Here is a 115343-nt window from a genome sequence, read left to right on the forward strand (position 1 = left end):
AATAAAACTTTTTCAAGAATTTTTCAAGGTTGTTTCACTGTTCAGTTATCAAGGTTCTTTGTTGTTGTCTCTTGCGAAGCAACTCTGATATATTATCATATGTTTTTTCGTTTGTCAACAACTTTTTTCAAGTTTTTTAAATCTTTTTTTGATTCTTTCGAATCAGCTTTGCGGTTTTGTTTGTGCTCTGCTGTTTCCCTCAGCAGCGAGACTTATAATATCATCAGTTCTCTGGTTTGTCAACAACTTTTTTTACATTTTTTTATTTTTTTCGCACTTTTTTCGCGCAGGCCCTGCAACGCCCTATTTTATGGTGTTGCGATACTCATTTGCTGAAATACCTGTGACCTTTTTAAAGACTCTGGAAAAGTGCGCCATATCGAGAAACCCTACCTTCTCCGCCACATCGCCTACGCGAAGCGCCGGATCTGCAAGGAGCTTTTTGGCCTCCTCGATCCGGATCGTATTGAGCAGCTCCGAAAAGCTTTTGCCTGTGTGACGGTTCAGCAGCTTGCTCAGATGCCACTGGCTCACATAGGTGTTATCCGCCACATCTGTCAGCGTTACTTTGTGGCTGTAATTTTCTTTCATATACTCTAATGCCCGATTTACTGTAAAGCTTCCTGCCGCGGATTCTTTCTGCGGCAAAGCATGCCCTTCCTCTTCGGCCAGCTTTCCTCCTGTGATCCCCTTACGCTGCAGGTTGGAAACCATGACCCGCACTGCCTCCTGAAGCTCTTCCATATTGGAGGGCTTCAGGATATAGCGCGTCACCCCGAGACGTATCGCCTCCTGAGCAAGGTCGAAATCGCGATAGCCGGTCAGAAGAGACAGCTCCATATCCTCAAACTCTGATTTTAACGCGGCAGCCATTGCCAGCCCATTCATCTTTGGCATATAAATATCTGAGATCACGATGTGCGGCCGCATGCTTCGTATGACAGAAAGTCCTTCCAGTCCGTCATACGCCGCACCTGCCACCTCGCATCCGTAATCCGCCCACGGAATCATTCTGGTAAGTCCGGTCACAATGATCGGTTCGTCATCAATAATTACCACCCTGTACATTTTCGTCCCCTTACATCTCTCTTTTCGCGCCAGTCAGCCTTTGATCGCTCCCGCCGTCATTCCTTTTATTATATACTTTTGCAGGAAAACATACAAGATGATAACCGGTACTACTACGATCGTCACCGCCGAAGCCATCAGTCCGTAATTGGTCCCCTCCATTGCTGTCAGCTCCTTTAGCAGTCTTGTGATCGCCCACTGCGTCGGATAGCGCAGGAAAAATGTCTGCGTAAACAGATCGTTGTAGCTCCACAGGAAGGAGAAGATCGCCACAGTTGCGAAGGAGGGCTTCGCAACTGTGGCACTACTATTTTAAAGAAGATCTTCGGTACGCTGCAGCCCTCGATGTAAGCCGCCTCCTCAAGATCCACAGGAAGACTGCGGATATATCCCGAGAGCACGATGATGGCAAATGACAGATTCCCCGCAATCTGCGGCAGCGCACACGATATCAGAGACAGCCAGCGGTTGCTCGTATTGACGATCCCCCATGCAGCCTCCATGCGAAAGACCGGTACAATCGTAGCAAAGACCGGAAACATCATACTGCCTACGACAACCGACATCAGAAAATTCTTTCCCTTAAAGTTGTATCGGACAAGTGCAAACGAGGCAAGTCCTGCCAGAAGCATGACCACGACTGTCACCATCCCGGAGACAAGCAGACTGTTCACATAGGCGCCAAGGATCGGCACACGGTCAAATGCGCGTTTGTAGTTTGCCCAGGTAAACAGCTCGCCGACCGGAAGGGAAAAGGAATTCGCGATAATTTCATTCTTTACTTTAAAGGAATTTAACATGACCCAGATCAGCGGATAAATCGTGGAGAGCGCCCATATGATCAAAATGGCGTACACCGGGATCATCCACACATTGCTCTTCTTTTTCTTTCCCATCTTCTCACCCCTAATAATCCTTCTCTTTAAATATGCGGTTCACGATCTTCGCGGTCAGGATACCCAGAACAACGATCACCACCGCGATCGCACAGCCGTAATCGGTATTGCGCGTCTCATTCGCATGATAATACATGTACGTTCCGGTCAGCCATGTCTGATTCAGCGGCATCCCCTTCGGGAACATCGTCCACGGAAGATCAAATACCTTAAGCGCCCCCGTCACTGCCAGCACAGCACAGGTACACAGTACATTGTGCAGAAGCGGAAGTGTGATGTAACGGATCCTCTGCCAGCGGCTTGCGCCATCGATTGCGGATACCTCATACAGATCCGGGGAAATATTATTAAGCCCTGTAACGATGATGACAAAATAAAACCCGACATACTGCCACATAACAGGGAGCAGCATCGTAAACATCGCAAGTCCCCCTGATTTCCAGTCGATCAGCTTTTCCCGTCCGAACATTTCCAGGATCTGATTGATCATTCCCTTGTCATGCAGGAAGATCAGATTAAACAAAAGACCGAGTGCAGTCGCCGAAATCACGATCGGGAAGAAATAGACAACCCGGAAAAACTTTGCTCCGAATCTGATCTGGTCTACCAGAATCGCCAGCAGCAGCGCGATCCCCACCTGAAATACGATGGTCGCCGCCATCATGATCAGCGTATTTTTCAGCGCGATCGCCATATTTTTATCCTGAAACAATTTTATGTAATTTGCGTACCACGGCGTCTGAAGTCCCTTTGACTGTGCCGCCAGCCCGGAAATCTCCTGAAAGCTGTTCAGGATATTGACGATAAACGGATAATGCAGAAACACCACCATAAACGCGAATGCCGGTATCAGAAACACCGGAAGCAGCGTCTTTTTTCTGTATATATTTGCTCCCATAGGATAACCTCCCTGTTAAAATAAGACGCAAAAAGAGCTGCTGCGGACGTATGCCCTCCGGATAGACGTCCGAAGGGCACACCGGATCCTTCGCAACAGCCCTTTCCTTCTTTACTGTGCCTGATAAACTGCAAGGCCTTCTGCCACTGCATCCTCTGCCGCTACTTCTCCCGTAACGATCTGCGGCATTCCATCGAATGTAGATACTCTGCATTCTCCATTAAATACATCCTGTACTGCGCCTGTCAGAGAGGTAACGCCTGACATCATATCCATCGCCTTGAGCTGAAGAGAATTAAATGCTGCCTCATCTGCTGCCGGCGCTGCCTTCAGAGCAGATGCCGTATGCTGTGCAAACTTTGCCACCATCTCATCACTCGTCATATATTCTACAAAGCTGACTGCTGCCTCGCGTTTTGCCTCATCCTCCCATGCCGCTGTACTGATATAGTAGCCCATGGACAGACCGCCGATCAGATCGGTTGCTTTTCTCTCACCCTTTCCCGGTACATACGTCACAGTAAACTTATCCAGCTTCTCTGCGTCTAACGTAGAGGCATCCTCCGGATCAGACTGACATGCGCCCGCGATACCGCCGACCTTCCAGGAACCGTCCACCAGAAATGCTGCCTTTCCATCCATAAATGCTGCAAATGTCTCATCATCTGTTGCGGAAAGTGTATTTTCCGGGAAATATCCTGCTTCATACAGCGCCTTTATATCGTTCATACCATTGACCCATGCCGCGCCCTGTGCGTCAGATACGTCTTCCGGCACCGTCATATGATCTGTGATATTGCCATTGTTAAAGATCGAATACTCCCACCAGTAATGCGGGATGTTTCCAAGAGCCGCTGCGATCGGCGCATAGCCTGCGTCTTTGATCTTCTGACAGTCCTCAAGGAATGCGTCCCAGGTATAATCTGCTCCCGGCACCTCGACTCCCGCTGCATCGAGCACCTCTGTATTCACGAACATTGCCTCCCAGTATCCGTTTACCGGAACTGCGTATTTCGCTCCGTCCACCAAAGATGCAGCGATCAGATCATCGTTCATGTTTGATGCATACTCAGGATACTCTTTGCGGATCGTATCGATCGGCACAACCTTCCCGGCCTCGATAAAGGAGTTTGCGTCTGCTCCGTTAAAGAAAAAGAGGACATCCGGGTCTGCTCCCGTCTGAAAATCCATCTCTACCCGCGCCTTAAACGTCTCGTCAGATGTCGCCGAAGCATCGTTTACCTTATTACCGCTCTCTTCTTCCCACGCTGCTACTGCATCCTTAAAATTCTGTGCATTGCCATCCTCTCCGGCAAATGTCGTAGTGACGTTCAGCTCCACGCCCTCTGCATTTGCGGTGATCCCTGTGCCCATCATCGTGCAGGCAAGTGCTCCTGCCATTACTAAAGCTGCTCTTCTTCTCATACTGCTACCTCCCAATGTTTATAAGTTTTACTGCTTCCTTATTGCTATGTACTTAGTATGCGCCTTTTTTCCGTATTTTTGAATAACTCAATGTGCCTTTTCTTGTCTTGTTTTGTTCATCTCACCAATATTGTCATTCATCTTCCGAAGCGGCATTGTCAGAAGTGCTACAACCGTCCCTTCTGTACTCTCCCGGATCGTCAATCCGCACGGAGCTCCGTACATGATCCGAAGCCTCTGATTGACATTTGCTATCCCCAGATTTCCCGCAGGCTCTTTTTCCATACTGTCATCCCTGCCATATTCCCGGGAGAGCAGCCGGTCAATCCGCCGCTTGTCATCCTCCGAAAGCCCTCCGTTATTCACAGCCTCCAGATACAGGTATTCCCCGTCATGATACCCGGAAATCTCCACAATCCCTGTGCCATTGGGCACGACGCCATGCTCTACCGCATTTTCCACGATCGGCTGCAGGATCAGGCGCGGCACAATGTAATCCATCAGCTCTTCGCCCAGATCACAGGTTACAGTCAGGCGTTTGCCAAGCCTCTCCTTTGTAATATACAGATACGAATTCACGTACTGCATTTCCTCTGCCAGACGTACCTCCGGCCGTTTTCTGCGGTCAAGGGCCGCATCCATCATCGTAGAAAGCGCCTCTATCATATGAGATACTCTCAGATTGCCGCTCAGACGCGCCTCCCAGTTGATGATCTCCAGCGTATTATTCATAAAATGTGGATTGATATGCGACTGGAGCGCCATGATGCGCGCCTCGCGCAGGGCGATCTCCTCCTGATAAATGCGGTCAAACTGCTGCCTGAGGTGGCTTGACATCTCGTTAAACGCTTTGTTCAGATAAGCAAACTCCAGATTGCACGGTTCTGTCGTAATCTGGAAGCCAAGCTCGCCCGCCTCAATATGCGCCGCTCCGGCGCTCAGCTCCTCGACCGGACGGGCTACCTGCCGCTGGAAAACAAATACCACAAACAAAAGCAGCGGCAGAAGCAGCACCACCATGCCTCCCGTCACATACTGATAGCCATAAAACGGGAAGGGTGAGATTTCCTTTCGCAGCAGCATCACAGCAGACATCCCATAGCCGTCTCCCTTCTGCACATCTGCCACATACAGCCTGTCCCCGACCCAGCGATAGCCGTCCTTAAGCTGCTTTGCTCCATCCTTCTCATCCGGGGCAATGATGCCCTCGTCCCCCGCCAGCAGGATGCTTTCTCCATTTAATACCAGCTCCACTTTCTGTGCAGACGGGAAAGAAGAAAGGCCCGCAAAGCAATATGCCTGGTTCAGGCAAAAGACAAGCGTGCCCCGCTCGGTATATGTATGGTCAATGAGATTCCGCACCAGATACAGCCGCCCATCGCGGTAAAGAAAGCCGGACTTTGTTCCCAGCCCGCTCGCATACGCTCTGGCTGCCTCATAATCCTCACGTTCAAATTTTTTTACAAGCTGATAGGTCGCGCCTGCACGCTCATTATATATATTGTAAATGCTCTCATCCTCTCCCTGCGCAAACCAGAGAAAGGCGGCACAGATCGCATCATTTTTCTGATATTTGGACACCAGATACTGGTTGTACTCCTTCTCCGCCGCCACTTTCGTTATCTCCCCGCTGCGGTAACGGTCATTCGCCGCCAGCAGATCACCGTCATACGATGCCTCTCTCGAATCGGCGATCGCCGTATTCAGATGGGAAATACAGATACCGTTATTTACTTCCAGCTGCCTGCGGAAATTTTCTGCCGTCATATCGCTGTGATTGCTCGCAATGTAAAAACCGAGCACCCCGATCAAAAAGGAAAAGGGAATCAGCCAGCAGACCAGTAAAATTCCCATCATCGTCCATTTCATCGAGTGCTGTCTCATTCCCTTTTTCGTTTTCATGCCTTTGTCTCCTTTAACCTGTTGTTTTACTCATCAATTCCCAGAAAATGAAAGAAATCTCTGCAGTACTGCTGCGCTGTTTCCTCATCCTCCATCTCTCCAAATACACGCAAAAGCGGCTCTGTCCCTGAAAAGCGGGCGATCACCCAGCCGCCATCCTTAAAGTACACCTTGCAGCCGTCCAGATATGATACGCGCTCGATCGGCCGTGCAAATGCCGGCAGAAGTTTATCTTCATACAGGAGCTTTTTGAGCTCTTCCCTGCGCTCTGACGGAAAGCTTCTGGAGAGCTCCGCCACATGGCAGCGTCCGTACTGCTGTTCAATCTCCTTCATCAGCTCAGAGAGCTTCTTTCCTGTCACTGCGATCATCTCTACCAGAAGGGAAGCCGCATAGATCCCGTCCTTGCCATTAATGTGGCCGCGCACTGTCATACCTCCGGAGGATTCTCCTCCGATGATCGCCCCCGTCTGCGTCATCTTTGCGGAGATATATTTGAACCCCACCGGGACCTCATAGCATTTCTCACCAAAAGATTCTGCAATGCGGTCAAGCAGATGCGTAGTCGCAACGTTGCGCACTGCGGGTCCGTGCCATCCCTTATACTTCAGCAGATAGTAATACAAAAGCACAAGAATATCATTTGCATGCAGATATTTTCCTGTATCATCGACCACGCCCAGGCGGTCTGCATCTCCATCGGTCGCGATACCCAGATCGCAGTCCATCTCTGTCACGTATTTACACAGCTCAGTCAGGGACTCCCGGCTGGGAGCCGGCATCCTGCGCCCGAACAGCGTATCATGCGTCTCATGGATCAGATCGATCTCACAGCGCGCGGTGGAAAGTATCGTCTTTATCGCCGTCTGGCTCACCCCATACATCGGATCAAGCACCACATGGAGCCCGCGGTCGCGGATCGCTTTCATGTCGATCTTGTCAATAATATTGTCCAGATACTCATTCAGCGGATTAAATTCCTCCACCAGTCCGGATGCCTTTGCCTTTTCATACTCGATCCAGCGGATCTCCTCCTGCTTTACGCTCCTTGCGTACGCTTCAATCTCCTGTGTCTGTTCTGCGCTCGCATCACGGCCGCCGTACGTAAATACCTTAAAGCCATTATAGATCGCCGGATTATGACTCGCTGTCACCATCATCCCATAGGGAAGCTTATGCTTTTCCACATAAAACATGACAAGCGGCGTCGGTGACGAACGATTCACAAACAGACACCGGATCCCCTCTGCGACAAAGACCTCGCACGCCCACTTTACCGCCTCCTTAGACAGGAATCTCCGGTCATAACCGATCACGATCCCCTGATCCTCTACACCTTCCCGCTTCATTTTCATAGACATTGCCTTTGCCAGAAGCTGGATATTCTGCCTCGTAAATCCATCTCCGATCACTGCGCGCCAGCCGCCCGTTCCAAACTCTATCATCTGCGCCTTCCTTTCTGTGCCGTCCCGGCACCTGATGCCCTTCCCATTGTTCTGTTATCCCATGATCACACGGACCTCATGCCTGGTCCCCGCTGCAAACGGCAGGATCCGGTCTGTCTTTTCGCCGTCCACGTACAGCTCCCGGACTCCCTTTGACACCCCGTGCGGATTCTCCACATGGATCTGGTATCTTGCGCCGCGCCACGTCCTGTCAACATCAAATTCCGTCCAGTCCTTCGGAATGCAGGGATCTACAAGGAGCTCCTCCAGCTGCGGACGGATGCCCAGCATATAGCGCGTAGCGGAAAAATATGCCCATCCGCCGCTTCCTGTCATAAACGGATGTCTCGCTCTGCCGTAGGCGCTGTGCTCCCTGCCCATGATAAACTGGCAATACGAATACGGTTCCGCCTGACGGATCTCAATCCTGTCATTTTGCCGGCTCGGACACAGCGCCCGGTAAAACTCCATCGCCCGGTCTCCGCGTCCGAGACAGCATTCTGCCGCCCATGCCCACGGATTTGGATGACTGAAGATCGCCCCATTCTCCTTTACTCCGGGGTAAACGCGCGTCACAAAGCCCACCTCTTCATCCGGCTTCGTGTAGGAGGGCCCGTTCAGCATGATGCCGTATGGTGTGTAAAGATATTTGTACACACTGTCCATCGCACGCTCCCCCTGCTCCTGCGTGGCTGCCCCGGAAAGGACTGCCCATGCATTGGATTCCAGATGGATCTTCCCCTCCTGATCCTGCTTTGTCCCTATCCGGCGTCCGCTCTTTGTAATGCCGCGGATGAACCAGTCCTCATCCAGCAGCTCCGTCTGGCAGACCTTGATAATATTCTCACGCATTTCTGAATATTTTTCAATGTCTTTCTGATTTTTCTGCAATTTTGCAGCGTCCAGAAAATGTCCGAGCGCCCATACATGCAAAAAGGAGACGAGCGCGCTTTCTCCTCCGCCGAGGTTCAGACAGTCGTTCCAGTCTGCACGCAGCCCCAGACAGATACCGTGCGCGCCGATCTGCCGTGCCGAAAAGTCCAGGATCCTTTTCATATGCTCATATACCGTACCGCCCTTTGGCGCGCCATCCGGCTTCAGGCTGTCATCTGCATAGCCAAGCACCTCATCGAGGAACTGTGTTTCTCCCGTTTCCCGTATGTACTCCATGACCGCCGGGATCAGCCACAGCGCATCATCGGAGCACGTATCCTTCAGTCCGTGGATCCGGTCTTGCGCCGAAGGAGTCGGGACCACAGTAGGAGAGGCAAATGGCTTTTGCTCTTCCTGCGGTTCAAACCACGCAGGATCAAAAAGATGCAGCCCATATCCCTGTGATACGAGTCCCTGCAGCAGCTGTACAATACGCATCCGGCATTTTTCCGGATTTGAATGCGGGATCGTCATGGCGTCCTGAGCCGTGTCACGGTATCCCAGGCCTGTTCTGCCTCCCACCTCGATAAACGAGGCAAAGCGCGAAAACATAATATTAATCTCCGACTGATACAGATTCCACGTATTCAGCATCAGGTTCATATCCGGATCGGGCGTATGCACCTGAAGCCGTGAAAATTTTTCCTCCCAGAAGGCGGCAAGCGCATCCGCCGCCCGGTCCACCTGTGCCGGATCACTGTATTTTTTACGGATCGGAAGAGCAGCCGCGCGATTCCCTTCTCCCAGCATAAAGAGCAGACGCACCTCTTCCCCCGGCGCAAGACGCAGCCTTTTGTGCAGAGCCCCGCAGTGATTACCGCCCTTTTCAAAAGAGCCGCCAAGTATGCCCCGCTCTACTCCGATCGGATCACGCTCTGTCCGGTATCCGCCAATAAAGGTATCGCGCAGACAGTCAAAGCTGTCCGGCTCAAAGCTCGCAGTAAAATACTGATAGCCAAACTCCTCATAAAACAGATCGTATTCGATGACGCCATCTTCATAAGAAGAACCGGACGCATACAGACTCATCTGAAAATTCTGATTGTCCATGTCAATATGATGGAAAGAAAATTCACAGTAAGAAAATACGCTCAGATCACGCACCTCTTCACTGTCATTTCTGATCGTGACATCCCACAGCTCAACTGCATCCCCAAGCGGGATCAAAATCCTCTCGGACGCGCTGATCCCCCTGTAGCCGCACTCGTATACCGAGTAGGACATCCCGTGCCTGCACCTGTAGCGCGCTTTCTCAAGCGGCTTTCCGACCGGCTGCCACGAAATGCTCCAGTAATCTCCGTCTGCATCATCTCTTATGTAAACGTAATGTCCCGGTCCATCCATCGGCACACCGTTTGGCCGGAAGCGGGTGATGCGGTGATACTGCGGAGACTTATAAAACACATAGCCTCCGGCAGTATGGTTCATTACTGCGCACATATCCTCCACTCCGATATAATTAGTCCATGATACCGGAATGTCTACCCGATCAATACAGTATTCCCGGTTTTTTTTATCAAAAAATCCATATTTCATGAAAAACCCTCCCTTTTCTTGTACACTGACGCTATAATTTTCTTATTTAAGTATAAAAAAACAGACAGTTTCATACAACTGTCTGTTTTGTCAATATTTGCTTTTTACTGTTCATGCATCCGGGCCATCCGCATCAGATGGATTTCCCGTTTACTCTGTCCGCGACAGAAGGATGCGGTCATTATCCAAAGCCTTCCCGGCCCCTGCGCTGAACTTTTCAAGCAGGCCGTCCACAGTAAGACCCTGGCGCTCCTGTCCGGAAATATCAAGAACAATCCTCCCCGCATCCATCATCAGCGTACGGTTGCCAAGTTCCAGCGCGGACTGCATATTGTGCGTGATCATCAGGCAGGCAAGCTGCTCCTCCTCCACGATCCGCTTCGTCAGCGCAAGCACCTTCCTGGCCGTCGCCGGATCGAGCGCCGCCGTATGCTCATCGAGCAGCAGGATCTTGGGCGGTACGAGCGTAGCCATCAAAAGCGTGAGCGCCTGTCGCTGGCCTCCGGAAAGAAGCCCTACCGGCTGCTTCATCCGGTCCTCCAGCCCCATGTCAAGCAGTGCGAGCCGCTCCCGGAAGAGCTGTCTTTCTTTATTCGTGATCCTGGAAAATACAGAATTTTTCCTTTTTGCAGCGCGCAGGTATGCCAGAGCAAGGTTTTCCTCTATCGTCATATGTGGCGCAGTCCCTCTCATAGGATCCTGAAAGAGCCGGCCGATCTGTACCGCTCTGCGGTACTCCGGCACATACGTAATATCACTGCCGTCCAGAAAGATACTGCCCTCATCGACATAAAAGCTGCCGCAGATACAGTTAAAGAGAGTAGACTTTCCGGCTCCGTTGCTTCCAATAATAGTAGCAAAATCACCGTTCTCTACCGTCAGGCTCACTGCGTCGAGCGCGACCTTCTCATTTACCGTTCCTTCATTAAATACTTTTCTGATATTCTTCAGCATCAGCATACGCCGCGCCCTCCTTTCCTGGCCGCAGCCGCTGCTCTGCGCTTTTTCTGAAACGATATCTGACGTTTCAGATACGGAGACGCAATCGCGACAGCTACGATCACTGCCGAAACAAGCTTCAGACATTCTGCCGGGATATGCAGCCGCAGTGCGATCGCGATTGCAAAACGGTACAGGCAGCTTCCCAGGATCACCCCCGCGATCCTGCGTCCCATACTCTGCTTTCCGACCAGTGTCTCGCCAATGATCAGGCTGGCAAGCGCGATCGTAACCATACCGGTACCAAGATTAATATCACACGTTTTCTGATACTGGCCGATCAGGCAGCCGGACAGAGCTGTCAGAGAACCGGAGATACACAGGCCTACTGTGATCGTAAAGCCCGGATTGATGCTGGATGCGCGCACCATGTCGGCATTATCCCCTGTCGCCCGGATAGAAAGACCAATGCGGGTACGGAGAAACCATGCGATGATCAGACACACGAGCACAACAATGATCACTGAAACGATCAGCTTATACCACGTACTTCCAAAAATATCCTTGCAAAGGCTGTACACCGTATCGCTTTTAAAGATCGACAGATTTGAGGAAAAGCCCATCACCGCAAGGTTGACGGTATAAAGCCCTGTATTTACAATAATCCCCGCAAGGATCGGCTCTACGCCCAGCTTTGTCTGAAGCGCAGACATGATGTAGCCGGAACAGACGCCTGCAGCCATCGCGGCAAACAGCGCCAGCACCGGATGTCCCATGATCGCCACCTGCGCCCCTACCGCGCAGCCAAGCGTAAAGCATCCGTCTGTAGACAGATCTGCAATATTGAGTATCGAATAGCTGATAAACAGCGCCAGCGCCACCAGTGCATAGATAAAGCCAAGCTCCAAGGCACTGGTCACAACTGGAAGTGATAAAATTGATCCCATGGTTCCGTTCCCCTTTAACTTATTCGAATTCCTCTGCTGTAACAGTCTCTACAACTGCCGTGCACAGCCCTTCAAAGCTGCTGTAATCGATCCCAAGCGCCTCTGCCGTCTCCGTATTGACTGTAGCGATCCCGTTATCAAAGGTCTGGATCGGCGTCTTTGCCGGATCAGCGCCCTGGAGCACCTCCACGATCATATCTGCCGTAGCTGTTCCGAGATTTGCATAGTCGACTCCATACCCACAGAACGCACCGTTTAATGCAAAGGAGTCTGCCCCTGTATAATGCGGGATACCTGCATCAATAAACTTTTCATAGATCCCCAGCTCTGCTGTCATGACCGTATTGTCTGTCGGTGTAAATACTGCGTCCACACCGGCTGCCACAAGAGCATCCGCTGCCTGTGCGACCTCTGTATTATTCGTTCCTGTCTTTTCTACATATTTAATGCCCTTTTCATCAAGGTATGCCTTCGCATCTTCGATCGGCTGTTTGGAGGAATCTTCCGACTGGCTGTAAAGAAGCCCTACTGACTTTACCTCAGGATCTGCTGCAAGCATCAGATCCAGGATCGCATTCGTATTGAGCGCGTCGCTTGTACCGGTGATATTTGCTCCCGGCTCCTCCATACTCTCTGCCAGGCCTGCGCCTACCGGATCCGATACAGCAGAAAATACGACCGGAATATCTGCGTCCTCTGTCGCAGCCTGAACGATCTGGGCTGCCGGCGTCGCGATCGGTACGATCACGTCCACCTCGTCTGAAATGAGCTGCGCTGCGATCTGCCCAAGCGTTGTCGCATCTGCCTGTCCATTAAACACGTACCCGTCATAAATAAACTGATCCTCTCCCTCTGCAGACTTTGCGTCGAGCTGCGCTTCGATCGCCGCCTCGATCTGATTCAGAGAAGCGTCATCCACAAACTGGATGATCCCTACTTTATATTCTTTTGCCATTGCTGTGCCCGCAAACATAGCGGCTGCCATCATCGATACTGCTGTAGCTGTTAATACCTTTCTCATCATAATCTTGTTCTCCTTTTCCTTTTTGCGGGACGCACCCGGTGATCCGTTGTTGCAAAGGAGGAACCGGAATTCGTGGATATACGACTGTTCTCTTCGCCGTGCTGCAAGCAGCCTGGCTGACCTTCGATTTTGCCGCTTTTTCGCCGTGCTGCAAGCTCGATTCCGCTTCGCTTCTTCTCGCTCGCGGGCATTCGCCCTATAAAATCATCACCTGACAGCCCCGGCTGCAAGCAGCCTGGCTGTCAGTTTCTGATTTTGCACGGCTCATTGCTTTCGCGAAAAAAAAGTCTCAGATATATAATATTGTATTATATATCTGAGACGGTAATAAGTTCTTATTATCGCGGTACCACTCACTTTGACGTAATGTCCACTTTCGCATGTACTATCATACACTCCTGATTGATAACGGGTTCGGTTCCCGGCGAGTCCTACTGAAGTATGTTCAGACTGCCCTCAAAAGTCCATTCAGCAAACTGTGCCGTACTGCAATCCCACCACCTGCAGCTCTCTGTGACCTCACGATGTGTGCCTACTATTCTTTCTCATCGGTTTCTTCCTTTGTTGTGGTAAAGTGTAACACTGAAAAACACGTTTGTCAATCCTTTTCTTTTATTTCTGGACCTATTTCTGGAGATACTTATACAAACATCGCTGCTGTGCGGACTACGATCTGTAAAAACAGATTGGAATCATACAGGCTGCTCAGTGCCTGGCTGCTCTGTACCATATCCATCAGCTGCATGCCCCACTGTGTCGCAGACATCATGGACAGGATCAGGAAAAACAGCCACAGAAAGAACAATGCCTGTATGCAGCCGAGCAGCAGCCCGAGCAGCCGGTTCACGCCGCCGATCAGGGGGATATGAGCCAGGATGTCGAGTGCGGTGATCGCTACATGCAAAAGTATCTGGACCAGGATCACGGCCGACACAAATGCGATCACGTTGAGGATCATCGTAGCGATAAAATGGATCAGATAATCCTGAAAGCTTGAGACACCAAGACTGCTGTAGCCTTCATCGTTATTATAATTGAGCAGCAGCTCCCGAAGCGCCTCCGGGATCGGAAGATGCTCAATAAGCTCGGTCTGCTCGATCTTTGTCATTTCTCCTGTCGGCGCGCCATCTCCGCCGCCGAAATACTGCTGCACATACTGCTCTATATACTTCTCTTTGTATTCCTCGAGCTGCTCGTCGCTAAGCGCATCCACAATCGAGCTGTCATACCCATACTGCTCCATCAACGCCTTGATCTCTTCTCTTCCCATGTCGCGGTAGGAATCTGCCGCCCCGGCGTCCTTATTCTCCTGCGATCCGCCTTCAAAGCTTCCTGCAGTGAGCACACCGCTCAGATTTTCTGTCACAACCTCGCGGCACTGCTTTACGATGTACTCATATACCGGCGTATCTGTCTTCAGAAATTCTGTCATATATGGAAGAAACACAGAGACTAAAACAATAGAAACGACAAGCGACAGCATCGACGCCAGCTTGCGTACAAATCCTCTGCGCCATCCGGCAAGAGCAAAGCCTGCGATCAGAATCAGTACCGCAATCTCAAGTATATTCATAATCTCCTCCTGTCATCAAAATCAACTGATCCGTATCCGGTCAAAGCTGTCATCTGTGATCACCAGATATTTCCGGAATTCAGAAAAATAGAAAATATCCTCAATATCTTTTTCATAACCACAGGAAAAACGGTGTACGCCGGATGTAGTAAATATCTCGCAGTTTCTTGCGCTGTACATCAGGATCTGTCCATTTTGCATCTTTATCTGCTCAAACTCCGCATTGATATTTTTTGACGCTTTCTTGCGCCCCCGGTAGTTATACATTTCCATCCGGTACGCAAAACCCTCTTCCTCACTTCCAAAGAGAAAGCCGATCGCCTCGTCATCATGGAAAGTGCCGAGGATCTCTGTATCAAAGGTCACCTCTTCCGTCTGCTTTGGCTTATCTGCACCCTTAAATACCTTAAAGCCATTGTCTGCTACTGCCACTGCTCTTTCATTATCTGTAAAATAAACCTCCGGTATCACAGTCTGTGTATAGCTCTGCGTTCCTGCCACATGATCATTGTCAGCCTGTCCGGCGGAGCCGAAATGATAAAATACCACGCTGCTGCTCATATTCCCCTCTGTAATGCTCAGATAAGACACCATGAGCTTCTGACCGTCCGGTGACAGATCAATATCCAGCGGATATCCGGATTCTGTCATAGTCGCTTTTACATCTGCGATCGAAGTCCCGTCTGCCTGATACAGGCTGATCCAGGTGACATTCTCCTCCTGCAAAACTACTGCTACGACTCCCTGTCTGGACACACGCACCTTGATGATCGGGAGCAGCGTCTCAAAGCTTCCCACCAGACCGTCCTTATTTACAACGTAGACCTGATTCCCCTGCTGTTCTGCAACCGCCATCGTATCCCCGCACATATCAGCGATCGGTGCCTGCATATTGTAGGTGATGCTCCATTTCAGTTCATTCTCCCTGGTCACGCACGAAATGCCGTCGGAGTTATACCGGTACAGATTCTTTCCGGCTGCCTGATACTGCGATCCAGAAGCAGTCTCTATTTTGTGCGACTGTGCGATAATATAATCATCAAACATGTGAAAATGGTTGTACAGCACAAAGCCGCCCACGATCGCTGCCGCCAGAACGGCCAGCGCTGCTCTCCTGCGAAAAACCCACCTGCGGTTATGCGCCAGCCGTTCTTCCAGATCATCTTCCGGCAATTCCTCCTGGAATATACTGCCGGAAGACAGCGACTCTTCCTCGATCTGTATTTCATCCTCCAGATCCGCGTCATCTTCCAGCTTTAAAAACTGAAGCTTTTCCTCAAGCTTCTCCGCTACCGCTTTCCATCTGCCTTTTTTCATCTTTTATCCCTGTCTTTAACGTTTGCCTAGTCCTTTTTGTTCCCTGTTTTCTGCTTTTGCATACTCTGATATTAGAGATTTCTTTCCTGTGTATCATACCAGAAAGCAGCCTCAAACGCAACTGCTACAATGGAAACCCGCATGACAGCCAGTCGCTTTGGAGCCATTACGGCAGCACGATCTTCTGCCCCGGCATGATTGTATTCGCGTCAGAAATACCGTTTGCCTCGCAGATTTCAGCTACCCGCAGAATGCTGCCGTAATACTGCTGGCTGATGCCGGCCAGCGTATCTCCCGGACGGATCACATACGAAGCCTGCATACTGCGCGCAGATGCCTCCTGCGCCGCCTCCATTCCTGTCACATTACTGCTGTCGGCAGGCTGTGTACCCTGTCCCATACGGTCTGTTCCTTCCTGTACTGCACTCTGCCCGGCCTCTCCTGTCTCCTCCGGCACTGCACCCTGTCCTGCGCTGTCTGTTCCCTCTGATACTGCATTCTGCCCTGCACTGTCTGTTCCCTCTGATACTGTATTCTGCTCTGCGCCGCCTGCTTCCTCCAATACTGTATTCTGCTCTGCGCCGCCTGCTTCCTCTACTGCTGCATTCTGTCCTGCACCGCCTGCTTCCTCCAATACTGCACTCTGCCCTGCGCCGCCTGCTTCCTCTACTGCTGCATTCTGTCCTGCGCCGCCTGCTTCCTCTACTGCTGCATTCTGTCCTGCGCTGCCTGTTTCCTCTATTGCTGCATTCTGCCCTGCATCTCCTGTCGCCTCATCCCTGCCCCAAAAAGCATCGGAACCTTCCAGTCCGGCGTTCTCCTGTACAGCTGCTGTTCCTGTCGGCAGAGCCTCCTGCTCCTCGCCTTCCTCCTGTATGGCATTTCCTGATGATTCTGTTTCCACGTTCCTCCCAGCATCCCCGGCCTGCTGCTCTGCCAGCATCCGCTCTCTGTTATATATGAGATCCCACTGCTCCTGTGATATAGTCCCGTCTGTGCCTGTCATATTTCCGACGCTTCGTATTTCCTCCATACGGTTCACTACGATCGCGCCTATCACCAGCACAGTCACTACAAAAAACGAGCTTGCCAGTTTTAATACGCTGCCCTTTTTCTGTTCTCCCTTCTCCCGGATTTTTTCCCGGAAGCTTTTCATCGCTGTCTCCGGCCGGCTCTCCTTCTCAACAGTCGCATCCCTGAAAATATCAGACAGGTACTCCTGCATTTTCCGGTTTTGCTCATAAAATACAAAATAGCCGCCGACTCTCCGGTACTCTCCACACAGTTTCCGGTACAGTGTCTCCTCCTGCTCCTGCAGATGATAGATGATCTGCTGTGTCTCAGGAAGGATCTGCGCAAGCTTCTCAAGCTCTTCGGGACGGTATCTTCCTATGACGCAGCAGCCCTGTACATCCCATCCGGGAAAATACTCGATTCTTGCTCTGTGGATCTGCTCCTTCAGGGAGACAACCGCCTCTTTATCTGTTTTTTCTTCCTGTTTTCGTTCTCCGTCTGTCTTTTTATCTGTCTCTTTCTGATCTTCTTTAATCGTTCCTGTATCTGAAACGTTTTCCCCGCTCTCTTCTTTTTGCTGCACTTCTTTTTGCTGCACTCTTTTTATCTGCTCTTTTGTATCAGAGCTGTTTTCTGTCTGCTCCCGGGGTACCTCGACAATCCCCCTTATAAAAACAAAAAGTCCTTCCTGTGTCTCATGGCGTTCCCCGAGAAGAATGCCGACACTTCCCTGCTCCTCCTGCTGTTCCTTTTTCCGGATATACGTCATCACGTAATCCTCCATATAAATCCGCTCTTCTCCCCGTATGTCTCCTATCTGACGTATGTTCTTCGGCAATACCATGTCTTTGCCCATACTGCACTCACTCCTTTTCCCATATTCCCATAACCTTACCATATACTTTATGCAGAATTTGGTGATTTCTGGACAAAAACAAAATTTTTTTCAGACGTGGAAAAAACAGAACCGGTATATTTCTGACCGGAACTGGATACAATGAAAAAAACAATCCAGCCGGAGGTCCTGCCATGATAACAGCTTATCCTGCCCCATGCTTTCCCACATCTGTCCATACATCCCGTATTGGTGCTTCGGACAACCCTGATGTACTGAGTCCCCTCCGTCTGCGCGCACTCCTGCGCGATGTATCCCGCGCAGCCTCCCCTGTAAGATACCGCCACATGCCCCCGGTCATCCTGTGCATCGGTACAGACCGGATCATCGGAGACTGCCTTGGTCCGCTTGCAGGCAGCATGATAAAAAAGGCTGCCGGAGAGCATCTTCCGGTATACGGGACACTGGAGCATACCGTCCACGCATTAAACCTGTCAGCGATCAGTCAGGAGATTAAAAAAAAGCACCACGGTCAGATCATGATCGCCGTTGATGCCTCTCTTGGTTCTTATGAACATATTGGTTCTGTTTTTGTGCGTCCCGGCTGTCTCAGGCCGGGCGCAGGAGTCCGCAAAAAACTCCCCGGAGTCGGTGATATCGCTATCACAGGAATCGCAAACGGAGAAAGCAGCAGTCCATATCTCGATCTGCAGACCGCGCGTCTGTCAACCATCTCACGCATGGCAGAGATGATCTGCGACTGTATCCTGGACGCGTGCTTCTGATCCCGAACCAGCCGCAGCTTTTACAGATCCACGCGTCCCTCTAGTGCGCGCAGCAGTGTCACCTCGTCAATGTATTCCAGATCGCCGCCTACCGGCACACCGCTCGCGATCCGGCTGACTCTGATCCCGGTCGGCTTGATCAGCTTGCTGATATACATTGCGGTCGTCTCGCCTTCCAGACTGGAATTTGTCGCAATGATCACTTCTTCCACATCCCCCTGCAGACGCTGCATCAGCTCTTTTAGCCTGATATCCCCCGGACCAATGCCGAGCATGGGAGAGATCGCCCCATGAAGTACGTGATAGACGCCTTCGTATTTCCCTGTCTTTTCATAGGCCGCCAGATCCCGGGTGCTCTCCACCACCATGATCGTCTTTTTATCGCGGTTGGGGTTGCTGCAGATCGGGCATTTTTCCTGATCTGTCAGCGTATAGCACTCGTTGCAGTAACGGATATTTTCCCGCGCATCTGTGATCGCGCCTGTCAGCTGCGCTACCTGCTCCTTTGGCATATGCACAATATGAAATGCCAGGCGCTGTGCGGATTTTCCGCCAATGCCCGGCAATGCAGAAAGCTGTTCGATCAGCTTTGACATCTGACTTCCGTAATAATCCATCAGAATCCAAAGCCTCCCAGCCCTCCGGTCAGCTTCGACATCGCAGACGCCGCAGCCTCCTCTACCTGACGCAGCGCCTCATTGGTCGCTGCCACGATCAGATCCTCCAGCATCTCAATATCATCCGGATCTACTACTTCCTCAGCCAGCTTTACCTTTTTGACCTCTTTTTTCCCGGAGATCGTCACCTCTACTGCCCCGCCGCCTGCTGCTGCTGTAAATTCCTTTTCTTCAAGAGCCTTCTGGTTCTCCTCCATCTGCTTTTGCATTTTCTGCGCCTGCTTCATCAGGTTATTCATGTTGCCCGGCATACCTCCCGGAAATCCTCCACGCTTTGCCATAATTTTTCCTCCATCTTTTCCTTGCTGTACAAATGGATTGTATCAGCTTTCGTCTTCAATTTCTATATCTGTATGAATAAATTCTTGAATTCTTTCGTCTATTTCGATCGCAGACAGGCTGCCCCGCTGGATCCCCTCATCCGCCGCAAGCACAAACCGGACCTCTACCTGCTTTCCCGTACGGTCCGCAATGATCTGCTCCAGCTCTGCCTTTCGCTCTTTATTATCAATATAGCGCTCTGCGAGAAAATCCGCAAATACGACATACAGCCTGAGGTCGTTTGGATCCTGTACGTTAAACTTCGGCTCTGCCGCAGAAAGCACCACGCGGAACATCCCGGTGGTATCCCCCACAATGCTTTTCCACATCGAACGCACCTTCTGCAGATCCTCCGGAGCCGCCTTGGGATACTGCATCTGTACCTCGCCGGCTCCCTGCTCCGAAGCGCCATATCCGGCGCGTCCGTCCGTCTCCTTCACTATCTGCGCCCCAAAACCGGCCGCAAATGCTTCATCCGACATCGCGCTGTAATCTCCCGGCGCTGCAGCCGCAGCTGCCGCATGACTACCCGGAGCATAGCTGCCATTTCTGTCCGCTGAAGCTGCGATCATCACCTTTCCGGAGAACAGCTCTTCCATGCGGCGCTCCAGCTTGCGGATCCGCTCTATATAAGACAGCTCGTCCCGCTGCGCCTCCGGCTTGCACAGCTTGATAAGAGCAAGCTCCAGCAGCACCCGCTTGTTTGTCGCATAGCGGATATTATTCGCCAGCTCGGAAAATATCCGTATAAATCGCATCAGCGTATCGCTGCGGATCATCCCGGCCTCCTCGCGAAGCTGCGCCAGGTTCTCTGTCGAGACGTCCAGCACGTCCTCCATATCGTCTGACGCCTTCAGCAGCATCAGATTGCGCATATACCAGGTAAAATCATTGACAAACTGCGTCAGATCCCGCCCCTGCATGATCAGCTTTTCGAGCGTACTGATCGCCGCCACGAGATCTTCTCTTAATATCTTGCGCAGCAGATCGCTGAAGACCTCTGTATCGACCGCTCCCAGTACCTCCAGCACGCGGTCATACGTCAGCGTCTCGCCCAGATAAAATGCAATACACTGATCGAGCAGACTGAGTGCATCACGCAAAGAGCCGTCTCCCTTTTTCGCAATGTAGCGCAGCGCCCGCTTCTCTACCTCTACATGCTCCTGATCCATCAGATCCTGCAGCCGCATCTGGATCGTCTCCTGCGCGATCCTGCGGAAATCATAGCGCTGACATCTGGAAAGGATCGTCACCGGGATCTTGTGCGCCTCTGTCGTCGCCAGGATAAATATCACATAGGAGGGCGGTTCCTCCAGTGTCTTCAGCAGCGCATTGAATGCACCGATCGAAAGCATATGCACCTCGTCTATGATGTATACCTTATATTTTCCGTCCGCCGGAGAGTATGCGACCTCCTCGCGGATCTCACGGATGTTGTCCACACCGTTGTTTGACGCTGCGTCGATCTCGATGACATTCATGGACGCGCCGGATGCGATCGCGCGGCAGGATGCACATTCATTGCACGGATTTCCGTCAATGGGGTGCTCACAATTGACCGCCTTTGCAAAGATCTTGGCGATCGTCGTCTTACCTGTACCGCGTGTCCCGCAGAACAGGTACGCATGTCCGATGCGGTCTGCCCTGATCTGATTGCACAGTGTCTTTACGATATGATCCTGCCCTTTTACGTCTGCAAAGGTGTCCGGTCTGAATTTCCGGTACAATGCTGTATAACCCATAGTCTGTCTCCTGTCTGTCTTTTGCCGCAGTCCTCTTGACCTGGTGCGGCATCTCCCTGTGTGGTATACTGCCCTCCGGCAAAATACGGGAGCTGTCGCAAAATGTCTGAGAGATCTTGCAGCAGCCCCGCTAAATAATCCTGTTCTGATTTACCGACCCCGTCCCCGCATACACTGCGGTGCCGGATCAGTCTCCGAAGCTGATGCCCATCAGCTTTGCTTCCTGAATGATCTGATCCTTCGGATCTACCATCTTAAGTCTGCCGGATACTTCGCCAAGCGGTACCTTTTTCATCTTGCCGTTGACAATGCCGACCATATAGCCGTATTCCTCTTTCATAATGAGGTCTGCCGCCGTCACACCGATACGCGTAGAAAGTACGCGGTCGTACGGGCATGGACTGCCGCCTCTTTGCGTATGTCCCGGAACGGTAATGCGCACCTCCGGTCCGTTTGCTTCCCTGATCTGCTCCGCCAGCTCATACGCCACAGACGGATATTTTTTCTCACTGAGCTTTTTCTTATATTCCTTTTTGCTCAGCTTCGCATCCTGCTTCGAGATCGCACCCTCTGCCACTGCCAGTATCGTAAAGCCCTTACCTGCCTGCGTACGCCTGTCGATCGCAGCAATGACCTTTTTGATATCATACGGGATCTCAGGGATCAGAATAATATCCGCGCCTCCGGCAATACCTGCATACAGTGTCAGCCAGCCGACCTTATGCCCCATGACCTCGACGATAAAGACACGGTTGTGGGATGCTGCCGTCGTATGGATACAGTCGATCGCCTCTGTCGCGATGTTCACAGCGCTGTAGAAGCCGAATGTCATATCAGTCCCCCAGATATCATTGTCGATCGTCTTGGGGAGATGGATGATATTAAGCCCTTCTTCCCGGAGCAGGTTCGCAGTCTTTTGCGTACCGTTCCCGCCAAGGATCACAAGACAGTCCAGACGCAGCTTGTAATAGTTCTGCTTCATCGCCGCCACCTTATCAAGCCCCTTCTCGTCCGGCTCGCGCATCAGCTTAAACGGCTGTCTCGAGGATCCGAGGATCGTGCCGCCTTTCGTCAGGATCCCTGAAAAATCTCTGGACGTAAGCAGACGGTAATCACCGTAAATAAGCCCTTTATAGCCATTCATAAATCCATAGACCTCCAGCTCGTCCACATTGCTGGAAAGCCCCTTCACAACGCCGCGCATCGTCGCATTGAGCGCCTGGCAGTCGCCTCCGCTCGTTAACAGACCAACCCGTTTCATTTTATCACGTCCTTTACACATATTTACCGTTTTCAGTATTCCTATTATACCTTATTTTCTGCTCTACCACAACCAGAATATACTGTTTTGCCCGTTTTACAGCCCTCCTGCAGCTGCTGCGCGCTGCGAAAAAACGCCGTCCTGCTCCTCCCGGATATTCCTTACGCTTCTCCCTGTGCAGGCAGGAATCCCTCGAAAATAAAGGAATCGTAGTACTGCTTTACTTCCCTGAGCTGCCTGTCAGAGCGCACCGTCCAGGCCGCCGACGGGCATCCGAAGATACGGCGGCAGATGTTTTTGGAGACTGCCTGCCGGTCCCTGATATCATAGGCGATAAAGTCCGGTCGCCCCAAAAAATTGAACAGCAGATGGCGCACCATCAGATATGCCAGATGATAGTTGCCCTCCTGCCGCTGAAAATTCATCGCGAGCTGTCCCCGGCAGATCTCCGGTCTGTGCCTGCGGTACCACCACAGCGCCCTCGGGTGAAACGATTCGATCGCATAATCGCCGCGGTATCTTTGCATCACGGCGTCTGTCCGCTCACAGATCCTGCTGTCCATGCCCTTATATTTGAGCTCCACGAGCAGCGGCACGCGCCCGTTTACCATCTCAAGTACTTCTGACAGCTTCGGTATATGCTCTGACGTCCCGTCCACAGACAGAGCACGCAGCTCTTTATACGTAAAATCGCTGACCTCTCCCTCCACACTGCAAATGCGTTTCAGGTCAAAATCGTGGAAAACGACAACCTCCCCGTCTCTGGTAAGCTGCACATCAAGTTCAATCCCAAATCCCCGTTCAACTGCCCTTCGAAAAGCCGCCATTGTATTTTCCGGAATGCCCGCTTTCCGGTCATGCAGACCTCTGTGCGCATAAAACTTTCCTTTTACGGCATTTCTGACTCTTCTATGTCCCGGCATGATCGCCAGCAAATACACAAACGACGCGCCGAGCGCGATCCCTGCTTCATTTTTTAGCTTCAAGCTTCCATCCCTTTCTTTCTGATATCCAGTATTGTACCAACTGCCTCTGGCAGCGTCAAGGGGAGAAGCGCCCTTAGTTTCCGCAGTTCTGTCCACAAAACTCCGAATCCGCCCGCCGATTATACACAACTTTAAAAAATACCAAAAATATAAAGAAGCCCATTCCTTTTTCCATCAAAATTTATCCCCGCAAAAAGTCCGTATCCAGCAAGGCATATTTTTTGTCAATTCCCATAGGCACTACCTCACTGTTTTTTTAAGCTTCTTATTATTTCTCTCAATCTGCTCTTATCACCGGATAATCGCTCATCACGAACAGCATCCAGCTGCTCAACATCATACATCAATTCTGTTAAGCTTCCAAATCTGATAAAATCCTTATGTATTTCCTGCCAGCGTGCAGCCTTTCCCGTAAGTTCTATTTGTTTGCTAATCTCTTTTTCAGTAACCTGTAAAAGATTTTTTGCCGCCTTTGCATCAATCTTATCTTCCTCCAAAAGACGAAGCACTGCCGCTTTATACGGAATTGCAAAAATATCCATTATCTTAAGAACCGTTTGCACTGAAATATCTTTATATGATAAATGGTACACATCCGTCTGTTCATCAAGTCGTTCCTTAGGAGCTAATAAAATAGCTGCAAAAACATTTGCCTCCATGTCCTCAATCTCTTTTGCTTCTTCATCTATAATACCAGATGCCAGAATTGACCCTGATTGTAGCAATTCAGAATCATATTCTTCAAAATAACAATAAATATGATACAGTTCATGTGCTGCTGCAAATATCTGCTTTGACAATGGCAGCGCAGAATTAATCATGACAAACATATGCCCTTTCCGAATGAAAGTACATGCACACAAATCCATATCCTTAATAGGATATCTTAGCATATCAAATGGCATATCATGGCGTGCTACATAGTTCTCCAACACATTGAATATATCATCCTGAATAATATTATTTTTATTATAGAGTGAATTGAAGCTTGTTGCACATTCACTTATTTTTGTATACCTCTTTCTGTCTTTAACGAAAAGGCTATTATCCAAAACCCGGCACATAATTCTAAGCCTCCCACGGTTTCATCATTTCTTCTACATTCTCACGGGTACGTGCATAAAAACAAATAAGATTTGCAATCTCATCGGCAATCCCAAGTCCATCTTTAGCTTCCTGAGTCTCTACCTTACCCATAAATGCTTTTATGGCATTCGTTTCTTTCAGTACCTCAGGACGCCTGACCAGATCCTCCATGGAAGTGCCAAGAAACTCTGAAATCTTCTGCAGTTCAATTGCATTGATCATCCTGCCACCGGTAAGCATCTTGCTTATAACCTGCTTAGACACGCCAAGGTAGTCAGCAAGATCAATCTGCTTTTTTCCGTTCTGTTTCATAATATTCATTATATTGCCACTAATAATCTTACTTGTATTTACCATCCTTGTTACCTCCAATATAATCAGAGCATTTATCTTCCTTATGCACCTTCATTATATTCTTACTATCGCAAAAAAGTCAATATTTCATTGACATATCTTATTTATTTCCCTCTATTTTGTCCTTATTTAAGAAACTTATTTTACCTTATAATATGATGCAATAAAGTCAGGGGAAAAGAAAAGCGCCAACCCGCGATATTCTCCACATCGCCAGGCCAGCGCTTTTCAAAACGTCTTATTCTACTTTTATCATCCGGTACCCGACTCCGATATGCGTCTGGATGTACTGAGGAGAATCGGAGCCTTTTTCGATCTTCTTTCTGAGTGTCGCCATGAATACGCGCAGCGACGCCACATCATTCTCCCAGCTGCTCCCCCATATATTCTGTGTGATAAATGTATGAGTCAGCACTTTCCCCACATTTCTTGAGAGCAGGCATAAAAGCTTATATTCAATCGGCGTCAGATGCAGCTCCTCATCATGCAGGTATGCGCAGCCTGCCGCATAGTCGATGCGCAAAGCGCCGTTGACAAATACAGAAGCTTCCACTGGCGCATCGTTTTTCATCATCAGCAGGCGTCTTTGTGTCACACGCAGCCTTGCCAGAAGCTCTTCTACTGAAAATGGCTTTGTCAGATAATCGTCTGCCCCGGCGTCCAGCGCGTCTATCTTATCTGTGTCCTCGCTGCGCGCGCTGATCACGATGATCGGCATATTGGACCAGGACCGGATCCGCCGGATCACCTCCACGCCATCCATATCCGGCAGCCCCAGATCCAGCAGTACAATATCGGGATTATGGGACGATGCGTCAAGGATCGCCGTCTCACCGTTGCCTGCCGCCAGGAAACGGTAATCGTGCGCTTTCAGTGTGGTCGTGATCAGGTTTTTCACAGAAGCATCATCCTCTACTACTAAGATCAGTAATTTATTCATGTAATTGAACCTCCTCTACCGGTAATAAAAATGTAAACACAGCGCCATGCGGCAAATGATCGGAAACCCGGATCGTCCCTCCATGCGCATTGACAATCGATTTGCACAGAGAAAGCCCCAGTCCAAGGCTCCTCCTGCTGTCAACCACGCGGGTAGCTCCGCTGTAAAACATGTCAAACACCTGGGGTTTATTCTCGTCGGGGATCCCCGGTCCGTCATCTGCGATAGAGATCACCGCCCACTGCCCTTCCTTCCCTGTGGAAATATGGATGTGCGAGCCCTTCGGCGTATATTTGATCGCATTGTCCACCAGATTGATGATAACCTGCACAATGAGCTTTGCATCCATCCGGGCAAGCAGCAGATCATCCTGATTCTCCACGGTGATCACGTGCTCTGACTTCAGCCGGTTCACATGCCGCAGCGCTTCCTGTATCACCTCGTCGACAAGCTCTGCCGAAATATTCAGATTCAGCCTTCCCTCTTCAAGTCTTGTCACTGACAGGAGGTTTTCCACCAGGTTGATCAGCCACATGGAATCATCATAAATATCCTGATACACTCCCATTTTTGTGACCGCATCCATGGAATCCCCATTTGACATCAGGTTGCTTGCATTTCCGGAAATGGACGTAAGCGGTGTGCGCAGATCGTGGGAGATCGCCCGGAGAAGGTTTGCACGAAGCTGCTCATTCTTCGCAAGGATCGCCGCCTCCTCCTTCTCTTTTGCATTTTTTTCGTTTTCAAGGGCAAGCGCGCACTCACCCAGAATGGAAAGCAGGATACTGTTCTCAAACGCATCCGGCGGCTGCTCGCCCACGGCGATGCCGACAACACCGTACACCGAGTCATTCACCCGCATGGCCAGATACAGGCACTTTGCGTCAGAAAAGGTCTGCGTCGTCGCTCCGGCATGCTTATTGTTTTTCAGCACCCACAGCGCGATCTCCCGTTCTCCGGTATAGTTTTCCACACAGCTTTCCTCACTTACCGGGAAAAATACCGGCTCTCTGAGCGCTTCTTCATCCGATGGATAGATGATGATATCGCGGTTTAAGAGCTTTACAAGCTGATGCGCTGTGCCGGATATGATCTCCTCTTTATTTTTCGCCTGCTGCAGCAGCTGGTTCGTATCAAAGAGCACCTTCGTACGGAATGCTGCCCGGGCAGACTGCTTTGCACTGTTTTTCATCCTTGTGGCAAGTGTCCCGGTAAGAAACGCTGCCATGAACATAATAAGAAAGGTCACCGGATATCCCTGGTCATACGCCCGCAGCGTATATTTGGGGACGGTAAACAGGAAATTAAATATCAGAACGCTGACAATGGAGGCGATAAGGCTGTAAATCCGGTGTACGGTCACAACCGAAATGATCAGCACTGCCAGCACATATACGGTGATGATATTCGCCTCCTCAAAGCCAAAGCCTTCAAACAGATATCCGATACCGCTGGCCGCTGTCAATATCCCGATACACTTTAAAATATCTGCCGCTGAAAATACGAGACTGCTCTTTCTTTTCGCCCGGTAGGCTGCGATCTCATCCATCTGATCCGGTATGATATGCACATCTATATTCGGCGCATTCGCTATGAGCTGCTCGGTCAGAGGCGGTCTGCCAAAGAGATGCCTTCTGGTCACGGCGCTCCTGCCGATCACGATCTTTGAAACCCCGGAAAGCCTTGCAAATTCTCCGATCTGAAACGGTACGTCCTCTCCATAGACCGTCTCTACCGTCGCTCCAAGCTGTCTGGCCAGATGCATATTGGCGCGCAGCCTTTTTTTGTCATTGTCATCCATGCACGCAAATTCCGATGTCTCAACAAATAAAGCAGTAAACGCTCCCCGAAACGCATGCGCCATGCGCGCCGCCGTCCGAATGATCTTTTTATTGGACGGGGAGGGCGAGAGGCATACGAGAACATGCTCATCGGTATGATAGTCGCTGTTGTTTTTTATCCTTGCTGTCTCTGTCAGACGGTTCACACGGTCTGCGCAGCGGCGCAGAGCGATCTCCCGCAGGGCGGTCAGATTTTCTATCGTGAAAAAATTCTCCACAGCCCGTTCTGCCTGCTCCCTGACATAAATCTTCCCTGCGTTCATCCGGTCGATCAGCTCCTGCGGTTCGATATCCACAAGCTCTACCTGATCAGCACCATCAAATACGCTGTCCGGTATCCGCTCCTGCACCATAACCCCTGTGACAGAAGCTACCATATCATTGAGACTCTCTATATGCTGCACATTCACTGTCGTATAAACATCAATGCCTGCTTTTAGCAGCTCGAGGACGTCCTGATACCGTTTGCTGTGGCGGCACCCTGCGGCATTCGTATGCGCCAGCTCATCAATCAGGATAAGCTGCGGACTTCTCCGGATCGCCCCATCGAGGTCAAGCTCCTGCAGCTTAATCCCGTTATAGTCGATGGAAAGCCTTGGGAGCGCCTCGATCCCTTTTTGCAAGGCCTCCGTCTGTGGACGGTTATGGGCGTCAATATATCCTGCGACCACGTCTATCCCGCGGCGCTTTGCCGCGAGAGCCGCTTTCAGCATTGCGTACGTCTTTCCTGCACCCGCGGCATAGCCGAAAAATATTTTCAAATGCCCTTTATACTTTCTTATCTCTTCCATGCGACCCTCCTTTTACTATTTTTTCCATCTCGCCTGCAAGCAGGCCGACTGCCTTTCGCTCCTGCGTGCGCATTTTCCATATACATCATATACATTCGCAGTGCCGCTCGAAAATACTCCGTATTTTCTCGCTCGCGGGCGTTCGCCCTATAAAATCCTCGTATAACAGTCTCGCCTGCAAGCAGGCCGACTGCCTTTCACTCCTGCGCGCGCATCTTCTATTTTCATTCGCAGTGCCGCTCGAAAATACTCCGTATTTTCTCGCTCGCGGGCGTTCGCCCTATAAAATCCTCGTATAACAGTCTCGCCTGCAAGCAGGCCGACTGCCATACGAGGATTTTGCACTGCTCATTGCCTTCGCGCACAGTATAGCATTTTTGTTGTGGGATGTCACTTGTGCGGGTGCTTCTCTTCTTCTTTTTCATCCGGATCAGGCTGTGCTTCCTGTTCCTCTGGCATTCTCAGATTCCTGCCCAGGAAGGTGTCCACACGCTTCATCACAAAATAGCCGCCGAGGAAGAACGCTGCCATTGTGCACAATAAAATCAGGTCTTTCATTTCCATCACTCCCATGTGTTAAATATGGAAACATTTCTGTATATCCTTGATACTTCCCAGCACAAGCATGGTGCTGTCGTCGGGCAGGCAGGTTGTGGAGCGGATATTCAGATCCATGATCCCATTATGCTTAAAGCCCATGATATTGATGTTGTGCTTGTTGCGGATATCAAGCTGGCCGACTGTTTTTCCGATCCAGCCCTTTGGTATTGATATTTCAAAGATCGCGTGATCTGCGTCCAGCTCAATATAGTCCAGGATATGATCTGCGCTGTAGCGGATCGCTGTCCATGCGGCAAGCTGCTTTTCCGGGTATACGACCTCATCTGCCCCGTTTTTGAGAAGGAACTTTGCATGTACGTCTCTCGCCGCCCTCGCTACGACGAACCGTGCGCCCAGATCTTTGAGCAGGGAGGTTGTTTCGAGGGAGCTCTGGAAGTTATCTCCGATCGCGACAATGCACACGTCAAAGTTGCGCACACCCAGAGATTCCATAAATTCCTCGTCCGTACTGTCCCCGATCTGCGCATTGGTGACATGAGGGAGCACCGCATTGACCCGCTTCTCTTCCCGGTCTACTGCCATTACCTGATGATGCAGCTCATCCAGCCTGATCGCAATATGTCTTCCGAACCTGCCCAGTCCTATCAGTAAAATTGATTTCATCATGTCCATCCTCTCCTTTTATCCAACCGTTATTTTCTCCTGCGGGAGTCTTGCATTTGTCCCGCGATGCTCTGAAAACGCTGCAAAAATCAGTGTTAGACCTCCGACTCTTCCAAAAAACATCAGGCCGATCAGGATCGCCCTCGAAATACCGGACAACGTCGGCGTGATCCCCAGAGACAGCCCCACTGTGCCGATCGCTGAGCTCGTCTCAAAAAGCGCCGATACCAGCGGGATTTTTTCTACTGAGCTGATCACCATGCCGCCTCCTAAAAACAGAGTCACATACATCAGCAGGATCGTAGCGGCATTTTTTACTGCATCGTCAGAGATCCGCCTGCCATAAAAATGCGGCGATTGTTTTTTCTTAAACACTGCCAGTGCAGACGAAAACAGTACTGCGATCGTCGTCGTCTTCATACCTCCGGCAGTCGAGCCGGGAGATCCTCCGATCAGCATCAGGACGATCATCAGCATCAGGCCTGTCTCACTGATCATAGTCAGATCGGCTGTGTTAAAGCCTGCTGTCCTGGGCGTTACAGACTGAAACAGGGAACTCCATACCCTCTGCGCAAACGGGAGGGAGGAAAACTCACAAAAAAAGAAGTATACCGCCGGCACCAGGATCAGGCCTGCCGTCACGCTCAGGATCACCTTGCTCTGCATTCTGTATTTTTTGAAATTCCACTTATTTTTCTGTATGTCTGCCCAGGTCAGAAATCCGAGACCGCCTGTCACGATCAGTGCCATGATCGTCAGATTGACGATCGGCTGCGACGCATAAGAGGTCAGCGAAGAAAACGGCTCCCGGATACCGATCAGGTCAAAGCCCGCGTTGCAAAAGGCAGATACCGAATGGAACAGTCCATACCACAGCCCCTTTTGCATCCCAAAATCTCCGACAAACACAAAGGCCAGGAAAACAGCTCCCACAAGCTCGATCGCCATACTGGTCTTTAATATAAACTTTGTCATTCTGACGATACCGCCCACCTGGTGCGCCGATATCGCCTCCTGCATCACGCTTCTTTGCATCAGTCCGATCTTTCTGCCGGAAGCAGTCGCGATCGCCACCGCTATTGTCACGACTCCCATACCACCGATCTGGATCAGCAGCATGATCACCGCCTGTCCGAACATGGACCAGTATGTCGCAGTATCATGGACGACCAGACCGGTCACGCACACTGCGGATGTAGCTGTAAACAGCGCATCTGCAAATGTCGCCCCCTGCCCGTCCTGCGTTGCCACCGGAAGCGTCAAAAGCAGACTGCCCAATAAAATTACTGTGAAAAAACCTAATATGATCACCTGAAAAGAAGTGATATGTCTGTGGATCCTTTTGCCTGTAGTGCCCATTTTTGCCTGTATACCCCTTTGCCTCATCTTTAGCTCTTCTTTATATCCGCTTCATCATATCTTAACCCGCATTAAGTGTGTATAAGTAACCCTGCGTCTGCATTAAGATTGTATAAAGACGCCAAAAAGACAGGTCAAAGGCACCGTATACCGGCAGCTCCAGCCGCAAAGCGCTTACAGCCATCCGAACATATATGCCATAGGAAATGAAAGTACAAATGTCGTTGCCGTAACCGCCAGTAAGATCAGAAGCGGCATTCCTACAAACATGGCAAAGAATGCAGCGTACGGATGATGAAAGGCAAACCTTTCAGCCCGGCGGTCAAATCTATGTTCTAATCTGTGAAGTCCGGCAATTGATTTTCTGATAACAGCCATCGTTCTCCCTCCTTACTGATGCTTTTATTCTAGCATCGCAAATATTAAGATAGGGCAAACAATGGCTGCGGGGAATTAATGTTCTGTGAAGAGACGCTATTCCAGAAATGCATCCTGAAGCTTTACTCCTGTCTCGTTTAACATGGCAACCAGAAGGCCGTACTCAAACTCTGCGATCGGCCGTCGCTCCTCCAGAAAGATCCCCATTACGCCGCGCACACGCTCTTCATCACGGATCGGCAGATACATCGCCATCGCGTCCGGGAGGGTGTGCGTACAGGCGCCCGCACGGTGATGGTTCGCAGCCACCCACTGCGCCACACCGCGCTCCTGCGCATTGACACACACTGCAAGCTGCGACGGCTCCATACCGCTTCGCGGAAAAAGAAGCGCTTCCTCCACTGTGCCGTCATCGCGGACCGGATAGATCAGGATCGACAGCCCCAGAAGCTTTCCAGCCTGTACCGCGATCTGGCGCCATACGTCTGCTTTTGACCTGCAGCGGCGCAGCTTCTGGCTGTTCTCCAGAAGAATTTCTGTCCGGTACGCGTTCTTTGCGCTCTCCCTGTTCTGGTGTTTCAGCTTTGCAGTCATAGTCCCGGTAAAAAGTCCTACGGCAAAAAGCATCAGAAATGTAGTAAGATACGTTTTGTCGTATGCTTTAAGACTATAAAACGGCTCTGTAAAGAAAAAATTAAACAGCAGAACACTGGCAAGCGCAGAATACAGCGCGCAGACCTTCCGGTTTGCCACGTAGGCAGACACCAGCACGCCAAGCAGATACACCATGATCGTATTTGCCTCTGAAAATGCGACCTCCCCAAGCAAAAGCGCCGCTGCTGTAGAAAGCGCCATGATGGCTGTGACAGCCAGACATCCCATTCCAATGCTTTTCCAGTCCTCCTGCCGCCTCCTCCCGCGTTTTGGATAATAGCGCCGGCTTTTTCGGATATCCGGGATAATATAGATATCAATATTCGGCGCCATATAGGTCAGCTTTTCTAAAAGCTCTGAGCGATACATCGGACGCATCGTGAAATGGTTCGTCCTGCCCAGTACGATTTTAGAGACATTTCCTGTGATCGCATACTGTGCGATCTGCGCAGCTACATCGGATCCATAGACGGTTACGATCTTTGCCCCGAGCAGCTTTGCCATTTCCAGATGACTGCGCAGCGCTGCCTTTGTTTTTTCATCCGCCTCCTGTAAAGCCGGCGTCTCCACACAAAGCCCGGTCAGCCTGGCGTGGAACGCGCCAGCCAGACGGGCGGCAGTGCGTATGACCTTTGCACTTGACGGCGCAGCTGTGATGCAGACCAGCACATGTTCCCCGGTATGGTAGTCGGGATGTCCCAGAAGACTGCGCTCCTCCTCTGCAATGCGGTTCACCCGGTCAGCCGTGCGCCGCAGAGCGATCTCGCGCAGAGCGACAAGCTTCTCCCTCCGGAAAAAGTTCCGGAGCGCGCGCTGCGCCTGATCTTCCCTGTAAATCTTTCCCTCTTTCATCCGGTCGATCAGATCTTCCGGCTCAATATCAATGACCTCCACCTGCTCTGCATGATCAAATACTGTATCCGGCACACGCTCCCGCACATCAATGCCTGTAATATTCCCCACAAGGTCATTGAGGCTTTCCAGATGCTGGATATTCATTGTCGTATAGACGTTGACCCCCTGGCGAAGCAGCTCCCTGACATCCTGATACCGCTTCTCATTCCTGCATCCTCTGGCATTTGTATGCGCCAGCTCGTCCACCAGTATAAGCTGCGGCTTTCGCGCCAGCGCTGCGTCAAGATCGAACTCCCTTAGCTTCACTCCCCTGTAATCCACCATAAGGGGCCGGATCATCTCCAGCCCCTTTGTCAAAGCCTGTGTATCAGGACGGTCGTGCGGCTCAATATAGCCTGCCACAACATCAATCCCGTGCCGTTTCGCCTCATGCGCCGCCTCCAGCATCGCATACGTTTTTCCTGATCCGGCAGCATATCCGAGAAAGATCTTAAGCCTTCCGCGGCTTTTTTTCTGCTGCTCCTGTTCTTCATATTGCAGCCGTTTTAATATCTGCTCCGAATCCGGTCTTTCTCCCTCCATACACGCGCTCCTTTTCTATCTATAAAAGTTCCATTGCTTCTGCGACCGCAAGGTTGCATTTGAGCACATTGACGCGCTCTTCTCCAAATACGCCGAACAGCCTGTGCTCTGTGTTCTCCTCCACGATCGTTTCTACCTGTTCTTCACTCAGACCGGAATGCTCTGCCACTGCCGCGATCTGCACCCGGGCAGCCTGCGGGCTGATATGCGGGTCCAGCCCGGAGCCGGACGCCGTCAGAAGATCTGCCGGAACGTCCTCTGCCTTTATGCCGGGATGGGAAGCCAGAAACGCATCAAGATCCTCCTGGATCCTTGCCTCCAGATCCGGGTTTGAGTTACCATAGTTGAAGGATCCTGAGGAAACTCCACCGTACGCCCCACTCTCCTTTTGCTCCTGTGTGTATGTATTATAATTTACAGAAGATACTCTGCCTCTGAAAAAGCAGTCTCTGGAAAAGTCCTGTCCGATCAGACTGGAGCCGACGGCCTCTTTGACGTCTGTGGTCGGCTCGCCGTTTTTATCGATCAGACTGCCATTTGCCTTGTCCTTCATCGCTGCCTGGCTGACGCCTGTGAGCGCCAGCGGATAAAGGAACGAGCATACCAGCATCATAACAATACAAAAAGCAAACGCTGTTCTTAACATTTTACCGAAGTTTTTCATCCTGAATTACCTCCTACATCCCTGCCAGTGCCAGAAGCGGCGCTACTGCCAGATCGATCAGCTTGATGCCGACAAACGGGACGATCACCCCTCCCAGTCCATAGATCCCCATATTTCTCAGAAGAAGCTTTTCCGCTTTCATCGGCTTATAGGCTACACCCTTCATCGCGATCGGGATCAGTCCCGGTATGATGATCGCATTAAAGATCAGTGCAGACAGGATCGCACTTGCCGGTGTTGCCAGATGCATGATATTGAGGATCTGCATCTGCGGCAGCACCATCGTAAACATTGCCGGAATGATCGCAAAGTACTTTGCAATATCATTTGCCACACTAAATGTGGTCAGAGAACCTCTTGTGATCAGAAGCTGCTTTCCGATCTCTACGACCTCAAGGATCTTTGTCGGATCCGAATCCAGATCCACCATATTTGCCGCCTCCTTGGCTGCCTGTGTGCCGGAATTCATCGCCAGCCCCACATCTGCCTGCGCAAGAGCCGGCGCGTCATTCGTGCCATCCCCCGTCATAGCCACAAGCTTTCCTTCTGCCTGCTCCTTTTTGATCGCCTCGATCTTATCCTCCGGTTTACATTCTGCGATAAAGCCGTCCACACCTGCCTCTCGTGCGATCGTCGCCGCAGTCAGCGGGTTATCGCCCGTACACATGATCGTCTTGATGCCGATCTCGCGAAGCCTTGCAAAACGTTCTACAAGTCCCGGCTTTACTGTATCCTTCAGGTAAATGACGCCGAGGATCCTGTTATCCACACACACAGTAAGCGGCGTACCGCCCAGGTTGGAGACATTTGTCACGATCTCCTCCAGATCAGGAGGGATCGCTCCTCCCTTTTCCCTTACAAATGTCCTGATCGCCTCTGACGCTCCCTTTCTGACAACCGTGCCGTCCTTCAAGTCTGCACCGCTCATTTTCGTCTGTGCGGTAAATTCCACAAAGGTCATCTGCTGCGCCACCCTGTCATCGAGCGCACAGCCCATCTGACGCCCCAGCTCTACTGTCGATTTTCCCTCCGGCGTCTGATCCATCAGAGAACTCATGACACTGTAATCGACAAGCTCCTCTTTCTCTACGCCGGACACCGGATAAAACTCCGCTGCCAGACGGTTGCCGTACGTGATCGTCCCCGTCTTGTCGAGGATCATCGTATCGACGTCACCGCACGCCTCTACCGCTTTTCCTGACATGGCGATGACATTAAATCTCGTCACACGATCCATACCCGCGATGCCGATCGCAGAAAGCAGGCCGCCGATCGTTGTCGGGATCAGACATACCATCAAAGCGATCGCCCACGAGATCGGGATCTCGACTCCAAGATACGCCGCAAACGGATACAGCGTCACGACAACGATCAGAAAGATCAGGGTCAGTACGATCAAAAGCGTATTCAGAGCGATCTCATTCGGCGTCTTCTGTCTGGAAGCGCCTTCTACCAGAGAGATCATTTTATCGAGGAATGAATGTCCCGGCTCCGCCACAATACGGATCTTCAGCCAGTCAGAAACAACCGTCGTACCGCCAGTCACGGAGGAGAAATCTCCGCCGGACTCTCTTGTCACAGGTGCAGACTCGCCTGTGATCGCAGATTCATCCACAGAAGCGATCCCTTCGATCACCTCTCCGTCGTTCGGGATCACCTCTCCGGCTTTTACGAGAACAATATCGTTCTTCTTTAATTCAGAAGCGCTGATTGTTTTCTCGCTGCCATCCGGAAGAATCAGTCTTGCTTTTGTATCCTGCTTTGTTTTCTTCAGAGAAGCCGCCTGCGCCTTGCCGCGCCCCTCTGCCACAGATTCCGCAAAATTCGCAAACAGCACGGTGATAAACAGGATCACTGACACGATCCCGTTGTAAAGCTGATACTGTGCTCCGCCTCCGAACAGAGTCGGGAAAAAGGTCAGAACCAGTGTGATCAGAAATCCGATCTCGACTACGAACATGACCGGATTTTTCACCATATACCGCGGATCCAGCTTCTGGAACGAACCGATGATCGATGATCTCAATATATCCTTTGTCACAAATTTTGTGCTTTTCTTCTTAGCCATTCTAATTCTCCTTTCTATTCCCTACATCCACAGGGACAGATGCTCTGCAACCGGTCCGAGCGCCAGTGCCGGGAAAAAGGTCAGGGCTGCAAAAATGTATACAATAAACACGAGCACGATCATAAAAGTCACATTATCGGTTCGCAGGGTGCCGATCGACTCATTTACCCGCTTCTTCTGAAGCATCGAGCCTGCGATGGCAAGCTGGGCAACAATCGCGATGTAGCGTCCGAAGAACATCGCAAGTCCGGTCGTCATATTCCAGAACAGGCTGTTATCTGCCAGTCCTTCAAATCCGGAACCATTGTTTGCCGCAGATGAAGCATATTCATAAAGAACCTGCGACAGACCGTGGAAGCCCGGATTTGTGATACCTGCAAGTCCCTCCTGCACCGACACAGCCAGAGCAGAAAATCCAAGGATCAAAAGCGGATGGATCAGGATGACGATCGCTACCAGCTTCATTTCTTTTCCCTCAATCTTCTTATTTAAGTACTCCGGCGTACGTCCGACCATCAGCCCGCAGATAAACACAGCCAGGATCACGTACATGACCATGTTCATCAGGCCGACGCCCTTTCCTCCGAATACGCAGTTGAGCATCATATGCAGCATGGGGATCATCCCGCCAAGCGGCGTCAGTGTATCGTGCATATTGTTGACCGTACCTGTCGTAAACGAGGTGGTCACTGTCGTGAACAATGCCGACTGAGCGATGCCGAAGCGGACCTCTTTTCCTTCCATGCTGCCCATATCCTGATTGATCCCCATTGCACTGATCACAGGATTGCCCGCTTTTTCAGCACAGAAGCAGACTGTAAGACCGATCAGGAAAATGATCGCCATTGCGCCAAAGACAACGGCGCCCTGTCTGCCGATGAGCGGCTTTTTCGTCTCTGCAAGAGCAGCCTTCGCTTTGCGGCGTTCATGGAGCATCAGCCCAAAGGTTACGATGCAGGCTCCCGGCAGGAGCATCATGGAGATCATCTCTGTGATATTGGAGATCACTGTCGGATTCTCAAACGGGGTCGCTGAATTTGCTCCAAAGAAGCCTCCTCCATTTGTTCCCAGATGCTTGATCGATTCCAGCGCGGCAACCGGTCCCATTGCAATGTCCTGATACTTGCCCTCTATCGTCTCTACCGTCACATTTGCCGCAAATGTCTGCGGTGTTCCCTGACTGACCAGGAGCAGTCCTACCAGAAAAGCGCCTGGTATCAGGATGCGCGTTGTCGTACGCACCATATCTTTGTAAAAGTTGCCGAGCTTCCTGCCTGACAGTCCGCGGCAAAACGCCATGCACGCCGCATATCCGCTGGCGGCTGAGGTAAACATCATAAATATAATGACGCACATCTGGCTGACGTAGGACAGCCCGCTCTCTCCTGAATAATGCTGCAGGTTCGTATTTGTCATGAAGCTGATGATCGTGTTAAAGCTCAGGCTTTCCTCCATTGCCCCGATCCCGTTCGGATTCAGAAACAAAAGTCCCTGCAGCCTGAGGATCATATAACCGACAAACACCATGACCCCATTTGCCATCAATAAGGACAGAGCATATTTTTTCCAGCTCATGTCCTCTCCTTTTATTCCACAAACCCTGTATATCAATTTATCGATCGGATCAAACACCGCATCCGCGAATGTCCTCTGATCCGTGGCGATATGATACATGTACCTTCCCACAGGAATAACCAGTATCACAAACAACGCCAGCGTAAGAACAATCTGTACCATACTTTTTTCCTCCTGCCATTCCCTTCCTGATTTATGATTTTTCCCGGTCTCTCACCTTTACCGGAATCTCTCCTTCCACCCGGCTTTTGTGCATCACAGCTTTTCCGGGTTCACCAGCGCATACACCAGATAAGCGCCAAGCGCTGCTATGATCACTCCTAATACAGCCATATCCATACCTCCTATCGTTCCTTCGGTTCAATCTGGTGTTCGCAAAAATCTGCAAACAGCTTTACCAGACCAAAGCTTCCAAGTAAAATTGCCAGCATGATCAGATCCATCATAGTCTCTACTCCTCCTTTGCACAGGCGATTCTAGCATCCGTATGATTAAAATGGGATTAACAGATCTTGGCCGGTATTAAATTTGCGTTAATGCGCAGAAAAATCAGAGGACAGTCACAGATCAGGCGATGGACCCTTTTTGCGCAGATATCGCGGTTTTACGGGACAAACTGATTGTTAAATTTTTATTTTATTATTGCTTTTATTGCTCATTTATGTATAATCCCATCTTTGACAGTTAGAAAAAGAAAAAATCGCTGTATCCCTCATGTTTACTGGGGTATAGCGATTTTTTCCGTTGTTACGGACTTTAGTATTTTATTCTTTCCTTTTACTTTTTTTCTGGATATTTCTCATCTTACTTTTTGTTATGAACTGATAATCTGTTCGGAAACCGCAGACATCATGAAGAGCATCCGTAATTCTTTCCCGTTTGTATAAAGGAATAAATCCCTGTTCCTGTATTCCGGCGAAATTCATTTCTTTTAGAGCATCTAATAATTCTTCACATGTATATTTAGCATTCAGTTTTTTCTCAAGGAAACGGTATATGGTCAATGCAAGAAAACAGATTAGAAAATGTGCTTTGATCCGGTTTTCATCCTGTAAATAGACAGGTCTTGCAGAAAAATCTGTTTTCATAATCCGGAAACATTCTTCTATCTGCCATCTTCCTTCACTTACCTTTAAAATATCATTGACTTCGTCATCCAAAAGATCTGTGCATACTGCGTAAAAGCCATCATACTGGGATTCTTCGGAAATCTTGGCTTCATCCAGATAATGCTTTACATCAGCAGCTTCTCCTTCTTCTGTTACAGCGATCGTTCCGATGTAACGTGCTGGATCATTTGGATTTTTGCGGTTCTTTTTTGTGCTTCCTGAATCCAGCATCTTTTGTGCCCGCTCGATCTGTTTGTCTCGAATAGATTTTTGGTAAAGGGCATATTTAGGAGAATAGGTAATGATCAGGCGCTGATGCAGCTTCTTTGTGGTGTAGGGCTCGTCTTTATAATAAAGTCCTTTGTCATCTTCGGGTAGTTTTGTGATATCAACAGGGGTTCCGTCTGATACTTTTTTAAATCCCTGTAAATTTAATGCCCATTCCTTTTCTTCTTTCTTCAGCTTTTTGATGGACTGGGTTACGATATAAGCCCGTTCTCCCATGTGATTGTACTCTCGGATTGATTCAGAGCCGAGCCCGGCATCGCTACAATAAATAAATTTCTGACAACCAAAATCTCCAAGGACTTTCTTTTCTAACGGTTTGAGAGAGGTCTGCTCGTTTGCATTTCCCGGAAAAAGAGAAAAAGCCAGGGGGATCCCATCTCCATCCATAAACAATCCCATTTGGATGATTGGGTTTGGCCTGTGTTCTTTACTTTTGCCGTACTTTTTATTTTCATCTTCTTGTTCAATTTCAAAGTAATAATTCGAGCAGTCATAATAAAGGATCTTATCATTTCTTTTTCCAAGGAAGTGGGAGTTTTTATAAACCTCAGACTGAATAAGATCACATTCCGTACCAAGTACATCCAATGCCCGGTAAACATCATGAAGCTCGTAGGATGGTTTTTCTAAGAATTCAGATGCAACTTTGTAAGAAGAACGTTTGCTGCAAGGTTCTAAGATTCTTGCATAAATCAGATCCGAAAGGATCGCATTGATATCATACTTGAATTTATATTTATGTTTCAATTTCCGACAGATTTTATTCATTTGTAGTTGATAATAAATGGATTGGAGAAACAGATAGCCACCACGGAAGAAGGCCTGCTTGCCATAATCTAAGTGTCTATCCGCATGGAATGGTATCAATACTGTCTGTGCTTCTTTTTCCTTTTTATATTTTTCAGTTTCTATTTTCACTTCATTTTTCGCCCATGCAATGACATCATCTCTTGTAGGTCCATGTTCAGGCAAAAGTTGTTCTAAGGTTCCCAGCTTGCGGACAATAGCTGAAGTAGTGCTGCCATTTGCTTTTGTATAAGATTTGCAGATATAAAAGGACTCTGCATTTTTTGATTTTGTTATATGAAGATTCATCTGTCATCCCTCCTCCCTTATTATATCATACAATAACATAAAATAACAGATATAAAATCAAAAAAATTGACATAAAAAAAGCAGGTTTTATGCGACCTGTGAGTACTTTTTCCGATATTCAACTGTCAAACTCCCGGACCCTTTTTGCGCAGATATCGCGGTTTTACGGGACAAACTGATTGTTAAATTTTTATTTTATTATTGCTTTTATTGCTCATTTATGTATAATATGGTAAGAGAGAGTAGATGCGTTAAGCACCGCCTCTTCCAGGCAGTTAAATGCCTGCAGTTCGCAGGTTATTACCAGATTACTACTAAGAAAGAAAAGAGGTTAATGTAAGATGGCAAAAGTTGATTTGACTAAGTATGGCATCACAGGAACTACAGAGATCGTGTACAATCCTTCTTATGAAGTATTATTCGAGGAGGAGACAAAGCCGGAGCTGACAGGTTATGAAAAAGGTCAGGTGAGTGAGCTCGGCGCTGTCAACGTAATGACAGGTATCTATACAGGACGTTCTCCGAAAGATAAGTTCATCGTTATGGACGAGAACTCCAAGGACACTGTATGGTGGACATCTGACGAATATAAGAACGACAACAAGCCGGCATCTCAGGAAGCATGGGATACATGTAAGGAGATCGCTCTTAAAGAGCTGTCCAACAAGAGACTGTTCGTTGTAGATGCTTTCTGCGGTGCAAACGCAGATACACGTATGGCTATCCGTTTTATCGTAGAGGTAGCTTGGCAGGCACACTTCGTTAAGAACATGTTCATCGCTCCGACAGCTGAAGAGCTTGAGAACTTTGAGCCGGACTTCGTTGTATACAACGCTTCCAAAGCTAAGGTTGAGAACTACAAGGAGCTGGGTCTGAATTCTGAGACAGCAGCTATCTTTAATATCACAAGCCGTGAGCAGGTTATCCTGAACACATGGTACGGCGGCGAGATGAAGAAGGGTATGTTCTCCATGATGAACTACTACCTGCCGCTCAAGGGCATCGCTTCCATGCACTGCTCTGCAAACACAGACATGAACGGCGAGAATACAGCTATCTTCTTCGGTCTGTCCGGTACAGGTAAGACTACTCTTTCCACAGATCCGAAGCGTCTCCTGATCGGTGACGACGAGCACGGCTGGGATGACAACGGCGTATTCAACTTCGAGGGCGGATGCTACGCTAAGGTTATCAACCTCGACAAAGAGTCTGAGCCGGACATCTACAATGCAATCAAGCGCAACGCTCTTCTTGAGAACGTTACTCTGGATGAGAACGGAAAGATCGACTTCGACGACAAGAGCGTTACAGAGAATACTCGTGTATCTTACCCGATCAACCACATCGAGAAGATCGTTCGTCCGGTATCCGCAGCTCCGGCAGCTAAGAACGTAATCTTCCTGTCAGCAGACGCATTCGGTGTACTTCCGCCGGTATCCGTACTGACACCGGATCAGACAGAGTACTACTTCCTGTCAGGTTTCACAGCTAAGCTGGCTGGTACAGAGCGCGGCATCACAGAGCCGACACCGACATTCTCCGCTTGCTTCGGACAGGCATTCCTCGAGCTGCATCCGACAAAATATGCAGAGGAGCTCGTTAAGAGAATGCAGGCAAACGGCGCTAAGGCATACCTTGTAAACACAGGATGGAACGGAACAGGCAAACGTATCTCCATCAAGGATACACGTGGAATCATCGACGCAATCCTCAATGGCGATATCCTGAACGCTGAGACAAAGAAGATCCCGTACTTCAACTTCGAGGTACCGACAGCTCTTCCGGGCGTAGATACAAACATCCTTGATCCGCGCAACACATACGCAGATGCTTCCGAGTGGGATGTAAAGGCAAAAGACCTTGCACAGAGATTCATCAAGAACTTTGCTAAGTACGAGAGCAACGAAGCTGGTAAGGCACTCGTTGCAGCAGGTCCGCAGTTATAATTTAAAGGTTATAATTTAAAACCAGACAGTATAAGAGGCCCCCGCCAGATGGCAGGGGCTTTTCTTATATTTTATGTTGCTTATTTCCATTTTATGTGATATGATCCATTTAAGTTTCCATTCATTTACCATAAAATCTCAATCCCCTGTTATTCACGGTCTTTCACATTCTAAGATTCTTTTCAGAATACCCGCATAACCATTCATCCATACACTCTCTTTCCACTATTCAAATCCGGCAAAATATGATAGGATAAAGGAGAAATCTATGAACGACACCACAACGCAAAAAACTGCGGGAGCCATAAAATCCGCAGCGACACACAGACCAAATATCACACCCTTGAAGGATTTAAATCTTACGAACCGCTTTTTATTCGACGAAGTGATGGAAGATGCAGAAACACAGCAGGAAGTGCTGAGTATTATCCTGGGAAAAGAAATTTCTCTGCTTTCTCACAATGAAACAGAAAAAGAATTTCGTCTCTCTCCGCTCGCCCGCTCCGTTCGCATGGACGTTTTTTCTGTCGATGAAGAGGAGACTGTCTACAATACAGAAATGCAGGAGCGACGCAAAAATGATCTGCCCAAACGCAGCCGCTATTATCAGTCGCTTCTCGATGCCTCTCTCCTTGAAACAGGTATTCCAAACTACAATCTGCTGAATCAGACATATCTGATTATGATCATGACGTTTGACTTATTTGGCAAAGGGAAATACCGTTACACCTTTCAGGCGCAGTGTGAGGAAATTCCGGGACTTTATCTGGAAGACGGAGCTGTTCGGATTTTTCTCAACACACACGGAACAAACGACGCGGAAGTCTCCCCTGAACTCATCGAATTTCTTCATTATTTGGAGCATACGACAGATGATGTCGCCAATGTCTCCAAAAGCAATCGAATCCGGAAAATTCATAACCGCGTTCGCAGGGTACGAACCAACGAGGAGATAGGAGTAAAATATATGCAGGCTTGGGAAGAAAAATATTATGACAGACAGGACGCATTAGAAGAAGGACGCGAGGAAGGACGGGAGGAAGGAAAACGTGACATGGCTCTGCGTTTCTTTGAGATGGGTTTACCTCTTGAAAAAATCGCTCTGGCGGCAGACGTTGATATAGCCGTTATTAAAGAATGGGTAGAGAAGGTTCCACATTAAAGTAAACCTCCAAACTGGTAAGTCTATCTTACATCAGTTTGAAGGTTTACACAGGCTTGAGTATAGACTCCCACTTCTTATGATTAATCAATCCTTCGGATACACTGACAAAGAACTGCTGCAGCAACCATACATAAACCACCGAGACCAAATAAAACCATAAAATTTTTACCAGAAACTGGTATTAAAATATAACTTGGCATCAATACAGCTCCAAGAAGCTGAATAGTCCCAATCATTCCTCCTGCTGTACCAGCATAGACTGGTCCGATTTCTGGAATTTGAACTGGAAGAGCTAATAAAGTCGGAATCAATCCTCCTAAAAATATTCCTGTAAGCAACATACCAGCAGCAAGAAAAACTGTCTGAGGAATCATCCAGGCAAAAGCCACGCCTATAGCAGCAACTACCGAAAAAATAAGCAATACCCGCTTTTGACTTCTTAACTTTGCAATACAGATTGGAGCAATCAAACAGCCGAGAAAATTTCCAACTGTATAACATGCTGCAATATACCCACTTATTGTTATACTTATACTGCGAGTCCCCAATGCGGTAGGTAAAAAAGATCCTATGATCATATTTGCAGCCATAATAAAAAACAATGCAAATGCTATTAGCCATACATCCACATTTTTTACCGTTATTTTCAAGCAGTCTTTTATTTCTATTCCCGAAGATTTTGATGTACCGTTTTCCTGTTTTGTATCTTTTTGAAATAAAAACCACAAGATTAAACCAATAAATGCAATAATTGAAGAAGCTATAAATGCGTTACGCAGGGAAGAAAAGTAAGCACTTGTAAAGTTTGCAATTGTCATTGCAGCTGTAGAAGCTGCCATAAGTATTCCCATTTTTCCTGGTACTTCTTTGTGATTGTACAGATTACCTACAATTTTCCCACTTCCAGCATTAATAAAACACGCAGAAAAACCTGTCAGCATTGTACCCACAAATAAGAGCATATAGCTATCACTGAAGGCGCGAATTACACAGCCTATTGCTGTAACAGTCAATCCCACTCCTATAACTGACTTTGTACCAAATCGATCAAGAAGTAAACCGCTCAACAGACTAAGAAAAATAGCTGGAATCATCGGCGCGCTGAACAGTAAAGATAGTTGCGACAGCTGCAATCCATATTCTTCCACAATACGTGATCCCAACGGAGATACTTGATATTGTGCATAATTAGGGATCATATAGCAGAAACACAACACAATAAAAGCAAGGCCCACAGTTGCTTTACTTTTTCTTATTTTAATATTCATATTCTCATACTCCGTAAGGAACTGTACTCAAATCATAATCTCTGTTATCCATTACCCCATGAATATACGGAAATTTTGCAATTTTAGCGCGAAGATTCTTGATACGTTTTCCATAGTCGCCCCACTGAACCAACACCTCGTCTCCTTCTTTCGCCTTATCAACATCAATAATAGTATGAGAAATCATAGCATGAAAATACGAACTATATGTTGGAACCGAAGAAATTCCAATCACATTGCCATCTTTGTCTGTAACATAATCCTGATGTCCTCCGCATGGCTGCGGCTCTGCACATGGAAACTGGATTATTTTATATGGTTTGTCTGTAAACTGAGAGCGAATTACATCCGCAATATCATCCGGGTTAAACTCCAACGTAACTAGCTTACGTTTCGGATCAGCCATCTCTTTTTCAAGAGCTTCTCTTCCTACAAAATCATGATCAAACTTTGCCATCCACCCCCAATCACATTCAACAGGCGTACGAAAACGGGCACGCAGATCTGTCGGATCAACACTACCGCTGCAAACAAGCGGAAATGGAGATTGTTCACAAAATTCCGGCGATTGATACAGCGAAAGTTCAAAATTAACCGTCATTTGAGCAAAGCCACCAAAAGTATGGTTCACTGTATAATTCTGCCACCCCATTCGTTTCATTCCCATAGGCTTTCCAATCTGATAGATGTGATCATATACTTCCGGGCCAAAGCCGTCATACCCGTGAATTTCATAAGCTAACGTACCGCTCATACCAATTCTGCAAATCTCCAGTTGAGTATCAATTCCGGGAATACGAACAGGTCTAAATTCCAAAAATTTTACATCATGTAAATCTGTCTGTGTTGCTTTTTCCAAAATCGTCAGAGACAACGGTCCCGAAAACTGGAAAATAAAGGCTCTCTTTGTCGTATATTCCACATTGTATTTTCCAGATTGCAAAGCCATTAAATACGGCACTGAGCATCCTGCAGTGGTACGGAACGTATCTTCTGCATCTTTAAAAAACAGAGCATGGTTTGCGACCAGGCCATCCGGTGTAAGAGCAACAAGATGTTTACATCTTCCTGCTTTCCATTTATATACATTATTAATACTGCAGTCGCTTAAAAGCTTTGCTGCATCAGGTCCTTTGAATGTTTCTTCCAGTCCAGAAAGGCCTGCATGAATGTAAGAGCTCTTGAAGTAGCTTTCGCCCACTTCATACCATGGATCACATTCCCAGGTAGCTCTTTTTGCCATCATTGTCCCAATCTTTGTGCTTCCCGGATAAATAGGTTCGAATTCCATATTTGCAGAATTAATGAAATCAGTTAATGGATTTTTAATAGCTTCACTCATAAGTAATACCCTCTCTTTCATATTTATTATAGAATAATGCTATTATCTGATATATGAATTATATAATAACATTCAATGCAAATGGAAATGCCGTTTCATCATACCTTATGCATTTTCAGCATTACATAAGTATTTTGAAACGGCATTATTTTTTATTATGGATAACATATTTTTATTGCTGTATTCAGATATTTGATTGCCGGATTTGACTGCCCTTTCAGCCAGACTGCACTAATATCTGTATGGTACATATCCGGAAGAAGAAAACAGGATTTTGTATTGTTTCCATATATACTACTGTTTGCCATTGGCGAAATATAAACAGCTCCTGTTTCTTTCATAATCCATGGGACCTCATCGTAATTATAAATCGGAATTTTCTCAGAAAGCTGCACCTGCGCGGTCTGAAGCATATCTTCCAGCACATCACCTACATGATTGATAACAAACGGCTTATATGGACATAATAATTTTTCTCCACTTAAATCAGCAACACAAATATTCTCCATAGTAGAAAATCTGTGAGATCTATCATAAATCAGCGAAAATGGAATCTTCAAAAAAGGAACATACTTTATATTTTTTAATGCAGTTCCTGATACGCCATACAGAATTGCTGCATCTATTTTCCCTGATAACAACTCCTCCTCTAGTTGTACCGGCTGATAGGCATGTAGTACTAATGTAATATTAGGATATTTTTTCTTAAACACATCTCGGATTTTGGACACATAAAATTCTGCATCATAATACAAATATCCCAGATGAAGTTCCCCCTTTTCCATATTTTCCTGTCGTGCAAGTCTTTCTAGCAAATTCTCATAATGCATGAGAATCGTATTAAACTCTTCAAGTACAATTTCACCTGCTGCAGTTAACTCAAAACTATTTTTATCACGATTAATAAGCTTTGTGCTTAATTCTGCTTCAAGAGATGTTATATGTCTGCTCAAAGCAGATTGAGCAAGAAATAACTCCTCTGCAGTTTTTGAATAATTCTTATTTGCAGTCAAACGCACATATTCTCTCATAATGTTGATTTTCATATTATTTTTCCTGTTCCTCTTTATACAGAATAACCTGTTGTAGATGATATATCTTTACTATAGTTAAAAACCACATAAAGCCACATATACAAAACTCCTCTATTGAGTAGAAAAGCTAACAGAAAATGAATTGTCCTAAATCCCCCCCTACAGCAGTGAATGGATCACCCTCCGCACATTTCCAAATGCGATCTTTTCTATCTCGCCTGTCGTAAATCCCTCCTGCTCCAGGCGCTCGAACAGCAGATGCATCTTCTGCGGCTCTCCGATCTCAAGCTGCCCGTGTATCCCGTCAAAATCGGTTCCGATCGCAGCACATTCGATTCCGCCCTTATTTACCATGTGCTTTATGTGCGCCGCCATATGCCTGACCGTACTGTCTTCCCGTGTCTCATCTCTGTGTAAAAATGCCGGAAAAAAGTTCAGCCCTGCTACGCCGCCGCGCTCGCCAAGTGTACGAAGCATGTCATCCGTCAGATTACGCGGATGCGGGGAAAGCGCACGGCAATTGGAGTGGGAGGCTACGAACGGTCCGTGCAGCACCTGCGCGACATCCAGAAAGCCTCCGTCAGAAAGATGGCTCACATCTACGATCATGCCAAGCTCCTCCATCCGGCTCACCGCCTCTTTTCCAAAGGCTGTAAGCCCTTGCTCCATTACCGTCCGATCGGTCGAGTTCGGACTGCCAAAACAGTTTGCAAAATTCCACGTAAGCGAGATCAGCCGTATGCCCATCTTATAAAAATCCTCCAGCCGATCCATACTGCCCTGTACAGCGCGTCCATCCTCCAGCGTGAGGAATGCTGAAATTCTTTTCCCGGCAAGATTATCCTCCAGTTCTTCCGCGCTTCTCGTCACTGCAATCAGCTCTGGATGCTCTCTGACTGTGTCTTCCATGATCTTGCACAAAGCTTCTATATAAAGATCGTCATCTGGGATAGCGCTGTCCCTGGACTTCCTGCTGCTTCGTTCATCCCGCTCCGGCTTTGCATCTCTTAGTGACTCTCCTGTCTGCGGCATCATATAAATGGCAAAAAACTGTGCTGCTGCCCCTGCCTTTTTCAGCCTTTTCACGTCCACCATTGCCTCAGGAAAATCAAAAATATCTTTTCTCCCTCTCAAAAATGCTTCCGACAGTGTATCACAGTGCATATCAATATAATTCATCTTCTTCCCTGCCTTCTTTTCTTTCTCTTTTTACATACATTTTCACTTTTACATATTCAAAAAACGCCCGCCCGGTAAATCAAGTATACCGTTCTTCCTTAATTTAAGAGTATATCAGCTTCCCCTCACAGCCGCAACCAAAAGCATTTTTTTGTATGGTTTTGCATGCTTTTTTGATCTTAGTTTTCATTCTTTATAAAAATTAAAGACTTTGCACACTTTTTCTTCCGATTTTAAACACAAAATCAACATACTTTTCTTTTATCCTAAATGCATCACCAAGGACATGGCAACGCAGCAAGGAAATTATCAGACGCAGCGGCCAGCTCCTTCCGGTGTACAACTTTCAGAAAGGACTTGATAAACATGAAACGCAAATACGCAGCAATCGCACTTGGACTGACTCTGGCACTTTCATCTACTGCCGCTTTTGCTGAGGAGTCGACAGAACCTGCTTCCGTGGAAGCCACAGCTGATGAGGCCTCCACAGAAGACCTGACAGATACTTCTGCTGAGAACACCGACACATTTGTGGGGCAGATTACAGAAATTACAGAGGATACGATTAAGATAGCAAACAGTCAGCTGATTATGGATGCCGCTGCAACAGAAAGCGCTGCTGAAGATACTGCTGAGGATGCGACAGCTGATGCTGCTGAGGATACCGCTGAAGATGAGACAGCTGATGCTGCTGCCGAGGATACCGCCGAAGATGAGACAGCTGATGCTGCCGAGGATACCGCTGAAGATGAGACAGCTGATGCTGCTTCGACCGACGGTGCGGAAAGCACCGGGGAAGCTGACGAGGTCTATGCTGTTCTGGAAGTATCCCCGGATCATACAACAACTATTAATTATTCCGATATGACTTCCTTTGAACGGCTTACACAGCCATTTTATCTTACAGTAGCTGATGATACGATCCTCCCGACACAGGAAGATTCCGAGGTGCCTGAGGAAGCTGCCGAAGGATCTGCAGCTGATACAGAGGCTGCTGCCGATGAAAACGCTGAAGCATCTGCAGCTGATACAGAGGCCGCTGCCGATGAAAACGCTGAAGCATCTGCGGCTGATACAGAGGCTGCTGAGGACGAAAATGCTGAGGATTCTGAGGACGCCGTTGAAGTAATCGTGGAAGAAAGCGCCGAAATGGCAGAAGCTGCTTCCGTTATTCCAGAAGATGCCGTGACAGAAATCATTACCTCGGAGGACATCCAGGTCGGTGACGTGATCTATGTCGTTCTTGACGAAGAGGGCAATGCTGCAGAGGTGACTGTTCTTGCAGATGCAGATCATATCGCTGCTCTTTACAGTGAAGTTGCCGATGACAGTGCTCCATCAGATGCAGAGATCGTCACAGACACTGCGGCGGCAGCAGATGCCGGATCTGAGGATGCGGCAACAGAAAATGCTGAGGATGCTTCTGAGGCTGTATCAGAAGAAAACAGCACAGAGGCCTGATCAGTAACAGAATGGATTTTCGATACTACTAATATACTACTTTCTCCCTTAAAAGGGCAGGGGATGTATTTCTCAACATCCCCTGCCGCTTTTTTCTTTTCACATAATCTGCACTATCGCTCTAAAAGCATTGCATACACATCCCGCTTTGACAGCCCGCGGTCCTTTGCAGCACGTTTCATCGCTTCCTTGCGGTCACAGCCCTGTTCCTCGTAGAGCTTCACATGATCGGAGATATCCATTTCCTCCCATTTTTCATGTTCTTCTTGCTGCATCTCTGCACGGCTGCGTCCTTCCATGACGATCACACACTCGCCCTTTGGCTCATTTTTTTCATAATATACGGCTGCCTCGGAAAGTGTAGTCAAAAAAGCCGTCTCGTAACGCTTCGTCAGTTCCCGGCAGACCGTGATACGCCGTTCTCCAAGGCAGTCATACAGCTCACGCAGCGTTTTTAACAGACGATGGGGCGCTTCATACAGAATCGTCGTGCGCGTCTCTGTTTTCAGCTCCTCCAGGATCTGTGACCGTTCCTTTTTATCAGACGGCAAAAAAGCCTCAAAGCAAAATCGCCTGGTCGCAAGTCCGGAAAGGGTCAGCGCCGTCACACACGCACACGCACCCGGCAGCGAGGTCACCTCGATGCCCGCCTCATAGCACAGCCGCACGAGATCTTCGCCCGGATCGGAAATCCCCGGCGTCCCGGCATCTGTGATCAGTGCGATATTTTTTCCTTCCCGCATTTTCCCGATCAGCGTATACGCCTTTTCTATCTTGTTGTATTCGTGGTAGCTCGTCATCGGTGTCCTGATCCCGAAATGATTCAAAAGATGAATACTGTTGCGCGTATCCTCCGCCGCGATCAGATCGACCTCCTGCAGTGTACGCAGCACGCGCATAGTGATATCCTCCAGATTGCCGATCGGCGTAGCACATAAATACAGCTTTCCCTGTCCCATGTTTCTCCTCTCTGTATGCCCTGTATGTCCTGCCTGTCCACTTCGTCTCCGGTTGTCCGTCTGATGATGGAGCAGATTTTCTCTTTTGCTGTCAATAGCCGTATATCTCTGTGATCTCCGGCGTATAAACTCCCGGTCTTTCATACACGATCAGCGGCTTCTCTACCGTCATCCTCGGTCTGCCCCCGCGCAGCGCTTCGATCAGCACCATATTCGGCTCGCGGTCCACATACGGATATACCAGCCGCATCCGCTTCGGCTCCAGCCTGTACTCTGACAGGGTACGGATGATCTCCGCCAGACGAAACGGCCGGTGCACCATGTAGAACTTCCCGCCCGGACGTACCAGCCGCGCCGCCGCACGTACAACGTCCTCCAGCGTACACAGGATCTCATGGCGTGCCGCCGCTTTTTCTATATCAGGATTCACCAGCCCGTGCTGGCCGATCATATAAGGCGGATTTGACGTGACGGTGTCAAAAGAAGCCGGAGCAAACAGCTCCCCGGCTTCTTTGATATCCCCCTGAATAATTTCCACACGCTGCTCCAGTCCATTATGCAGGACACTGCGCTTTGCCATATCTGCACTCACTGCTGAGATTTCAAGACCTGCAAAGTAGCTTCCCGCTGTTTTTGCTGCAAGCAGGATCGGAATGATCCCCGTGCCGGTCCCAAGATCAAGCGCTCTGCCTCCGTCCGGCACCTGTGCAAACCCGGAAAGCAAAACAGCATCCATGCCAAAACAGAACAGCTTTTCATTCTGGATGATCTGAAATCCGTTGCGGTGCAGCTCGTCCAGACGTTCCCCGTCTTTTAACTCAGTCCTCATTCAGTTTGGATTTCCCTTCTTTTTTTTCAAGAGCTTCCAGCTCTTTTAATTCTTTCTCTTCGGAGTGATTTTTGTTCCCCTTTTCGTGACGGTCGCCCTTGCCGCCCTTGTCCTTTCGCCGTCTCGGCTTGAACTTCAGCTCGGATACGTCGTACTCCTGTATCTCCTTCTCATCCCCGACATCTACCAGCACCTTGACCTTCTGGCGCAGCACATTGACACTGTGGACCTCGCCCTTTTGTCCGTCAAAGATCGTGACAGTATCTCCGACTGCCGGAAGCCGGCTGTTCAGATACTCGTACGTCTCCTCTTCATTTTTCAGACAGCACATCAGACGTCCGCAGACACCGGAGATCTTTGTCGGATTGAGCGAAAGGTTTTGTTCCTTCGCCATCTTGATCGACACCGGTGCAAAATCAGACAGATAGCTGTTACAGCAGAGCACTCTGCCGCAGATGCCGATCCCGCCAAGGATCTTTGTCTCATCACGCACACCGATCTGACGCAGCTCGATACGCATCTTGAACACGGCTGCCAGATCCTTTACAAGCTCACGGAAATCAATCCTGCCGTCCGCAGTAAAATAAAACAGAACTTTATTATTATCAAACGTATACTCTGCGTCTATCAGCTTCATATCCAGACCGTGCTTCGCAACCTTCTCCGCACAGATCTTCAGCGCCTCTTTTTCCTTGATACGGTTACGTTTTGCGCGCGCATCATCATCCGGCGTCGCCACACGGATCACTGCCTTGAGCGGCTGTACGACCGCATCATCCGGCACATTTCGGATGCCTCCGGTGACTGTGCCGTACTCTACGCCCCTGGCTGTCTCCACGATCACGTGATCGCCTACATTTATCTTGTAGCTTTTCGGGTCAAAATAATATACCTTGCCCGCATTTCTGAATCTCACTCCTACTATCTTAACCATGTATGTTCTCCTTCATGACAAGGAACAAAAGCTCCATTGTCAGGTCAAAATTCACATTCGCGTTCAGACGCGTCTTGGCGTTTTCGATCGCCTTCATCACTTCCTCGACACCCTCATACGAGCATACATTTACTGTGTCGCGGATGGTCTTTAACTCATCGCGGAATACAATACCGTCAATATCCCTGGTCGCCTTGTAATACACCATATCGCGATACCACAGTGCAAGGATATCCAGATAATCCTGTATCGTGATCTTGTACTCCTGTACTTCCTTTACGTACTCGATCAGCTCGCTGATCTGCATATTTCCAAGATTTCGTATCAGCCTCATCGCGGAGGATTTGATCAGAGAAAAGTCCTCCGAAGAAGCCAGCCGCACTGCCTTTCCGATATTTCCCTGGGCAAAAGCCACACAGATATCTGCCTGATAATCAGGGATCTGTATCTCTTCCATCAGATAACGCTTTACTATCTCATCCGGGACTGGCTTTAAGTTTAATACCACGCATCTGGACCGGATCGTATCCAGAAAAACCTGTTCATTGACCGTCAGCAGGATAATGACCGCATATTCCGGTGGCTCCTCGATCGTCTTGAGGATCGCATTCTGTGCCTGCACGGTCATTTTCTCTGCATCCGGGATGATATAAATCTTATACCGGCCGTTGTAGGGGCGGATCTGTATATCTCCCGTAAGCTGCTCGCGGATATCCTCCACTCCGATGCTGGACGGCTTCTCGTGTGTGAGGTATATAATGTCAGGGTGGTTGCCGCTGTTTGCCTGCAGACAGGAATGGCATGTTCCGCACGGACGCGTCTGTCCGCTCTCACACTGCAGTGTCTGTGCAAACGCTGCTGCCAGACGGTTTTTCCCCGTGCCCTTCTCTCCGGTAAAAATATATGCGTGGCTGACTTTTCCCGTCTCAATCGCCCGCTCCAGATGAGCAATCTCCTGTTCGTGTCCTAAAATATCACCAAATCCTGCCATAACCGTGCCTCCATTTCAACCACTGCTTAACGGGAATCTCTCTTTTGTATCTGCCTTTCCCTATTTCAATCAGTATAACACATTTTATATTTAATGGGAAGCTTCCAAAAGTGGCATAATCTTAAGATTTTATTACTGACAAAATGTATGCCGCCACCTCGTCCATGCAGACCTGTCTGTCACCATCATTGACAAAACGCCTCCCGATCCCGGCCGCCTGCACGTGTTCCTCAGAAAAATCCTTCTGATCGGCGAGAAAACGGCGGCAGACCTCCTCATAATCCGGGACAGCCTGCTTTTTTTCTCTTTTTATCGCCCGCTCCAGACGCTTTTCATCAGAGACCTCTATATAAACAGGAACGACCTTTTCTTTTCCATAGTAATCTCTGACCTTTTCATACGACTCGAGCGTGCCAAGAGCCAGATAATCACAGTGCTCCATATCCACGCGGTCTCCGTCAGCTGTAAAATAGTACCAGATCCCCTGTACGGTATCATAGGCGCGAAGCTCAATCACCTTGCCCTGCTCCTGCATCAGCCGGAGCTTCTCCTCTGTCACAAAATAATACTGTACACCGTCTGTCTCCTTCGCGCGGATCGGCCGGGTCGTATACATAATAAACGGCTTTAATCCCAGCTCCCGGCGTGCCAGTACATCTTCATAGATCGTATCCTTTCCTGAGGAGCTTTTGCCCATAATATAAAATAACTTTCCCATTTTATTTCCTCTTTATTTTCTCTCTTTTTATGTGTCTGCTTCGCACACAACACAGATTCGTTCCCCTGCGTGATCGGCAAGCCCCTGGAGCGAAAAGCCCATATCCCGATAAGCGGTAAGCTGTTCCACGAGTCCCTGCGTGATCCTCTCTCCGGGTACAAGCAGCGGGATCCCCGGCGGATACAGATAGACAAACTCTGCGGAGATGCTCCCTGCGCTCTCTGGCAGCCCTACAGTCTGTGATACACGGTCCCGGGCTTCCTCTATCGTCATTACCTCTTCATTTTTATAAAATCCAGCCGGCTTTTTATCTGCGGGGCTTCCTGCTCTCTTCCTTCCTGTCAGCCCTTCATCAATCTGAAGCAGCGCCTGTGTCAGACGATCGAATCCTTCCTGCGTATCACAGACCGTCATAATGGCTGTCACATACTCCGGTGCAGCCATCTCCGGCTCCAGATGATACACCCTTCTCAGGATCTGTGCAAGCTCAAGCCCGTTTAAAGCGCAGTTTTCTGTGGAGATCACTACCTTCGACCGGTCATAGCCAAACGCGCAAAGCTCCGGTTCCTCTCCGGTGACAAGATGCAGCGCATCCATGCGGCAAAGCTTCCTGCGCATCCGCTCCAGGCGCTGCACAAATGCACCAAACAGCTCCTCGCCCTGCTGCTCCATCACTTCGATGCATCGGTCCATTCCGGCCATCAGCACATAGCTTGGACTGCTGGTCTGATAAATTCCCAGATATCTGCGGAGCCGATCCCGATCCACCCGGCTCCCCTGTACATGCAAAAGCGCAGTTTGCGTCAGAGCCGGCATCGTCTTATGCAGGCTGTGGATCACAATATCTGCCCCGCACAAAAGCGCGGTCCCGGGGAAATAGCCGTGCATCGGAAAATGCGCCCCATGCGCCTCATCTACGATCAAAACAGCTCCTGCACGGTGTGCCTCCTGTGCGATCTGACGCACGTCCGACACTACACCGTCATACGTGGGAGAGGTAAGGATCACCGCACAGATCCGTCCCGACGCTCCGGCGTCCCTGTGAACCGTCCGCTCCAGACCATCACGCGTTCGGTCTGACGCATCCGTCTCCTTCTGTCTCTCCTTTTGCTGGTGCCAAAGCGCCTGGCGGACCTCTTCGGGAGAAATACTGCCATTTATCCCCCGTTCCAGATCGACATTCGGATAAAGGTACTGCGCATGCAGCCCATTCAAAAGCAGCGCGTGGTACACCGCCTTGTGGCAGTTTCGCGCCATCAGAACCGTATCGCCGCGCCGCGCCGCCGCAGAGACTGCCGCAAGGATCCCGCACGTACTGCCATTGATCAGATAATGCGTCTCCTCTGCTCCATAAAGCCGCGCCGCACGCCGCTGCGCCGCACGCAGGATCCCTTCCGCGTGGTGCAGATTGTCAAATCCGTCAATCTCTGTGATGTCAATCGCATACGGATCTCCCATACCTGCAAACCGCCGTTTATGTCCGGGCATATGCAAAGGATAGTAGTCCGAATCACTGTAAGTTTTTAGCTGTTCCAGTAAAGATAGCTCTTCCATCTGCTCCTCCCTGCCCATTTCATACTCCGTTAAATTATAACGAATTGTACTGTATTGTGCAAGAAATTCATCCAATTCCGATCACCAAGTAACTAATTTTGCTGTACAGGTACTGCATTGACTGCCCGATATGCGCATTTGGGAAAAACTTAATATTATCCATAGTGCGATTTGTCCAATTGTGTCTGATTTTTTTTAAACTTATCCTCGCTAACTATCGCTCCGCAAATTATTTTTTGAATTTATACTTTCCCTTCCCGCGACCTGATACGGGCTCGATAATATCTGACCGTACCAAATTGGAAATAAGTTTAGAAGCACCTGAACCTTTCAATTCAAGCAGTTCCATAACAGCGCTTCTTCCAAATACCTCATCAAAACCAAACTTTTCAAAAAGCCGTTGGATATGAACTGTCGTTTTTGCAGAAAACTCTTTTCCTTTTTCGGAAAGCACACTTTCAATGTCCACTTTTTCATTCCGAATATCTACTTTTTCATTCTGAATGTCCGCTTTTTCATTCTGAATATCCACTTTTTTATCCGTTAGAAGTCCACTTATATGAAGATTTCGGTTGTGAAGCTCATTGTTTTCATTTAAAAGCAGATTTCTCAGAAATACCTCAAGATACTCTGTTGTTTCATAGATATTCTTTTGCAGGTTTGTATAATTCGCTCGGACAAGTGCATTTCGGAAATACCAGGAATTTTCCGCAAAAATATCATTCGTATCTGAAAATCCAAGTGTTCTCAAATATTTGATGAAGAATACCGCTGTTGTTCTTGTATTTCCCTCTCCGAAAATATGGATTTGCCACAATCTTGAAATAAAAACTGCAAGATGGTGAATGATCTCATCCATCGACAATCCTTTGTAACTAAAATCTCTCTCCTGCGAAAAATCATATTCAAGGGTAGCTCTCAGTTCGGAAGCGCTGCCGTACATAACGGTTGCACCATCAAGCACCCATTCTTTTTTCGTAATATTATAATCTCTTATCCTTCCGGCCTGATTGTAAATACCCTGAAAGAGTCTGCGATGAATAGAAATATACTCATTTGGAGAAAAAGAAAACGCCGTTTCGGAAAGTATCTCAGCAATGCGGGAAGATACCTTATCCGCTTCTTCTGTACGCTCCTCAGCAGATAAATGTTCCGGTCTTTCTTCGTAATAAGCATCTATGAGATTTTGTGCTTCTTCTATTGTGATTTTTCCCTCAATATTTTGAATGGCTGTATCAATCAAATATTTTGAAGGTTTAAGTCCATCTACCGCCTGAAGTCCGATTGCTGTACTCCAGGCATAGCATTTATGAGCTTTATCCGGTTCAGCCTCCCTCAAATATTCCTTAAATGGGTCTTTCTCCATATCCACTACCCACTCTCCCATGTATCCCTATCAGTTCCTGCAATCATCTGTCTGTACTGTCTTTCACACTTTAATATGCTCAACCGGTATCACTTCTTCATGGAAAATTATAACGAATCGTACTGTATTGTGCAAGAAATTCATCCAACAAAGAGGACAGTTTGAGCTGGCGGGGGGTGTGCAAAGATCCTTTGCGCGCCCGGAACATCCCTTCCTGCACTCCGCAATGACATTTTGCTTGTTTTTTACCGCTGCATGCCAGATAATACAGATACACAGCACACACAGGGGGAATCAGAAAATGAGTATTGGAAAACAGATTTTAGAGCTGCGACAGAAACGAAACATGACCCAGGCAGAGTTTGCCGAACTGTTCCATGTAACACGGCAGACCATTTCAAACTGGGAAAATGAAAAAAGTTATCCCGATCTGCAAATCCTTGTGGATATGAGCAATATATTCAGCATTTCACTCGACCAGTTATTAAAGGAGGATACCGATATGATCAAAGCAATCGACCGCGAGCGTTCATTTATCGCACATATAAAACGCCGGAATTCTGTCATCGACATGCTCACCGGAACAGGAACAGGTCTTCTGATCTCCTGTCTTTTTTCCGCTCCATCCGAAAAACAGCTGCTGATCGGTCTGATCGGCATCGTGCTGTTTTTTACCGGAGCGTATCTGAAAAACCGGCACGACAAAACCATTGTGCAGTATCTGGAAAACCGGAAAGATATATGATTTGTGCTTATTGACCGGCAGCCAGGCAATCTCTGGCAGCCAGTCAATATCGCTTCTCAAAATGCTTATAGAAAACGATACCGAGAACCGTTTGCGGCAAAAACCAGGCCAAACCCCATTGCAAAAAAGAGCGTGGAATAATAATCAGTATCCATAATAAAATAGCCAGCACATACCAGAATAATGCCCAATATGATTTCAAGAACAAGCGGTAATTTTTTCTTCATTATCCTTCCTCCTCATAAATAAATATTTCCTCGATGCTCATATCAAAATATCTCGCAATTTTAAAGGCTAATACAATCGACGGATTATAACGCCCATTTTCCAAAGATCCTATTGTCTGCCGGGATACTTCAAGAGCCGATGCCAGCTCCTCCTGTCTGATTCCCCTCTGCTTGCGCAGCTCTTCCAAACGATTTTTCAAGGTAACCTCCTTTCACATACTACGGAAAGTTTACTTTCCATTCCTGTTTTCAAGGTACCATAGATCCCCTCAAATGTCAAGTATACTTTCCATTTTTTTATAACTGTGTCCCCTGCTCTTGCAAGGCGCAGCAATTACCGCTATACTAAAATAAATGTGTATCACAGCAAATTTCACTACAGAAGGGATGTGTCTATTTTGAGACTTGGTTTTATCGGATGTGGAAATATGGCGACAGCGATCCTGGGCGGCGTTTTAAAGAAGGGACTGCTGCGCCCTGACGAGATTATCGCCTCCGCGCTCCATCAGACAACACTTGACCGTGTCAAAGAAACGTATCATATTCATACAACAACAGACAACTGCCTTGCAGCACAGGCGGATATTGTCATCCTTGCAGTAAAACCGCAGTTTTATGAGCAGGTGATCCGCGGGATCCGCGACATTATAACGGAAACACAGCTGATCGTCTCCATTGCTCCCGGAAAATCGATCGACACGATCACCGGATGGTTCGGCAAGAGCATAAAACTAATCCGTACCATGCCGAACACTCCGGCAATGGTCGGCGAGGGTGTGACGGCAGTCTGCCCTGCCGGATCTGTGACAGACGAAGAATTAAAAGAAGTCTGCGCACTGTTTGAAGCCTGCGGAACGACAGAAATCATGCCGGAGCGGCTGATCGATGCAGTCCCCGCCGTCAGCGGCAGTTCCCCGGCATATGTTTTTATGTTTATTGAAGCGCTTGCCGACGGCGCGGTGCGGGACGGCATCCCGCGTACACAGGCGTACCGGCTCGCCGCGCAGGCGGTCCTTGGCAGTGCAAAGATGGTGCTTGAGACCGGCCGCCATCCGGGCGATCTCAAGGACATGGTATGCTCGCCGGCAGGGACAACGATCGAAGCTGTCGCTGCTCTTGAAAGAGAAGGCTTCCGAAATGCAGTGCTCGCCGGAATGAAGGCATGCAGTGACAAAACGAAGGAGATGCGCTGACCGCGCATCTCCTGTTTTGTTTCTTATACGGCAAAATCCCGGACACTCATTTTGTCCTCCCAAGCCGCTCCTTAAAATCCTCATACCCAAAGCTTTTCAGACATTCTGTGCTTCCGTCTCCATGCAGTACAAAAATCCCCGGCAGCGGCATGCCGTTAAAGGTATTATTTTTGCAGGTACTGTAAATAGCCATATCGCCGAAAAGGAGCAGATCGCCCTCCTCAAGCGGCGCATCAAAGCTGTAATCCCCGATCACATCGCCTGCGAGACAGGTCGGACCGCCCAGTCGAAATACAGACGGTTTTTCTTCCGGCTCTCCTGCCCCATACAGCGGCGGACGGTACGGCATTTCCAGCACGTCCGGCATATGGCAGGCTGCGCTTGCATCCAGTATCGCGATCCTCGTGCCGCCGTTTTGGAGCACATCCAGTACACGGGAAGCAAGGTAGCCTGCATGAAGCGCGCACGCCTCCCCCGGCTCCAGATATACCTGCACGCCCCACATCTGCTGTGCTTTTTGGATACAGCGCTCCAGCCGTTCTATATCGTATCCCGGCCTCGTGATATGATGACCGCCGCCAAAATTCAGCCATTTCATTGTGGAAAGTATATCGCCAAAACGTTCCTCTACCGCATGCAGCGTGACCTCCAGCGCATCCGCGTCCTGCTCGCACAGTGTATGAAAATGAAGTCCGTCGAGCAGCCCGATCAGATCCGGGCTCATTTTTTCATCCCACTGCGCCCGCGTCGTCCCCATACGGCTCCCCGCAGCGCAGGGATCGTAGATCGCATGCCCCTCCTGGGTAGAACACTCCGGATTGATCCGCAGACCTACACTTTTTCCAGCCTGTTTCGCCCGCCGTCCAAACTTTTCCAGCTGACGCGGCGAGTTAAATACAATATGATCTGCATAGCGCAAAAGCTCCTCAAACTCACTGTCTTTATACGCTGCGCAAAATACGTGGACCTCTTTTCCGCTCATTTCCTCTGCTCCAAGCCGCGCCTCATACAGACCGCTTGCCTCCGTCCCCGCCAGATATGGCGCAAGGACCGGATACAGATCATAATTGGAAAATGCCTTCTGCGCCAGCAGGATCCGGCATCCCGTACGCCTCGCTACGCCGGAGAGGATCTCTCCATTATGACGGAGCATCTCTTCATCGAGGATGTAGCACGGTGTAGGCAGCTCTGCAAATAAGCTTCGGATATCCCGCCCGGCAAGTCCCCGAAAGGGCGGTCGGGAATCCCCTGCGTCACAGCCCCCCATCAGTCTACCAGCACCGGATCGTGGCTTTCGCTTCTCGGAAGACCATATTTATCCAGTGCGTCAAGGAACGGATCCGGATCAAACTCTTCTACTGTATAGACGCCCGGCTTGTTCCACTTTCCGGTCAGCAGCATCAGAGCGCCGCACATCGCAGGCACGCCTGTCGTATAGCTGATCGCCTGGCTGCCCACCTCGCGGTAGCACTCCTGATGATCGCATACATTATAAATATAGTACGTTTTCTCCTGTCCGTCCTTTTTCCCTGTGAAGATGCAGCCAATGTTTGTTTTTCCCTTTGTGCGCGGCCCCAGACTTGCCGGATCCGGCAGAAGCGCCTTCAAAAACTTGATTGGAACAATCTGCTGTCCCTCAAATTCAACCGGCGTCGTAGAGAGCATCCCCACATTTTCCAGACAGCGCATATGATCGAGGTAGCTCTGTCCAAAGGTCATAAAGAAACGGATACGCTGTACCTCCGGGATATTGAGCGCCAGACTCTCGATCTCCTCATGGTGGAGCAGATACATATCCTTGTGTCCCACCTGGTCAAACTCATACTCTCTCTTAATGCTCATCGGCGGGATCTCTACCCAGTGTCCATCCTCCCAATAGCTTCCCGGAGCGGATACTTCTCTTAAATTTACTTCCGGGTTAAAGTTTGTCGCAAATGCATATCCGTGGTCTCCGCCATTGCAGTCCAGAATGTCGATCGTATCAATCGTATCAAACTCATGCTTCTTTGCATAAGCGCAGTACGCCTGTGTCACGCCCGGATCAAACCCGCAGCCAAGCAGCGCGGTCAGTCCTGCCTCCTCAAACTTCTTGCGGTACGCCCACTGCCAGCTGTAATCAAAGTACGCAGAAAATCCAGCTTCCTTGCAGCGCTTCTCATAAATCTTGCGCCACTTCGGATCCTCTGTATCCTCCGGCTCATAATTAGCCGTGTCCATATAGTTCACCCCACAGGCAAGGCACGCGTCCATGATCGTCAGATCCTGATACGGCAGGGCGATATTCATCACAAGATCCGGCTGATATGACCGGATCAGATCGATCACCTGCTGCACATCATCTGCATCTACCTGCGCAGTCGTGATCTTTGTCTGTGTCCTGGAGGACAGCTCCTCCGCCAGCTTATCACATTTTGACTTTGTGCGGCTTGCAATACACAGCTCTGTAAATACCTCGCTTACCTGACAACATTTGTGGATAGCGACAGACGCAACGCCGCCGCATCCGATAACAAGAACTCTGCTCATCTTTCGTCTCCTTTTGATTATTTTTTTATATGCAGCGCCAGCAAAAGCTCCCGCAGCACCTTGCATGCAGTCGCGGTAGATACGCCGCTTGCATCGAGCATTGGCGCCAGCTCATTGACATCCGCTGCGACCACATCAGCCGTACATACCGTGCGGATCGCGTCAAGAAGCTCCAGAAAGCTCACACCACCTGCCTCCGACGTGCCTGTCCCCGGAAATACAGACGGATCGAGGCAATCCAGATCAATCGTAAAATAGACCGGAACCTTCTGTTCCCGAAGCGCCGCCACTGTCTCCCGCAGTCCTTCAAATCCAAACGGATGCATGTGCGTATGCTCCTTTGCAAAACAAAACTCCTCCCGGTCTCCGCTGCGGATACAAAACTGATGGATCCGCCCGTCTCCCAGCAGATCGTGGCAGCGCCTCAGAACACAGGCATGACTGAGCCCTGCCCCCAGATAATCGTCCCGAAGATCTGCATGGGCGTCAAAGTGTATGATCTGAAGATCCGGATATTTCTTCCACACTGCACGTACCGCTCCAAGCGTCACCAGGTGCTCGCCGCCAAGCAGCAGCGGAAACTTCCCGTCACTGCAGATACGCTCCGCCCGCGCTTCGATATCCGACAGTGCGGCCTCGGCGCTGCCAAAGCAAAGCTCCATATCCCCACTGTCAAATATGCGGCAGTCCGTCAGATCCTTGTCCTGATATGGGCTGTACGTCTCCAGTCCAAAGCTCTCATGGCGCATTGCCGACGGGCCAAACCGCGCTCCCGGGCGAAAGCTTGTCGTAGAGTCAAACGGCGCTCCGTACAAAACGATCTGCGCATCCTCATAGGTACTGTCACATCCGATAAAATTCTCTATATTCGGTCCCAGCATCATCTCTCCTCCACCTCTTCGAGCATCTCCTCCAGAAACGCCGGGAGATAGAACGCCCCCTTATGCAATCTGGTCGTATAATACCGCGTATGCAGGTTGAGCGACTGCCATTCTTCCACATTCAGATCATCGATCGGGTGGTATTTCTTGCTCGCAAAGCCAAACAGCCAGTAGCCTGCCGCATACGTTGGGATATGTGCCTGATAGACGCGGCTGATCGGGAAGGTACTCACGATCCGCTTATGGCTTCGCTGCATCGCTCCCGCATCCTCTGCATAAAACGGACTTCCCTGCTGGTTGACCATGATGCCGTCCTCCCGCAGCGCATTGTAGCAGTTCCCATAAAATTCTCTTGTAAACAGTCCCTCTGACGGTCCGAAGGGATCAGTCGAATCCACAATGATCAGATCATAGGCTGCTTCGCACCGACGGATAAATTTCAGCGCATTTTCAAAATAAATATGTACCCTGCGGTCATCCATCCGGCAGGCATTGCTCGGCAGATACGTCCGGCACGCTTCCACAACCTGCGGATCCATCTCGACCAGATCGATCCGGCGCACACGGTCGTACCGCGTCAGCTCCCGCACTACGCCGCCGTCTCCGGCTCCGATCACCAGGATATCGCGGATCCCCGGGTGGACTGCCATTGGCACATGCGTGATCATCTCGTCATAGATAAACTCATCCCGCTCTGTCAGCATCACATTTCCATCCAGCGTCAGCACTCGCCCGAACTCCGGCGTCTCAAAGATATCAATCTGCTGATAATCGCTCTTTTTTGAGTAAAGATGGCGCGTGACGCGGATACTGTGCTTCACATCCGGCGTATGAAACTCACTGAACCACATTTCCATAGCGTAACTCCTCCTCTTATGCTAACACATTGATCCGCAGCAGATCCGGGTCTTCCGATCCAGTCATGCTGCAGCCCTTTTCCTTCGAATAGCGGATATGCTCCAGGATCTCATCCGTGATCCGCTCTCCCGGCGCCAGAAGCGGGATCCCCGGCGGGTAGCACATCACAAATTCACTGCACACGCGCCCCTTGCTCTCCTCGAGCGGAAGGCTGATCTTCTCTGCGTAAAATGCCTCCTGCGGACTCGTGACAACCTCCGGCTCCACATACTCCTGATCCAGCAGTCCGGTTCCGTCCTTCTGATACCGGCGCTTGATCTCTGCCAGCGCACTTACCAGACGCTCCAGCTCTTGAGCGCGGTCCCCCATAGAAAGATATGCCAGGATGTTTCCGATATCTCCGAACTCAATCTGGATATCATACTCATCCCGCAAAATATCATAGACCTCAATGCCTGCCAGACCGATATCCAGCGTATGCACACTCAGCTTCGTCGTATCAAAATCGAAAATAGAATTTCCATTTAAAAGCTCGCGGCCAAACGCATAATAACCGCCTACCGCGTTGATCTCCTGACGCGCATATTCCGCCATATCAGCCACCTTGTGGAACACCTCGCGTCCGCGAAGCGCCAGATTGCGGCGGCTGATATCAAGACTTGACATCAGCAGATAGCTGCCCGACGTCGTCTGCGTCAGATTGATGATCTGTCTGACATAGCCGGCGTGGACCTTCGGTCCTGTCAAAAGCAGACTCGACTGTGTCAGGCTGCCGCCGCTCTTATGCATGGAGACAGCCGCCATATCCGCCCCCGCTGCCATGGCCGAGACCGGAAGCCCGCCGCCAAAATAAAAATGGGTCCCGTGCGCCTCATCTGCCAGGCAGAGCATACCGGCATCATGCGCCATCCGTACGATCGCGCGCAGATCGCTGCAAATCCCGTAATAAGTCGGATTATTGACCAGCACTGCCACCGCCTTCGGGTGCTCCGCGATCGCCTTTGCCACCTGCTCTCTTTGCATACCCAGTGAGATCCCCAGATGCTGATCCACCTCAGGATTGACGTACACCGGCACTGCTCCGCACAAGACCAGAGCATTGATCACACTTCTGTGTACGTTGCGCGGCAGGATGATCTCATCTCCCCGCTTGCAGGCCGTCAGCACCATACTCTGTACAGAGCTGGTCGTTCCTCCTACCATCAGGAAGGCATTTGCTGCTCCAAAAGCATCCGCTGCGAGCTCCTCGGCCTCCCGGATCACGGAGACGGGATGGCACAGATTGTCCAGCGGCTTCATACTGTTTACATCGACCCCCACACACTGCTGCCCCAGAAAAGCAGTCAGTTCCGGATTTCCGCGTCCATGCTTGTGCCCCGGCACGTCAAAGGGGACCACGCGCATCCGCCGGAATGTCTCCAGCGCCTCATAGATCGGGGCACGGTTCTGGTCAAGATGTGTTCGGTACATATTCAACTCTCCAACCTCCTCTTTTTTCTTTTGCATCCGTGCGCATCTTGATTTTGCGGTACAGGAAAGTGAGAACTTTCCTGATACTGCAAAAAACGCAGGCTGTGCTCCCACACAAACCTGCGCTGATCGTTTTATGATAAGTACGCCTTTCCCTCACCCGATCTGCTGATCCGGCTGAAAACAAAAAGCGATAAATAACATTCAACTAAGACGGAATGAACAGAGTCTATATAGTAAGGATACTTTTACTACTCTTATTGACCGTTTCACAAGTATGCGCCAAAGCACATTTTGATTATAAAGTAATCAACTTATAAAATTTGAGCTTTTAACTCCATCAATAAGTTTGAAAAGACTCTTTCTCAATCTATCCTTTCAAAATCGGATAAATTTTACCATAATCATCCCGCCTCTGTCAAGTCTTTCAGTGTCCCGAACCGGTATCCCATCTCCTCCCATTTCGTCAGAAGCTCATCGAGGATCGCCCCGTTCGTCGCAGATGTATTATGCAAAAGGACAACTGCTCCCGGGTGGATACGTCCCAGCAGCTTATCAAACGCTTCCTCCTTCGTCGGCTGCTTATCCTCATACCAGTCTACATAGGCAAGGCTCCAGAAAAAGGTCTGATATCCCAGCTGCTGTGCCATTTTAAGGTTTGCCTGACTGTATTTCCCCTGCGGCGGACGGTAGTACTTTGAAATCTCCTGCCCGGTCGTCTCCTTAAATATCTGTTCCAGGTCCCTGATCTCCTTTTCAAACGCAGTCATTTCTGCGATTCTGGACATATCCGGGTGGTGCATGGTATGGTTGCCAACCGTATGCCCCTCCGCGAGCATCTGCCGGATCAGCTCCGGATTATCCGCGATAAAATTGCCTACTGCAAAAAAGGTCGCCGGGGCCTGATGTTTTTTCAGCGCCGCAAGAATCGCCGGCGTGTTTCCATTTTCATATCCGCAGTCAAAGGTAAGATAGATCACTTTTTCCTGCGTATCCTGCGCATACCACGCTCCGTAGGGCGCGAGCTCTTCCCGGGTCGCATTTGCGACAGGGGGCTTTCCCTCCTCCTGAAAGCTTAGGCCCCAGTTGCCCTCCGCGCTGTTTGTGAGTATGCCGTCCGCTGTATTTTTGCCGGACGCGGGGTCAGATGGCAGCTCCTGCTGCAGATCATGCCCCACAGACGCCGGGACGCTTCCGTACCGCAGCACCGCAGCAGATCTGCCTGCAAAAAATGCGGCGATAAGCAATCCTATCACCGCAGATACCCGAAATACTCTTTTTTTCTGTTTAAACCTCAGATTTTTGATCTTGATCTTCTGAATCATCTGTCGCTCCGGTATGCAAATCCTTACCAAAGCATATGCGTCCACTACAGAGTATATACCATGACTCCCGTGATGATGATCAGATTGCCGATCAGCTGCCCCTTTGTAAACCGCTCTTTGAGGATCACGTAGGACAATATCATCACAAATACGTAGCTGAACGTATCAATAACTGCGCCGTACTTCATGTCGACCTTTGTATAGGCATACGTGTTCAGAAGCAGTACGGAAAACGCGATCCCATATGCAACGATCACCCGCCAGTTCAGATATTCATAGATCCAGCTTTTGTGTTCTTCCTGCGCGCTCCGTTTGAGCAGCACCTGAGAAACTGCTGTAAAAAATGTCGCTGCAAACATCAATAACAGATATGGCCACATGGTTCATCCTTCCTCCTAAGCTATGCATTCCCTGCGTTTTCGTCCTTCCCTGCACTCAGTGATACCACAATGACGCCCGCCAGCACGATAAACAGCCCGATGACATTGCGCACGGTCAGATGTTCTCCGAAGATCGTCACCGCCCAGAGCTGACTCCACAGCAGATACACGCTGCGGTTCGCAAAGCCGATATTCAGGTCAAACTTTTTGATGATCTTCTGCCAGCAGAACGCATACAAAAAGCAGACAAAAAACATCAGAAATACAAACAGATACAGCCTCGGATTTTTCAGGCCTCCTGCGTTAAATTCCCGCGAAGCAAACTTGGAAAAAACGCTTGTAAATGAAAACATCATCACACTCAGATGTAAAAACAGATAATCCTTCAGTCTTTCCATAATTCCTCCAGTGTGCTGCCGTCTACACAGATACAGCGGTAGACCTGTCCGACGATCTTGTCAAGCTCTTCTACGCTGTCTGCTGCAGCGACCACGTGACCGATCCGTGTCGTACCGTTCTCCATCGCCTCAACGGCATGACCGACCGGAAAGTCAAGCTCTGCCACAATCCCCTGTTCCCGTATCCGCGCCAGCCGCCTCTCATCAATCGCGGTGATCGTCCCGTTCACAGGGCTCATCAGAAGCTTCGCCATACACGGAACGCCCTCTTTTTCCGGAGAAAAGTCAAGCGGTATGCCCATTGCATTTTCCAGGATCTTTTCATAAAAATCAAATCCATAATACATGGAGATCAGCTCCGGGATACAGGTCGCGCCGGTCCGCCCTCCGATCTCGATGACGGATACCCGGTCATTATCCACAAATACGTCGGCATTGATGGAGCAGTTATCCAGGCCGAGCGCCGCTACCGCGCGCTCCATCTGCCTGAGGATCTCCTGCTGTACTTTTTCATCTCCCCGGTAAGGAAAGCCGTGTCCGGCAGGGATCGTGACCGTTTTGCTGCGGTAGACAAACTTTTCATGCGGCGCCAGAAATACAAGCCTGCCATTTTGCACAATACCGTCCACACCGATCTCGGTCCCGCCAAGCCGTTCCTCTACAAGCACGTACGGCTTCCCGGAACGCTCCAGCGCTGTCCGGTATGCCGCCTCCAGCTGATCCTCCCGCTTTACGATCGTGATGCCACGGCTGCCGGAGCTGTCGACCCGCTTGACGACAACCGGATAGCCGATCCGGCGCGCCGCCTGGTACGCCTCCTCAAGGGAGTATGCCTGGCAGTACGCCGCCGCCGATACATGACCGCGTTCAAAGGCCTGCTTCATCTGCGCCTTGTCCGTCGCCCGCACCGCCGCCTCCTCGGAAAGTCCGGTAAGCCCCATGCGTTCACAGACGTATCCGATCGTCGAGACAGCTACGTCTGTCCCGGTCGTACAGATCCCGTCTATCTGCTCCTCCTGTGCCATTGCCAGGATCGCTTCTTTGTCTGTCGTATTAATATAATATGCCTTATCTGCCAGCGCAAATCCGGGATACTCTCCCGGAATGCTTGCAACGATCGTATAGAGTCCCATACGCTTCGCTGTCTGGATCAGAGGCACCTGATAGATACTGGCACCCAGTATGATTATTTTCTTCATATACCTTTCCCCCGGTTCCTCACAATCCGGTACTCTCCTGTGCAGGCTGCGCCCCGGCGCCATCCCGCGCATGATCCGGCTGTGCGCCATCCGGCGCGCCGCCCGTCTGCTCCTTCGCACATGCCGCCTCCGCGCGCATGACCTCTCTGACCATCCCGTGAAGCGTTCCATCTCCTGCGTTTACCGTCTCCCGCACAATATACTGCGGCGTATTGTTCAGTATCATAATGATCTTTCCCAGATATTCTCCCACAATGCCAAGCACCATCAGCACCAGCCCGAACAGAAATACCATCGTGCACAGCGTAGAAGACCATCCCACCGGGATATCCGGGTACAGGATCTTGTTGAGCACGACCAGTATGGAAATGATCACGCCCGCCATTGCAGAAAAGATCCCAAGGAAAAAGGATACGCGCAGCGGGATCACCGAAAAATTCCAGTATGCCAGCCACAGATTGAACAGCTTGCGGAAGGTATAGCCCGATGTGCCGACCTCCCTCTTATGATGCTCGACCGGAACATTTCCGATATTATGTGTCACACGGTAAAAGATACCGTCAATATATGGATTATAGCTCTCGTATTTGATCACCTCATCGCGGACCGCCCGCGTGATGATCCAGAAATTGCTCGAGACAATATCCTTTGGGCGGTTCAGCATGATCCGTGAGCTCACCTCATTGATCTTGCTGGTAAGATTTTTGAGAGCAGAATTTTTCCTCACCGGATATACGCCGTATACGACGTCATAGCCCTCCTCGATCTTGTGCACAAGCTTAAAGATCTGCGACGGATGCGTCTGCATATCATCGTCCATGCCGAGCACAAGCTCTCCTTTCGTATACTGCAGCGCTGCCATCAGAGCATTATGCTGCCCGAAGTTGCGCATCAGATTGACGCCGCAGACATTCGGATACTGCCGGCCAAGCCCGCAGATCTGGGCATAAGTACCGTCCTTTGATCCGTCGTTGACCAGGACAAACTCACACTCATAGCCCTCATTTTTATCAAATTCTTCCATTACCATCTCAACGACCCTGCGGATCGTCTTTTCTGAATAATAGCATGGTATTACGATTGAAACTAACATTCCAGCTCCCCTGCTCCCTCTTTTGCCAGAAAATCATAAAACAGCGGCGCTCCCCCCGTATGCAGGAAAAGGATCCTGCTGCCTGTGATCTTCTGTTCCCTGATGTATTCCTTCATTCCCCAGAACGCCTTTCCTGTATAAACAGGATCGAGCGGAATACCATTTTCTATATATTCTGTACGGATACACGACCGGATCGCATCGTCATACACCCCGTATCCTCCGGCCCGGTATCCATCCAGCAAAAGGATCTCCTTCTCAAACTGCTCCGGAAGGGGCTGCCCGAGCTTCGCAAAATAGTCGCGGATACCTCCTGCGATCACCGAAAACGCCCTGTCCGTCTCGCGTGACGAGATCATAATGCCGATGATCTTCTTCTTATCCTGCGCCAGAAGATGCCCGCAGATCAGGCCGCTTTGCGTCGCCCCGGTGCCGGAAGGACAGAAGATGTAATCAAATGGTCTGCCGCATTCCCGCTCAAACTGCAGGATCTCGGAATAGGCCTTCGCATACGCCGAAGCGGCCGTCCCTTCATTCCCGCATCCGTACTTGTCTCCATAAATATAATAGGGCCGCCTGCCCCTGGCGCAAAGTTCCTCCATCACACGCTCCACGCTGTCCGCGATCGCCGTCTTTTCGCAATGTACGATTCGCGTGCGCGTCCAGTCGATCAGGTGTGTATTATTCGTCGCAGCGCCATCCTCCTGCTCTTCATGGGAACAGATCATGGTACACTCCACCCCTCTGGAAAAGCAGAGATTAGAAAGTACCCGGCAGAGATTGGAGTGCCGACTCCCGTATATGATCATAGAGTCACAGCCCTTCTGCTGCATATCCTCAAAAAATGCCTGCGCGATCCGCACCTTATTTCCGCCCATGGAAAATGGAAGCAGATCATCCCGCATCATATAAAGCTCATTTTCTCTGTCATTTTCGTATCGTATCCGCTGAATCTGCGTCGCCATGTCCGAGCTCCTTTGCGATTTATTTAACAAATATCTACCCGAATATTATAGAGTATTTTCCCCCTGTGCGCAAGTAAATGCGCAAGGAAGTTTACAAAAGCCAATTTACAAAAGGATACCGCGGACAGTATCGGCGCCGACACCATCCGCGGTAATTCACCTGCTTCTTATTTTATTTCATCCTGCGAAAGCCTTCTGCCAGCCCGCCGTCAGCTGATCTCCTCACTGATGACCGCCCACACGCTGTCCTTTTCATTGCCAAGTACCCACGCTGCAATACCTGCGAGATCATACTGTTTTATGAGCGCTGCCCTCGCCCGGACAGAATCCTCATCCTCCAGCCAGATCTGGCAAAGCCTTCCCTCCTGATCCGTCCACTCGGCATACTGCTGTCCCGTGCTTGCATCGTAGACCTTCTCGGCGCCCTGCTCCGCCACTACCTGCTCGGCATACTCCATTGATACTGCCTCGCTCGTCACTTCCGTCGAGCCATCCTCCAACGTCTTTGTATACCAGATCCTGGAGTAAAATGGGATCGCACTTACCAGCTTCTCCTTGGGGACCTCACCAAGCATATTCTCAATGCCTGTGATCTCAAAGTCCATAGACGCCACGCTTCCTGCCACCTCAGATCCGGCATAATGCTCATCGTATCCCATCATGATCACATAATCACACACTGCGCCAAGCTCTGCGCGGTTGTAATGCTTTGAGAAATCCATCGGCACCGGCACATCCACAGAAAGTATGATCTGGTTCTTCCGGCACAGGATCGACAGCTCACGCAAAAACTGTACGTAATCATAGCCCGCCTCCTGCGCGATCCCCTCAAAATCAATATTGATACCGTCAAAGCCCAGCTCCAGCGCCTGACTGATCAGATAGTTCTGTACGTTCTGGCGCGCAGTACGGGAAGCCAGAAGCGCCGTAGTGCTGACATCCTCACTGAAATTGCTGATGAGCGCCCATACCTGGAGCCCTTTTTTATGCGCCCGCTTTACATAGGAAGCATCTGCATATGAGAGCACGCCCCCTTCGTTGTCGCTTAAATAATACCAGGTCGGAGAGATCACATTGACTCCTGACATCCCGGAAATATCCTTTTTCAGATCAGCGTTCATCTCCGGATAATTGATCTGATGCCATACGAGATTCACCCGCTCCCCGAGCGACATGCTCGTATATTCCGGTCCCTGATAGAAGGTTTCCGTCATGACCGTCTCCGTATCAGAAAGGCGGCTGTTCTTGATATAACCGATATAGCCGTCCGCCGTCATGATCTGGGACCACTCCTCCATCTGGTCGAGTACACGCACCTGGGTGCCCTCTGTCACATCTGTGATGATCGGACTCTTGATACCGCCAAGTCTGCGCACGGCGCTGTCCTTCTGTACCGTCGCCACGGTTCGTTCTGTACTGCCGCGCGTCACGACCACGCGGGACGGCGCATCGAATACTTCAAACTTCAGATCCGAATACTGCTGCATAAAGTTCACAGACAGAAACATCCCCGAAGGAGATGTCTTCAGGATCTCATAGCCTGCATCGAAGCTCTGTCCATCTACGGTGTAGGAGGTCCCGTCCGGTGAGATCTCAAATATCTGGTCCGGCGTCGTGAACAGCAAAAGTCCTGCCGATGCGTCCCAGTGAAAGCGTGAGTTCAGGTCGCGCTGTACCAGTGTGTAATCCACGTATGCGCTTCCGTCTATAATGACCGCACGTTCCTGTGCCAGATGATCCTCCACAACGACTGCCGCCTCGGTGCCTCCGAGTGCATTCGCCGCCTCGCCCGTCCCGGTAAGCCCGAAATACTCCTCTGGAGCGATCCGTTCTCTGGTGGGCATAAACTTTATGATGCAGACTGCCAGTATCGCGATCACGCCGATGCCCGCTATCAGCCCGGCAAGCACCCGATACTGCCTTCTTCTTTTATTCATCGCTGTACCTCCCCTTTTCATGGTAACTCTCTGCGGACAGTTTAACATTTATTTCAGAAATCGTCATTATTTTCGGAGTCATTTTTATAAAAAAATAAGAAACATGCCAACAGTAAAATAAGGGGAATACCGCTGCTACGGCTGCTTTCCTTTCTTTTAGTATTTTTTCTGCTCCGGAATCCTGATAAAATGGATCTCTGTGATGCGGTCCTTCTCATCACTGATAAAGTCTCTCATGTACCCGGAGGGCTCTGCAAGCAGACACGCGTTCGCGATCTCTCCCGCTGCACTTGGCCGCTCGTCCAGATACAGCTGCGTACCCTGCCTTTCATAATCCTGCAGCTCCCGCATCAGAGAGCCTGCACCCTTTTTCTTTCTTTTTTGTTGTTTCAGTCTGTCCACTCTTCTCCTTTTTCACACCGCGCGGACGATGGAGATGCTCTGTAAAACTCTGTGATATATTATAATGATTTCCTGCTCCCGATATGCCCGAAAGAATACGCTTCCCGTATACCGGAATATCCGATACGGTGCGGTATGTGTTCATAAAATATTAACTTGCGTATAAAATAGAAATTGATTATAATGCGTAAAAGAAGTGCGGAAAGGGTATATGGGCGTCGTCTCTGTGGGGAAGCACAGCAGTTTTATTTTCCTCCTTTCTTTCAAAACTCCACATAACCTTTCTGTTATTTATTATATATAATATGTGTATATTTTGCAAGTGGTTTTTACATTTTATATCCACTTTACTCTTTGCACGTCTGCGTATATAATAATATAGTAGTGATTATTGGGTAAGGATGTGATGAAATGAAGATTGAAAAAATCAGTGACAAACAGATTCGCTGTACTCTGACAAGAGAAGATCTCGCAAACAGGGAGATCAAGCTCGCCGAGCTTGCATACGGCTCCGATAAAGCGAAGGCGCTGTTTCAGGATATGATGCAGGTAGCTGCACAGGATTTTGGATTTGAAGCGGACAACACACCGCTTGTTATAGAAGCGATTCCGCTTTCTATGGATTCGATCATACTGATCATTACCAAGGTGGATGATCCGGAGGAGCTGGATACGAGATTTTCCCGTTTTTCCCCGGAAGATCCGGACGCAGAAAATGGCGTCTCCTTCTCTGATCTGAAGGACCGCATCGAGGGCGCTGATGATATTCTCGGTCTGATCAAAAAGATCACAGAAGCCAAAAAGCAGGCAGCATCCTCCGAGCCTGCACAAAAAAAGCAGACAGCTGAACAAAAGGAAGACGTTCCACCAGAGCATGAGGATGAAGAGCTTCGCCGTCTGACACGGTTCTATATGTTCCGCTCACTCGATCACGCGATCCGTGCCGCAGGCGTCCTTGGCACGATGTGCACCAGTCCAAGCTCACTTTACAAGGATCCGGAAAACGGCGAGTATTATCTGCTTGTCAAAAAAGCGAAAAACTCAGCCCAGCAGTTCAACAAGATCTGCAACGTTCTCTCTGAATACGGTCAGACCTGCAGATTTCACCCTGCTATGGAGGCGCATTTTTCCGAGCACATGGAGACTATCCTGCGGGAGCATGCCCTCGAGGATCTGCAAAAGCTTCAGTAAACCCAAAAAGAGTACTGTCAGGTATACCGGCTATTTGCCGGAAATCATACCTGCAGTACTCTTTTTTTATCTGTTTCCCTTCACAGGATCTGTCTCATTTCACGAGACTGCCCGAATCCGGTCCGAACAGCCCTACGTTTCCGGTTTGTTCATACTCTTCTTTCAGCTCTTCATATGCCTGCGCACGTTCTGCCAGATACTCATCAATCGTATCCCTGGTCAGCAGAACGCCGAAGCCGTCTTTTGTGCCTTTCCCGTACATCGTATCAACGATCAGGTCGGCTACTGCATTGTTATAATGCCCCTCATTGACGAAATTGTATGGATTTCTGTTTTCCTGCGTAAATCCGCTGAAATCCCAGATATCTGTGATCTGCACGAGCTGGCGCAGATACTCATAATATTCCGGGCTCTCAAACTTATACATCTCGCCGAGGAAGGTCGGTCCGATCACAACTTTAAGCGTCACACCCCGTTCCTCACACAGCGCCTTGAGTTCTCGCATCGCCTTTACGTTCTTCTTGAGCGCAGGCATGGACGGAGCCTCCTCATCAAACAGCTTTTTCAGATTCTTTTCGTAGCGCGGCAGCACATATTCCTGCACATATCCGTCCGGATCCTGCTCCATCAGACTGTACGGATAAGAATAATTGCGCTCTCCGGTCGACAGTGCGTCCATACCGCGCTCCTGCTGCGTATTCCCCTGTGTCAGATAATCGATCGAGGAAGTGATATTCCTGCAAAGATAATTGAGATTTTCCAGGAGTGTATTCCATGCGCCGCCTTCTACGACCGCAGGCACCTCATACACCTCATTCGTATCTGCACGCGAATATTTCTGTACCTCAATACTGCTTAAATGCAGCGTGATCTCCTCGATCCCCGCCACATCGATCAGGTACTGCGCATACGTCAGGAAATCTGCAAAACAGCCGTACGCCACATAAAAATTATAATAATTTCTGCCAGTGTATTCGGACAGAAGCTCTGTGTCAAGGACGCCCGCCTTTGATCCCCCAAGGACCACCGCATCGTATTCCCCTGCATGTTTCTTCATATATTTACTCTTTGCCGCGCGCGTGTAGCCGTTCGCATCAATCTCATCAGCGCCGCGCTCTACTGCAAAATACCCGGTCGGATCGACAAAGAAATTAACTGTCATAAACGCTGCGATCCCTGCGGATACCAGCGCCAGAAACAGCGCGATCCATTGCTTACTCTTCTTCATATAGCCTCCTGTCTGCACATTGACCACTCGATACTTACCTTAGAACTGGAAATACAGGAACTGTACCACCTGGTTCATCTGCATGATACACAGTAAAAGCAGCACCGCTGCATATACCGCACTCTTCCATCCCGGTTTGAACCGCTCCATCATCTGACGCGAGTTCGGCAGGAACCAGCAGATAAACAGACCTGCCGCAAGCAGGATGGTGCACTGCGCGTTTCCTTTTACAAAGCCCCATACGTGCTGTGCGATCTCATATACGCTGCCGCCCAGCGAGCCGACATTGACCATGCCGCGGTAGACATTCCAGGCATCCGTAAAGGTCGTGGATACGAACAGGACACGTACGCCGACTACACCAACTGCCGTCAGGAAAAACGCGATCGGGAACGGGAATTTCAGATTTTTCCGACGCATCCACGCAGCCATACACACAAACACGCCATTGACGATTCCCCAGACTACAAAGGTCCAGCCTGCGCCGTGCCAGAAGCCTGATACGAAAAAGGTAACCATGGTAGCAATATAATAATTGCGCCACTTATCGCCCTTGCGGTACACGGAACGGAAAATATAAGCCGACAAAAACCGCGACAGCGTCATATGCCAGCGCTTCCAGTAATCCTGGAAGTTGCGCGCCTTGTACGGAGAGTCAAAGTTGTGCGGGATCGCAATGTTAAACATCAGTCCCAGTCCGATCGCCATGTCCGCATAGCCGGACAGGTCAAAATAATACGAAACCGTATATTCGATCGAATGATACCAGGATTCCAGCATGGGAAGCGAGTCCGTGATATTCCCGAAGAAAGCCTGCGCATCCGTTGTCAGCGGGTCTGCCAGAAGGATCTTCTTGGCACAGCCGATAGAAAACAGAAACAGTCCCGCCGCGATATTATCAAAATTAAGCTTCAGATTCTTCTCATCCTCAAACTGCGGCACGACCTCTGCATGATGGATGATCGGACCGACAATAAGCTGCGGGAAGAAGGTGATAAAAAGCAGATAGTTGATCACATCATACTGCTTTGTCTCCCCACGATAGGAATCCACCAGAAAAGCGATCAGCTGGAACGTAAAGAAGGAAATACCGATCGGCAGCACAATATGCTTGAGGGCATAATCACTTCCGGTCAGCAGATTATAGTTTTCAATAAAGAAATCTGTATATTTATAGTAGCCAAGCAACCCTACATTGCCCATGATGCCAAGAAAGAGCAGGAGCTTCTTCTGCATCCTCTGTTCTCCATCCATCCGGGTCAGGCAGGAGCCGACTACATAGTTTCCGATCACACTTCCAAGAAAGAATGGAAAGAAATCAGGACTTCCCTGTCCGTAAAAATAGAGGGAAGCCAATACGAGCCAGATCTTTGCAATAGAATAATAGCGAAACCGGTTCAGCAGAAAATAGACAAAAAACGTGACCGGCAGAAATGCAAAAATAAACTGGTATGTTGAAAATATCATAAATCCTCCGTTTTTATAATGGTATATTGCCGTGTTTCTTCATATAAGGCTGCGCTTCCTTCGTCCGCAGCAGCCGGAATGTCTCTTTTAATCTCCCGACCGTCTCCTCCGGAAGGATGATCTCATCGACATATCCCTTTTTCGCCGCGAGAAACGGGTTGGAAAATTTCTCCTCATACTGTGCTTTCTGCCGCTCGTACTCCTGCTGCGGATCCGCTGCCTGTGCGATCTGACGCCGGCTGATGATCTGTACCGCTCCGTCTGCCCCCATGACTGCGATCTCCGCGATCGGCCATGCGTACACCGCATCCGCGCTCATCATCTTGCAGTTCATGGCAATAAAAGCGCCGCCGTACGCCTTTCTCATGATCAGCGTGACCTTCGGGACAGTCGCCTCTGCATACGCATACAGGATCTTCGCGCCATGACGTATGATACCGCTTTGCTCCTGCTGCACCCCCGGAAAGAACGCCGGCACATCCACAAGCGTCAGAAGCGGTATCCCAAAGCAGTCGCAGGTACGGATAAAGCGCGCGATCTTGTCCGCAGCATTGCAGTCAATCGCTCCTCCCAGATACGCCGGCTGATTTGCCACGATACCCAGCACACGTCCGTCAAAAACGCCGAAGCCAGTCACCGCGTTCATCGCGAACGTCTCCTGTATCTCATAGAAGCTGTCATTTTGCAGGATATTTGTGATCACCTCGTGTACATCATACGCCCGGCGCGGATTGTCCGGAACGATGCTCTCAAACGGCTTTTCAGAAAATCCTCTGGAAGACACCCTCTCCCCGTATGACGCGCTCCACCTGGAAATGAGCTCCTGTGCTGCTTCCCGGCTGCTGTTTGACGGCAGATAGGCAAGAAGAGCCCGGATGCGGTCAAGGCACGCCTTCTCATCCGCACATACCATATGTGCGACACCGCTTTTGCATCCATGTACCTGCGTACCGCCAAGCTCATCCAGCGTCGCCTTCTGCCCGAGCACCGACTCTACGACCGCCGGCCCCGTCAGGCACATCTTGCTTAATCCCTCTACCATAAAGACAAAATCGCACAGCGCCGGGGAATAGCTCGCGCCGCCGGAGCACGGTCCCAGGATCGCTGCGATCTGAGGGATCACGCCGGACGCCTGTACATGGCGCCGGAACATTCCGCCATAGCCGCTCAGAGAAAGGATCCCTTCCTCAATACGGGCTCCGCCGCTGTCATTTAACAGGATCAGCGGTATCTTCATTTCCAGCGCCATATCCTGGATATTGCAGATCTTCTGCGCATGGATCTCTCCCAGTGTTCCGCCGATCACAGTAAAGTCCTCAGCGGCCACGCACACGCGCCGTCCGTCTATCGTCCCCCATCCGGTGATCACACCGTCTCCGAGATACGTCTTTCCCTGCAGCAAAGAAGCGCTGTCCTGCCTTGTCTCAAAAAAGCTGTCGACCGGATGGAACGATCCCTGATCAAGCAGATACCCGATACGCTCCATTGCCGTCATCTTTCCTTTTTCATGCTGTTTGCGGACGCGCTCTCCGCCTCCGCCTGCCAGATGCTCCCGGCGCATCTGCCTTGTCTGTTCGATCCGATCCGACCACATCGTTTTTTCACCTCTGTTTTCCACCAGACCTGCCGCATATCCCTGCTGTTTTCCACAGGCGCCCCGGTCTGCATGCTGTTTTTTGTTCTTTATTACTGACACAGTCTCTTTGCCGCAGGCGCAGCGGCACAGCCGCTGAGCGCAGTCTCTCTCAGACTTGGAGGGATCTGGCGTCCCACCTGGTACATGGTCTGGAGCATCTCATCAAACGGGATCAGCTGTGTCACGCCGCTTAAAGCAAGCTCTGCCCCCGTAAGCGCCACAGTCACACCGGCCGCATTCCTTCCCTGACACGGACACTCGACAAGCCCCCCGATCGGGTCGCAGACCAGACCGAGAAAATTCATCAGTACAAAGGTCGCCGCATCCAGACATTGCTGCGGCGTGCCTCCCATAAGCTCCACCGCAGCGGAAGCCGCCATCGCGCCTGCCACGCCCACCTCTGCCTGACAGCCGCCGACCGCGCCTGAGACCGTCGCGTTGCGCATGGCGAGATAGCCGACCGCACTTGCATTAAAGAGCGCATCAATGATCTGCGCATCATCCAGCCCGTATTCTTCCTGCAAAGCAAGCAGAAGTCCCGGTATCACCCCCGAGGACCCTGCTGTCGGAGCCGCGACGATCAGGCCCATTGTTGTATTCGTCTCCAGCACTGCCATAGCGTAGGAGATTGCCCGTGAGAGTACGCTGCCGCAAATTGCCTTTCCCTCTGTGCGGTGACGGCAGACCTTCTGCGCCTCTCCCCCGATCAGTCCTCCGATCGAACGCTTCGGCGCTTCGACCGGAGCAGTCACAGATTCGCGCATGACCCAGAGCGCATGCGCCATCTGCGCGTAAATAGCTTCCTGCGTTGTCTCTCCCAGCGCACACTCGCGCATCTTCATGACTGAGGAGATCGGAGCATCCTGCGCCGCGCACAGCTCCAGAAGCTCCTTTGCATTCTTAAAATCCATAGCTATACTCTCCTTTGGATCGGGATAAAGGTAACATCCTGCACGTTATCATTTTGAAGGATCTGCTCCTTCGTATCCTCCGGCAGGGAGCCGTCAAACTCAATAATGCTGTATGCAATGTCCCCTTTTTTCTCCCGGAACAGCTTCATAAAAGCAATATTCACATTTTTCTCGCTCAGGCACCGCGTAATATGCGCGATCACGCCCGGCCGGTCATAATGGATAATGATCAGAGTACTGTACTCGCCGGAAAAATCCACGTCAATGTGATTGATCCTGCTGATCCTCATCTTTCCGCCGCCAAGAGACTCTCCGCGCACCGTATAAGAGCGCCCGCCTGCACAGGTGATCCGGATATCTACGGTATTGGGGTGAATATCCGGATCCTCCCCCGCCTCAATAAACCGATAAGAGATCCCCCGCTCCCCTGCGATAGAAAATGCAGACGGGATCCTCCTGTCATCCGGGGCAAAGCCCATCACGCCTCCCAGCAGGGCCAGATCCGTTCCATGTCCGTGATAGGTCTGCGCAAAGGAATTGTAAAGGATGAATTCTACCTCCACAACAGGGCCGTCCGCCATCTGCTGCGCCAGAAGCGCGATCGAACACGCTCCTGCTGTATGAGAGCTCGATGGACCGATCATCTCCGGTCCGAGCACATGAAATGCACTGATAAATGACATAACCTGTTCCTTTCATCCGCATACTGCGGTGCTGCTTCATAAAATCCTTTTCCATTTATAACAGAAATCCGCCAAAAAAACAATACGTCTTCTTTCCAAAATCAAATTTCCCGCATCCTACATCAAAGGCGCCATAATCTTTAAAAACATCCCGGCAAGCTTTCTTGTCCATCTGTCATGCCGCACATCAAACATGGTCATAAGCTGACATTTGGGCAGGGTCGCGCGAAAATCTGCTTCAATATCACAGATCTGCGGCACGCCATACAAAAATACTGCACACTCAAAATTGAGATACAGGCTGCGGTAGTCCAGATTGATCGCCCCGACGACCGCTCTCTTATTATCACTTACAAATACCTTGGAATGGATAAATCCCGGAGTATACTCATAAATCTGTACGCCTGCGCAGATCAGCTTCTTATAATAGGAATGTGCCAGTGCAAACGCATACTTTTTATCCGGAATATGCGGAAGAATGAGCTTTACATCAACGCCGCGCTGCGCTGCATAGACAAGCGCCTGCATCATCTCATGCCCCGGCACAAGATACGGCGTCATGATATGCACGTACTGACTGGCGCTGTTCAGAATATCAATATAGATGCGCTCTGCTGTCTTCTCCTTCCCAAACGGGTTGGCGGCGTAGGGCATCACAAAGCCGCGGCTCTCCTGCGCAGGAACGGACACATCTCCGGTCTTCAGATATACAGAAAAATTCTCCAGCTTATCATAAATGTTCCACATCCGCAAAAACATAACCGTAAAGCTTCTGACCGCCTCTCCGCGCAGCATGATCGCCGCATCCTTCCAGTGTCCGAAGCGCTCTCTGCGGTTGATGTATTCATCTGCCAGATTCACCCCGCCTGTAAATGCCGTATGCCCGTCTATCACGGCGATCTTGCGGTGATCTCTGTTATTATAATGTGTCGATATCACCGGATACACCGGAGAAAACGCTCTGCACCGGATCCCTGCACTTTTTAGCCGGGACGAAAAGTCAGACGGCAGATTATACAGCTCATTCATACCGTCATACAGCACGCGCACCTCAACCCCCTCCTGCACCTTTGCTTTGAGGATCTCAAAAACGCTGTCCCACATATACCCTTCGGAAATAATAAAATATTCCAGAAAAATAAACCGCTGCGCAGCGGCCAGCTCCTGCAGAAGCTGCTCAAATTTCTCCTCGCCGCTTCTAAAATACCGGACCTGTGTATTCTGATAGACCGGGTATCCGTCATTCTTCCAGACATATTTGATCAGCTGCGCCGTCCGCCTGCCCGTCTGCTGCAGGGCATGCACAGTCGCCGGATCCTGCGAGAGCAGCTGCGCCGTGCGCTCGTCGATCTCCCGGATCCTTCCCGCAAGCACACGGGTCCCGGGCTGCATCTCGACATACAGATATAAAAGTCCTCCAAATACAGGAAAGAGCAGCACCAGGGCAGTCCACGTAAGCTGGAACACCGGATTTTCCTGTCGGTTCACAATGATCACAAGCATCAGTATCCCGAATACGATCTGTCCTCCAAAAAACACATACACATACTGCGCCAGAAACCGGATGATGACAAACAGAAGCAGAAGCTGGAGCAGTAAAAGACCGAGAAGTATCCCGGTGCGGCCGAACACGACCCGCATGATCCCCCGTTTGCCTTTTCGGATCGAGGCATCCTTTAATGCCTGAAGCTGAACATCCATATCGACTCCTCCCATCTTTCTCTCCATGCCAGCCGGATATATCTGCTGCACATCCGCATACTCTCACAAAGCAGCCGACAGCAGTCCCTCAGTTCACTTTGTGCTCATTGTACTGTATAATCCAGATGCATGCAAGATACTGTGCGCATAACTTATGTCTTATACAAAAACAAACGTGCGTTTTGCACACTCCCACGCTTTTACACAACGGACACTATGAAATAATCCGGACCGGTCAGGAAATCACCTTTGATCCCTGACCGGTCCGGATTATTTCTGTTATATTTATATTTTTATGCCAGACGGGCTTCTTCTACGTATCGTTTGATATTAGAAGCATTTACATACTTGTCAACGGTATTGCCGCACAGTACCACGAGCGTTGGAGCCTGCATGATCCCGTATTCGCTGACAAGCTCCTGGTTTTCCTCAGCATCAACGGTCTCATAGGCTACACCTCTTAGCATCTCCTTTGCGATCCGGCAGTTTGGGCACGACTTTGTCGTAAAAAGATACCGCACCTCGCCGCTGCCCTCTGTCTGAGCCCCGGCCACATCGCAATCATCCGGGCGGCTGATCTCTTTCGGAACAACCACATTCATACCAGCCTGATACACAGCGCCTGCGCCTGCGTCCGCGTGCTTCTTCAGTACCGAATGCTCGATATCGTACAGCTTACGATTCGCAAATTCCTGCGTCTTTCCATCATTCCAGTTCTGCACCGGACGATAGTATCCGGTAATACGGCTGTAGACCTCGGTCCGTTCTCCGCAGATCGGGCAGACCTCCTGCTCTCCGTCCAGATACCCATGTGCCTGACAGATCGAATACGTCGGCGACAGAGTATAGTACGGCAGCTTATAATTCTCCGCGATCTTGCGCACCAGCGTCGCCGCTGCCTTCCAGCCTGGAAGCCGCTCTCCGAGGAAGGCATGAAAGACCGTGCCGGAGGTGTAGAGTGTCTGCAGGTCATCCTGGATATCAAGCGCATCAAAAATATCGGACGTATAATCTACCGGCAGATGCGAGCTGTTCGTATAATACGGTGTATCACCCGGCTTTCCTGCTGTGATGATCTCCGGCCAGCGCGCACGGTCATGCTTTGCCAGGCGGTAGGTCGTAGATTCTGCCGGCGTTGCCTCCAGATTATACAGATCTCCGTATTCCTCCTGATACTTCACAAGGCGTTCTCTCATATGGTTGAGCACATCCTTCGCAAACTGCTGCGTCTGCGGATGCGTCAGATCCTTACGCAGCCAGTTTGCATTCAGTCCCGCCTCATTCATACCGATCAGACCGATCGTTGAAAAGTGATTATCGAAGGAGCCAAGGTAGCGTTTCGTATACGGATACAGCCCCTCATCCAGCAGCTTCGTGATCACATCCCGCTTGATCTTCAGAGAACGGGCGGAAATATCCATCATATGATCCAGTCTGTGATAAAAGTCTTTTTCATTTGCCGCAAGGAAGGCAAGTCTCGGAAGATTGATCGTCACGACCCCGACACTTCCCGTACTCTCTCCAGAACCGAAAAATCCGCCCATCTTCTTGCGCAGCTCGCGCAGGTCAAGGCGCAGACGGCAGCACATGCTGCGCACGTCGCTCGGCTCCATATCACTGTTGATATAATTTGAAAAATACGGTGTGCCGTATTTCGCTGTCATGGTAAAGAGCAGCCGGTTGTTCTCTGTCTCCGACCAGTCAAAATCCTTTGTGATCGAATACGTCGGGATCGGATACTGGAACCCGCGGCCATTCGCATCCCCCTCGATCATCGTTTCGATGAAGGCGCGGTTGATCATATCCATTTCCTTCTTACAGTCCTTATAGCAGAAATCCATCGGCTGTCCGCCAACGATCGCCGGAAGCTCTGCCAAATCGTTCGGGACAGTCCAGTCCAGCGTAATATTGGAAAACGGCGCCTGTGTCCCCCAGCGGCTCGGAGTATTCACACCATAGATAAAGGACTCGATGCATTTCTTGACCTCCGGATAAGAAAGCCCGTCCGCCTTTACAAAGGGAGCCAGATACGTATCAAAGGAGGAAAATGCCTGCGCGCCTGCCCACTCATTTTGCATGATACCGAGGAAGTTCACCATCTGATTGCACAGTACGGACAGATGCTTGGCAGGAGCAGATGTGATCTTTCCTTTTATCCCTCCAAGCCCTTCCAGAATAAGCTGCTTTAAGGACCAGCCTGCACAGTAGCCTGTAAGCATCGAAAGGTCATGAATGTGGATATCTGCATTGCGGTGCGCCTCCGCGATCTCCTGATCATAGATCTCTGAAAGCCAGTAATTTGCCGTAACGGCGCCTGAATTGCTCAGGATCAGCCCGCCCACAGAATACGTGACGGTAGAATTCTCCTTTACTCTCCAGTCCTCTACCTTTACATAGCTGTTCACGATCTCTTTATAATCAAGGATCGTTGACTTCATATTCCGGATCTTCTCCCGCTGCTTGCGGTAAAGGATATATGCCTTCGCCACATCCGCATAGCCTGCCTGGATCAGCACATGCTCTGCACTGTCCTGCACACTCTCTACATCGATCAGACCATCCTTTATTTTACTCTGAAAATCTGCTGTCACACGCAGCGCCAGAAGATCTACCATGTCTTTGTTATATTCCATCTGTTTTGCTTCAAATGCCTTCGCTATCGCCCCGCTGATCTTTGCGAGATCAAAATCAGCGACTTCTCCATCCCGCTTTATCACTTTAAACACAATATAACCCTCCCTGACATTATATATATAACTATATCTTGTTTCGCATCACTGCGACCCGGACTCCAGTATAACACCGCAGCGCAGGTAAGTCAATGGACTTTCCCCAGATCCCCGCCGGGATCCATACTATATATATGTATTATTTTTCCAGAAAACAACTAAATATAGATATGTAAAATGCCGCAAACGCCCTGTTATACGGGTATTTGCGGCATCTGTAAGCTGTCTGTTTTTCTTTTTATGAAAACTTTTGTACGGTCTATACATTCATATAAATACTCTCCGGCACGTATGCACGCACAAAGATCCCATCCTCCTGATAGGCCTCCTCGACCAGCTCGCCCTTTTTGCGGATCAGCTGTATCACTCCTGCCTTCTCATACGGATAAAGCCGTTCGATGTAGATCTTCTGCGAGCGGAGCACATCAGCCACTGCCTCCCTAAGTTCAGGGAGCCCCTCGCCCGTATGCGCAGACGTCAGTATACTGCGCTCCGCGCGAAAATCACGAAAGGTCTGGCGGTCCGCGAGCAGATCCTGCTTGTTAAATACGGTAATGACCGGCTTGCCGTCTGCTCCGAGCTCATGCAGCGTCTCATATACTACCTGCATCTGCGCCTCCATCTGCGTACTGGAGGAGTCGACCACATGGATCAGGATATCTGCGCAGCAGACCTCCTCCAGGGTACTCTTAAACGCCTCCACGAGATGATGAGGCAGCTTTCTGATAAAGCCTACCGTATCTGTCAGAAGCACCTCCTGACTGCCTGACAGGCGAATACCGCGCGTTGTCGTATCCAGCGTCGCAAAAAGCTTCGCATCCTCAAGGACATCCGCCCCTGTCATTGCGCGGAAGATCGCTGATTTTCCGACTGAGGTATAGCCCACCAGCGCAACGATCTTCTGCTGCGCCCTGCGGCGCTGCGACCGGATCAGCTCCCGGTGCCGGATCACCTCTTCCAGCTCCCGTTTCAGATGGCTGATCTTTGTCCGTATCAGCCTCCGGTCCATTTCCAGCTTTTTCTCTCCCGGTCCTCTCGTACCGATACCGCCTCCCAGTCTGGAAAGAGAATTCCCCAGTCCCGTAAGCCTTGCCGCCCGGTAACGCAGCTGCGCCAGCTCGACCTGGAGCTTTCCTTCCCGGGAAGTGGCATGACGCGCAAAAATATCCAGGATCAAAAGCGTGCGGTCCATCACCTTGCAGTCAAGCTCGCTTTGCAGATTATTCAGCTGCGCCGGAGACAGCTCATCATCGCAGATGATGCCGGTCGCCTCTGTCTCCCAGAGAAGGCGGCGCACCTCGTCCAGCTTGCCCTTCCCGATATACGTCCCCGGATGGATCCGCTCTCTCTTTTGTATCACAGAGGCCACTGCACTGGCGCCCGCCGTCTCAGCCAGATCGCCGAGCTCGCGGACCGACTCCTCCGTATCATCGCCCACAGCCTGCTGTACGCCTACAAGGATCACCCGCTCCTGTATTGCTTTTAATTCTGTCATTTCCATATATAGAACCTGTTCTTTCCTAAAATATAAAACGCTTCCCGATGCACTCAGCGCGTTGACAGAAACGTCCATTCCTTCTGTCCCGCCTCGTCTCCCGGATACCGCTGCACATACTCCTGCGCCTTTGCTTTTGCTGTCTCAAAATCCTGCATGTTCTCGTATGCAATGATCTCATTAAAATACAGCTCCTGCTTTCCCGCGCTTCCCTCCAGCGCAAGCCCTTCCCCGATATAGGAAAGCGCCGTGCTGTAATCACCGTCTGCCATCGCACACAGAGCAAGTCCATTATAGGACTGAGGCGTCTTTCCAAACTCCTCCTGGATCTGCTGGTACGTCGCAAGCGCGTGCTCATAATCGCCAAGCCTGAGATACACCTGTCCGATCAGCTCCATCGCCGGCTCATACTTCTGCTCCACCGGTCCGATCAGCTGGCTTTGCGCAGTCTCATAATCCTCCAGATAATAATAAATGCGCCCCCTGTTATAATAGTGTTCCATATCCTCGCCCTGAATATTCAGCGCGCTCTGCAGATACTCTCCTCCCAGCCCGGAGATATTCTCGTCATTATAGCACTGGTAAATATTCAGATACAGATCATAATCTTCCGGCGCAAGCTTTACAGCGGCGTCAAAATCTGCTTTCGCCTCCTCCTGCTCGCCCCGGTAGAGATGGCTCGCCCCTCTTAAAAAGTATGCGTCCGCATTTCCCTTCTTTTCCTCCTGCAGGATCTCATCGCACGTCTCGATCGTATCCTCGTACTCTTCCTGCCTGTACTGCGCCGTCGCCAGGTGCAGCCGAAGATCCAGCTTATTTTCCGGCATACGCCCGTCTGTATACTCCAGCGCGTCCGAAAACGCCTGCTGTGCATCCTCATACTGTGCCAGCCCCATATAAGAAAGCCCCAGTCCACGGTATGCAAGCACGGCTTCCTCACCGCTTTGGACTGCATCTGCAAAAAGCTGCTGTGCCTGCTGATACTCTCCCGCATCGAGCGCCGCATTGCCGGCAACTGTATTCTGCCCCGTCGCGCCGCCCATCGCACAGCCGCCAAGCATCATAGCCGCTGCCATAATAAAAACACTGTTGATCCTCTTCAGACTTTTTTTCATTCTCTAAACTCCTTATCCGTTCTCCAGCCTCCCGCACCGGCCCTTTTTGCAGGGCTGCGCCGCCGGCATCCATACATATGCAGGGACTGCTTTGTCCCTTACACGCTGACGCTATCATAGCACAAAAAAATCCTTTCGTAAATGCTGCGGTTGCGGATTGTCCATCCTCTCCCTTCTGCGACAGACGGAGCTGCCGCAGCAGCCCCGTCCCTTCTTTCCTGTTTTGTCTTTTTCTCCCTTTCCAGGTAAACCTGTCCTATGCCTGCTCCCCAAGCTCTACAAGCTTCTGCATCTCATCCCACAGCCCGTCAAGACAGGTGAGCGTTTTTTTATAGACTGCGTACTTGCGGTCATATATATCTGCAAGCTCCTGATTCGGCGCGATCGTCCTGCCAACGACCGTCATATGACTGATCGCATCCTCCATAGACGCATACGCCCCTGTCGCAGAAGCGGCCGCGATCGCGCAGCCAAGCGCCCCGGCTTCCTCCGCCTCGACCGTCTCGATCGGAAGCTTCATCACATCTGCAAACATCTGCGCCCAGACCGCCGACTTTGCCGCACCTCCGGAGAGACGGATCGCACGCGGCTCCTGTTCCATGGTCGCCAGAAGCTTTTCCAGATGGTATCTGTGGCAAAAAGCGATGCCCTCATAGACACTGCGCGCCATATGCTTCCTCGTATGAGACACATTCAATCCCACAAAACTTGCCTTTGCATTCGGATGCACATTCGACGCCATTAAAAATGGAAGGAATACCGGCACAAAGGTCTGCGGGGAGATCTCACTCACCCACTCATTGACTATCTCATAGACACTCTTCCCTGCCGCCTTCGCCTCTTTTTTTACCTCCGGCAAAAGCTGACTGATAAACCACTCATTATTGCCCGCTGAGGTCGCACTGGACTCCTCGATCAGATAATACTGCGGCAGTGCAAACAGAGAGTTCATCTGCACCCTTCCATCGACTACGGCTTCCTTTCGGATATATTCGTTGATCGACCACGTTCCTGCGATCATACAGATCAAATCCGGATAGATCACGCCGGAAGCCACCGCGCACGCATTGATATCAAAGAAGCCTCCGACGACCGGCGTCCCCTCTTTCAGACCGCACCTGTCTGCCGCCTCCCTGGTCACATAGCCCGCGATCTCGTCTGCACGGCAAAGCGGCGGGAGCGCTCCCTCCATCTCTTCAATGCCAAAGAGGCGCAGAAGCTCGGGATCATACTCTCCCGTCTTCAGATTCATAAAATGTGCACCGGAATAGTCCGTGATCTCCGCTCTTGCTGATCCGGTGAGGCGGAACCGGATATAATCCTTGCACTCAAACACGTATTTGATATTCTTATAATTCTCCGGTTCATGCTCCTTCAGCCACGCCAGAAGCGCCACCGGCTGGCAATTCATCAAATGCTGACAGGAACGTTCAAACGCCTTTTCTTCTGTCCCGTCCGCCTTCCAGCGCTCCACATACCGGTATGCGCGGTTGTCTGTTGAGATGATACCATTTCGTGCCGGTCTGTCATCCTTTCCCCACAGGTACAGCCCCTTCCCATGGCCGCACACGCCGATCCCGGCAACCTCCTGCGCCGCGATCCCTGTCTGCTCCAGCACGCCGCGTACCACCTGACAGTTTGCGTCCCACATCTCCTCCATATCGCGCTCAACAAACTCCGGGCGCGGAGTCAGCGCTGCTGTTGCCACGCTGCAGCAGCCCAGCTGCCGTCCGGTATTGTCAAAAATGGCAGCCTTTGTCGTTGTACCGCCGTTGTCTAAGCCTATATAATATTTCATACGTTCCTCCTTCTGTCCCGTCCATTCATGCACACGCCTGCATTTTTACACAACGCTCTTATAAAAATACTCATACAAAAAGGCTGGCGCAGACCATGCAGGATCCGATTTCCCCGCATTCTCCGCCCAGCCCCTTATTCAGCACACCGTGCTTCTATTTATTTTTCGATACCTGAACCATCTTTTTTCGTATTTGTCATCCCTTTTCCCGGATACGCTCGCCGCTCTCCAGATCAAACAGGTGAGTTTTTTCCCCGCGTACCTCCAGACGGATGATATCACCGCTTCTATAGCGTTTCTCGTCATCTGTGATCAGCATCATCAGTGTTGATCCTACACGGATACCGATACGGCGCTCGTCGCCGAGGTTCTCGAATGTCGCGATGCGCTCCGGCGTCCCTCTGGAATTTTCATCACCGATCAGCAGGTCCATCGGACGTACGCCCATCTTGCACCGGAAGCCATCGCTTACTACGCTGTAGTAACGCTCCGGTACAGGGATCTCCAGATCACTGTCTGCAAAAGTAAACAGGAAGTGCGCATCCTTTTTCACGATTGTTGTCTCCAGAATATTCATTGGCGGCTCACCGATAAACGATGCGACAAACTCATTTGCCGGATCATCGTATACCTCTGCCGGAGTACCGAACTGCTGCAGTACGCCGAAATTGATGATCGCGATCTTGTCTGCCAGAGACATCGCCTCCAGCTGGTCATGCGTAACGTAGATCGTCGTACACTTGATCTCATTGATCAGTCTTTTGATCTCCACACGCATCGCCTGTCTTGCCTTTCCGTCCAGATGGGACAGCGGCTCATCCATCAAAAGCAGCTCCGGCCGCCGGATGATCGCGCGCGCGATATTGACACGCTGCTTCTGTCCTCCGGAAAGCTTCACCGGCATCATATCCAGGATATCCTCGACCTGCATCAGCGGCGCGATCTCGCGTACTCTCCGGTCGATCTCCGCTTTGTCTACGCCCTTTGCGCGCAGATTAAATGCGATATTATTGTAAACAGTCAGAGGCGGATACATCGCATAGTCCTCAAACGCAAGACCAATGTTGCGGTCCTTCGGCTCCAGATCATTGACGCGTCTGTCTCCGATAAAGATATCGCCCTGTGTGATATCCTCCAGTCCCGCGATCATACGCAGTGTTGTCGTCTTTCCGCATCCGGACGGACCGAGCAGTGCGACAAATTCTCCCTGACCACATACAAGATTTAAATCCTTTACAGCAAAATCATTTTTTACCTTTTTCTTTTTTCCGCTGTTGTCATATCTTTTATAAAGATGTGAAAGTGTCAGACCTGCCATATCACTGTCCCCCCTGTTCTGCCGATAATGCCCGGATCTCAGCCTCATTGTACCGTCCGATCAGCGTCTTGCCCGCTGCATCAAAGAACATGGCATGATCGAGCTGCAGATCAAGATAAATGTCCTGATCAATCTTAACATTCAGTCCGTTCGGCGCGATCATGCGGAACTGCACCTTGTCTTTGTACGCCTCGATCACGGACTTGTTGCCGATACTTTCATAGCTGTAAACCTTAAATTTCATATAGCCTTCCCGCATCTCGAAGGAGTATTTCACATTCTGCGGACGGATCGCCATATCCACCCTGCTTCCGGCACGGCTTTCCAGCTTCTCCATCAGCTCCTGATCCTCTGGAAGCACAAAGGCTGCACCGATATCCTCCATCTCAAACGTAAATTTTCCTCCGTTCTTATGAAGCGCTCCATTTACGATATTAATCTCCGGATCACCCATAAGCTGCGCTACGAATTCATTGCACGGCATGTAATAAATATCATCCGGCGTACCGATCTGTACTACCTTTCCTTCATTAATAATAGCGATCCGGTCGCCAAGAGACATCGCCTCCATAAAGTCATGCGTTACATAAATACTTGTTGTACCGAAATTCGCCTGAAGCTCCTTGAGCTCTGTACGCATGGCATTTCTCAGCTTTGCATCCAGATGCGCGAGCGGCTCATCCATCAAAAATACGTTCGGCGTGCGCACCAGAGCGCGTCCCATAGCCACACGCTGCTTCTGGCCGTTCGAGAGCTGGCTTGGCAGACGCTCCAGAAGATGCTCCATCTTCATCATTTTTGCGACATTGTAGACCTTTTCCTTGATCGTCGCCTCGTCCTGCCGGTACAGCTTGCTGCGCATCGGAGAAGCGATATTGTCATAGACGGTCATATGCGGATACAGCGCGTAGTTTTCAAATACCATCGCCACATTTCGGTTTGCAGAATCCACAAGGTTCATTACCTCACCGTCAAATTTAACAGTCCCCTCCTCCGGCATCGCGATCCCCGCGATACAGTTTAAGATCGTCGTCTTTCCTGCACCCGCCGGTCCAAACAATACAAAAAACTCTTTATCTTTTACATCAAGCGTTACTCCATCGAGCGCTGTGACCTTTCCAAAGGTCTTTTTTACATTTTCGATCTGTATTCTCGCCATAGCCAAACTCCTCTCAACCTTTTACTGCTCCGAAGCTCAATCCTCTTACGAGATGCTTCTGGATACAGAGTGCAAAGATAATTGCCGGCAGTGCGGAAACAGTAGCTGCCACAGCCAGCTGTCCGTAGTGCGCCGTATCGGTCCCGAGATACTTCGTAACTGCAACTGTGATCGGCTGCACATTGATACCGCCGAGCATCAGCGGGAAGGTAAAGCTGTTCCATGCAAAGATGAATGCCAGAAGCGCTGCGGATACAAGACCCGGCTTGATCAGCGGAAGCAGCATCTTAAAGAAAATCTGATACCAGCTGTAGCCGTCCACCTGCGCCGCATGCTCGATCTCCACAGAAATATCCTCAAAATATCCGCGTACAACCCAGATCAAAAGCGGCATGGAGATGAGCTGATAAACCCAGATCAGTCCAAAATATGTATCATACAGGCCCAGCTTCTGATAGATCATAAAAAGCGGAAGCACGACCAGGATCTCCGGTGCAAACTTAAAGGAGAGGATCTGGAACGCAATGTCTTCTTTCTTCTTAAAATCATACCTTGCCAGAGCATAGGCAGCCGGAACACCTGCCAGCACGGAGATCAGCACCGCGCCGCCTGAGACGATCAGACTGTCAAGCATATACCGGAAGTAATCCGAATTCATCAGAACTTCTGTATAATTGCTGAGCGTCGGATGAAATACAAACGTTGTTGTAAACATCTCCGTATCCGACTTAAAGGACAGGATAAGCATCCAGACAAGCGGAAACAGAGCAAATATCGCATAAATGGCAAGCAATCCATTTTGCAGAATGGAAAGCACCCGTTTTTTTCCTGTTTTCATACGTCATAACTCCTTTCAGATCTTCTGGTTTTATCAGCTTTCCAGACCGGAGGCCTGCTTCTGTGCCGCCCGCTGTCTCTTTACGATCTGTTTTGCCGTAATATTGACGATCACCCACAGTACAAGGATATACGGCAGCGCATATCCAAATTTCTGGAATTTAAATCCAGTCAGGTGTGCAGTCAGCGACAGGTTCATCAGCGTATCGCCCGGTCCTCCCTTTGTCAGTCCGAAGATGATCGCATACTCCTGAAGCGCTGCCATCAGACGGAACAAAAGTGCAATGTAAAGACTCGGCTTTAACATGGGAAGCGTCAGGTTCTTGAAATTGAACCATGCGCTGCCGCCGTCGATCTTTGCGGATTCAAACGGTGATTTCGGCAGTGACTGAAGCCCCGCCAGCACCAGAAGCATAACAAATGCCGTATTGACCCATACGTCTATCATAACAACCGTCAGCATCGCCGTATCCGGGGAAGCTGCCCACGGGAAATTGTAAACGCCAAATACATTTAAGAACTTCTCCACGATACCTACGGAGCTGTTCAGCATCAGCTGCCATACGATCGTAGCTGTGATCGGAGCGATCATCAGCGGGAAGATCAGCACAACTCTTAAAATCTTGGAAAACGCATTGTTCAGCTTGTTTAAAAGCATCGCTACTCCCATTCCCAGGACCATCTCTACCAGCGTGCTCCAGAATGCGTAGCGCAGCGTTACCCACAGCGCTCTCCAGAAATCTTCTGATTTCAATATCTTGATCCAGTTCTCGAACCACACGAATTTATACGTCGGCATACGGAACGAATAATTTGTCAGAGAAAAATAAATTGCCATTGCGAACGGAATCATGATACCGATCGTAATAATCAGCGCCGGCGCGACGATCAGATACGGCCGCATTCTCGTTTTTAATGGCAATGCATTCATATTGCATGAAACTTTGTCTGTAGCATTTTTCTTTGCCATACTGTGCCCCCTCCTTATAAACGAACAAGGAGGGGCAGGCAACCCTCCTTGTCATTCAACTTTCAGATACCCAACTATATCATACTGGTATTCAATATATTTTCGTAACTATTCTGATAGCTACCGCATACCTATTGCTGTTTTTTATTCTACTTCCAGATCAGAAACAAGCTCTGTCAGATTTGCTGCCAGTGTCTGCATTGCTTCCTCTGTAGACTCATACGTATCAGAGATCACAAGGTCCTGAAGTGTCTCTGCCCACATTGTCGTACACTCGAAGAAATACGGCTGCGGTGTGAAGAAGATACTTGCGTTTGCAGAAACTGTCTCGAAGGACTCGAGGTAACCTTCTGCCTGACCTACGATCGCCTTATACTCTTCGCTCTCCATAACAGATGTACGCGGAGTATCTGTACAAGCGCCCTCTGTACCGGAGTACAGCATGAAGTCCGGGCTTGTGAAGTACTGTAAGAAGTACCATGCTGCGTCTTTGTTCTTGGAATCAGCATTCATACCCATTGCCCATGTCCAAAGGTTGGAAAGCTGCTCTGTCTTTCCTTCCGGAAGCGGGATACCTGCAAATGCAAGATTTCCAGCCTCTGCAGAAGCGCCTTCTACGTTCTGTGTATAACCGCCACGGTCTGCATCCCACATCATAGCTGCTTTTCCTGCTCCGAGGTCAGCACCGCAAAGCTCCCATCCATATGTGGACCACTGCGGAGCGCCGCCGTCCTTGATCAGTTTTACCCAGTAATCAGTCATTTCGATTGCTTCCGGAGAATCCAGCTTGCAGACAAGCTTGCCGTCTTCTACTTCAAAGTCTTTTGCTCCCCATGTTGCAAACAGGGACATATATGCCGGATGGATTGTTCCCCAGTCACGCAGACCACGAACTGCCAGTCCATATGTGCCGGATCCGCCAAACTCTTTCAGGGCAACTGCTGCATCATACAGCTCCTGTGTCGTTGTCGGAGGAGTGATCCCTTTTTCTTCGAATATCTTCTTATTATAAGTAAGTGTGTTGATCTCCCAGCCCATCGGAAGTGCCCAGAGCTCGCCTTCACCTACTGCATGGCCCGGAACAAGATCCCAGCGGAGTGCGTTGATGATACCCGGAATGAAATCATCATAATTGTAATCCGGAGAAGTCTTTGTCGCATCTTCGATGTAAGCATCGAGCGGCTCCATATATCCTGCCGGAGCGTACTCCCATGTCTGGTAAGCACCTGTCATAAAGATATCCGGCTGTCCGGAACGGCTGCTCAGTGCTGTATTCAGCTTGTCGAAGTAGTTTGCCTCAGGAGTCGTGGAGTACTCTACCTTGATTCCTGTCAGCTCCTCAAACTCCGGAAGCTTTGCAATAACTGCGTCTGCATACGTATGCTCGTTGAACATAACATTCAAAGTGGTTCCCTCATATGCCTTCCAGTCAAACTCAGAACCTTCCTCTGCAGATACACCTACAGATGCAAACATAGAAGCTGCCATCACCGCGCTCATCGTAATTGCCAATGCTCTCTTTTTCATTTTTACCTCCTTACTTTCCCTGAATATAATTGGTTTTCTTTCCGTTTTGTATTGCTGTATTCGTGCTGCCTGCCGAATTACTTTCCACATTTAGTCAAATGTAAATGCTACCTTGAAGTCACCGTACTTTCCTGTCGCATATTCAAATGCCTTTTCCCACTCCTCCAGCTTGAAGATATGAGATACCACGCCGTTTGTCTTCAGATTGCCTTTCATCATATTGTCGATCACAAACGGATATGCGTACGGGCTTAAATGAGAACCGCGGATATCCAGCTCTTTTCTGTCACCGATGATCGACCAGTCAACCGTAGTCTCGGAACCAAATACACTGAACTCTACAAAGGTGCCCAGCTTTCTGATCACGGTCAGACCCTGACGTACGCTTGCCGGATTTCCTGTTGCTTCAATATAAATATCGCAGCCGTAATCATCTGTCAGCGCTTTGATCTCTTTGTCTATATCGCATTTGCCCGGATTGAATACGAGGTCTGCGCCAAACTCTTTTGCCTTCTCCAGACGATTGTCCTGCATATCAAGTACGATCAGAAGCTTTGGATTTTTCATTCTCGCATATGTAATCATGCCAAGTCCGAGTGTTCCTGCACCGGAGATCACTACGACATCTTCATTTGTAATGCCGGCGCGGTCTACTGCATGCTTGGAGCATCCGTACGGCTCGATCAGAAGTGCCTGCTCTACGCTCATCTCTTCCGGCACACGTGTGATCACGCTGTTCTTTACATATTTCACATACTCGGCCATTCCGCCGTTATTGTAATACTGATATCCGTACATATCATGCGGCTGGCACATCCAGTAATGTCCGTCCTTACAGAATCTGCACTTTCCGCACGGTACGATCTGATCTGCTGTGATCCTGTCGCCGATCTCATACTCTGTGACATTCTCACCGATCTGTACCACTCTTCCGAAAAACTCATGTCCCGGAATGAACGGCGGCTTTACCCATGCCGGCTGCATCTCATCGCCCCAGAACATCGCTACGCCGTGCTGGCACTTCAGATCGCCTGCACATACGCCGCAGCCCTCTGTCTTGATGATGATATCGTCCGGTCCGCACTCAGGCGTCGGATATTCCGGTTCAAAACGGTACTCGTTTCTGCCGTATGCGACCAGCGCCTTCATTGTCTTTGGAATACTTCCTTTTGCTGCCATAGTCTTCTTCCTCCTTCTGTCTGCCGCGGGCATCCCGTCCCGTTCCGGCATTCCAACATATTCTTCCGTCCATTAATAAAATCATTTTATAAACAATTTTATAATTAATTTTATAATCGAATTATATCCGCATTGTGAGATTATTTCAATTGACTTAATTCCCAAATAGACACTTTCCTTTTTATTCATATTGCACAACCATACCGTTATTATGCTTGTGTTTGCCGTCATTTTTCGACCGTTTACGCCGTTTTTCACCTTTCACCTACCATTTCATACAACAATCGTAAATATTATCGCCGTTTCTTTGACTGTGCGAACTGTCACGGGACATTTCTACCAAAACGTCTGCAACTCTATGCAAACCACAGGACAAACGCATGAGTAAATAAATTGTGAACAAATTCCCTTTTTCTGGTATGATAAAAAGAAAAAGGGGGTTTTGCTATGGATGAGCTGCTGGAATGGATGGATTATATCGAAGATAAACGACAGCAGAGGAAAGTACGGCACAAGCTGAAGGACATAATCGTGATTGTTTTGTTTGCTACACTTGCAAATGTGGATGACTGGGTTGAAATGGAGTATTTTGCCCATTATCATGAAGCATATTTGAAAAAATATATCGAATTGAAAAACGGGATTCCGTCTCATGATACACTTTGCCGTGTGTTTGGAATGCTGTCACCGGAAATCCTGCAGCAGCTTTATGGTAAATGGCAGGAATTACTGAATCAAAATGAAGGAGAAACATTGCGTAAGCTGATCTGCATTGATGGAAAAACAATGCGTTCCAATAAAAGAAAAGAAGGAAAAGCGAACCATATCATAACCGCCTGGAGTAAAGAAGATGGCTTCAGTCTTGGTCAGAAGGTGGTAAATACCAAGAGTAATGAGATTACGGCGATACCGGAATTACTGGAGAAAATCCGGATCAAAGGTCAGGTTGTGACGATTGATGCTATGGGAACGCAGACAGCCATAGCCGAAAAGATCCGTTCGAAACAGGGAGACTATGTATTGGCGTTAAAGGAAAACCAAAGGACGCTGCATGAGGATGTGAGTCTGTACCTGAATGATATGAAGATAAAAGAAGAACTGCGTAAGAAGGGGAATTATAAAAAAACAATTGAAAAAGCCCACAGCCAGTTAGAAATCCGGGAATATTACCAGACAAAAGAAACTGGATGGCTGTCTCAGAAGAAGGACTGGAAAGGGCTTAAAAGTATTGGAATGGAAGAAAAGACGATTCAAAAAGATGGCGAGGAGAAAAAAGAGTTCCGTTATTATATCAGCAGCCTAAATGAAGATATAGAGCTGTTCAGCCGTGCAGTGAGAGGTCACTGGAGTGTAGAAAGTATGCACTGGCAGCTGGATGTAACATTTAAGGAAGATGGCAACACAACGCTGGATAAGCAGGCAGCAGAAAATTTAAACATCGTAAGGAAATGGTGTTTAAGTATACTGAAAATGGTAGAAATTTTCCGCTCTAATCTGTCAATGAAAAAGAAACGGTTTGTAATCAGTATGAACCCAGCGGAGTTTTTGGAGCAGGTATTAAATTTTTAAAAACAAGATATTTTGAGAAAGAGGAAGGAAAACAATTCATGCGTTTGTCCTGTGCAAACCACTTGACACCTGTTCAAACTTTGACTACGATATAGCTTAGAATCATTTACATATGCAACTGACAAACTCTCAACTGACAAGGAGTCTGCCGTGTTTGAACAGATGGAAAGCATTACGAGAACAGATATAAAAAGAAACAACCGGCTCAGGATCTACAACCAGCTCAGAGAAGCTGGCGAGTCCTCCTGTCCTGCTCTGGCAAAAAAACTGGGACTTAGTCTGCCCACAGTAAGTAAAAATATCGCCAATCTGGAAGCAGACCATCTGATCTTTTCTTTTGATGGGAAAAGTGACACCGGAGGACGCAGCCCCAAGATCTACGACGTAGTATCAGACTATCGCGTGGCGATCGGAGTAAACATTACCAACCGCCATATTTCAGCAGTCGCAAGCGACCTGCGCGGGACGATAATCGCTCACGTGCGCTATCGCCAGAAATTTGTAAAAAGTGACGCCTACTTTAAAAAAATCGCAGATACGATCTCTGACGTGATCAAAGAGGCAGGTGTGGCAGATACCCAGGTGCTCGGAGTCTCTCTGGTCGTCCCCGCACTGATCACAAAGGACGGGGATCATACCTACTACAATGGTGTGCTGCGGCTCGATCCGTACGTCACCTGCGCGGAATTCTCCAGGTATATTCCGTATCCGACCCGTTTCTGCCATGACGCCCGCTCCGCTGCCTACGCAGAAAACTGGTACAACCGCAATGTCTCAGATTTTTTCTATATGATGATGAGCGATACGATCTGCGGCGCGCCGATCCTGGGACGGGGACCATACTCCGGCCTGGATAACCGCAGCGGAGAGATCGGCCACATGAAAATCGTCCGCAACGGCAGACTCTGCTACTGCGGCAAACGAGGCTGCATGGATTCCTACTGCTCCACCAAGGTCCTATCCAACATGACAAAGGGGGATCTGGCACTTTTCTTCCAGCTTCTTGAGCAAAAAGACGAAAAAGCGGTCACCCGGTGGAAAGAATATCTTCACTACCTCGTCATCACGATCAACACCGTCCGCATGCTCTTTGACTGCAGCATCGTCATCGGAGGCTATCTCGGCCAGTACATCGAGCCATACCTGGATGAGATCCGCCAGCTGGTGCAGCAGGAAGATCCCTTCTGCGACAATGCGGATTATCTCTCCGTCTGCGTCTGCAAGAGCGAAGCCTCTGCGACAGGCGGCGCACTGATGCTGATCGACCAGTTCATCAAAACAATTTAAAAACCCCGGCAGATTCTTCAAACGAAAATCTGCCGGAGTTTTGCTTTTTCACCGTACTTTTGCATCATGGCCTATACTCTGACGCTCTCTCCGATCCCCTCGCAAAATGTCGGATGAGGATAGATAACGGACGCCATCTGCTCCAGTGTAAGACCATTTACGATCGCAGCCGTAAACTGGCTGATCATATCGGATGCCCGGGCACACATCATCTGAGCGCCGAGCACTCTGCGGCTCTCTTCGTCTGCTATGACTTTTACAAAGCCTCTCTCCTGAGCCGAAAGGACTGACTTTCCATTTGCCGACATCGGATACTTTTTGACGATCACATGCAGTCCTTCCTTCTTCGCCTCATCCTGCGTCATGCCGACGCCTGCGATCTCCGGATCAGTATATACGCATCCCGGTATACACTTCACCGAAAATACCGGTTCTTTTTCCGCCATATGGCAGACTGCGTTTACTGCCTGCGCCGTCGCCGCATGCGCGAGCATCGCGCCTCCTGTCACATCACCTGCCGCATAAATATCAGGGACGCTCGTCCGTCCGAAGTTATCCACACAGATGCGGCCGCGGTCTGTCTTTATAAACAATTTCCCGGCCGGCATGTTCACATCCGCTTCCTCTTTGCACACAAATGCATCTGAAAACAGTCCTTCCGTATATGCCCTGCGACCGACAGCAGCTAAAATACCATCAGAGACAACCTCCTGCAGGACGTCTTTTTCTCTATAACGGCAGATCAGCCGTCCGCTGCCATCCGCCACGATCTCTTCTACCCGTGCTCCTGTAAAAATATCGACGCCGCGCTTTTTGAGGATCATTTTCAGGTTCTGTGAAATTTCCCGGTCCATATTCGCAAGAATACGGTCAAGAAACTCGATCACTGTGACCTTACAGCCGAGCGCGCTGTATATCGCCGCGAATTCCATTCCGATCACACCACCGCCGATGATCGTAAGAGCTGGAAATACGTCCTTTTTATCAAGCAGCTCATCGCTTGTCAGCACATTCGGAAGGCGGATGCCTGGGATCGGAGGCACTGCCGGTACGGAGCCCGATGCGATCAGAATCCTTCGTGTTTCCAAAAACACTTCAGGAGCCATTGCTTCTTCTGCGCACACCTCTACGTGGTTTGCGTCCAAAATCCTGCCGCGCCCGTCATACACTGTGATCCTGTTCTTTTTCATCAGCGCGCGTATCCCGTCGCGAAGCGTCTCCAGCACCTCGTCTTTGCGCCCCTGTATCTCCTCCATACTGTACCGTATCTCATCGCCGTGCACGCCAAAGACGCTGCTTTTCTTCATCTGCGCATACAGCTCACAGGAATGAAGCAATGTCTTTGTCGGAATACAGCCGCGGTTTAAACAGGTACCGCCGATTTCGTCTTTCTCTATGAGCGCCGTCTTCATTTTGTACTTTGCGGCTTCTAGCGCCGCCTCATATCCGGCGGGACCTCCGCCGATGATCACCAGATCAAATCTCTGTTCCATCCCTTATCCTCTCGCCTGTCAAAATTATTTCATCACTTCCCGCAGGATCAGCCTTCCGATATCCGATCGGATCTGCCGGTCCGCTTCTTCATTTTCACGATCCAGCCGCGCCTCTTTCAGCCGCGCCAAAAGCGCATTCCTCCGGTACGCACAGCCCTTCATACACTCCTCCAGACGTCTGGCAAGCTGCTCCTGCATCGCGTCAGAATAGACCTTTATCTCCTGGATCACTCCGCCGTTCACATGAAAGCAAAGCTCTATCCCACCCCAGGGAAAGCGCTGTGACACGGTATATTCAAACGGGAGTTTTCTCCCGTATTTCCACTCCCAGGAGGAAAGGCGCCGCTCATACTGCGCGATCTCCTCCCAGTCCGGACGGTCTGCAAAAAGCGGTGAAAAAGCCTGGTTTTCTGTTTCTGCGTCCGCACATCGGGCTCCATATACTTCTGAAAACGATCGCAGCAGCGCTTCCTTCATCTGCGCCACCCCAAGTCCCGGTAAAAGCTCCCGCAGATTGACAGTCCTCGCTCTCACGGAATCTACGCCCTTTGCCCGCAGCTTTTCCGGTGAAACGTTCAGATAGCGCCCCATCTGCTGCTGGTCAACGCCGATCAGCAGCGTACCGTGATGGCAGCAGCAGCCCTTTGACTTCAAAAAAGCATTGCCGGAAAATTTGCGTCCGTCAGCGACGATATCATTGCGCCCGGTTCTCTGCGCAGGTATCCCAAGACTTTTTACAGCGCGCAGGATCACTTCGCTCTGACGCTCCACACTGTAATCTTCTTCCCGTACGCAAAACGAGAAGTTCAGATTTCCAAGATCATGAAATACTGCTCCTCCGCCGGAGGTACGGCGGGCAAGATGCCCGCCTTCTGCTTCCAGCAGCTCTATATTACACTCTTTCCATGCATTCTGATTCTTTCCGATCACTACTGTCCGCTGATTCTGCCACAAATACAGCACACACTCCGACGGCTGTACATGGTACGTCAGATATTCCTCGACTGCAAGGTTCCGGTATGGATCGGTACTCTCCGCCTCATAGACGCTCAGTCTTCTGACCATCTCAGCACCGCTTTTCTTGCCGCACGCACCTCGTCCGGCCTTCTGATATATGTTTTCACCGGAGCCTCATGCAAGATCCGGGGATCCTTTCCTGCCGTTTCATAGATCTCCCGGAACACCGCGATCACTTCATCCAGCGTTTCTCTGCTTTCTGTCTCCGTCGGCTCTACCATCAGCGCCTCGTGGACGATAAGCGGGAAATACATGGTAGGCGGATGGATCCCGTAGTCCAGCAGTGATTTGGCAACGTCCATTGCAGATACGCCGATCTCATGCTTCATCTTCTCCAGACTCATGACAAACTCATGCATGCACGTTCCGTCATATGCCATCGGATAGATGTCCTTTAATTTCTGCATCATATAATTTGCATTGAGAACTGCATTTTTTGCTGCTGCCGGAATGCCCTCCCGGCCAAGCATCAGAATATACGTCATAGCCCGAACTACGACAAGGAAATTGCCATAAAAGGCCTTCACACTGCCAACCGAATGTTCCGGCGCTTCCATACAAAGCCCGCCGTCCGCCGGCACCGGCAAAAGCCCCGGCAAAAACTCTGCCAGAAATGCCTTGCATCCGACTGGTCCGCTTCCCGGGCCTCCGCCTCCGTGCGGGGTCGAAAACGTCTTGTGCAGATTCAGATGCACGACGTCAAAGCCCATATCCCCGGGGCGCACCAGACCCATGACCGCATTTAAGTTTGCGCCGTCATAATAGGTCAGGCCGCCCGCCTCGTGCACAATGGATGTGATCTCCAGAATATTCTTATCAAACAGGCCTACCGTATTCGGATTGGTCAGCATCAGCCCCGCCGTATCCGACCCGACAGCTTCTTTCAGCTTTCCGATGTCTACGCATCCGTCCGGTCCGGAAGGGATACTGACCACATCGTAGCCGAGCATGGCTGCGCTGGCCGGATTCGTCCCGTGTGCGGAATCCGGTACGATGATCTTTGTACGCGCCGTATCGTTTCTGCTGTCATGGTACGCCTTGATCAAAAGCAGTCCCGTAAACTCGCCGTGCGCGCCTGCCGCAGGCTGCATCGTCATGCGGTCCATGCCGGTGATCTCACAGAGCATCTGTGAAGCTTCCCTCAGGACTTCCAGACAGCCCTGTACGGTATGCTCCGGCTGAAGCGGATGAATACCTGTAAAGCCGGAAAGCGCAGCTGCCCTCTCATTTACTTTCGGATTGTATTTCATCGTGCACGATCCAAGCGGATAGAAGCCGTCGTTCACCCCGTGCACCTGCTTTGCAAGTTCCGTGTAATGGCGGCTCAGCTCATTTTCTGATACATGCGGAAGCTTCGGTTTTTTTCCGCGCATCGGGACCGGAAGCTCCACCTCCGGCACATCGCACGGCGGAAGCAGCGTGCAGCCCTGCCCTTTTTTCCCTCGTTCAAATATCAGCTTCATCAACTGCACACCTCCTTCACAACCGAAGCGACCAGATCCATCGTCTCTTTCGTATTCTTTTCTGTCGCGCACCAGAGGATCTCATCTCCGTTAAGCGGATAGCCGCCCAAAATACCTTTCTCCTCAAGCGCCTGCAGGATATCTGCCGTTTTTCCTCTGGCGACTGTCACAAACTCGTGGAAAAACGGACGGTCATACTTTGGCGAAAGTCCTGCTTCCGAAAGAACCTGCTGCAGATAATGTGCCTTTGACACACAAAGCCTGGCCGCCTGCGTCATTCCCGCTTCTCCCATCGCAGCCATATAAACGCCTGCTGCCAGCGCGCACAGCGCCTGATTGGAGCAGATATTGCTGCTTGCCTTTTCTCTTCGGATATGCTGCTCGCGCGCCTGCAGTGTCAGTACAAATGCGCGATTCCCTTCCTGGTCTTTGGTCTCTCCGACGATCCTTCCCGGAAGCCTGCGCACCATCTTTTCTGACGCCGCCATAAATCCCAGATACGGTCCTCCGAATGCGAGCGGCAGCCCCAGCGGCTGACCTTCTCCCACAGCCACATCAGCTCCACACTCTCCCGGCGTCTGCAAAATGGCGAGCGCGATCGGATTGCAGCCCATGATAAACTTTGCGCCTGCCCCGTGCGTGATCTCTGCAAGTCCTGACGCATCCTCTATATTTCCGTAAAAATTCGGCTGCTGCATGTAGAAGCACGCGCTCTCCTCATCAAGCGCTTCGCGCAGGGCATCCATATCCGTCACTCCGTCTTTTTGCCGGATCATTACGACTTCTGTATTGCTGGCATAGCAATACGTTTTGATCACCTTTATCACTTCCGGATGAGCCGTTTCCGATACGTATGCGGTACGTCTCTTTCTCTCCCGGCACATGGCGACTGCTTCCGCAGCTGCTGTCGCTCCATCATATACCGATGCGTTTGATGCCGCCATCTGAGTTAATTCACAGATCATCGTCTGATATTCAAAAATAGACTGCAGAATACCCTGGCTGATCTCTGCCTGATAAGGCGTATACGCCGTCACAAACTGCTCCTTCCCGATTACGCTTCCCACAACGGATGGGATGTAATGGTCATACGCTCCGGCGCCGCGGAAGATATGACGAAACTGTCTGTTTTTCTGCGCCAGCTCCTCCATACGTTCCAGCGCCTGCATCTCTGAAAGCCCCGCCGGCAGATTCAGCTCCCCAAGCCTTACCTGCTGCGGAATCTGTGAGAACAGCTCCTCAAAGCTGTGAAAGCCGATCGCCTCCAGCATTTCCTGCTGCTCCTGTGCGGTATTGGGCAAAAAAGATCCCATAACAAAGTCCCCCCTTTCTTCTGCTGCGCTTTCTTTACTCTTCCTCGCTCTCGTAGAACGCAATATAAGCTGCCGCATCGAGCAGCTCTTCCTTATCTGTGATATGCTCCACCCTGATCATCCATGCGCCGTACGGGTCTTCATTCAGATTTTCCGGCGCATCGAGAAGATCCTCATTGATCTGTGCCACCGTACCCGTTACCGGTGAAAAAATATCAGAAACTGCCTTTACAGACTCTACGTCGCCAAACGGCTCCCCGGATGTCACCTCGTCTCCGACCTCGGGAAGGTTCACAAATACGAGATCGCCGAGCGCGTCCTGCGCATAGTCTGTGATCCCGATCAGCGCCGTCGTTTCGTCAATAAATTTTACCCATTCATGGGATCTGCTGTATACAAGATTTTCCGGATGCTTCATTGTGTTTTCCTCCTGATTGATAAAATAATATGTGATACTGATCTTTTCCCTGCCTGTCTTTCACTGTCCTCTTTTGTAAAATGGCAGGCGTACTACCTCTGCCTCTACCCGTCTGCCTCTTACGTCTGCTTCGACCTGCGTGCCCGGCTCCGTGTACGCACAGTCGACAAGCGCCATAGCCAGCGGAGCCTTCAGGTACGGACAATGTGTGCCCGACGTCGTCACGCCGATCTGCTTTCCATCTGCATAAACACTGCAATGCTCGCGTATGATCCCTCTTCCCGTCACTCTAAGTCCGACTCTTTTCTGCTTCGGAGCGCCCCTTTCTTCCAGCGCCGCCCTGCCGATAAAATCGCCCTTGTCCATCCTGACAAAATATCCGAGTCCCGCTTCAAACGGCGTAATATCGTCCGTCATCTCATGTCCGTACAGCGGCATCGAAGCTTCCAGACGCAGCGTATCCCGTGCGCCGAGGCCACAGCAGATCACTCCCTCTTCCTTTCCCGTCTCAAGCAAAAGCTCCCACAGCCTCTGCGCTTCCTCTGCCGCAAGATAAAACTCAAACCCATCCTCGCCCGTATAACCCGTTCTGGAGATCATACATCTGATCCCGCCGATCCTGCCGTCAAAGTTGCAGCTGTAATACTTTTCCGGGATCATCTCATCCGGCACGAGCTTTCGCAGGATCGCCTCCGCCTTTGGTCCCTGAAGAGCAATCTGCGCTACCGAAGCAGAAATATCTGTAAAGCTTACCTCCCCGAACGCATGCTCTTTCATCCACACAAAGTCCTTATCCTTATTTGCCGCATTGACAACGATAAGGTAATGATCCTCCCTTACCTTATACACGATCAGATCATCTACCACGCCTCCGCTCTCATTGCACATCGGACTGTACCTCGCCTGCCCGTCAGCCATTACCGTATAATCATTGGTCAGCAGAAAGTTCAGGTTTTTCACAGCATCCCTGCCCTCACACAGGATCTCGCCCATATGCGATACATCAAATATACCGCAGGCGGTACGGACTGCCATGTGCTCTGCGATCACACCAGATCCATACTGCACCGGAAGCAGATACCCGGCAAACGGCACGATCTTCCCTTTGTGCTGTACGTGCGTTTCATACAGTGGTGTTTTTAATTCCATTTCTACTCCTTTCCCACGGCTCCGGAATAAAGGGCGTCATATTTTGCGATAGAAAAGAGCCGTCTGTCTGTCGCCAAAATCACAAAAAGACGCACAGAATAAATCATCCTGTGCGTCTCTGTCTCTTTACCTGAAAGATTAGCTCTGCGGATGCAGAGTTGCTTCGTCGGTGAACTTGCCCTTTCCAGAGTGTCGTCCGAATCCAGTCCTTTTGCCTGAGAGTTTACCGCGACTTCACCTTCGGCGTCATACGATCAAAATGCTTTGTATGATCTCTTCCAGATTCTTCATTCGACGTATTCACTTCGTATATTTACATTATATTGTACAATTTTTCCCGTGTCAAGCGTTCTTTTTTGTATATAATTGCTCCAGAATACGAATTGTTTTGTTCGCAGTCTCACTTCCCAGCGACTGATAGAGCTCTTTATCTCCGATAATATAAAACTCTTTCTTTGCGCGTGTGGCTGCAACATTCATAATATTCGGCTCTGACACTGCCCAGGCTGCGGCGCCCCTGCTTGCCTCGTCTGCTCCCAGGACCAGATAGACGATTTTCGCCTCTTTCCCCTGAAACGTATGGACTGTCCCCACATTGACCGGACCCTTCTTATCACGTCTTGTAAATTGAATGCGGTCTAATTCCCTTGCCATCTGCTGTGCCACATTCCGAAACGGAGAGATAACATAAATTTCTTCCTTCAGGTTTTCCTCTTCCTCTAACCGTTTGGATATCAGATCTACAAGAAAATCCGCCTGTTCTTTTACAAATTTGTCATTTGCAGTTCCTTCTACAGAATACCAGCACGCTCTTCCCTGTGCCTCATCCTCCGGTTTGCCCTGCACCATCAGACCATTGTAAGAAATCTCGTTGGAAATCGTAAACATCGGATCGTCAGAACGCCTGTGCACCCATAGGGGAATTCCAATCCATTCTTTTTCCTTTTTATAAAATCCATACTTACCGGCAGCATCCATAAGCGTCTGCACAGAAGTATTTTCTGACAGATACTTTTCGCTGACATCATAATGCATTCCTATCAGACGTAAAACCTTTGAATCCAGCGTAAGCACGGGCTTGATCTGCGCCGGATCCCCGACCGCCATAATCCTTCTGCTGCGGAATGCGGCGCCCACACATGCCTGCGGCAATGCCTGTCCTGCCTCGTCAACAAACAGATTATAAATAGAATTTACCGGCATATTGAAAAACATATTTCCCAGGCTTGCAAATGTCGTGCTGATCACAGGAACTGCAAAATTCAGCCACTGCCACGCCTCTGTAATGATTTCTGCACCATTTTCTTTCGGTGCATATTCCGATTGCTTTTTCCAGATCGTTCTCGCCTTCGTCAAATTTTTTCTGTTTTCATAAAGGAACTGCTTTTTTACTTTTAAAGAATCGATGAATAATTCCGTCTGCATGATACGAAACTGCTTATCCGACCATGGATTGCTTTTCTGAAGCGCTTCATAAGACTGCGAAAAATCAATTCCTTTTACTCCCGGCCGCTCATTTTCCCCTTCCAGCTCCTTTATCCTTTCCAGCTGTATTTGCAGTTCCTTCTCCCTTTTTTCCTTCCATCGGGAGACCTTCTCCCTGTCCTCGCGCTGCTGTCTGATCAGGTCGGCAATTCTTCTGTTCTTCTCCAGAATACGCTTTTCCATGTCTGCCTGTTCCTTCATCCGCTCACTTTTCTGCTTTTCTACATGAGTCAGCGTATCATTTGCACGCGTAAGAGACGCAAAATATGATTTCACGCCGGAAGGATTAAAAATTTTCTGTATCCAGAGAAAAGCCGGCTTCTGTAATCGGACGGTATCATAGTTCCTCTGTGCCTGCTTTAAGCCTTCTTCTAAATCCGCCATATCAGAGGTAACCTCTGCAAGCCTGTTTTCCAGCTCTTCTTTCTCCTGCCTGCATTTCTGTGCTTCTCGCTCCTGCTTTTCAGAATCTGCAGATATCTGCCGCTGTTTTTCTTCTTTTTCTTTCTCAAAAACCGCCCGTTCCTGTTCATACTGATTCTTCAGCCGGATCAGCTTTGCTGACCTTTCCCGACATTTCTGAAGCTCTCTTTTTCTTTCTTCTACTGTGTGATATTTTGAAAGAAAGCGCTGATAGATACGGTCATCCGGCACATAGGAGGTCTCAAGCTCCTCCTCCATCGCTTCAATAGCCAGAAGCAGCTTCTTTACTTTTGCAGAAGCCCCTCCTTCCATTGAAAAAGTACCCCAGTTTTTTTCTTCCTTTTCTTTTAATACTAAAATCCGATCTTTTCCGCTTACTTCCTCCTCGATGTCACAGTTAGAAATATGCATAAAATAATCGGCTTCTTTTATTTGTTCAAGAAATTCCCCTCCGATACTTGTACTTTTCGGCAGCTCCCTGACAATATTTTGGACGGCTCCGTTATTAGAGCTTGCAACCACGATATTCTCCCCTGCGATCTCCTTTGGCAAAACTCCGATTTTAGCCTTTTCCCAGTAGTTCAGCTCCCCCTGTATATATTTATCGGGACGGCTGCAGATTTCCAGAGCCTGCCGCACAAGCATATGCGCAAAAATATCTCTTAAAAGAGTAGTTTTTCCAGTGCCGGGCGGCCCATTTACGCTCCGCATATTTTCCGGATCATGAATCGCAATATTTGTCGCTACCTGCTGCATAAATGCAAGGGCATAGTCAGAATTTCCCGGGAAACGCCCGTCCGGGTAATTTTCCGGCTGCAGAATATCCTCGAAAATCTCCGGATAAAAATTAGAAGATTCCTTTTTGCTGTCCAGATTTATTCTTTCCCCCGGACTCTCCTGCAAATATCTTTTTAAATTTTCCGTATCGAGCTTCTTTGCCTTTTCCAGATCCCGGATAAAAAAGGAGTGCAGATTCACTACGTCCCTCTCCAGATTCCGTACAAACTTATACCGGAAATTACTTAAATCTGCATGATACTTCTCTAAGAGCCACAAAATAACAGAATGGAAGGCGTGTTCTTTGTCCCTCTCCCTGTCAAATTTTCCTCTTATCTCATTCCCAAAATCCCCCTCAGCTCTTCCTATATCTTTTGGAAAGTCTCCGTAATTCCGAATATACCCGCTCATTGTATAAAAAAATCTGTTTTGCAGGAATTGCAGGTCTTTATCAAAAAAGAGAGCCACCGTAAATTTTTTCGATTTACTTCTGTCCTCATATGTATGTTCAAGATTGTACTTCTTCTTCAGGATATCAATCACTTCATCGAAATCAAAAATCCCAAAAAACAGTACAATCCCTGATTTCCGAAATGCCTTATCCGAGAGTTTTTCCCTCTCTTTATTCTCTCTTAAAAACTCTCTGAAATATTCCTCCCAGTCCTGTATTTCTCTGTCCAGAGTCATCATCCCCTGCTCCCCCGGCTCAATGAAACCCTCTGACAGCTTTTCCACTACAATCCACGCATCCAAAATATTTTCTTTTGTATTCATAAATACACCTTCCCAAATAAAACTCTGTGTACTCTGCCTGCCTTTTTCTTATTTCATTGTACCAAGTGCCTTTTTATTTATCAAGCTCCCCGTACAGATATTAAAATCCCTCACGCACAGTGCCCCCGGGGATGTCAAGTCATTGCTACAAAAATATGCGGCTTTTTTGCCATGAAAATGGCTTAAAACCGCATGTTTCTGTATAGAGGATGTTATATTATTGTTACAATACAGCATTTTTTAATTCTTCAAGTCTTCGAAAAAACATTTCTTTCCATACTGTCATATCTTCAAAAATTTCTTCATCTATATCTTTTATCTGATGCAGCCCAACATGTCTGACTGCTTCTATTGCCGCCTCCCGCTGCGTTTTTTTCTCTGGATAAACCGTTTGACAGTTTGCTCCATCTATCGTGTCATAACTTCCAAAGCTCTGATTAAAATCCATGATCGGATACAGGGAAACATATTTATTGGTCCGATTATCAACCAAAAATCCCCAGTTTTCCGGATGTCGGTCTATATTACCAACCAGATAATCAAGGATATTCATTCCATAATACGTCTCTTTATCAATCCGCAAACACTCATTCAATACATTCAAGTCATGATTTAACGCATATATCTCAAATGCCATTTTTGAAACGATAGAATACTGCCTGGATGTTATAATTTTACTCTGAGTTACTCTTTGCCCATCATAAAAGCCTTCATCATATTTCACCTGTTTAAAGTCAAAGCATTGACATAATCTACTTGCTAAAAGTTCTTTCCGAACAGCATCGTCACCGCCATCTTTTAATAAAATGAAATCTTTTCCCCTTCTGATCCATGCTTTGGGAAAGCATCCTTTGGTGGATAAATCCGGTGCCAGTTCCTGATTTGTAACTGTCATCGGTTTTCCACGTAAAGAAAGTTCTACCACCGCCTCATTTAACGAATTATCATACAAATTTATTTTTTCGTAAGAAATCTCTTCATCACTCTTTTTTACCCAATAAACATCTGTCAATGATACACAGTGATATGATAATGCTATTTTAGCACGATCCCGATCCGTCATTGCCTGTGCCATTCCGATACTGTTTAAAATTTCTTTTGCATATTTCCTGTCCAAAGACAACACCCGCGAGGCACACCAATGATAAAAATTATTTATATTATTGATCAGCGTATCAAAATCACGATCATTCTCCAAATAAAGATCATACGGAATAAACTTTTCGTCCAAAATAGCAGCCTCTCCACGTATATTAATCTCTGCTACTTTTCGTTCACCATGCATGACATCGTAATACGCAATATCCGGATTGTATCTTTTTCTTGCGTTATTATCGTTAAGCTCAATTATTGTTTTCGGCTGCAACAAACCATTATTCATATTATCACCATTCCAATCACTCACGATACAACGTATATTCAACTTTACGTACTTTCGATTTTTTGTCCTCGCTTCCCTCCATATATGCCCAGAACATCAAATATATTTTTTTACCATCAATTACTGCAAGTTCCAATGGAGTGGTCAGTCCTGTACCCATTGCCGTAAAATTAATACATATTATCTTAAAATGATTTTCAAAAATATCTGTCTCTATCCTTTGTTTATGAGAAATATCTTCAACAAAACTAATAGTTAAAATCAATTCAAAATAATTATCTCCGTTAATATTTAAAGTAAGATCACTATTCTCATCAAATAAAAACACAGTTCCGTAACTGATGATTTCCCGATTCTGAGAGCTTAATTTTACTTGCATTTTGTCACCTCTCAACTAAAGATGTTTTTATTGTAACATGTTCCTATTTTACAAACAAGGCATTCTCCATTTTCACACTGGTATGCTGTCACGAACGCATAATGCCCCCGAGGATGTCAAGTCATTGCTACAAACTTTTTTGCCACTTTTTCCTCGATTTTTCCCATAAAACCGTTGTTTTGGAACAGAGGACGTTATATTGTTGTCACAAAATCAGCAGGGAGGATGTAACGTCATTGCTACAAGTTCAGTAGTAGTGGACGTTACATTATTGCTACAAATCAAGCCAGTGATTTCCATTCCACCTCCACTCTCCCATCATCATACACATATATCCCCTGCACATATTCTTCCAGCATCTCTCGTGTCAGCTTTTCATAGCCTAAATACATCAACATCTGCTCCACCGGAACATTCTTTTTCATCAGGATTTCTTTCTCACCGTTTATCAGTTCTTCCAACTCCTGTATACGTTTCTGCAATCGTTCTCTTTCTTCTTCCAACTGCTTCTTGGCTTCCATGAACTGTTTCTGGTTCATCTGTCCCTCGTGATACTTCTCATAGTTCTGACGGTTCTGAAGCTTTATCTGCTCCTGACGTTTTTCACAGTCCGTACTTTCCAGCTCATAGGCTTCTATGCTGTCCGTATGCTGTTTTCTCATAGATTGCTGCATCTGTTCCTGGCTGATATTCTGACGTAAATATGCCTTAATTTCTGCCAGCACGATATGCTCTAGCATTTTGTTATCAGCTTTTCCGGCAAAGCATCCTGTATCTTCTTTTCCTTTACTGTAAGCACAGCTATAAAGGATATGACCATGAACCGGACTGCTTGAAGTCAGGCTTCTGCGACAATTTCCGCATTTCACATAGCCACCTAACAATGTTGTTTCCCTGTCGAATTTGCTTTTCTTGGTGTATCTGATCTGCAAGGACTGTGCTTTTTCAAAAATTTCTTTTGATACGATCGGCTCGTGATGATTTTCCATCACTTTCCACTGATTTCTCGGTACCGGTACTTCTTTCCCTGTTCCGGGATCTGGAATTTTTGTCTTTCCATAGACCATACAGCCTATATAAGTTTTATCATCCACAATCTTCCGTATCATATCACTCGTCCACTGCAGTCCTCTTGATGCAGCTTTCTTGCTGTCTGATTTCTGTCGTCTGCTCATGGACTGCAAGGGAGTCAGTACCCCCTCTTCATTAAATAACCGACAAATCTCCATCTTGGAATACCGCTGATTTGTCAGTTCAAATACTCTGCGAATCACTTCTGCTTCGTCCTCTACAATCACCAGTTCTTTCTTATTTTCAGGATTGATTCGATACCCATAAGGTGCAGATCCACAGCAATACTCACCTTTTCCTCGTCTGGTACTGACTGCCGATTTTACCTTTACAGACTGGTCTTTCACATAAAAATCTGCGATCAGTCCTTTAAACTGTACTTCGATGTCGGAACTCTTTCCTATATAATCTTTAGAATCATATCGGTCTGAGATAGAAATAAATCGTACTCCCAGGAATGGAAAAATCTGTTCCAGATAAGTTCCCATCTCAATATAGTTTCTGGCAAAACGTGAAAAATCTTTTACCACAATACACTGCACTTTATTCTCCCTAGCAAGTTCCAGAACCTGCTTAATTGCCGGACGCTCCATACTGGAACCAGAATATCCATCGTCGTAGAACTCCTGAAATGGCATAGAAGCCAGTTCCGGGATATTGGAAATATAATCTTTTACCAGTTTTCTCTGATTGATAATGCTGTTACTTTCTCCCTCTGAATCATCTTCCATGGAAAGACGGTAATATCCAATAATCAGTTTCTGATCACTCATGTTCTACCGCCCCCTTAAACCCGAAGTTGATTTCCAGTCTGCCATCACCATGCAGATACATACTTTCAATCAAGCCCTCCGCAAGTTCCGCATTGATTCTGGTTGTCCCATCCAGTTCCAACAGACTTCGTAAAAATCTGGCTTCTTTTTTCTGTTGTTTTTCCAGCTTTCGTATGGTCTGCTCCAGAGACTTCTTTCTCTCTTCACAAAACTCTTTCCAGTTATTACGGTCATCTTTCATTTCTATATAGGCTTCTTTGGAAAATTCACCCTCTTTATATTTCATAAATGCCTGTGCCAGTTTTTCTGAACGTCTTTCCATATCTGCATCCAATTTTCTGATCTCAGTTTGAATCTCATTGATTTTGGAAAGAAATACCGCACTGCTTATAGCAGACATATCCTTTTTCCGCAATCCAGATAACTGAAACTGTCTGGTTAGCTCCGAACGGACAATTTTCTGCAGCTTCTCTTCGGAAATAGATTTGTGACTACATTTTCTTTCATCCCGATACCAGGCAGCATTGCAAAAGTAATACACATTGCCTCTGTATCTACGTGTACACATTTTCCGCTTACAATCACCACAATAGAATACATTGTAAAATGCTCTTTCATCATCTTCCCACCCTGCAGTAGTTTTTGTTGCTTTCTGTTGTGCTGCTTTTAGCCTGACCTGTGCTTTTTCAAACAATTCTCTGCTAATAATTGGCTCATGGGCATTTGGCGTAATAATCCACTGGCTCTCGTCCAATATGTCACACCATTTTTCACCTCTTTGAAATCTGGATTCATATTTTCTCTGAACCAGATCGCCATAATAATTATTCCGGTTCAGCACTGCACGTATCGAAGAATTTCCCCACTGATGAAGGTTCTCTCCGTCCTGACAGTACACATGATGATATTGGTTATAATCTGAAATCCGATGTACCCTATCCTCAAACAGCCTGTCAATAATGCTCTGTACGCCATCTCCCGAAGCATATTCTTCAAAAATCCTGCGGACAATCTTTGCAGCTTCCGGTTCCACCATCAACTTATAAATTCCATTTATCTTTTCCACACAATATCCATATGGAGCTGTAGATCCCACATACTCACCATTTTTCTGTGCAATACGTTTCGCTGCCCGTTCTTTTGCGGAAATGTCTTTCGCATAAGCATCATTCACCAGATTCTTGATATTCATGGATAATTCCTGATTCTTGGCATCCGGTGCAAATGAATCATAGTTGTCACATACAGAAATAAACCGCACTTTCATAAAAGGAAGAATCTTTTCCAGATAGTTGCCAGTTTCGATATAATTTCTTCCAAATCGTGAGAAATCCTTTACCAGAATACAGTTTATTTTACCTTCCCTGACATCATTCATCATCCGTTCAAATCCCGGTCTGTCAAAATTTGTTCCGGTTTTTCCCAGATCAGAATAAATGTTATATACAGCAATTTCATACTCTCTGTTCGGATTTTCATTGTGCTTCTGAATGAACTCTTTTATCAGCGTAACCTGTGTTTCAATAGGTTCTGACTTTTTTTCATCACTGTCTACGGATAATCTGACATAAATTGCAGCCATACATACCGGAATCCCAAGAACTTTCTTCTCTGTGTTTTTCTTATATCTTTTTGCTGTCCTTGCCATTTATCCCACCTCTTTCCTGCACTCTGTCCGGTGTTCCGCATAAAACCGTCTTATGACTTTCATTTTCTCAATCATATCCTGATAACGGATATGAATTTTGATCTGTTTGTTTTCATAAATATAGATTTTATCTACAGTCAGTGCCAGCAATGTGCGATCCAGTTCTTTGATTTCCAGTGATTTCTTCCAGTCCTCCAACTGAACGGTTGCAGACACTCCACCCTCAAACATTTGCTTTACCAGTTTTTTCTGGTTTTCAATCATCTGCTCCAGTTCTTCACATTTTCTTCCGTAACTTTCCCGAAAATCATCGAACTCCTCTTTGCTGATCAATCCCTCTTTCAAGTCATCACCCAAAGATGCTTTCAGGCTGTAATAACGGTTATATTCTTCCTGCAACTTACTAATCTGCGTATCATAACCGATTACCTGATCGTAACTGACTTTCATTTCACAAAGTTCTTCCATAATCATCTGATAGTCTACGAAAAGTGCCGTATATGCCTGAATCTCTTTCAATACAATCCTTTTCAGCACCTCTTCCGGAATACTGTGTCTGGTGCAATCTCCACCTTTATTTTTTGTCTGGCAAATATAAAAGGCTTTTTTCTTTCCCTTATACTGATTTACCCTGCGTATCATCGGTGTATGGCAATCTCCGCAAAATACAAAACCCGAAAAAAAGTTTGCACTGTCCGATGTTTTCGATGCCCTGCCATCATACTGAAGTAGCTTCTGCACCACATCAAAATCATTCTGCCTGATTATTGCCGGATGCGTATTTTCTACTTTCACCCACTCTGATTCTGGCTTATCCAGACGTTGCTTTACCTTATAGCTGATTCGTTCCTGCTTGCCTTGCACCATGTTTCCAATGTAAACCTCGTTGGTCAGAATCCTTTTAATCTGCACTGCCGACCATTTCGGTGTGTCTGAGCTGTGAAATCCAGAATTGTAATTCTCGCCATTTGCCTTTTTATATTCTTTTGGCGACTGCACATGACGTACATTCAGTTTTTCTGCGATTGCTCCAAGACTGAATCCATCAATTTTCCACGAAAATATTTTTCTTACAATATCTGATGCATAAGAATCAATCACCAGACAATTCTTATTCTCTGGATCTTTGCAGTAACCATACGGGGCAAACGCTCCAATAAATTCACCTTTTTCACGTTTGATTTTCTGGTGGCTTCGCACTTTACCGGAAATGTCCCGACAATAGCTTTCATTTACGAAATTTTTGA

The 115343-nt window shown here is 49.1% G+C and carries 96 protein-coding genes, 1 riboswitch and 1 other annotated feature (1 of these 98 running past the window's edge); of the genes, 9 read left to right on the plus strand and 87 right to left on the minus strand.

Annotated features, from left to right (window positions below; genetic code table 11):
• Window positions 1–303: 303 nt before the first annotated feature.
• The 14 genes from QOX44_RS03570 to QOX44_RS03630 form a co-directional block, all read right to left on the minus strand.
• Window positions 304–1068: a response regulator transcription factor gene (locus tag QOX44_RS03570; RefSeq protein ID WP_283681313.1), complete on the minus strand. Its 765-nt coding sequence runs from the start codon at window positions 1066–1068 to the stop codon at window positions 304–306.
• A 33-nt stretch (window positions 1069–1101) separates the two neighbouring features.
• The gene (locus tag QOX44_RS18055) at window positions 1102–1230 is read right to left on the minus strand and encodes a hypothetical protein (RefSeq protein ID WP_331488307.1); all 129 of its coding nucleotides are present in this window, start codon (window positions 1228–1230) and stop codon (window positions 1102–1104) included.
• Window positions 1231–1244: 14 nt separating this feature from the next.
• Window positions 1245–1964, minus strand: coding sequence for a carbohydrate ABC transporter permease (locus QOX44_RS03575; protein WP_331488308.1), 720 nt, complete (start codon window positions 1962–1964; stop codon window positions 1245–1247).
• Window positions 1965–1974: 10 nt separating this feature from the next.
• Complete coding sequence (locus tag QOX44_RS03580; protein ID WP_283681314.1) at window positions 1975–2862, minus strand: carbohydrate ABC transporter permease; 888 nt, start codon at window positions 2860–2862, stop codon at window positions 1975–1977.
• 111 nt (window positions 2863–2973) lie between these two features.
• The gene (locus QOX44_RS03585) at window positions 2974–4287 is read right to left on the minus strand and encodes an ABC transporter substrate-binding protein (RefSeq protein WP_283681316.1); all 1314 of its coding nucleotides are present in this window, start codon (window positions 4285–4287) and stop codon (window positions 2974–2976) included.
• 87 nt (window positions 4288–4374) lie between these two features.
• Window positions 4375–6189, minus strand: a complete 1815-nt coding sequence (locus tag QOX44_RS03590) for a sensor histidine kinase (RefSeq protein ID WP_283681317.1) — start codon at window positions 6187–6189, stop codon at window positions 4375–4377.
• Between the two features lie 26 nt (window positions 6190–6215).
• Window positions 6216–7634 (minus strand): phosphoglucomutase/phosphomannomutase family protein, encoded by a 1419-nt coding sequence (locus QOX44_RS03595; protein ID WP_283681318.1) that lies wholly within the window; start codon window positions 7632–7634, stop codon window positions 6216–6218.
• Between the two features lie 54 nt (window positions 7635–7688).
• On the minus strand, window positions 7689–10103 hold the full coding sequence (locus tag QOX44_RS03600; RefSeq protein WP_283681319.1) for a GH36-type glycosyl hydrolase domain-containing protein: 2415 nt from the start codon (window positions 10101–10103) through the stop codon (window positions 7689–7691).
• Window positions 10104–10253: 150 nt separating this feature from the next.
• On the minus strand, window positions 10254–11063 hold the full coding sequence (locus QOX44_RS03605) for an ABC transporter ATP-binding protein (RefSeq protein WP_283681320.1): 810 nt from the start codon (window positions 11061–11063) through the stop codon (window positions 10254–10256).
• Complete coding sequence (locus QOX44_RS03610) at window positions 11057–11989, minus strand: ABC transporter permease (protein WP_283681322.1); 933 nt, start codon at window positions 11987–11989, stop codon at window positions 11057–11059. The genes QOX44_RS03605 and QOX44_RS03610 overlap by 7 nt, the downstream gene beginning before the upstream one ends.
• 19 nt (window positions 11990–12008) lie before the next feature.
• A complete protein-coding gene (locus QOX44_RS03615; protein WP_283681599.1) occupies window positions 12009–13010 on the minus strand; it encodes an ABC transporter substrate-binding protein in 1002 nt (333 codons plus the stop codon).
• 317 nt (window positions 13011–13327) lie between these two features.
• Window positions 13328–13571 (minus strand) — a binding site (T-box leader).
• Between the two features lie 82 nt (window positions 13572–13653).
• Window positions 13654–14586 (minus strand): CvpA family protein, encoded by a 933-nt coding sequence (locus QOX44_RS03620; RefSeq protein WP_283681323.1) that lies wholly within the window; start codon window positions 14584–14586, stop codon window positions 13654–13656.
• Between the two features lie 21 nt (window positions 14587–14607).
• Window positions 14608–15903, minus strand: a complete 1296-nt coding sequence (locus QOX44_RS03625; RefSeq protein ID WP_283681324.1) for a DUF5711 family protein — start codon at window positions 15901–15903, stop codon at window positions 14608–14610.
• A 166-nt stretch (window positions 15904–16069) separates the two neighbouring features.
• Window positions 16070–17773: a LysM peptidoglycan-binding domain-containing protein gene (locus QOX44_RS03630; protein WP_283681325.1), complete on the minus strand. Its 1704-nt coding sequence runs from the start codon at window positions 17771–17773 to the stop codon at window positions 16070–16072.
• 173 nt (window positions 17774–17946) lie between these two features.
• On the opposite strand from QOX44_RS03630, the gene yyaC reads away from it, so the two are divergent.
• On the plus strand, window positions 17947–18537 hold the full coding sequence (gene yyaC / locus QOX44_RS03635) for a spore protease YyaC (protein WP_283681326.1): 591 nt from the start codon (window positions 17947–17949) through the stop codon (window positions 18535–18537).
• Window positions 18538–18557: 20 nt separating this feature from the next.
• Here the strand turns inward: yyaC and recR are convergent, their stop codons facing one another.
• The 19 genes from recR to QOX44_RS03725 all read right to left on the minus strand — a co-directional run bounded on the left by recR (window position 18558) and on the right by QOX44_RS03725 (window position 40387).
• Complete coding sequence (gene recR / locus QOX44_RS03640; RefSeq protein WP_283681327.1) at window positions 18558–19154, minus strand: recombination mediator RecR; 597 nt, start codon at window positions 19152–19154, stop codon at window positions 18558–18560.
• Entirely contained in the window at window positions 19154–19495 is a 342-nt protein-coding gene (locus tag QOX44_RS03645) for a YbaB/EbfC family nucleoid-associated protein (protein WP_283681328.1), read from the minus strand. Before QOX44_RS03645 ends, recR begins: the two co-directional genes overlap by 1 nt.
• Before the next feature lie 42 nt (window positions 19496–19537).
• The gene (gene dnaX, locus QOX44_RS03650) at window positions 19538–21277 is read right to left on the minus strand and encodes a DNA polymerase III subunit gamma/tau (RefSeq protein ID WP_283681329.1); all 1740 of its coding nucleotides are present in this window, start codon (window positions 21275–21277) and stop codon (window positions 19538–19540) included.
• Between the two features lie 187 nt (window positions 21278–21464).
• The gene (locus QOX44_RS03655; RefSeq protein ID WP_283681330.1) at window positions 21465–22538 is read right to left on the minus strand and encodes a 6-phosphofructokinase; all 1074 of its coding nucleotides are present in this window, start codon (window positions 22536–22538) and stop codon (window positions 21465–21467) included.
• Window positions 22539–22699: 161 nt separating this feature from the next.
• Complete coding sequence (locus QOX44_RS03660; RefSeq protein ID WP_283681332.1) at window positions 22700–23620, minus strand: glycerophosphodiester phosphodiesterase; 921 nt, start codon at window positions 23618–23620, stop codon at window positions 22700–22702.
• A 149-nt stretch (window positions 23621–23769) separates the two neighbouring features.
• On the minus strand, window positions 23770–24588 hold the full coding sequence (locus tag QOX44_RS03665) for an ImmA/IrrE family metallo-endopeptidase (RefSeq protein ID WP_283681333.1): 819 nt from the start codon (window positions 24586–24588) through the stop codon (window positions 23770–23772).
• A gap of 4 nt (window positions 24589–24592) precedes the next feature.
• Window positions 24593–24967 carry a helix-turn-helix domain-containing protein gene (locus tag QOX44_RS03670; protein WP_283681334.1) on the minus strand — a complete coding sequence of 125 codons (375 nt, stop codon included), beginning with the start codon at window positions 24965–24967 and terminating at the stop codon, window positions 24593–24595.
• A 235-nt stretch (window positions 24968–25202) separates the two neighbouring features.
• Window positions 25203–25904: a response regulator transcription factor gene (locus tag QOX44_RS03675; protein ID WP_283681335.1), complete on the minus strand. Its 702-nt coding sequence runs from the start codon at window positions 25902–25904 to the stop codon at window positions 25203–25205.
• On the minus strand, window positions 25897–28536 hold the full coding sequence (locus QOX44_RS03680) for a sensor histidine kinase KdpD (RefSeq protein WP_283681336.1): 2640 nt from the start codon (window positions 28534–28536) through the stop codon (window positions 25897–25899). Before QOX44_RS03680 ends, QOX44_RS03675 begins: the two co-directional genes overlap by 8 nt.
• A gap of 390 nt (window positions 28537–28926) precedes the next feature.
• Window positions 28927–29094, minus strand: a complete 168-nt coding sequence (locus QOX44_RS03685) for a hypothetical protein (RefSeq protein ID WP_283681337.1) — start codon at window positions 29092–29094, stop codon at window positions 28927–28929.
• A gap of 18 nt (window positions 29095–29112) precedes the next feature.
• Window positions 29113–29760, minus strand: coding sequence for a potassium channel family protein (locus tag QOX44_RS03690; protein WP_283681600.1), 648 nt, complete (start codon window positions 29758–29760; stop codon window positions 29113–29115).
• Between the two features lie 18 nt (window positions 29761–29778).
• A complete protein-coding gene (locus QOX44_RS03695) occupies window positions 29779–31146 on the minus strand; it encodes a TrkH family potassium uptake protein (protein WP_283681338.1) in 1368 nt (455 codons plus the stop codon).
• Between the two features lie 147 nt (window positions 31147–31293).
• The gene (locus tag QOX44_RS03700; RefSeq protein WP_283681339.1) at window positions 31294–31497 is read right to left on the minus strand and encodes a hypothetical protein; all 204 of its coding nucleotides are present in this window, start codon (window positions 31495–31497) and stop codon (window positions 31294–31296) included.
• A gap of 96 nt (window positions 31498–31593) precedes the next feature.
• Window positions 31594–33588, minus strand: coding sequence for a DUF4118 domain-containing protein (locus QOX44_RS03705; protein WP_283681340.1), 1995 nt, complete (start codon window positions 33586–33588; stop codon window positions 31594–31596).
• Between the two features lie 19 nt (window positions 33589–33607).
• Window positions 33608–34252 (minus strand): potassium-transporting ATPase subunit KdpC, encoded by a 645-nt coding sequence (gene kdpC, locus QOX44_RS03710; protein WP_283681341.1) that lies wholly within the window; start codon window positions 34250–34252, stop codon window positions 33608–33610.
• A gap of 13 nt (window positions 34253–34265) precedes the next feature.
• On the minus strand, window positions 34266–36320 hold the full coding sequence (gene kdpB / locus QOX44_RS03715) for a potassium-transporting ATPase subunit KdpB (protein WP_283681342.1): 2055 nt from the start codon (window positions 36318–36320) through the stop codon (window positions 34266–34268).
• 21 nt (window positions 36321–36341) lie between these two features.
• A complete protein-coding gene (gene kdpA / locus QOX44_RS03720) occupies window positions 36342–38057 on the minus strand; it encodes a potassium-transporting ATPase subunit KdpA (protein WP_283681343.1) in 1716 nt (571 codons plus the stop codon).
• Between the two features lie 93 nt (window positions 38058–38150).
• Window positions 38151–38234, minus strand: a complete 84-nt coding sequence (kdpF, locus tag QOX44_RS18305; protein ID WP_442955376.1) for a K(+)-transporting ATPase subunit F — start codon at window positions 38232–38234, stop codon at window positions 38151–38153.
• Between the two features lie 425 nt (window positions 38235–38659).
• The gene (locus QOX44_RS03725) at window positions 38660–40387 is read right to left on the minus strand and encodes an IS1634 family transposase (RefSeq protein ID WP_283680726.1); all 1728 of its coding nucleotides are present in this window, start codon (window positions 40385–40387) and stop codon (window positions 38660–38662) included.
• A 341-nt stretch (window positions 40388–40728) separates the two neighbouring features.
• Between QOX44_RS03725 and pckA the strand changes: the two genes are divergently transcribed.
• Both pckA and QOX44_RS03735 read left to right on the plus strand, forming a co-directional pair.
• Entirely contained in the window at window positions 40729–42333 is a 1605-nt protein-coding gene (pckA, locus tag QOX44_RS03730) for a phosphoenolpyruvate carboxykinase (ATP) (RefSeq protein WP_283681344.1), read from the plus strand.
• Window positions 42334–42601: 268 nt separating this feature from the next.
• Entirely contained in the window at window positions 42602–43495 is an 894-nt protein-coding gene (locus QOX44_RS03735) for an Rpn family recombination-promoting nuclease/putative transposase (protein WP_283681346.1), read from the plus strand.
• Window positions 43496–43578: 83 nt separating this feature from the next.
• On the opposite strand, the gene QOX44_RS03740 is transcribed toward QOX44_RS03735, so the two are convergent.
• From QOX44_RS03740 to QOX44_RS03755, 4 genes are all read right to left on the minus strand, one after another.
• Window positions 43579–44766 carry an MFS transporter gene (locus QOX44_RS03740; protein ID WP_283681347.1) on the minus strand — a complete coding sequence of 396 codons (1188 nt, stop codon included), beginning with the start codon at window positions 44764–44766 and terminating at the stop codon, window positions 43579–43581.
• A 4-nt stretch (window positions 44767–44770) separates the two neighbouring features.
• Complete coding sequence (locus QOX44_RS03745) at window positions 44771–46108, minus strand: hypothetical protein (protein ID WP_283681348.1); 1338 nt, start codon at window positions 46106–46108, stop codon at window positions 44771–44773.
• A gap of 155 nt (window positions 46109–46263) precedes the next feature.
• Complete coding sequence (locus QOX44_RS03750) at window positions 46264–47154, minus strand: LysR family transcriptional regulator (protein ID WP_283681349.1); 891 nt, start codon at window positions 47152–47154, stop codon at window positions 46264–46266.
• 147 nt (window positions 47155–47301) lie between these two features.
• Window positions 47302–48321 (minus strand): dipeptidase, encoded by a 1020-nt coding sequence (locus QOX44_RS03755; protein WP_283681350.1) that lies wholly within the window; start codon window positions 48319–48321, stop codon window positions 47302–47304.
• Between the two features lie 366 nt (window positions 48322–48687).
• On the opposite strand from QOX44_RS03755, the gene QOX44_RS03760 reads away from it, so the two are divergent.
• Entirely contained in the window at window positions 48688–49782 is a 1095-nt protein-coding gene (locus tag QOX44_RS03760; RefSeq protein ID WP_283681351.1) for a hypothetical protein, read from the plus strand.
• A gap of 113 nt (window positions 49783–49895) precedes the next feature.
• Here the strand turns inward: QOX44_RS03760 and rsmI are convergent, their stop codons facing one another.
• The 7 genes from rsmI to QOX44_RS03795 all read right to left on the minus strand — a co-directional run bounded on the left by rsmI (window position 49896) and on the right by QOX44_RS03795 (window position 57133).
• Complete coding sequence (gene rsmI / locus QOX44_RS03765) at window positions 49896–50741, minus strand: 16S rRNA (cytidine(1402)-2'-O)-methyltransferase (RefSeq protein ID WP_283681352.1); 846 nt, start codon at window positions 50739–50741, stop codon at window positions 49896–49898.
• Window positions 50742–50832: 91 nt separating this feature from the next.
• Entirely contained in the window at window positions 50833–51570 is a 738-nt protein-coding gene (locus tag QOX44_RS03770) for a tRNA1(Val) (adenine(37)-N6)-methyltransferase (protein ID WP_283681353.1), read from the minus strand.
• Window positions 51560–52504, minus strand: coding sequence for a PSP1 domain-containing protein (locus tag QOX44_RS03775; protein WP_283681354.1), 945 nt, complete (start codon window positions 52502–52504; stop codon window positions 51560–51562). Before QOX44_RS03775 ends, QOX44_RS03770 begins: the two co-directional genes overlap by 11 nt.
• Window positions 52497–53495 carry a DNA polymerase III subunit delta' gene (gene holB, locus QOX44_RS03780; protein ID WP_283681355.1) on the minus strand — a complete coding sequence of 333 codons (999 nt, stop codon included), beginning with the start codon at window positions 53493–53495 and terminating at the stop codon, window positions 52497–52499. Before holB ends, QOX44_RS03775 begins: the two co-directional genes overlap by 8 nt.
• A 121-nt stretch (window positions 53496–53616) precedes the next feature.
• Window positions 53617–54213, minus strand: coding sequence for a guanylate kinase (locus QOX44_RS03785; protein ID WP_283681356.1), 597 nt, complete (start codon window positions 54211–54213; stop codon window positions 53617–53619).
• Between the two features lie 27 nt (window positions 54214–54240).
• Entirely contained in the window at window positions 54241–55767 is a 1527-nt protein-coding gene (locus QOX44_RS03790; RefSeq protein ID WP_283681357.1) for an aminotransferase class I/II-fold pyridoxal phosphate-dependent enzyme, read from the minus strand.
• A gap of 229 nt (window positions 55768–55996) precedes the next feature.
• The gene (locus tag QOX44_RS03795) at window positions 55997–57133 is read right to left on the minus strand and encodes a Fic family protein (RefSeq protein WP_283681602.1); all 1137 of its coding nucleotides are present in this window, start codon (window positions 57131–57133) and stop codon (window positions 55997–55999) included.
• Between the two features lie 301 nt (window positions 57134–57434).
• On the opposite strand from QOX44_RS03795, the gene QOX44_RS03800 reads away from it, so the two are divergent.
• Window positions 57435–57878 (plus strand): helix-turn-helix domain-containing protein, encoded by a 444-nt coding sequence (locus tag QOX44_RS03800; RefSeq protein ID WP_283681358.1) that lies wholly within the window; start codon window positions 57435–57437, stop codon window positions 57876–57878.
• A gap of 65 nt (window positions 57879–57943) precedes the next feature.
• Here the strand turns inward: QOX44_RS03800 and QOX44_RS03805 are convergent, their stop codons facing one another.
• Window positions 57944–58105: a hypothetical protein gene (locus tag QOX44_RS03805; protein ID WP_283681359.1), complete on the minus strand. Its 162-nt coding sequence runs from the start codon at window positions 58103–58105 to the stop codon at window positions 57944–57946.
• A complete protein-coding gene (locus QOX44_RS03810) occupies window positions 58105–58305 on the minus strand; it encodes a helix-turn-helix transcriptional regulator (RefSeq protein WP_283681360.1) in 201 nt (66 codons plus the stop codon). Before QOX44_RS03810 ends, QOX44_RS03805 begins: the two co-directional genes overlap by 1 nt.
• Before the next feature lie 198 nt (window positions 58306–58503).
• On the opposite strand from QOX44_RS03810, the gene proC reads away from it, so the two are divergent.
• Entirely contained in the window at window positions 58504–59298 is a 795-nt protein-coding gene (proC, locus tag QOX44_RS03815) for a pyrroline-5-carboxylate reductase (RefSeq protein WP_283681361.1), read from the plus strand.
• 46 nt (window positions 59299–59344) lie between these two features.
• Here the strand turns inward: proC and nspC are convergent, their stop codons facing one another.
• From nspC to QOX44_RS03880, 13 genes are all read right to left on the minus strand, one after another.
• Window positions 59345–60565 (minus strand): carboxynorspermidine decarboxylase, encoded by a 1221-nt coding sequence (gene nspC, locus QOX44_RS03820; RefSeq protein ID WP_283681362.1) that lies wholly within the window; start codon window positions 60563–60565, stop codon window positions 59345–59347.
• Window positions 60565–61824: a saccharopine dehydrogenase family protein gene (locus QOX44_RS03825; RefSeq protein ID WP_283681364.1), complete on the minus strand. Its 1260-nt coding sequence runs from the start codon at window positions 61822–61824 to the stop codon at window positions 60565–60567. Before QOX44_RS03825 ends, nspC begins: the two co-directional genes overlap by 1 nt.
• A 17-nt stretch (window positions 61825–61841) precedes the next feature.
• Window positions 61842–62705 carry an agmatinase gene (gene speB / locus QOX44_RS03830; protein WP_283681604.1) on the minus strand — a complete coding sequence of 288 codons (864 nt, stop codon included), beginning with the start codon at window positions 62703–62705 and terminating at the stop codon, window positions 61842–61844.
• Complete coding sequence (gene speE, locus QOX44_RS03835; RefSeq protein ID WP_283681365.1) at window positions 62705–63562, minus strand: polyamine aminopropyltransferase; 858 nt, start codon at window positions 63560–63562, stop codon at window positions 62705–62707. Before speE ends, speB begins: the two co-directional genes overlap by 1 nt.
• Before the next feature lie 16 nt (window positions 63563–63578).
• On the minus strand, window positions 63579–65033 hold the full coding sequence (locus tag QOX44_RS03840; RefSeq protein WP_283681366.1) for an aminotransferase class I/II-fold pyridoxal phosphate-dependent enzyme: 1455 nt from the start codon (window positions 65031–65033) through the stop codon (window positions 63579–63581).
• 404 nt (window positions 65034–65437) lie between these two features.
• Entirely contained in the window at window positions 65438–66340 is a 903-nt protein-coding gene (locus QOX44_RS03845; protein ID WP_442955377.1) for a polysaccharide deacetylase family protein, read from the minus strand.
• A gap of 62 nt (window positions 66341–66402) precedes the next feature.
• Window positions 66403–66738 carry an EamA family transporter gene (locus QOX44_RS03850; protein WP_283681368.1) on the minus strand — a complete coding sequence of 112 codons (336 nt, stop codon included), beginning with the start codon at window positions 66736–66738 and terminating at the stop codon, window positions 66403–66405.
• Between the two features lie 20 nt (window positions 66739–66758).
• A complete protein-coding gene (locus QOX44_RS03855; RefSeq protein WP_283681369.1) occupies window positions 66759–67136 on the minus strand; it encodes an EamA-like transporter family protein in 378 nt (125 codons plus the stop codon).
• Window positions 67124–68455, minus strand: coding sequence for an ATP-grasp domain-containing protein (locus tag QOX44_RS03860; protein ID WP_283681370.1), 1332 nt, complete (start codon window positions 68453–68455; stop codon window positions 67124–67126). Before QOX44_RS03860 ends, QOX44_RS03855 begins: the two co-directional genes overlap by 13 nt.
• Window positions 68355–69428, minus strand: coding sequence for a glycosyltransferase family 2 protein (locus tag QOX44_RS03865; protein WP_283681371.1), 1074 nt, complete (start codon window positions 69426–69428; stop codon window positions 68355–68357). Before QOX44_RS03865 ends, QOX44_RS03860 begins: the two co-directional genes overlap by 101 nt.
• The gene (locus QOX44_RS03870) at window positions 69422–70393 is read right to left on the minus strand and encodes a 1-aminocyclopropane-1-carboxylate deaminase/D-cysteine desulfhydrase (RefSeq protein ID WP_283681372.1); all 972 of its coding nucleotides are present in this window, start codon (window positions 70391–70393) and stop codon (window positions 69422–69424) included. Before QOX44_RS03870 ends, QOX44_RS03865 begins: the two co-directional genes overlap by 7 nt.
• 209 nt (window positions 70394–70602) lie before the next feature.
• Complete coding sequence (locus tag QOX44_RS03875) at window positions 70603–72330, minus strand: glycosyl hydrolase family 18 protein (RefSeq protein ID WP_283681373.1); 1728 nt, start codon at window positions 72328–72330, stop codon at window positions 70603–70605.
• A 156-nt stretch (window positions 72331–72486) separates the two neighbouring features.
• Window positions 72487–72732, minus strand: coding sequence for a hypothetical protein (locus QOX44_RS03880; protein WP_283681374.1), 246 nt, complete (start codon window positions 72730–72732; stop codon window positions 72487–72489).
• Between the two features lie 411 nt (window positions 72733–73143).
• Between QOX44_RS03880 and QOX44_RS03885 the strand changes: the two genes are divergently transcribed.
• Window positions 73144–73923, plus strand: a complete 780-nt coding sequence (locus QOX44_RS03885; protein ID WP_283681375.1) for an adaptor protein MecA — start codon at window positions 73144–73146, stop codon at window positions 73921–73923.
• A 94-nt stretch (window positions 73924–74017) separates the two neighbouring features.
• On the opposite strand, the gene QOX44_RS03890 is transcribed toward QOX44_RS03885, so the two are convergent.
• From QOX44_RS03890 to QOX44_RS03965, 16 genes are all read right to left on the minus strand, one after another.
• Entirely contained in the window at window positions 74018–75151 is a 1134-nt protein-coding gene (locus QOX44_RS03890; RefSeq protein ID WP_283681376.1) for a hypothetical protein, read from the minus strand.
• Window positions 75152–75190: 39 nt separating this feature from the next.
• The gene (locus QOX44_RS03895; RefSeq protein WP_283681377.1) at window positions 75191–76618 is read right to left on the minus strand and encodes an MBOAT family O-acyltransferase; all 1428 of its coding nucleotides are present in this window, start codon (window positions 76616–76618) and stop codon (window positions 75191–75193) included.
• Between the two features lie 13 nt (window positions 76619–76631).
• Window positions 76632–78314, minus strand: coding sequence for an acyl-CoA carboxylase subunit beta (locus QOX44_RS03900; protein WP_283681378.1), 1683 nt, complete (start codon window positions 78312–78314; stop codon window positions 76632–76634).
• Entirely contained in the window at window positions 78305–79165 is an 861-nt protein-coding gene (gene sdaAA / locus QOX44_RS03905) for an L-serine ammonia-lyase, iron-sulfur-dependent, subunit alpha (RefSeq protein WP_283681379.1), read from the minus strand. Before sdaAA ends, QOX44_RS03900 begins: the two co-directional genes overlap by 10 nt.
• Window positions 79166–79167: 2 nt before the next feature.
• The gene (gene sdaAB / locus QOX44_RS03910) at window positions 79168–79848 is read right to left on the minus strand and encodes an L-serine ammonia-lyase, iron-sulfur-dependent subunit beta (RefSeq protein ID WP_283681380.1); all 681 of its coding nucleotides are present in this window, start codon (window positions 79846–79848) and stop codon (window positions 79168–79170) included.
• A gap of 117 nt (window positions 79849–79965) precedes the next feature.
• Window positions 79966–81549, minus strand: a complete 1584-nt coding sequence (cls, locus tag QOX44_RS03915) for a cardiolipin synthase (protein ID WP_283681381.1) — start codon at window positions 81547–81549, stop codon at window positions 79966–79968.
• 293 nt (window positions 81550–81842) lie between these two features.
• A complete protein-coding gene (locus QOX44_RS03920; RefSeq protein WP_283681382.1) occupies window positions 81843–84275 on the minus strand; it encodes a ribonucleoside triphosphate reductase in 2433 nt (810 codons plus the stop codon).
• 262 nt (window positions 84276–84537) lie between these two features.
• A complete protein-coding gene (gene hflX, locus QOX44_RS03925; protein ID WP_283681383.1) occupies window positions 84538–85779 on the minus strand; it encodes a GTPase HflX in 1242 nt (413 codons plus the stop codon).
• A gap of 47 nt (window positions 85780–85826) precedes the next feature.
• Window positions 85827–86888, minus strand: a complete 1062-nt coding sequence (locus QOX44_RS03930) for a tetratricopeptide repeat protein (RefSeq protein ID WP_283681384.1) — start codon at window positions 86886–86888, stop codon at window positions 85827–85829.
• Between the two features lie 256 nt (window positions 86889–87144).
• Window positions 87145–88686 (minus strand): FGGY-family carbohydrate kinase, encoded by a 1542-nt coding sequence (locus QOX44_RS03935; protein ID WP_283681385.1) that lies wholly within the window; start codon window positions 88684–88686, stop codon window positions 87145–87147.
• A gap of 196 nt (window positions 88687–88882) precedes the next feature.
• Entirely contained in the window at window positions 88883–90004 is a 1122-nt protein-coding gene (locus QOX44_RS03940; protein ID WP_283681386.1) for an ABC transporter ATP-binding protein, read from the minus strand.
• Between the two features lies 1 nt (window position 90005).
• On the minus strand, window positions 90006–91163 hold the full coding sequence (locus tag QOX44_RS03945) for an ABC transporter ATP-binding protein (RefSeq protein ID WP_283681387.1): 1158 nt from the start codon (window positions 91161–91163) through the stop codon (window positions 90006–90008).
• Window positions 91164–91176: 13 nt separating this feature from the next.
• Complete coding sequence (locus QOX44_RS03950; protein WP_283681388.1) at window positions 91177–92001, minus strand: carbohydrate ABC transporter permease; 825 nt, start codon at window positions 91999–92001, stop codon at window positions 91177–91179.
• 33 nt (window positions 92002–92034) lie between these two features.
• Window positions 92035–92970, minus strand: a complete 936-nt coding sequence (locus tag QOX44_RS03955; protein ID WP_283681389.1) for a carbohydrate ABC transporter permease — start codon at window positions 92968–92970, stop codon at window positions 92035–92037.
• A gap of 144 nt (window positions 92971–93114) precedes the next feature.
• Window positions 93115–94497, minus strand: coding sequence for an ABC transporter substrate-binding protein (locus tag QOX44_RS03960; RefSeq protein ID WP_283681390.1), 1383 nt, complete (start codon window positions 94495–94497; stop codon window positions 93115–93117).
• Window positions 94498–94587: 90 nt separating this feature from the next.
• The gene (locus QOX44_RS03965; RefSeq protein WP_283681391.1) at window positions 94588–95676 is read right to left on the minus strand and encodes an alcohol dehydrogenase catalytic domain-containing protein; all 1089 of its coding nucleotides are present in this window, start codon (window positions 95674–95676) and stop codon (window positions 94588–94590) included.
• 447 nt (window positions 95677–96123) lie between these two features.
• Between QOX44_RS03965 and QOX44_RS03970 the strand changes: the two genes are divergently transcribed.
• Both QOX44_RS03970 and QOX44_RS03975 read left to right on the plus strand, forming a co-directional pair.
• A complete protein-coding gene (locus tag QOX44_RS03970) occupies window positions 96124–97245 on the plus strand; it encodes an ISAs1 family transposase (RefSeq protein WP_283681393.1) in 1122 nt (373 codons plus the stop codon).
• A 150-nt stretch (window positions 97246–97395) separates the two neighbouring features.
• Complete coding sequence (locus QOX44_RS03975; RefSeq protein WP_283681394.1) at window positions 97396–98532, plus strand: ROK family transcriptional regulator; 1137 nt, start codon at window positions 97396–97398, stop codon at window positions 98530–98532.
• A 71-nt stretch (window positions 98533–98603) separates the two neighbouring features.
• Here QOX44_RS03975 and lpdA read toward each other — a convergent pair whose 3' ends face one another.
• The 12 genes from lpdA to QOX44_RS04035 form a co-directional block, all read right to left on the minus strand.
• Window positions 98604–100025 carry a dihydrolipoyl dehydrogenase gene (gene lpdA, locus QOX44_RS03980; RefSeq protein WP_283681395.1) on the minus strand — a complete coding sequence of 474 codons (1422 nt, stop codon included), beginning with the start codon at window positions 100023–100025 and terminating at the stop codon, window positions 98604–98606.
• A gap of 24 nt (window positions 100026–100049) precedes the next feature.
• Complete coding sequence (locus tag QOX44_RS03985; RefSeq protein WP_283681396.1) at window positions 100050–101090, minus strand: lipoate--protein ligase; 1041 nt, start codon at window positions 101088–101090, stop codon at window positions 100050–100052.
• On the minus strand, window positions 101075–102505 hold the full coding sequence (gene gcvPB, locus QOX44_RS03990; protein ID WP_283681606.1) for an aminomethyl-transferring glycine dehydrogenase subunit GcvPB: 1431 nt from the start codon (window positions 102503–102505) through the stop codon (window positions 101075–101077). The genes QOX44_RS03985 and gcvPB overlap by 16 nt, the downstream gene beginning before the upstream one ends.
• Window positions 102505–103818, minus strand: a complete 1314-nt coding sequence (gene gcvPA, locus QOX44_RS03995) for an aminomethyl-transferring glycine dehydrogenase subunit GcvPA (RefSeq protein WP_283681397.1) — start codon at window positions 103816–103818, stop codon at window positions 102505–102507. Before gcvPA ends, gcvPB begins: the two co-directional genes overlap by 1 nt.
• Before the next feature lie 34 nt (window positions 103819–103852).
• A complete protein-coding gene (gcvH, locus tag QOX44_RS04000) occupies window positions 103853–104236 on the minus strand; it encodes a glycine cleavage system protein GcvH (protein ID WP_283681398.1) in 384 nt (127 codons plus the stop codon).
• Between the two features lie 60 nt (window positions 104237–104296).
• On the minus strand, window positions 104297–105385 hold the full coding sequence (gene gcvT, locus QOX44_RS04005) for a glycine cleavage system aminomethyltransferase GcvT (RefSeq protein ID WP_283681399.1): 1089 nt from the start codon (window positions 105383–105385) through the stop codon (window positions 104297–104299).
• Between the two features lie 193 nt (window positions 105386–105578).
• Window positions 105579–105676: riboswitch (glycine riboswitch) on the minus strand.
• A 51-nt stretch (window positions 105677–105727) separates the two neighbouring features.
• On the minus strand, window positions 105728–108844 hold the full coding sequence (locus tag QOX44_RS04010) for a DEAD/DEAH box helicase (protein WP_283681400.1): 3117 nt from the start codon (window positions 108842–108844) through the stop codon (window positions 105728–105730).
• Window positions 108845–109067: 223 nt separating this feature from the next.
• On the minus strand, window positions 109068–110129 hold the full coding sequence (locus QOX44_RS04015; RefSeq protein ID WP_283681609.1) for a hypothetical protein: 1062 nt from the start codon (window positions 110127–110129) through the stop codon (window positions 109068–109070).
• 112 nt (window positions 110130–110241) lie between these two features.
• Window positions 110242–110604, minus strand: a complete 363-nt coding sequence (locus QOX44_RS04020; protein WP_283681401.1) for a DUF6864 domain-containing function — start codon at window positions 110602–110604, stop codon at window positions 110242–110244.
• 281 nt (window positions 110605–110885) lie between these two features.
• Window positions 110886–112448: a recombinase family protein gene (locus tag QOX44_RS04025; protein WP_055146821.1), complete on the minus strand. Its 1563-nt coding sequence runs from the start codon at window positions 112446–112448 to the stop codon at window positions 110886–110888.
• A complete protein-coding gene (locus QOX44_RS04030) occupies window positions 112441–114096 on the minus strand; it encodes a recombinase family protein (protein ID WP_283681402.1) in 1656 nt (551 codons plus the stop codon). The genes QOX44_RS04025 and QOX44_RS04030 overlap by 8 nt, the downstream gene beginning before the upstream one ends.
• On the minus strand, window positions 114097–115343 hold the 3' portion of the coding sequence (locus QOX44_RS04035; RefSeq protein ID WP_008369875.1) for a recombinase family protein. The gene runs 427 nt beyond the window's last position; 1247 of the gene's 1674 nt are visible here — the last part of the coding sequence; its start codon lies off the right edge, out of view; its stop codon occupies window positions 114097–114099. It lies immediately after the preceding gene.

Source organism: Parablautia sp. Marseille-Q6255, from assembly GCF_951230155.1.
Taxonomy (GTDB): Bacteria; Bacillota; Clostridia; order Lachnospirales; family Lachnospiraceae; genus Choladousia.

What these genes read in the sequence shown, in the direction of transcription:
- rsmI (WP_283681352.1), bottom strand. Translation starts at nt 50,741, where the DNA reads ATGGGACAGGGAAAGCTGTATTTATGTGCTACGCCGATCGGCAATCTG.
- QOX44_RS03610 (WP_283681322.1), bottom strand. Translation starts at nt 11,989, where the DNA reads ATGGGATCAATTTTATCACTTCCAGTTGTGACCAGTGCCTTGGAGCTT.
- QOX44_RS03940 (WP_283681386.1), bottom strand. Translation starts at nt 90,004, where the DNA reads ATGGCAGGTCTGACACTTTCACATCTTTATAAAAGATATGACAACAGC.
- QOX44_RS03605 (WP_283681320.1), bottom strand. Translation starts at nt 11,063, where the DNA reads ATGCTGATGCTGAAGAATATCAGAAAAGTATTTAATGAAGGAACGGTA.
- QOX44_RS03895 (WP_283681377.1), bottom strand. Translation starts at nt 76,618, where the DNA reads ATGATATTTTCAACATACCAGTTTATTTTTGCATTTCTGCCGGTCACG.
- gcvT (WP_283681399.1), bottom strand. Translation starts at nt 105,385, where the DNA reads ATGGAATTAAAAACACCACTGTATGAAACGCACGTACAGCACAAAGGG.
- QOX44_RS03700 (WP_283681339.1), bottom strand. Translation starts at nt 31,497, where the DNA reads ATGGCTGTTATCAGAAAATCAATTGCCGGACTTCACAGATTAGAACAT.
- QOX44_RS03595 (WP_283681318.1), bottom strand. Translation starts at nt 7,634, where the DNA reads ATGATAGAGTTTGGAACGGGCGGCTGGCGCGCAGTGATCGGAGATGGA.
- QOX44_RS03645 (WP_283681328.1), bottom strand. Translation starts at nt 19,495, where the DNA reads ATGGCAAAGCGTGGAGGATTTCCGGGAGGTATGCCGGGCAACATGAAT.
- QOX44_RS03805 (WP_283681359.1), bottom strand. Translation starts at nt 58,105, where the DNA reads ATGAAGAAAAAATTACCGCTTGTTCTTGAAATCATATTGGGCATTATT.
- QOX44_RS03580 (WP_283681314.1), bottom strand. Translation starts at nt 2,862, where the DNA reads ATGGGAGCAAATATATACAGAAAAAAGACGCTGCTTCCGGTGTTTCTG.
- QOX44_RS03590 (WP_283681317.1), bottom strand. Translation starts at nt 6,189, where the DNA reads ATGAAAACGAAAAAGGGAATGAGACAGCACTCGATGAAATGGACGATG.
- QOX44_RS03690 (WP_283681600.1), bottom strand. Translation starts at nt 29,760, where the DNA reads ATGAAATCAATTTTACTGATAGGACTGGGCAGGTTCGGAAGACATATT.
- QOX44_RS03695 (WP_283681338.1), bottom strand. Translation starts at nt 31,146, where the DNA reads ATGAGGCAAAGGGGTATACAGGCAAAAATGGGCACTACAGGCAAAAGG.
- QOX44_RS03680 (WP_283681336.1), bottom strand. Translation starts at nt 28,536, where the DNA reads ATGGAAGAGATAAGAAAGTATAAAGGGCATTTGAAAATATTTTTCGGC.
- QOX44_RS03630 (WP_283681325.1), bottom strand. Translation starts at nt 17,773, where the DNA reads ATGGGCAAAGACATGGTATTGCCGAAGAACATACGTCAGATAGGAGAC.
- QOX44_RS03930 (WP_283681384.1), bottom strand. Translation starts at nt 86,888, where the DNA reads ATGAAAAAAAGTCTGAAGAGGATCAACAGTGTTTTTATTATGGCAGCG.
- QOX44_RS03865 (WP_283681371.1), bottom strand. Translation starts at nt 69,428, where the DNA reads ATGTTAGTTTCAATCGTAATACCATGCTATTATTCAGAAAAGACGATC.
- speE (WP_283681365.1), bottom strand. Translation starts at nt 63,562, where the DNA reads ATGGAAATGTGGTTCAGTGAGTTTCATACGCCGGATGTGAAGCACAGT.
- QOX44_RS04030 (WP_283681402.1), bottom strand. Translation starts at nt 114,096, where the DNA reads ATGGCAAGGACAGCAAAAAGATATAAGAAAAACACAGAGAAGAAAGTT.
- QOX44_RS03615 (WP_283681599.1), bottom strand. Translation starts at nt 13,010, where the DNA reads ATGAGAAAGGTATTAACAGCTACAGCAGTATCGATGATGGCAGCCGCT.
- gcvPB (WP_283681606.1), bottom strand. Translation starts at nt 102,505, where the DNA reads ATGAAGCTGATATTTGAACGAGGGAAAAAAGGGCAGGGCTGCACGCTG.
- QOX44_RS03655 (WP_283681330.1), bottom strand. Translation starts at nt 22,538, where the DNA reads ATGAAACGGGTTGGTCTGTTAACGAGCGGAGGCGACTGCCAGGCGCTC.
- QOX44_RS03945 (WP_283681387.1), bottom strand. Translation starts at nt 91,163, where the DNA reads ATGGCGAGAATACAGATCGAAAATGTAAAAAAGACCTTTGGAAAGGTC.
- hflX (WP_283681383.1), bottom strand. Translation starts at nt 85,779, where the DNA reads ATGGAAATGACAGAATTAAAAGCAATACAGGAGCGGGTGATCCTTGTA.
- QOX44_RS03665 (WP_283681333.1), bottom strand. Translation starts at nt 24,588, where the DNA reads ATGTGCCGGGTTTTGGATAATAGCCTTTTCGTTAAAGACAGAAAGAGG.
- QOX44_RS03745 (WP_283681348.1), bottom strand. Translation starts at nt 46,108, where the DNA reads ATGAGTGAAGCTATTAAAAATCCATTAACTGATTTCATTAATTCTGCA.
- cls (WP_283681381.1), bottom strand. Translation starts at nt 81,549, where the DNA reads ATGGATGTTCAGCTTCAGGCATTAAAGGATGCCTCGATCCGAAAAGGC.
- lpdA (WP_283681395.1), bottom strand. Translation starts at nt 100,025, where the DNA reads ATGGAACAGAGATTTGATCTGGTGATCATCGGCGGAGGTCCCGCCGGA.
- QOX44_RS03685 (WP_283681337.1), bottom strand. Translation starts at nt 29,094, where the DNA reads ATGAAAGACCTGATTTTATTGTGCACAATGGCAGCGTTCTTCCTCGGC.
- QOX44_RS03775 (WP_283681354.1), bottom strand. Translation starts at nt 52,504, where the DNA reads ATGGTTAAGATAGTAGGAGTGAGATTCAGAAATGCGGGCAAGGTATAT.
- dnaX (WP_283681329.1), bottom strand. Translation starts at nt 21,277, where the DNA reads ATGGGTTATACAGCATTGTACCGGAAATTCAGACCGGACACCTTTGCA.
- kdpC (WP_283681341.1), bottom strand. Translation starts at nt 34,252, where the DNA reads ATGAAAAACTTCGGTAAAATGTTAAGAACAGCGTTTGCTTTTTGTATT.
- QOX44_RS03705 (WP_283681340.1), bottom strand. Translation starts at nt 33,588, where the DNA reads ATGGAGGGAGAAAGACCGGATTCGGAGCAGATATTAAAACGGCTGCAA.
- QOX44_RS03670 (WP_283681334.1), bottom strand. Translation starts at nt 24,967, where the DNA reads ATGGTAAATACAAGTAAGATTATTAGTGGCAATATAATGAATATTATG.
- QOX44_RS04025 (WP_055146821.1), bottom strand. Translation starts at nt 112,448, where the DNA reads ATGAGTGATCAGAAACTGATTATTGGATATTACCGTCTTTCCATGGAA.
- QOX44_RS03760 (WP_283681351.1), top strand. Translation starts at nt 48,688, where the DNA reads ATGAAACGCAAATACGCAGCAATCGCACTTGGACTGACTCTGGCACTT.
- QOX44_RS03970 (WP_283681393.1), top strand. Translation starts at nt 96,124, where the DNA reads ATGGATGAGCTGCTGGAATGGATGGATTATATCGAAGATAAACGACAG.
- pckA (WP_283681344.1), top strand. Translation starts at nt 40,729, where the DNA reads ATGGCAAAAGTTGATTTGACTAAGTATGGCATCACAGGAACTACAGAG.
- QOX44_RS03585 (WP_283681316.1), bottom strand. Translation starts at nt 4,287, where the DNA reads ATGAGAAGAAGAGCAGCTTTAGTAATGGCAGGAGCACTTGCCTGCACG.
- QOX44_RS03840 (WP_283681366.1), bottom strand. Translation starts at nt 65,033, where the DNA reads ATGTACCGAACACATCTTGACCAGAACCGTGCCCCGATCTATGAGGCG.
- QOX44_RS03735 (WP_283681346.1), top strand. Translation starts at nt 42,602, where the DNA reads ATGAACGACACCACAACGCAAAAAACTGCGGGAGCCATAAAATCCGCA.
- QOX44_RS03620 (WP_283681323.1), bottom strand. Translation starts at nt 14,586, where the DNA reads ATGAATATACTTGAGATTGCGGTACTGATTCTGATCGCAGGCTTTGCT.
- holB (WP_283681355.1), bottom strand. Translation starts at nt 53,495, where the DNA reads ATGGCAGGATTTGGTGATATTTTAGGACACGAACAGGAGATTGCTCAT.
- QOX44_RS03825 (WP_283681364.1), bottom strand. Translation starts at nt 61,824, where the DNA reads ATGAGCAGAGTTCTTGTTATCGGATGCGGCGGCGTTGCGTCTGTCGCT.
- QOX44_RS03935 (WP_283681385.1), bottom strand. Translation starts at nt 88,686, where the DNA reads ATGAAATATTATATAGGCTTAGACAACGGCGGTACAACGACAAAGGCT.
- kdpA (WP_283681343.1), bottom strand. Translation starts at nt 38,057, where the DNA reads ATGGTACAGATTGTTCTTACGCTGGCGTTGTTTGTGATACTGGTTATT.
- QOX44_RS03950 (WP_283681388.1), bottom strand. Translation starts at nt 92,001, where the DNA reads ATGAAAACAGGAAAAAAACGGGTGCTTTCCATTCTGCAAAATGGATTG.
- QOX44_RS03850 (WP_283681368.1), bottom strand. Translation starts at nt 66,738, where the DNA reads ATGTGGCCATATCTGTTATTGATGTTTGCAGCGACATTTTTTACAGCA.
- recR (WP_283681327.1), bottom strand. Translation starts at nt 19,154, where the DNA reads ATGGATTATTACGGAAGTCAGATGTCAAAGCTGATCGAACAGCTTTCT.
- QOX44_RS03770 (WP_283681353.1), bottom strand. Translation starts at nt 51,570, where the DNA reads ATGAGGACTGAGTTAAAAGACGGGGAACGTCTGGACGAGCTGCACCGC.
- QOX44_RS03965 (WP_283681391.1), bottom strand. Translation starts at nt 95,676, where the DNA reads ATGGCAGCAAAAGGAAGTATTCCAAAGACAATGAAGGCGCTGGTCGCA.
- QOX44_RS03960 (WP_283681390.1), bottom strand. Translation starts at nt 94,497, where the DNA reads ATGAAAAAGAGAGCATTGGCAATTACGATGAGCGCGGTGATGGCAGCT.
- kdpF (WP_442955376.1), bottom strand. Translation starts at nt 38,234, where the DNA reads ATGGATATGGCTGTATTAGGAGTGATCATAGCAGCGCTTGGCGCTTAT.
- gcvPA (WP_283681397.1), bottom strand. Translation starts at nt 103,818, where the DNA reads ATGGGATCTTTTTTGCCCAATACCGCACAGGAGCAGCAGGAAATGCTG.
- QOX44_RS03600 (WP_283681319.1), bottom strand. Translation starts at nt 10,103, where the DNA reads ATGAAATATGGATTTTTTGATAAAAAAAACCGGGAATACTGTATTGAT.
- QOX44_RS03855 (WP_283681369.1), bottom strand. Translation starts at nt 67,136, where the DNA reads ATGGAAAGACTGAAGGATTATCTGTTTTTACATCTGAGTGTGATGATG.
- QOX44_RS03625 (WP_283681324.1), bottom strand. Translation starts at nt 15,903, where the DNA reads ATGAAAAAAGGCAGATGGAAAGCGGTAGCGGAGAAGCTTGAGGAAAAG.
- QOX44_RS03740 (WP_283681347.1), bottom strand. Translation starts at nt 44,766, where the DNA reads ATGAATATTAAAATAAGAAAAAGTAAAGCAACTGTGGGCCTTGCTTTT.
- QOX44_RS03800 (WP_283681358.1), top strand. Translation starts at nt 57,435, where the DNA reads ATGAGTATTGGAAAACAGATTTTAGAGCTGCGACAGAAACGAAACATG.
- speB (WP_283681604.1), bottom strand. Translation starts at nt 62,705, where the DNA reads ATGCTGGGACCGAATATAGAGAATTTTATCGGATGTGACAGTACCTAT.
- sdaAB (WP_283681380.1), bottom strand. Translation starts at nt 79,848, where the DNA reads ATGTCATTTATCAGTGCATTTCATGTGCTCGGACCGGAGATGATCGGT.
- QOX44_RS03675 (WP_283681335.1), bottom strand. Translation starts at nt 25,904, where the DNA reads ATGAATAAATTACTGATCTTAGTAGTAGAGGATGATGCTTCTGTGAAA.
- QOX44_RS03750 (WP_283681349.1), bottom strand. Translation starts at nt 47,154, where the DNA reads ATGAAAATCAACATTATGAGAGAATATGTGCGTTTGACTGCAAATAAG.
- QOX44_RS04015 (WP_283681609.1), bottom strand. Translation starts at nt 110,129, where the DNA reads ATGCATGGTGAACGAAAAGTAGCAGAGATTAATATACGTGGAGAGGCT.
- QOX44_RS03890 (WP_283681376.1), bottom strand. Translation starts at nt 75,151, where the DNA reads ATGAAGAAGAGTAAGCAATGGATCGCGCTGTTTCTGGCGCTGGTATCC.
- QOX44_RS03870 (WP_283681372.1), bottom strand. Translation starts at nt 70,393, where the DNA reads ATGGCGACGCAGATTCAGCGGATACGATACGAAAATGACAGAGAAAAT.
- QOX44_RS03725 (WP_283680726.1), bottom strand. Translation starts at nt 40,387, where the DNA reads ATGAATCTTCATATAACAAAATCAAAAAATGCAGAGTCCTTTTATATC.
- QOX44_RS03755 (WP_283681350.1), bottom strand. Translation starts at nt 48,321, where the DNA reads ATGAATTATATTGATATGCACTGTGATACACTGTCGGAAGCATTTTTG.
- QOX44_RS03795 (WP_283681602.1), bottom strand. Translation starts at nt 57,133, where the DNA reads ATGGAGAAAGACCCATTTAAGGAATATTTGAGGGAGGCTGAACCGGAT.
- QOX44_RS18055 (WP_331488307.1), bottom strand. Translation starts at nt 1,230, where the DNA reads ATGGAGGGGACCAATTACGGACTGATGGCTTCGGCGGTGACGATCGTA.
- QOX44_RS03785 (WP_283681356.1), bottom strand. Translation starts at nt 54,213, where the DNA reads ATGGGAAAGTTATTTTATATTATGGGCAAAAGCTCCTCAGGAAAGGAT.
- QOX44_RS03885 (WP_283681375.1), top strand. Translation starts at nt 73,144, where the DNA reads ATGAAGATTGAAAAAATCAGTGACAAACAGATTCGCTGTACTCTGACA.
- QOX44_RS04010 (WP_283681400.1), bottom strand. Translation starts at nt 108,844, where the DNA reads ATGAATACAAAAGAAAATATTTTGGATGCGTGGATTGTAGTGGAAAAG.
- QOX44_RS03955 (WP_283681389.1), bottom strand. Translation starts at nt 92,970, where the DNA reads ATGGCAAAGAAAAATGCTACAGACAAAGTTTCATGCAATATGAATGCA.
- nspC (WP_283681362.1), bottom strand. Translation starts at nt 60,565, where the DNA reads ATGGGGGGCTGTGACGCAGGGGATTCCCGACCGCCCTTTCGGGGACTT.
- gcvH (WP_283681398.1), bottom strand. Translation starts at nt 104,236, where the DNA reads ATGAAGCATCCGGAAAATCTTGTATACAGCAGATCCCATGAATGGGTA.
- QOX44_RS03985 (WP_283681396.1), bottom strand. Translation starts at nt 101,090, where the DNA reads ATGGTCAGAAGACTGAGCGTCTATGAGGCGGAGAGTACCGATCCATAC.
- QOX44_RS03575 (WP_331488308.1), bottom strand. Translation starts at nt 1,964, where the DNA reads ATGGGAAAGAAAAAGAAGAGCAATGTGTGGATGATCCCGGTGTACGCC.
- sdaAA (WP_283681379.1), bottom strand. Translation starts at nt 79,165, where the DNA reads ATGGATTTTAAGAATGCAAAGGAGCTTCTGGAGCTGTGCGCGGCGCAG.
- kdpB (WP_283681342.1), bottom strand. Translation starts at nt 36,320, where the DNA reads ATGGCTAAGAAGAAAAGCACAAAATTTGTGACAAAGGATATATTGAGA.
- QOX44_RS04020 (WP_283681401.1), bottom strand. Translation starts at nt 110,604, where the DNA reads ATGCAAGTAAAATTAAGCTCTCAGAATCGGGAAATCATCAGTTACGGA.
- QOX44_RS03875 (WP_283681373.1), bottom strand. Translation starts at nt 72,330, where the DNA reads ATGAATAAAAGAAGAAGGCAGTATCGGGTGCTTGCCGGGCTGATAGCG.
- QOX44_RS03570 (WP_283681313.1), bottom strand. Translation starts at nt 1,068, where the DNA reads ATGTACAGGGTGGTAATTATTGATGACGAACCGATCATTGTGACCGGA.
- QOX44_RS03790 (WP_283681357.1), bottom strand. Translation starts at nt 55,767, where the DNA reads ATGGAAGAGCTATCTTTACTGGAACAGCTAAAAACTTACAGTGATTCG.
- yyaC (WP_283681326.1), top strand. Translation starts at nt 17,947, where the DNA reads ATGATAACAGCTTATCCTGCCCCATGCTTTCCCACATCTGTCCATACA.